This window comes from Pseudomonas sp. XK-1 (genome assembly GCF_038069885.1).
Taxonomy (GTDB): Bacteria; Pseudomonadota; Gammaproteobacteria; order Pseudomonadales; family Pseudomonadaceae; genus Aquipseudomonas.
Map to the genome: position 1 here is coordinate 1 of NZ_JBBPES010000005.1, position 110,460 is coordinate 110,460.

Annotated in this window: 114 protein-coding genes, 4 tRNA genes, 1 pseudogene and 2 riboswitches (1 of these 121 only partly in view); of the genes and pseudogenes, 85 read left to right on the top strand and 34 right to left on the bottom strand. The window is 62.2% G+C overall.

Annotation, left to right across the window (positions count from 1 at the left end; translation table 11 throughout):
- Window positions 1-207 precede the first annotated feature (207 nt).
- From birA to bfr, 51 genes are all read left to right on the top strand, one after another.
- On the top strand, window positions 208-1,173 hold the full coding sequence (birA, locus tag WMW70_RS13720) for a bifunctional biotin--[acetyl-CoA-carboxylase] ligase/biotin operon repressor BirA (RefSeq protein ID WP_341438060.1): 966 nt from the start codon (window positions 208-210) through the stop codon (window positions 1,171-1,173).
- The gene (locus WMW70_RS13725) at window positions 1,163-1,909 is read left to right on the top strand and encodes a pantothenate kinase (protein WP_341438061.1); all 747 of its coding nucleotides are present in this window, start codon (window positions 1,163-1,165) and stop codon (window positions 1,907-1,909) included. Before birA ends, WMW70_RS13725 begins: the two co-directional genes overlap by 11 nt.
- An 8-nt stretch (window positions 1,910-1,917) precedes the next feature.
- Entirely contained in the window at window positions 1,918-2,589 is a 672-nt protein-coding gene (locus tag WMW70_RS13730; protein WP_341438062.1) for an SPOR domain-containing protein, read from the top strand.
- Between the two features lie 141 nt (window positions 2,590-2,730).
- Window positions 2,731-2,815, top strand: a tRNA-Tyr gene (locus WMW70_RS13735).
- Between the two features lie 24 nt (window positions 2,816-2,839).
- Window positions 2,840-2,913, top strand: a tRNA-Gly gene (locus tag WMW70_RS13740).
- Between the two features lie 26 nt (window positions 2,914-2,939).
- Window positions 2,940-3,015: transfer RNA gene (locus tag WMW70_RS13745), tRNA-Thr, on the top strand.
- 84 nt (window positions 3,016-3,099) lie between these two features.
- A complete protein-coding gene (tuf, locus tag WMW70_RS13750; protein WP_341438063.1) occupies window positions 3,100-4,293 on the top strand; it encodes an elongation factor Tu in 1,194 nt (397 codons plus the stop codon).
- A gap of 53 nt (window positions 4,294-4,346) precedes the next feature.
- Window positions 4,347-4,422, top strand: a tRNA-Trp gene (locus tag WMW70_RS13755).
- Window positions 4,423-4,467: 45 nt separating this feature from the next.
- Window positions 4,468-4,836: a preprotein translocase subunit SecE gene (secE, locus tag WMW70_RS13760; protein WP_341438064.1), complete on the top strand. Its 369-nt coding sequence runs from the start codon at window positions 4,468-4,470 to the stop codon at window positions 4,834-4,836.
- 9 nt (window positions 4,837-4,845) lie between these two features.
- Window positions 4,846-5,379, top strand: a complete 534-nt coding sequence (gene nusG, locus WMW70_RS13765) for a transcription termination/antitermination protein NusG (protein ID WP_305624691.1) — start codon at window positions 4,846-4,848, stop codon at window positions 5,377-5,379.
- A 116-nt stretch (window positions 5,380-5,495) separates the two neighbouring features.
- Complete coding sequence (rplK, locus tag WMW70_RS13770) at window positions 5,496-5,927, top strand: 50S ribosomal protein L11 (RefSeq protein WP_069522401.1); 432 nt, start codon at window positions 5,496-5,498, stop codon at window positions 5,925-5,927.
- Window positions 5,927-6,622 carry a 50S ribosomal protein L1 gene (gene rplA / locus WMW70_RS13775; protein WP_274087698.1) on the top strand — a complete coding sequence of 232 codons (696 nt, stop codon included), beginning with the start codon at window positions 5,927-5,929 and terminating at the stop codon, window positions 6,620-6,622. The genes rplK and rplA overlap by 1 nt, the downstream gene beginning before the upstream one ends.
- Window positions 6,623-6,836: 214 nt before the next feature.
- On the top strand, window positions 6,837-7,337 hold the full coding sequence (gene rplJ, locus WMW70_RS13780) for a 50S ribosomal protein L10 (RefSeq protein ID WP_341438065.1): 501 nt from the start codon (window positions 6,837-6,839) through the stop codon (window positions 7,335-7,337).
- Between the two features lie 79 nt (window positions 7,338-7,416).
- Window positions 7,417-7,782: a 50S ribosomal protein L7/L12 gene (gene rplL, locus WMW70_RS13785; RefSeq protein ID WP_069522395.1), complete on the top strand. Its 366-nt coding sequence runs from the start codon at window positions 7,417-7,419 to the stop codon at window positions 7,780-7,782.
- 219 nt (window positions 7,783-8,001) lie between these two features.
- The gene (rpoB, locus tag WMW70_RS13790) at window positions 8,002-12,075 is read left to right on the top strand and encodes a DNA-directed RNA polymerase subunit beta (protein WP_341438066.1); all 4,074 of its coding nucleotides are present in this window, start codon (window positions 8,002-8,004) and stop codon (window positions 12,073-12,075) included.
- 64 nt (window positions 12,076-12,139) lie between these two features.
- Window positions 12,140-16,339 carry a DNA-directed RNA polymerase subunit beta' gene (gene rpoC / locus WMW70_RS13795; RefSeq protein WP_341438067.1) on the top strand — a complete coding sequence of 1,400 codons (4,200 nt, stop codon included), beginning with the start codon at window positions 12,140-12,142 and terminating at the stop codon, window positions 16,337-16,339.
- A gap of 160 nt (window positions 16,340-16,499) precedes the next feature.
- A complete protein-coding gene (rpsL, locus tag WMW70_RS13800) occupies window positions 16,500-16,871 on the top strand; it encodes a 30S ribosomal protein S12 (RefSeq protein ID WP_003463319.1) in 372 nt (123 codons plus the stop codon).
- Between the two features lie 133 nt (window positions 16,872-17,004).
- Window positions 17,005-17,475, top strand: a complete 471-nt coding sequence (gene rpsG / locus WMW70_RS13805) for a 30S ribosomal protein S7 (RefSeq protein WP_010490886.1) — start codon at window positions 17,005-17,007, stop codon at window positions 17,473-17,475.
- A gap of 30 nt (window positions 17,476-17,505) precedes the next feature.
- Window positions 17,506-19,611: an elongation factor G gene (gene fusA, locus WMW70_RS13810; RefSeq protein WP_341438068.1), complete on the top strand. Its 2,106-nt coding sequence runs from the start codon at window positions 17,506-17,508 to the stop codon at window positions 19,609-19,611.
- Window positions 19,612-19,642: 31 nt separating this feature from the next.
- Window positions 19,643-20,836, top strand: a complete 1,194-nt coding sequence (gene tuf / locus WMW70_RS13815; protein WP_341438069.1) for an elongation factor Tu — start codon at window positions 19,643-19,645, stop codon at window positions 20,834-20,836.
- A gap of 141 nt (window positions 20,837-20,977) precedes the next feature.
- Entirely contained in the window at window positions 20,978-21,289 is a 312-nt protein-coding gene (gene rpsJ / locus WMW70_RS13820; protein WP_013789756.1) for a 30S ribosomal protein S10, read from the top strand.
- A gap of 84 nt (window positions 21,290-21,373) precedes the next feature.
- A complete protein-coding gene (rplC, locus tag WMW70_RS13825) occupies window positions 21,374-22,009 on the top strand; it encodes a 50S ribosomal protein L3 (RefSeq protein WP_090505796.1) in 636 nt (211 codons plus the stop codon).
- Between the two features lie 12 nt (window positions 22,010-22,021).
- Window positions 22,022-22,624, top strand: coding sequence for a 50S ribosomal protein L4 (gene rplD, locus WMW70_RS13830; protein WP_172149917.1), 603 nt, complete (start codon window positions 22,022-22,024; stop codon window positions 22,622-22,624).
- Complete coding sequence (gene rplW, locus WMW70_RS13835) at window positions 22,621-22,920, top strand: 50S ribosomal protein L23 (protein ID WP_325508429.1); 300 nt, start codon at window positions 22,621-22,623, stop codon at window positions 22,918-22,920. Before rplD ends, rplW begins: the two co-directional genes overlap by 4 nt.
- A gap of 14 nt (window positions 22,921-22,934) precedes the next feature.
- Entirely contained in the window at window positions 22,935-23,759 is an 825-nt protein-coding gene (rplB, locus tag WMW70_RS13840; RefSeq protein ID WP_325508427.1) for a 50S ribosomal protein L2, read from the top strand.
- Between the two features lie 16 nt (window positions 23,760-23,775).
- Window positions 23,776-24,051: a 30S ribosomal protein S19 gene (rpsS, locus tag WMW70_RS13845; RefSeq protein ID WP_010486981.1), complete on the top strand. Its 276-nt coding sequence runs from the start codon at window positions 23,776-23,778 to the stop codon at window positions 24,049-24,051.
- An 11-nt stretch (window positions 24,052-24,062) separates the two neighbouring features.
- A complete protein-coding gene (gene rplV, locus WMW70_RS13850) occupies window positions 24,063-24,395 on the top strand; it encodes a 50S ribosomal protein L22 (protein ID WP_003210077.1) in 333 nt (110 codons plus the stop codon).
- A gap of 13 nt (window positions 24,396-24,408) precedes the next feature.
- The gene (gene rpsC / locus WMW70_RS13855; RefSeq protein WP_305624932.1) at window positions 24,409-25,095 is read left to right on the top strand and encodes a 30S ribosomal protein S3; all 687 of its coding nucleotides are present in this window, start codon (window positions 24,409-24,411) and stop codon (window positions 25,093-25,095) included.
- 12 nt (window positions 25,096-25,107) lie between these two features.
- Entirely contained in the window at window positions 25,108-25,521 is a 414-nt protein-coding gene (rplP, locus tag WMW70_RS13860) for a 50S ribosomal protein L16 (protein WP_042552939.1), read from the top strand.
- Complete coding sequence (gene rpmC / locus WMW70_RS13865; protein ID WP_002555481.1) at window positions 25,521-25,712, top strand: 50S ribosomal protein L29; 192 nt, start codon at window positions 25,521-25,523, stop codon at window positions 25,710-25,712. The genes rplP and rpmC overlap by 1 nt, the downstream gene beginning before the upstream one ends.
- A 2-nt stretch (window positions 25,713-25,714) precedes the next feature.
- Window positions 25,715-25,981: a 30S ribosomal protein S17 gene (gene rpsQ / locus WMW70_RS13870; protein WP_025167719.1), complete on the top strand. Its 267-nt coding sequence runs from the start codon at window positions 25,715-25,717 to the stop codon at window positions 25,979-25,981.
- A gap of 22 nt (window positions 25,982-26,003) precedes the next feature.
- Window positions 26,004-26,372 carry a 50S ribosomal protein L14 gene (gene rplN, locus WMW70_RS13875; RefSeq protein WP_003281831.1) on the top strand — a complete coding sequence of 123 codons (369 nt, stop codon included), beginning with the start codon at window positions 26,004-26,006 and terminating at the stop codon, window positions 26,370-26,372.
- A gap of 11 nt (window positions 26,373-26,383) precedes the next feature.
- Window positions 26,384-26,698 carry a 50S ribosomal protein L24 gene (rplX, locus tag WMW70_RS13880; protein WP_008374158.1) on the top strand — a complete coding sequence of 105 codons (315 nt, stop codon included), beginning with the start codon at window positions 26,384-26,386 and terminating at the stop codon, window positions 26,696-26,698.
- Between the two features lie 20 nt (window positions 26,699-26,718).
- Complete coding sequence (gene rplE, locus WMW70_RS13885) at window positions 26,719-27,258, top strand: 50S ribosomal protein L5 (protein WP_325508417.1); 540 nt, start codon at window positions 26,719-26,721, stop codon at window positions 27,256-27,258.
- Window positions 27,259-27,271: 13 nt separating this feature from the next.
- Window positions 27,272-27,577 (top strand): 30S ribosomal protein S14, encoded by a 306-nt coding sequence (gene rpsN, locus WMW70_RS13890; RefSeq protein WP_090243102.1) that lies wholly within the window; start codon window positions 27,272-27,274, stop codon window positions 27,575-27,577.
- Window positions 27,578-27,757: 180 nt separating this feature from the next.
- The gene (gene rpsH, locus WMW70_RS13895; protein ID WP_069519903.1) at window positions 27,758-28,150 is read left to right on the top strand and encodes a 30S ribosomal protein S8; all 393 of its coding nucleotides are present in this window, start codon (window positions 27,758-27,760) and stop codon (window positions 28,148-28,150) included.
- A 13-nt stretch (window positions 28,151-28,163) separates the two neighbouring features.
- The gene (gene rplF, locus WMW70_RS13900) at window positions 28,164-28,697 is read left to right on the top strand and encodes a 50S ribosomal protein L6 (RefSeq protein WP_339461012.1); all 534 of its coding nucleotides are present in this window, start codon (window positions 28,164-28,166) and stop codon (window positions 28,695-28,697) included.
- A 10-nt stretch (window positions 28,698-28,707) separates the two neighbouring features.
- Window positions 28,708-29,058, top strand: coding sequence for a 50S ribosomal protein L18 (gene rplR / locus WMW70_RS13905; protein ID WP_341438070.1), 351 nt, complete (start codon window positions 28,708-28,710; stop codon window positions 29,056-29,058).
- 3 nt (window positions 29,059-29,061) lie between these two features.
- On the top strand, window positions 29,062-29,562 hold the full coding sequence (rpsE, locus tag WMW70_RS13910) for a 30S ribosomal protein S5 (RefSeq protein ID WP_305623294.1): 501 nt from the start codon (window positions 29,062-29,064) through the stop codon (window positions 29,560-29,562).
- 2 nt (window positions 29,563-29,564) lie between these two features.
- Window positions 29,565-29,744 carry a 50S ribosomal protein L30 gene (rpmD, locus tag WMW70_RS13915; protein WP_079204534.1) on the top strand — a complete coding sequence of 60 codons (180 nt, stop codon included), beginning with the start codon at window positions 29,565-29,567 and terminating at the stop codon, window positions 29,742-29,744.
- A 3-nt stretch (window positions 29,745-29,747) separates the two neighbouring features.
- Complete coding sequence (gene rplO / locus WMW70_RS13920) at window positions 29,748-30,182, top strand: 50S ribosomal protein L15 (protein ID WP_325508406.1); 435 nt, start codon at window positions 29,748-29,750, stop codon at window positions 30,180-30,182.
- Complete coding sequence (gene secY, locus WMW70_RS13925; RefSeq protein WP_325508404.1) at window positions 30,183-31,511, top strand: preprotein translocase subunit SecY; 1,329 nt, start codon at window positions 30,183-30,185, stop codon at window positions 31,509-31,511.
- A gap of 26 nt (window positions 31,512-31,537) precedes the next feature.
- Window positions 31,538-31,654 (top strand): 50S ribosomal protein L36, encoded by a 117-nt coding sequence (rpmJ, locus tag WMW70_RS13930; RefSeq protein WP_002555468.1) that lies wholly within the window; start codon window positions 31,538-31,540, stop codon window positions 31,652-31,654.
- Window positions 31,655-31,785: 131 nt separating this feature from the next.
- A complete protein-coding gene (gene rpsM, locus WMW70_RS13935) occupies window positions 31,786-32,142 on the top strand; it encodes a 30S ribosomal protein S13 (protein WP_325508401.1) in 357 nt (118 codons plus the stop codon).
- 30 nt (window positions 32,143-32,172) lie between these two features.
- Window positions 32,173-32,562, top strand: coding sequence for a 30S ribosomal protein S11 (gene rpsK / locus WMW70_RS13940; RefSeq protein WP_013789773.1), 390 nt, complete (start codon window positions 32,173-32,175; stop codon window positions 32,560-32,562).
- A 17-nt stretch (window positions 32,563-32,579) separates the two neighbouring features.
- Window positions 32,580-33,200 (top strand): 30S ribosomal protein S4, encoded by a 621-nt coding sequence (rpsD, locus tag WMW70_RS13945; RefSeq protein ID WP_341438071.1) that lies wholly within the window; start codon window positions 32,580-32,582, stop codon window positions 33,198-33,200.
- Between the two features lie 22 nt (window positions 33,201-33,222).
- Entirely contained in the window at window positions 33,223-34,224 is a 1,002-nt protein-coding gene (locus WMW70_RS13950; RefSeq protein WP_090255780.1) for a DNA-directed RNA polymerase subunit alpha, read from the top strand.
- A gap of 42 nt (window positions 34,225-34,266) precedes the next feature.
- Window positions 34,267-34,653, top strand: coding sequence for a 50S ribosomal protein L17 (gene rplQ, locus WMW70_RS13955; protein WP_325508397.1), 387 nt, complete (start codon window positions 34,267-34,269; stop codon window positions 34,651-34,653).
- A gap of 167 nt (window positions 34,654-34,820) precedes the next feature.
- Window positions 34,821-36,200: a Na+/H+ antiporter NhaC family protein gene (locus WMW70_RS13960; protein ID WP_341438072.1), complete on the top strand. Its 1,380-nt coding sequence runs from the start codon at window positions 34,821-34,823 to the stop codon at window positions 36,198-36,200.
- Between the two features lie 170 nt (window positions 36,201-36,370).
- Window positions 36,371-38,518: a catalase/peroxidase HPI gene (gene katG / locus WMW70_RS13965; RefSeq protein WP_341438073.1), complete on the top strand. Its 2,148-nt coding sequence runs from the start codon at window positions 36,371-36,373 to the stop codon at window positions 38,516-38,518.
- A gap of 111 nt (window positions 38,519-38,629) precedes the next feature.
- Window positions 38,630-39,094 carry a bacterioferritin gene (gene bfr / locus WMW70_RS13970; protein ID WP_341438074.1) on the top strand — a complete coding sequence of 155 codons (465 nt, stop codon included), beginning with the start codon at window positions 38,630-38,632 and terminating at the stop codon, window positions 39,092-39,094.
- Between the two features lie 58 nt (window positions 39,095-39,152).
- On the opposite strand, the gene WMW70_RS13975 is transcribed toward bfr, so the two are convergent.
- Together WMW70_RS13975 and uvrA are read right to left on the bottom strand one after the other, a co-directional pair.
- Window positions 39,153-40,421, bottom strand: coding sequence for a M14 family zinc carboxypeptidase (locus tag WMW70_RS13975; RefSeq protein WP_341438075.1), 1,269 nt, complete (start codon window positions 40,419-40,421; stop codon window positions 39,153-39,155).
- A gap of 134 nt (window positions 40,422-40,555) precedes the next feature.
- Window positions 40,556-43,396, bottom strand: coding sequence for an excinuclease ABC subunit UvrA (uvrA, locus tag WMW70_RS13980; protein WP_341438076.1), 2,841 nt, complete (start codon window positions 43,394-43,396; stop codon window positions 40,556-40,558).
- A 134-nt stretch (window positions 43,397-43,530) separates the two neighbouring features.
- Between uvrA and WMW70_RS13985 the strand changes: the two genes are divergently transcribed.
- From WMW70_RS13985 to WMW70_RS14000, 4 genes are read left to right on the top strand one after another with little or no spacing between them, the layout of a single operon-like run.
- The gene (locus tag WMW70_RS13985) at window positions 43,531-44,919 is read left to right on the top strand and encodes an MFS transporter (RefSeq protein ID WP_341438077.1); all 1,389 of its coding nucleotides are present in this window, start codon (window positions 43,531-43,533) and stop codon (window positions 44,917-44,919) included.
- Between the two features lie 17 nt (window positions 44,920-44,936).
- On the top strand, window positions 44,937-45,431 hold the full coding sequence (locus WMW70_RS13990; protein WP_341438078.1) for a single-stranded DNA-binding protein: 495 nt from the start codon (window positions 44,937-44,939) through the stop codon (window positions 45,429-45,431).
- Between the two features lie 23 nt (window positions 45,432-45,454).
- Window positions 45,455-46,339, top strand: coding sequence for a sugar nucleotide-binding protein (locus WMW70_RS13995; RefSeq protein ID WP_341438079.1), 885 nt, complete (start codon window positions 45,455-45,457; stop codon window positions 46,337-46,339).
- Window positions 46,332-47,264 (top strand): SDR family NAD(P)-dependent oxidoreductase, encoded by a 933-nt coding sequence (locus WMW70_RS14000; protein WP_341438080.1) that lies wholly within the window; start codon window positions 46,332-46,334, stop codon window positions 47,262-47,264. Before WMW70_RS13995 ends, WMW70_RS14000 begins: the two co-directional genes overlap by 8 nt.
- Before the next feature lie 90 nt (window positions 47,265-47,354).
- On the opposite strand, the gene WMW70_RS14005 is transcribed toward WMW70_RS14000, so the two are convergent.
- The gene (locus WMW70_RS14005) at window positions 47,355-48,041 is read right to left on the bottom strand and encodes an OmpW/AlkL family protein (protein ID WP_341438081.1); all 687 of its coding nucleotides are present in this window, start codon (window positions 48,039-48,041) and stop codon (window positions 47,355-47,357) included.
- A gap of 236 nt (window positions 48,042-48,277) precedes the next feature.
- Here WMW70_RS14005 and WMW70_RS14010 point away from each other — a divergent pair, with 236 nt between their 5' ends.
- From WMW70_RS14010 to WMW70_RS14035, 6 genes are read left to right on the top strand one after another with little or no spacing between them, the layout of a single operon-like run.
- Complete coding sequence (locus WMW70_RS14010) at window positions 48,278-49,048, top strand: DUF3450 domain-containing protein (protein ID WP_341438082.1); 771 nt, start codon at window positions 48,278-48,280, stop codon at window positions 49,046-49,048.
- Window positions 49,045-50,391 carry a MotA/TolQ/ExbB proton channel family protein gene (locus WMW70_RS14015; RefSeq protein ID WP_341438083.1) on the top strand — a complete coding sequence of 449 codons (1,347 nt, stop codon included), beginning with the start codon at window positions 49,045-49,047 and terminating at the stop codon, window positions 50,389-50,391. Before WMW70_RS14010 ends, WMW70_RS14015 begins: the two co-directional genes overlap by 4 nt.
- Entirely contained in the window at window positions 50,384-50,932 is a 549-nt protein-coding gene (locus WMW70_RS14020; RefSeq protein ID WP_341438084.1) for a MotA/TolQ/ExbB proton channel family protein, read from the top strand. Before WMW70_RS14015 ends, WMW70_RS14020 begins: the two co-directional genes overlap by 8 nt.
- Window positions 50,933-50,942: 10 nt before the next feature.
- On the top strand, window positions 50,943-51,353 hold the full coding sequence (locus WMW70_RS14025) for an ExbD/TolR family protein (protein WP_325508368.1): 411 nt from the start codon (window positions 50,943-50,945) through the stop codon (window positions 51,351-51,353).
- Window positions 51,353-52,036 (top strand): energy transducer TonB, encoded by a 684-nt coding sequence (locus WMW70_RS14030; protein WP_341438085.1) that lies wholly within the window; start codon window positions 51,353-51,355, stop codon window positions 52,034-52,036. Before WMW70_RS14025 ends, WMW70_RS14030 begins: the two co-directional genes overlap by 1 nt.
- A 1-nt stretch (window position 52,037) precedes the next feature.
- Complete coding sequence (locus WMW70_RS14035; protein ID WP_341438086.1) at window positions 52,038-53,135, top strand: tetratricopeptide repeat protein; 1,098 nt, start codon at window positions 52,038-52,040, stop codon at window positions 53,133-53,135.
- A 209-nt stretch (window positions 53,136-53,344) separates the two neighbouring features.
- On the opposite strand, the gene WMW70_RS14040 is transcribed toward WMW70_RS14035, so the two are convergent.
- Genes WMW70_RS14040 through WMW70_RS14055 form a run of 4 tightly spaced genes read right to left on the bottom strand, consistent with a single transcriptional unit; the run spans window position 53,345 to window position 56,486 of the window.
- The gene (locus tag WMW70_RS14040) at window positions 53,345-53,866 is read right to left on the bottom strand and encodes a DUF3299 domain-containing protein (protein WP_341438087.1); all 522 of its coding nucleotides are present in this window, start codon (window positions 53,864-53,866) and stop codon (window positions 53,345-53,347) included.
- Window positions 53,867-53,874: 8 nt separating this feature from the next.
- Window positions 53,875-55,140, bottom strand: a complete 1,266-nt coding sequence (locus tag WMW70_RS14045; RefSeq protein WP_341438088.1) for an ABC transporter permease — start codon at window positions 55,138-55,140, stop codon at window positions 53,875-53,877.
- 2 nt (window positions 55,141-55,142) lie between these two features.
- Complete coding sequence (locus WMW70_RS14050) at window positions 55,143-55,853, bottom strand: ABC transporter ATP-binding protein (protein ID WP_341438089.1); 711 nt, start codon at window positions 55,851-55,853, stop codon at window positions 55,143-55,145.
- Between the two features lie 48 nt (window positions 55,854-55,901).
- Window positions 55,902-56,486 (bottom strand): DUF2796 domain-containing protein, encoded by a 585-nt coding sequence (locus WMW70_RS14055; protein ID WP_341438090.1) that lies wholly within the window; start codon window positions 56,484-56,486, stop codon window positions 55,902-55,904.
- A gap of 126 nt (window positions 56,487-56,612) precedes the next feature.
- On the opposite strand from WMW70_RS14055, the gene WMW70_RS14060 reads away from it, so the two are divergent.
- Entirely contained in the window at window positions 56,613-56,951 is a 339-nt protein-coding gene (locus WMW70_RS14060; protein ID WP_341438091.1) for a hypothetical protein, read from the top strand.
- 39 nt (window positions 56,952-56,990) lie between these two features.
- Here WMW70_RS14060 and trxA read toward each other — a convergent pair whose 3' ends face one another.
- The 3 genes from trxA to WMW70_RS14075 all read right to left on the bottom strand — a co-directional run bounded on the left by trxA (window position 56,991) and on the right by WMW70_RS14075 (window position 59,017).
- A complete protein-coding gene (trxA, locus tag WMW70_RS14065) occupies window positions 56,991-57,863 on the bottom strand; it encodes a thioredoxin (RefSeq protein WP_341438093.1) in 873 nt (290 codons plus the stop codon).
- A gap of 72 nt (window positions 57,864-57,935) precedes the next feature.
- The gene (locus WMW70_RS14070; protein ID WP_341438094.1) at window positions 57,936-58,592 is read right to left on the bottom strand and encodes a class I SAM-dependent methyltransferase; all 657 of its coding nucleotides are present in this window, start codon (window positions 58,590-58,592) and stop codon (window positions 57,936-57,938) included.
- Complete coding sequence (locus WMW70_RS14075) at window positions 58,589-59,017, bottom strand: YbaY family lipoprotein (protein ID WP_341438464.1); 429 nt, start codon at window positions 59,015-59,017, stop codon at window positions 58,589-58,591. The genes WMW70_RS14070 and WMW70_RS14075 overlap by 4 nt, the downstream gene beginning before the upstream one ends.
- A gap of 179 nt (window positions 59,018-59,196) precedes the next feature.
- Between WMW70_RS14075 and nrdR the strand changes: the two genes are divergently transcribed.
- The 13 genes from nrdR (at window position 59,197) to WMW70_RS14140 (ending at window position 69,039) form a co-directional block, all read left to right on the top strand.
- A complete protein-coding gene (gene nrdR, locus WMW70_RS14080) occupies window positions 59,197-59,661 on the top strand; it encodes a transcriptional regulator NrdR (protein ID WP_341438095.1) in 465 nt (154 codons plus the stop codon).
- Complete coding sequence (gene ribD / locus WMW70_RS14085; protein WP_341438096.1) at window positions 59,661-60,779, top strand: bifunctional diaminohydroxyphosphoribosylaminopyrimidine deaminase/5-amino-6-(5-phosphoribosylamino)uracil reductase RibD; 1,119 nt, start codon at window positions 59,661-59,663, stop codon at window positions 60,777-60,779. Before nrdR ends, ribD begins: the two co-directional genes overlap by 1 nt.
- Window positions 60,780-60,896: 117 nt before the next feature.
- Window positions 60,897-61,057: riboswitch (FMN riboswitch) on the top strand.
- A gap of 166 nt (window positions 61,058-61,223) precedes the next feature.
- Complete coding sequence (locus tag WMW70_RS14090; RefSeq protein WP_341438097.1) at window positions 61,224-61,889, top strand: riboflavin synthase; 666 nt, start codon at window positions 61,224-61,226, stop codon at window positions 61,887-61,889.
- Window positions 61,890-61,901: 12 nt separating this feature from the next.
- Window positions 61,902-62,996, top strand: a complete 1,095-nt coding sequence (ribBA, locus tag WMW70_RS14095) for a bifunctional 3,4-dihydroxy-2-butanone-4-phosphate synthase/GTP cyclohydrolase II (protein WP_341438098.1) — start codon at window positions 61,902-61,904, stop codon at window positions 62,994-62,996.
- Between the two features lie 52 nt (window positions 62,997-63,048).
- Window positions 63,049-63,525 (top strand): 6,7-dimethyl-8-ribityllumazine synthase, encoded by a 477-nt coding sequence (ribH, locus tag WMW70_RS14100; RefSeq protein WP_087515564.1) that lies wholly within the window; start codon window positions 63,049-63,051, stop codon window positions 63,523-63,525.
- Entirely contained in the window at window positions 63,522-64,013 is a 492-nt protein-coding gene (nusB, locus tag WMW70_RS14105; protein WP_341438099.1) for a transcription antitermination factor NusB, read from the top strand. The genes ribH and nusB overlap by 4 nt, the downstream gene beginning before the upstream one ends.
- Window positions 64,014-64,163: 150 nt before the next feature.
- Window positions 64,164-65,132 carry a thiamine-phosphate kinase gene (gene thiL, locus WMW70_RS14110; RefSeq protein WP_341438100.1) on the top strand — a complete coding sequence of 323 codons (969 nt, stop codon included), beginning with the start codon at window positions 64,164-64,166 and terminating at the stop codon, window positions 65,130-65,132.
- Complete coding sequence (locus WMW70_RS14115; RefSeq protein WP_341438101.1) at window positions 65,125-65,655, top strand: phosphatidylglycerophosphatase A family protein; 531 nt, start codon at window positions 65,125-65,127, stop codon at window positions 65,653-65,655. The genes thiL and WMW70_RS14115 overlap by 8 nt, the downstream gene beginning before the upstream one ends.
- Before the next feature lie 33 nt (window positions 65,656-65,688).
- Window positions 65,689-66,417, top strand: a complete 729-nt coding sequence (locus tag WMW70_RS14120) for a transporter substrate-binding domain-containing protein (protein WP_341438102.1) — start codon at window positions 65,689-65,691, stop codon at window positions 66,415-66,417.
- A gap of 17 nt (window positions 66,418-66,434) precedes the next feature.
- Window positions 66,435-67,082 carry a retropepsin-like aspartic protease family protein gene (locus WMW70_RS14125; protein WP_341438103.1) on the top strand — a complete coding sequence of 216 codons (648 nt, stop codon included), beginning with the start codon at window positions 66,435-66,437 and terminating at the stop codon, window positions 67,080-67,082.
- A 126-nt stretch (window positions 67,083-67,208) separates the two neighbouring features.
- A complete protein-coding gene (ribA, locus tag WMW70_RS14130; RefSeq protein ID WP_339461066.1) occupies window positions 67,209-67,829 on the top strand; it encodes a GTP cyclohydrolase II in 621 nt (206 codons plus the stop codon).
- The gene (locus WMW70_RS14135) at window positions 67,826-68,242 is read left to right on the top strand and encodes an MFS transporter (protein WP_341438104.1); all 417 of its coding nucleotides are present in this window, start codon (window positions 67,826-67,828) and stop codon (window positions 68,240-68,242) included. The genes ribA and WMW70_RS14135 overlap by 4 nt, the downstream gene beginning before the upstream one ends.
- Window positions 68,242-69,039, top strand: a complete 798-nt coding sequence (locus WMW70_RS14140; protein WP_341438105.1) for a helical backbone metal receptor — start codon at window positions 68,242-68,244, stop codon at window positions 69,037-69,039. The genes WMW70_RS14135 and WMW70_RS14140 overlap by 1 nt, the downstream gene beginning before the upstream one ends.
- A gap of 53 nt (window positions 69,040-69,092) precedes the next feature.
- Here the strand turns inward: WMW70_RS14140 and WMW70_RS14145 are convergent, their stop codons facing one another.
- The 8 genes from WMW70_RS14145 to WMW70_RS14180 form a co-directional block, all read right to left on the bottom strand.
- Window positions 69,093-70,982, bottom strand: coding sequence for a TonB-dependent receptor domain-containing protein (locus WMW70_RS14145; RefSeq protein ID WP_341438106.1), 1,890 nt, complete (start codon window positions 70,980-70,982; stop codon window positions 69,093-69,095).
- A gap of 102 nt (window positions 70,983-71,084) precedes the next feature.
- A riboswitch (cobalamin riboswitch) is annotated at window positions 71,085-71,299 on the bottom strand.
- A 64-nt stretch (window positions 71,300-71,363) separates the two neighbouring features.
- Entirely contained in the window at window positions 71,364-73,265 is a 1,902-nt protein-coding gene (gene dxs / locus WMW70_RS14150; protein ID WP_341438107.1) for a 1-deoxy-D-xylulose-5-phosphate synthase, read from the bottom strand.
- Between the two features lie 155 nt (window positions 73,266-73,420).
- Complete coding sequence (locus WMW70_RS14155) at window positions 73,421-76,708, bottom strand: carboxyl transferase domain-containing protein (protein WP_341438108.1); 3,288 nt, start codon at window positions 76,706-76,708, stop codon at window positions 73,421-73,423.
- 191 nt (window positions 76,709-76,899) lie between these two features.
- The gene (gene ispA, locus WMW70_RS14160) at window positions 76,900-77,787 is read right to left on the bottom strand and encodes a (2E,6E)-farnesyl diphosphate synthase (RefSeq protein ID WP_341438109.1); all 888 of its coding nucleotides are present in this window, start codon (window positions 77,785-77,787) and stop codon (window positions 76,900-76,902) included.
- The gene (locus WMW70_RS14165; protein ID WP_341438110.1) at window positions 77,784-78,029 is read right to left on the bottom strand and encodes an exodeoxyribonuclease VII small subunit; all 246 of its coding nucleotides are present in this window, start codon (window positions 78,027-78,029) and stop codon (window positions 77,784-77,786) included. The genes ispA and WMW70_RS14165 overlap by 4 nt, the downstream gene beginning before the upstream one ends.
- A gap of 169 nt (window positions 78,030-78,198) precedes the next feature.
- Window positions 78,199-78,654: a DUF2214 family protein gene (locus WMW70_RS14170; protein ID WP_341438111.1), complete on the bottom strand. Its 456-nt coding sequence runs from the start codon at window positions 78,652-78,654 to the stop codon at window positions 78,199-78,201.
- Between the two features lie 28 nt (window positions 78,655-78,682).
- Window positions 78,683-79,711, bottom strand: coding sequence for a GGDEF domain-containing protein (locus WMW70_RS14175; RefSeq protein ID WP_341438112.1), 1,029 nt, complete (start codon window positions 79,709-79,711; stop codon window positions 78,683-78,685).
- On the bottom strand, window positions 79,698-81,068 hold the full coding sequence (locus tag WMW70_RS14180; RefSeq protein ID WP_341438113.1) for an MATE family efflux transporter: 1,371 nt from the start codon (window positions 81,066-81,068) through the stop codon (window positions 79,698-79,700). Before WMW70_RS14180 ends, WMW70_RS14175 begins: the two co-directional genes overlap by 14 nt.
- 175 nt (window positions 81,069-81,243) lie before the next feature.
- Between WMW70_RS14180 and WMW70_RS14185 the strand changes: the two genes are divergently transcribed.
- Both WMW70_RS14185 and WMW70_RS14190 read left to right on the top strand, forming a co-directional pair.
- Window positions 81,244-81,708 carry an aminoacyl-tRNA deacylase gene (locus WMW70_RS14185; RefSeq protein WP_341438114.1) on the top strand — a complete coding sequence of 155 codons (465 nt, stop codon included), beginning with the start codon at window positions 81,244-81,246 and terminating at the stop codon, window positions 81,706-81,708.
- A 132-nt stretch (window positions 81,709-81,840) separates the two neighbouring features.
- Window positions 81,841-86,757, top strand: coding sequence for an alpha-2-macroglobulin family protein (locus WMW70_RS14190; RefSeq protein WP_341438115.1), 4,917 nt, complete (start codon window positions 81,841-81,843; stop codon window positions 86,755-86,757).
- Between the two features lie 42 nt (window positions 86,758-86,799).
- Here WMW70_RS14190 and WMW70_RS14195 read toward each other — a convergent pair whose 3' ends face one another.
- Complete coding sequence (locus WMW70_RS14195) at window positions 86,800-87,093, bottom strand: hypothetical protein (protein WP_341438116.1); 294 nt, start codon at window positions 87,091-87,093, stop codon at window positions 86,800-86,802.
- A gap of 138 nt (window positions 87,094-87,231) precedes the next feature.
- On the opposite strand from WMW70_RS14195, the gene pbpC reads away from it, so the two are divergent.
- The 4 genes and pseudogenes from pbpC to WMW70_RS22140 all read left to right on the top strand — a co-directional run bounded on the left by pbpC (window position 87,232) and on the right by WMW70_RS22140 (window position 92,615).
- Window positions 87,232-89,613 carry a peptidoglycan glycosyltransferase PbpC gene (pbpC, locus tag WMW70_RS14200; protein ID WP_341438117.1) on the top strand — a complete coding sequence of 794 codons (2,382 nt, stop codon included), beginning with the start codon at window positions 87,232-87,234 and terminating at the stop codon, window positions 89,611-89,613.
- Between the two features lie 204 nt (window positions 89,614-89,817).
- Window positions 89,818-90,567: a substrate-binding periplasmic protein gene (locus tag WMW70_RS14205; protein ID WP_341438118.1), complete on the top strand. Its 750-nt coding sequence runs from the start codon at window positions 89,818-89,820 to the stop codon at window positions 90,565-90,567.
- Window positions 90,568-90,728: 161 nt separating this feature from the next.
- A pseudogene (locus WMW70_RS22135) lies at window positions 90,729-91,745 on the top strand (HAMP domain-containing protein); the annotation flags it as partial.
- Between the two features lie 141 nt (window positions 91,746-91,886).
- Window positions 91,887-92,615, top strand: a complete 729-nt coding sequence (locus tag WMW70_RS22140; protein WP_445942152.1) for a methyl-accepting chemotaxis protein — start codon at window positions 91,887-91,889, stop codon at window positions 92,613-92,615.
- Window positions 92,616-92,813: 198 nt separating this feature from the next.
- Here WMW70_RS22140 and WMW70_RS14215 read toward each other — a convergent pair whose 3' ends face one another.
- The 4 genes from WMW70_RS14215 to WMW70_RS14230 all read right to left on the bottom strand — a co-directional run bounded on the left by WMW70_RS14215 (window position 92,814) and on the right by WMW70_RS14230 (window position 97,621).
- Complete coding sequence (locus tag WMW70_RS14215) at window positions 92,814-93,944, bottom strand: GGDEF domain-containing protein (RefSeq protein WP_341438120.1); 1,131 nt, start codon at window positions 93,942-93,944, stop codon at window positions 92,814-92,816.
- 65 nt (window positions 93,945-94,009) lie between these two features.
- On the bottom strand, window positions 94,010-95,131 hold the full coding sequence (locus tag WMW70_RS14220; RefSeq protein WP_341438121.1) for a GGDEF domain-containing protein: 1,122 nt from the start codon (window positions 95,129-95,131) through the stop codon (window positions 94,010-94,012).
- A gap of 134 nt (window positions 95,132-95,265) precedes the next feature.
- On the bottom strand, window positions 95,266-96,117 hold the full coding sequence (locus WMW70_RS14225; protein WP_341438122.1) for a universal stress protein: 852 nt from the start codon (window positions 96,115-96,117) through the stop codon (window positions 95,266-95,268).
- A gap of 16 nt (window positions 96,118-96,133) precedes the next feature.
- Window positions 96,134-97,621: a SulP family inorganic anion transporter gene (locus WMW70_RS14230; RefSeq protein ID WP_341438123.1), complete on the bottom strand. Its 1,488-nt coding sequence runs from the start codon at window positions 97,619-97,621 to the stop codon at window positions 96,134-96,136.
- 440 nt (window positions 97,622-98,061) lie between these two features.
- Here WMW70_RS14230 and WMW70_RS14235 point away from each other — a divergent pair, with 440 nt between their 5' ends.
- The gene (locus tag WMW70_RS14235) at window positions 98,062-99,000 is read left to right on the top strand and encodes an SdiA-regulated domain-containing protein (RefSeq protein ID WP_341438124.1); all 939 of its coding nucleotides are present in this window, start codon (window positions 98,062-98,064) and stop codon (window positions 98,998-99,000) included.
- Here WMW70_RS14235 and WMW70_RS14240 read toward each other — a convergent pair.
- Both WMW70_RS14240 and WMW70_RS14245 read right to left on the bottom strand, forming a co-directional pair.
- A complete protein-coding gene (locus tag WMW70_RS14240) occupies window positions 98,997-99,446 on the bottom strand; it encodes a DMT family transporter (protein WP_341438125.1) in 450 nt (149 codons plus the stop codon). The two genes, WMW70_RS14235 and WMW70_RS14240, sit on opposite strands and share 4 nt — an antisense overlap.
- A gap of 160 nt (window positions 99,447-99,606) precedes the next feature.
- Entirely contained in the window at window positions 99,607-100,479 is an 873-nt protein-coding gene (locus tag WMW70_RS14245; RefSeq protein ID WP_341438126.1) for an MBL fold metallo-hydrolase, read from the bottom strand.
- A gap of 99 nt (window positions 100,480-100,578) precedes the next feature.
- On the opposite strand from WMW70_RS14245, the gene WMW70_RS14250 reads away from it, so the two are divergent.
- Window positions 100,579-101,478, top strand: coding sequence for a LysR family transcriptional regulator (locus tag WMW70_RS14250; protein WP_341438127.1), 900 nt, complete (start codon window positions 100,579-100,581; stop codon window positions 101,476-101,478).
- 295 nt (window positions 101,479-101,773) lie between these two features.
- On the opposite strand, the gene WMW70_RS14255 is transcribed toward WMW70_RS14250, so the two are convergent.
- The 6 genes from WMW70_RS14255 to WMW70_RS14280 form a co-directional block, all read right to left on the bottom strand.
- Window positions 101,774-102,262 carry a GNAT family N-acetyltransferase gene (locus WMW70_RS14255; RefSeq protein ID WP_445942147.1) on the bottom strand — a complete coding sequence of 163 codons (489 nt, stop codon included), beginning with the start codon at window positions 102,260-102,262 and terminating at the stop codon, window positions 101,774-101,776.
- Window positions 102,263-102,295: 33 nt separating this feature from the next.
- The gene (locus WMW70_RS14260; protein ID WP_341438129.1) at window positions 102,296-102,859 is read right to left on the bottom strand and encodes a DUF4136 domain-containing protein; all 564 of its coding nucleotides are present in this window, start codon (window positions 102,857-102,859) and stop codon (window positions 102,296-102,298) included.
- A 26-nt stretch (window positions 102,860-102,885) separates the two neighbouring features.
- A complete protein-coding gene (locus WMW70_RS14265; RefSeq protein WP_341438130.1) occupies window positions 102,886-103,479 on the bottom strand; it encodes a DUF4136 domain-containing protein in 594 nt (197 codons plus the stop codon).
- A gap of 204 nt (window positions 103,480-103,683) precedes the next feature.
- Entirely contained in the window at window positions 103,684-104,433 is a 750-nt protein-coding gene (locus WMW70_RS14270; protein WP_341438131.1) for a methyltransferase, read from the bottom strand.
- Window positions 104,426-104,746: a nucleotide pyrophosphohydrolase gene (locus WMW70_RS14275; protein ID WP_341438132.1), complete on the bottom strand. Its 321-nt coding sequence runs from the start codon at window positions 104,744-104,746 to the stop codon at window positions 104,426-104,428. Before WMW70_RS14275 ends, WMW70_RS14270 begins: the two co-directional genes overlap by 8 nt.
- Window positions 104,747-104,838: 92 nt before the next feature.
- Entirely contained in the window at window positions 104,839-105,693 is an 855-nt protein-coding gene (locus WMW70_RS14280) for a MaoC family dehydratase (protein WP_341438133.1), read from the bottom strand.
- A 169-nt stretch (window positions 105,694-105,862) separates the two neighbouring features.
- On the opposite strand from WMW70_RS14280, the gene WMW70_RS14285 reads away from it, so the two are divergent.
- On the top strand, window positions 105,863-106,867 hold the full coding sequence (locus tag WMW70_RS14285; protein WP_341438134.1) for an AraC family transcriptional regulator: 1,005 nt from the start codon (window positions 105,863-105,865) through the stop codon (window positions 106,865-106,867).
- A gap of 32 nt (window positions 106,868-106,899) precedes the next feature.
- Here the strand turns inward: WMW70_RS14285 and WMW70_RS14290 are convergent, their stop codons facing one another.
- The 3 genes from WMW70_RS14290 to WMW70_RS14300 all read right to left on the bottom strand — a co-directional run bounded on the left by WMW70_RS14290 (window position 106,900) and on the right by WMW70_RS14300 (window position 109,405).
- Window positions 106,900-107,670, bottom strand: a complete 771-nt coding sequence (locus WMW70_RS14290; RefSeq protein ID WP_341438135.1) for a sulfite exporter TauE/SafE family protein — start codon at window positions 107,668-107,670, stop codon at window positions 106,900-106,902.
- Between the two features lie 289 nt (window positions 107,671-107,959).
- Window positions 107,960-108,487, bottom strand: coding sequence for an inorganic diphosphatase (gene ppa / locus WMW70_RS14295; protein ID WP_341438136.1), 528 nt, complete (start codon window positions 108,485-108,487; stop codon window positions 107,960-107,962).
- Between the two features lie 78 nt (window positions 108,488-108,565).
- Window positions 108,566-109,405 carry a M90 family metallopeptidase gene (locus WMW70_RS14300; protein ID WP_341438137.1) on the bottom strand — a complete coding sequence of 280 codons (840 nt, stop codon included), beginning with the start codon at window positions 109,403-109,405 and terminating at the stop codon, window positions 108,566-108,568.
- A gap of 112 nt (window positions 109,406-109,517) precedes the next feature.
- On the opposite strand from WMW70_RS14300, the gene WMW70_RS14305 reads away from it, so the two are divergent.
- Window positions 109,518-110,460: the 5' portion of a protein kinase gene (locus tag WMW70_RS14305; RefSeq protein WP_341438138.1), read on the top strand. 653 nt of this gene lie beyond the right edge of the window; 943 of the gene's 1,596 nt are visible here — the first part of the coding sequence; it begins with the start codon at window positions 109,518-109,520; its stop codon lies beyond the right edge, outside the window.

A 110,460-nucleotide genomic window follows, 5' to 3' on the forward strand; every position in this document is an offset into this window, starting at 1 on the left:
GAGAGTAGGTCATCGTCAAGCACCTATACCAAAACCCCCGATCAGGAAACTGGTCGGGGGTTTTACTTTGCGCGCGTGAAAATAAAGCGTTATGCGCTGATCTAAGGTGTTGTTTGGCGCGGGTTTATCTCCGGGCTTATAGACCTTTGATAGGCAACTTATCGGCCCGCCGTTATCATGCGTGCCTGATCGCGTGGTGGGAATGGCATGCTTCCATTGTTAAAGCTTCTTCAAGATGGACAGTTTCACTCGGGGGAGGCCCTGGGCGCGTCGCTAGGGGTTAGCCGCTCGGCTGTATGGAAGCAGTTGCAATCCCTCCAGGCCGAGCTCTCTCTACCCATCCATACGGTGCGCGGCCGTGGCTATCGCCTGGAAAGCCCGTTGCAGTTGTTGGATGCTGCCTGGATTGACGCTAACGCCAAGGGGGCTGGGTGGCCGGTTACGGTGTTACCCAGCGTCGATTCAACCAATGCGGAGGCGTTGCGGCGAATTGAAGCGGCGCAGTCTCTGCCATTTGTCGTGCTGGCCGAGCGCCAGACCAGTGGGCGGGGGCGGCGTGGTCGCAGTTGGGTCAGCCCGTTTGGCGATAACCTGTATTACAGCTTGGTGCTGCGGGTCGAAGGCGGCATGCGTCAACTCGAGGGCCTGAGTCTGGCGGTGGGGTTGGCGTTGCTTCGGGTGATTCGCGAAAGCGGAGTGGTAGAGGCGGGGCTGAAGTGGCCGAATGATGTGCTTGTTGGCGAGCGCAAGCTGGCGGGTGTTCTTCTGGAGTTGTCGGGGGATCCGGCCGATGTCTGTCATGTGGTTATCGGTATCGGCCTGAATGTGAACATGCTGTCGGCCGCTTCGGCGGCGATAGGCCAGCCCTGGACTTCCATGCGCGCCGAGTTGGGGCGCGTGGTCAATCGCAATGAGTTGGTGGTCGGGCTTAATCGCCACCTCTCTCATTACCTGGATGTTCAGCTACGTCACGGCTTTTCGGCGCTGCAGAGCGAGTGGCAGGACTGCCATCTTTGGCAGGGCCGTGAGGTCATGCTGACGGCTGGCAGTGAGCCTGTAACAGGCATTGTGTTGGGTGTTGATCATTCTGGGGCGGTACGCCTGTTGGTCGATGGGCAGGAGCACAGCTTTAGTGGTGGGGAGCTCAGCATGAGGTTGCGCAATGATTCTTGAGCTCGACTGCGGTAATACTCTGATCAAGTGGCGTCTGCTGGACCCTGGTAGTTCGCTTGCTGTGGCTGGCGGGGTGGTCGGTTCGGATGAGGAGCTGCTGCAGGCGATTCAAAGTATGTCCGTTGCACCTCTCGTCTGTCGTATGGTCAGTGTGCGCAGTGATGAGGAAACGGCGCGCCTGGTCGATTCTCTGCAGCAGGCTTTTTCCATTGAATGCCATTGCGCGCGTCCGGCTTTAGAGTTGGCGGGCGTGCGCAACGGTTACGAGCAGCATGAGCGCCTTGGTCTGGATCGATGGCTGGCGTTGGTGGCGGCTTATCAGTTCTCCCGGGTGGCTTGTCTGGTGCTGGATCTGGGGACCGCAGTGACTGCCGATTTTGTCGCTGCAGATGGGCAGCACCTTGGCGGCTTTATCTGCCCGGGCATGCCGTTGATGCGAAGCCAGTTGCGCACACATACGCGCAGGACGCGCTATGCCGATACCGAGGCTTTGCAGGCGCTTGGAAGCCGGCAGCCGGGGCGCTCAACGGCGGAGGCGGTTGAGCGGGGCTGCTCCCTGATGTTGCAGGGGTTTGTGCATGGTCAGTTGGCCTTGGCGGCCGAATTGCTGGGGGAATCCTTTGAAGTCTTCCTCACTGGGGGGGATGCTGCCCTGGTGGCGGCTATGCTTCCGCGCGCAAGGGTGATGCCGGATCTGGTGTTTGTCGGTTTGGCGATTGCCTGTCCATTACGTTGAGGTCATGCATGCGCTGGATGTTTTTGTGGTTGGTGGTATTGAATCTTTTCTATTACGTCTGGCATCAGCAGCAGGCTCCATTGCGGGTTACTGAGATTGCTCCTTTGCAGCTGGCTGCGCAGACCAAGAGCGATATACGCCTGTTGAGTGAGTCGGCTGCTCCAGCGCGGCGGCAGGGTGTGCCCGAGGAGCCTGTTGAGGCTGTCTGTCTGTTTCTTGGCAGCTTCGAGCAGGTTGAGGGGGCGGCGGCAGTCGAGCAGCGCCTGTTGAGTCTGGATATCCGTTCGCGGGTGCAGTCGATGGATGCTGCGGCGGGCGTCGATTACTGGGTGTATCTGCCCCCACTGGCCTCGCGCCAGGCTTCACTGCGTCAATTGCGAGAGCTGCAGGCGCGCAAGATCGATAGCTACATCATTACCCAGGGTGATTTATCCAATGGTATTTCGCTTGGCATCTTCCCGCGCAACGACTCGGCGGAAAGTGTGATGCAGCGTTTGCGTGATGCAGGATATGAGCCCCAGCTAAGGGAGTTGACCCGTGCGCACCGCAGTTTCTGGGTGCGCATAGCCCCGGAAAGCCGGCGTCTGGCTGATGATTCGCTGTTGCAGCGTTTGGCTTTTGACTTCAAAGGCTTACAACATCAATTAATGCCTTGCGAGGGGATTGCATCGCCTCAATAGATTGCATAGAATGGCGCCCGCTTCGCAGGGTGGCGCTAACAAGTGTTCTGCGAAGCTGCTGTCAATGTAGCTAACCTCAGGTTTTTTAATGAGAAATTGCTTGACAGTAGGTCGGCATCGAATGAGAATGCCGCCCCGTTTGGAGGGATTCCCGAGTGGCCAAAGGGATCAGACTGTAAATCTGACGTCATCGACTTCGAAGGTTCGAATCCTTCTCCCTCCACCAGATTTAGCGAGAGCTGCAGGCTCCGCGGGTATAGTTCAGTGGTAGAACCTCAGCCTTCCAAGCTGATGATGCGGGTTCGATTCCCGCTACCCGCTCCAGCATTGTTGTTTTCGCACCATGTTTCGCTCATGTAGCTCAGTTGGTAGAGCACACCCTTGGTAAGGGTGAGGTCAGCGGTTCGAGTCCGCTCATGAGCTCCATTTAATAAAGGCAGATATGTGAGTATCTGCCTTTGTTTTAATGGCGGTGATACCTGCTCAATTCTTCGCTGGGAGACGGTCAAAATGGCTAAAGAAAAGTTTGAACGTAACAAGCCGCACGTCAACGTTGGCACTATCGGCCACGTCGACCACGGTAAAACCACTCTGACTGCTGCTCTGACCCGCGTCTGCTCCGAAGTGTTCGGTTCGGCCAAGGTTGACTTCGACAAGATCGACAGCGCCCCAGAAGAAAAGGCTCGCGGTATCACCATCAACACCGCTCACGTTGAATACGATTCGGCCGTGCGTCACTACGCGCACGTTGACTGCCCAGGTCACGCTGACTACGTAAAAAACATGATCACCGGTGCTGCGCAGATGGACGGCGCTATCCTGGTTTGCTCCGCCGCTGACGGCCCGATGCCGCAGACTCGCGAGCACATCCTGCTGTCCCGTCAGGTAGGTGTTCCGTACATCGTGGTCTTCCTGAACAAGGCTGACATGGTTGACGACGCCGAGCTGCTGGAGCTGGTGGAAATGGAAGTGCGTGACCTGCTCAGCACTTACGATTTCCCAGGCGACGACACCCCGATCATCATCGGTTCCGCTCTGATGGCGCTGAACGGTCAAGACGACAACGAGATGGGCACCACTGCCGTCAAGAAGTTGGTTGAGACTCTGGACAGCTACATCCCTGAGCCGGTTCGTGCTATCGACAAGCCGTTCCTGATGCCAATCGAAGACGTGTTCTCGATCTCCGGTCGTGGCACCGTGGTAACTGGCCGTATCGAGCGCGGTATCGTCAAGATCCAGGAAGAAATCGAGATCGTTGGTCTGCGTGAAACCACCAAGACCACCTGTACCGGTGTTGAGATGTTCCGCAAGCTGCTCGACGAAGGTCGTGCTGGTGAGAACTGCGGCGTTCTGCTGCGTGGCACCAAGCGTGACGACGTAGAGCGTGGCCAGGTCCTGGTCAAGCCGGGTTCGGTCAAGCCGCACACCAAGTTCACTGCAGAAGTTTACGTGTTGAGCAAGGAAGAAGGCGGTCGTCATACTCCGTTCTTCAAAGGCTATCGTCCTCAATTCTACTTCCGCACTACCGATGTAACCGGTAACTGCGAACTGCCGGAAGGCGTTGAGATGGTAATGCCAGGTGATAACGTGCAGATGACCGTTACCCTGATCAAGACCATTGCAATGGAAGAAGGTCTGCGTTTCGCCATTCGTGAAGGCGGTCGTACCGTCGGCGCTGGTGTCGTAGCCAAGATCATCGAGTAATCGATTGATCTGTCCCCGTCAGGCCGGCATAATGGTCGGCCTGATTTTGTTTTAGGTCAGTAGCTCAATTGGCAGAGCGACGGTCTCCAAAACCGTAGGTTGGGGGTTCGATTCCCTCCTGACCTGCCATTTTCTCTTATGAATCTGGCGCGTCTTTTAACAGGATTCTCGTAAATGAATGCTAAGGCTGAAGCCAAAGAATCACGCTTTGATCTGATCAAGTGGCTGGCTGTTGCTGCGCTTGTGGTCGTGGGTGTGGTTGGTAATCAGTACTTCTCTGCCGAGCCTATCCTGTATCGCGTATTAGCCCTGCTGGTCATTGCGGCTGTTGCAGGTTTTATTGCGTTGCAAACGGCAAAAGGTCAGGCCTTTTCCGTTCTGGCAAAAGAAGCGCGTGTTGAGATTCGTAAAGTCGTTTGGCCGACCCGCCAAGAAACCACGCAGACCACGCTGATTGTTGTGGCTGTTGTTTTGGTGATGGGGTTGTTGTTGTGGGGGCTTGATTCCCTGCTCGGTTGGCTGATTTCGTTGATTGTCGGTTAAAGGTGTCCCGTGGCTAAGCGTTGGTACGTTGTGCATGCTTACTCGGGTTACGAGAAGCATGTTATGCGCTCGTTGATCGAGCGTGTGAAGCTCGCTGGTATGGAAGATGGCTTTGGTGAAATTCTCGTTCCTACTGAAGAAGTGGTCGAGATGCGCAATGGTCAGAAGCGCAAGAGCGAGCGCAAGTTTTTCCCGGGCTATGTCCTGGTGCAGATGGAAATGAACGAGGCGACTTGGCACTTGATCAAGGATACGCCACGGGTCATGGGCTTTATCGGCGGTACCGCTGATAAGCCGGCACCGATCACTGAAAAAGAAGCCGATGCGATCCTGCGTCGCGTTGCTGACAGTGGTGACAAGCCGAAGCCCAAGACCTTGTTCGAGCCGGGTGAGATGGTGCGCGTGACCGATGGTCCGTTTGCCGATTTCAGCGGTGTGGTTGAAGAAGTGAATTATGAAAAGAGCCGCATCCAGGTTGCTGTGACCATCTTTGGTCGCTCCACCCCGGTCGAGCTGGAGTTCAGTCAGGTCGAAAAGGCATAACTGACATACGCATCCCTTACCCCGCAGCCATAGGCTGCGGGGTTTTGTCGTCACTGGGATAAACAGGTAATAACCGGGGAGCCGCAAGGCGCTAGAACCCGTAATTGGAGTAGCTAATGGCTAAGAAAATCACGGCTTATATCAAGCTGCAAGTAAAGGCTGCACAGGCCAACCCAAGCCCGCCCGTTGGCCCGGCTCTGGGTCAGCACGGTGTGAACATCATGGAATTCTGCAAGGCGTTCAACGCCCGTACCCAGGGCATGGAACCTGGTCTGCCGACTCCAGTGATCATCACTGTATACAGCGACCGCAGCTTCACCTTTGAAACCAAAAGCACCCCGGCTTCGGTTCTGCTGAAGAAGGCCGCAGGCCTGACCAGCGGCTCGGCTCGTCCGAACACCGTCAAAGTCGGTACCGTGACCCGTGCTCAGCTGGAAGAGATCGCCAAGACCAAGCAGGCTGATCTGACTGCCGCTGATATGGATGCGGCCGTGCGTACCATTGCCGGCTCCGCTCGTAGCATGGGCCTCAACGTGGAGGGTGTGTAATGGCTAAGTTGACCAAGCGTCAAAAGGCAATCGCTGAGAAAGTTGAAGCTGGTAAGGCTTACAACTTCGTTGAAGCTGCCGCACTGCTGGCTGAGCTGTCCGCAGTCAAGTTCTCCGAGTCCGTCGATATTGCCGTGAACCTCGGTGTTGATCCGCGTAAATCCGACCAGGTTGTACGTGGTGCCACCGTTCTGCCGAACGGCTCGGGCAAAAGCGTTCGCGTTGCCGTGTTCACCCAGGGCCCGGCTGCTGAAGCTGCTCTGGCTGCCGGCGCTGATCGCGTTGGTATGGACGATCTGGCTGCCGAAATGAAAGGCGGCGACCTGAACTATGACGTGGTTATTGCTTCCCCGGATGCAATGCGCGTTGTTGGTCAGCTCGGTCAAGTGCTCGGGCCGCGCGGTCTGATGCCTAACCCGAAAGTCGGTACCGTTACCCCTGACGTGGCTACCGCTGTGAAGAATGCCAAGGCTGGTCAAGTACGTTTCCGTACTGACAAGAACGGCATCATCCACGGTTCCGTCGGCAAGGTTGGTTTTGACGCCGAGAAGCTGAAGCAGAACGTTGAAGCGCTGATTTCCGACCTCAAGCGTCTGAAGCCATCGACTTCGAAAGGCATCTACGTCAAGCGCGTAACCCTGAGCACCACCATGGGTCCAGGTCTGATCATCGATCAAGGCTCGCTCGACGCGTAATACATAGAGGCAGCGCAAGCGATTGCGCTGCTTCGAAACTTTGGGGTCCCTGCCTGGCGGGGGCTATCCAAGACCGTAGGTGGCGCAAGCCTTAAACCCTGAGAGAAATCCTAGGTCGCCTACGCAGATGGTGCTCCCGATTCTTACCGAATCAGACACCAAAACGACATCCGGCTTCGGCCAGATGAAACGGTAACAAGCAGGAGTTAAACCCGTGGCAATTAAACTCGAAGACAAGAAGGCCATCGTCGCTGAAGTCAACGAGGCTGCCAAAGGTGCCCTGTCCGCTGTCGTGGCTGATGCCCGTGGTGTGACTGTAGGCGCTATGACCGGACTCCGTAAAGAGGCCCGCGAAGCTGGCGTATACGTACGTGTTGTACGTAATACCCTGCTCAAGCGCGCTGTTGAAGGCACCGAGTATTCGGTCCTCAACGACGTGTTCAAAGGCCCGACCCTGATTGCATTCTCCAAGGAACATCCGGGCGCTGCTGCTCGTATTTTCAAAGAGTTCGCCAAGGGTCAGGACAAGTTCGAGATCAAGGCAGCTGCGTTTGAGGGCAAGTTCCTCGCAGCAAACGAGATCGACGTGTTGGCTTCGCTGCCAACTCGCGACGAAGCCATTGCGAAGCTGATGAGCGTGATCCAAGGCGCTACCAGCAAGCTGGCTCGTACTCTGGCGGCCATTCGCGACCAGAAAGAAGCTACCGCTGCCTAAGGCATCGCAAACTCTTTCAAAATCATATGTTTAATTTGATGGCTGCGTAGGCTGTCACCCCAATACAGGATTTAAAGTCATGTCTCTGACTAACGAACAAATCATCGAAGCAATTGGCCAGAAAACCGTTCTGGAAGTTGTTGAACTGATCAAAGCAATGGAAGAAACCTTCGGCGTGACCGCTGCTGTTGCCGCTGCTGGCCCAGCTGCTGCTGCCGCTGTTGTTGAAGAGCAAACCGAATTCAACGTGATGCTGCTTGAAGCCGGTGAGAAGAAAGTAAACGTGATCAAGGCAGTTCGTGAACTGACCGGTCTGGGCCTGAAAGAAGCCAAGGCTGTAGTTGACGGCGCTCCTGCCATGGTTCTGGAAGCTGTTGCGAAAGACGCAGCTGACAAAGCCAAGGCTGCTTTGGAAGAAGCTGGCGCCAAAGTCGAGCTCAAGTAAGCGACGACCTTGCGTCTACAGCCGAAGCGACTCGCGTAAGGCTGATGGCTGGTGGCTTTTGCCACCGGCCTTTTTCCGTTCTAGGTCGGCGAATCATTGGCTGGCCTGGGGCGCGAAATACCCGCCCGATGTGGCGGCGCAAACCTAGGGTTTGCAAGAGTTTCTGGCAACTCCCGTCGGAGGGGCCAAATAAGCAGGTGACCAAGCTGGGGAACGCTGATGGCTTACTCATATACTGAGAAAAAACGTATCCGCAAGGACTTTAGCAAGTTGCCGGATGTCATGGATGTGCCTTATCTCCTGGCCATCCAGCTGGATTCGTATCGCGAATTCCTGCAGGCAGGGGCGACCAAGGACCAGTTCCGCGACATTGGCCTGCATGCGGCCTTCAAGTCTGTTTTCCCGATTATCAGCTATTCCGGCAATGCTGCTCTGGAGTATGTCGGTTATCGCCTGGGCGAGCCGGCTTTTGATGTCAAAGAATGCGTACTGCGGGGCGTTACCTTCGCCGTGCCGCTGCGGGTAAAAGTCCGTCTGATCATTTTCGACAAAGAATCGTCGAACAAAGCGATCAAGGACATCAAAGAGCAAGAAGTGTACATGGGCGAAATTCCGCTCATGACTGAAAACGGTACCTTCGTTATCAACGGTACCGAGCGCGTTATCGTGTCCCAGCTGCACCGCTCGCCGGGCGTGTTCTTCGACCACGACCGCGGCAAGACCCACAGTTCCGGCAAGCTGCTGTACTCCGCCCGTATCATTCCGTACCGCGGTTCCTGGTTGGACTTCGAGTTCGACCCGAAGGACGCCGTGTTCGTACGTATCGACCGCCGCCGCAAGCTGCCGGCCTCGGTTCTGTTGCGCGCGCTGGGTTACAGCACTGAGGAAGTGTTGGATGCCTTCTATGCCACCAACGTATTCCATGTGAAGGGCGAGTCCCTCAACCTGGAACTGGTGCCGCAGCGCCTGCGTGGTGAAATTGCCGTCCTCGACATCAAGGACGACAAGGGCAAGGTCATCGTTGAGCAAGGCCGCCGTATTACCGCGCGCCATATCAACCAGCTGGACAAGGCTGGCATCAAAGAGCTGGAAGTACCGATCGACTATCTGATCGGTCGCACCTCGGCCAAGGCCATCGTGCACCCGGCTACCGGCGAAATCATCGCCGAGTGCAACACCGAGCTGAACGTCGAGATCCTGGCCAAAGTGGTCAAGGCTCAGGTCGTGCGCATCGAGACGCTGTACACCAACGACATCGATTGCGGTCCGTTTATCTCCGATACCCTGAAGATCGATAGCACCACCAATCAGTTGGAAGCACTGGTCGAGATCTACCGCATGATGCGTCCTGGCGAGCCGCCAACCAAGGATGCTGCCGAGACCCTGTTCAACAACCTGTTCTTCAGCGCCGAGCGTTACGACCTTTCGGCCGTGGGCCGCATGAAGTTCAACCGTCGTATCGGTCGCACCGAGATCGAAGGTTCCGGCGTACTGAGCCGCGAAGATATCGTCGAGGTCCTCAAGACCCTGGTCGACATCCGTAACGGTAAAGGCATCGTCGACGACATCGACCACCTGGGTAACCGTCGTGTTCGCTGCGTGGGCGAAATGGCCGAGAACCAGTTCCGTGTTGGCCTGGTGCGTGTTGAGCGTGCGGTCAAGGAACGTCTGTCGATGGCCGAAAGCGAAGGCCTGATGCCGCAGGACCTGATCAACGCCAAGCCGGTTGCGGCGGCGGTGAAAGAGTTCTTCGGTTCCAGCCAGCTCTCGCAGTTCATGGACCAGAACAACCCGCTCTCCGAGATCACCCACAAGCGCCGTGTTTCGGCTCTTGGCCCGGGCGGTCTGACCCGTGAGCGTGCCGGCTTCGAAGTCCGTGACGTACACCCGACCCACTACGGCCGTGTGTGCCCGATCGAGACCCCTGAAGGTCCGAACATCGGTCTGATCAACTCCCTGGCGGCCTATGCCCGCACCAACCAGTACGGCTTCCTCGAGAGCCCGTACCGTGTGGTGAAGGACACCCTGGTCACCGACGAAATCGTGTTCCTGTCCGCCATCGAAGAGGCCGATCACGTGATCGCCCAGGCTTCGGCGACCATGAACGACAAAGGTCAGCTGGTCGATGAGTTGGTGGCTGTACGTCACCTCAACGAATTCACCGTTAAAGCGCCTGAAGACGTCACCCTGATGGACGTATCGCCCAAGCAGGTAGTTTCGGTTGCCGCTTCGCTGATCCCGTTCCTCGAGCACGACGACGCCAACCGTGCGTTGATGGGTTCGAACATGCAGCGTCAGGCTGTACCGACTCTGCGCGCTGACAAGCCGCTGGTAGGTACCGGCATGGAGCGCAACGTGGCGCGCGACTCCGGCGTTTGCGTCGTGGCTCGCCGTGGCGGTGTGATTGACTCGGTCGATGCCAGTCGTGTTGTAGTTCGCGTCAATGACGACGAAGTTGAAACGGGCGAAGCCGGTGTCGACATCTACAACCTGACCAAATACACCCGCTCCAACCAGAACACCTGCATCAACCAGCGTCCGCTGGTGAGCAAAGGTGATCAGGTCGAGCGCAGCGACATCCTGGCCGACGGCCCGTCCACCGATATGGGTGAACTGGCACTGGGGCAGAACATGCGCGTCGCGTTCATGCCGTGGAACGGTTACAACTTCGAAGACTCCATCTGCCTCTCCGAGCGCGTGGTGCAGGAAGACCGTTTCACCACCATCCACATTCAGGAACTGACCTGTGTGGCGCGTGACACCAAGCTCGGTTCGGAAGAAATCACTTCCGACATCCCGAACGTCGGTGAGTCTGCGCTGAACAAGCTGGACGAAGCAGGCATCGTGTATGTCGGCGCTGAAGTGGGCCCAGGTGACATTCTGGTCGGCAAGGTCACGCCAAAAGGCGAAACCCAACTGACTCCGGAAGAGAAGCTGCTGCGTGCGATCTTCGGTGAGAAGGCGTCTGACGTTAAAGACACCTCCCTGCGTGTGCCAACTGGCACCAAAGGTACCGTTATCGACGTGCAGGTCTTCACCCGCGATGGCGTTGAGCGCGATGCCCGTGCCCTGTCGATCGAGAAGAGCCAGCTCGACGAGATCCGTAAGGATCTGAACGAAGAGTTCCGTATCGTTGAAGGCGCAACTTTCGAACGTCTGCGTTCCGCTCTGGTTGGCAAGAAGGCCGAAGGCGGCGCTGGCCTGAAGAAAGGCGCAGAAGTTACCGACGAGTTCCTCGACGGTCTCGAGCGCGGCCAGTGGTTCAAGCTGCGCATGGCTGACGATGCCCTGAACGAGCAGTTGGAAAAGGCCCAGGCCTACATCTCCGACCGCCGTCAGCTGCTCGACGACAAGTTCGAAGACAAGAAGCGCAAACTGCAGCAGGGCGATGACCTGGCTCCAGGCGTGCTGAAGATCGTCAAGGTCTACCTGGCAATCCGTCGCCGCATCCAGCCGGGCGACAAGATGGCCGGTCGTCACGGTAACAAGGGTGTGGTCTCGGTGATCATGCCGGTTGAAGACATGCCGCACGACGTCAACGGTACGCCGGTCGACATCGTTCTCAACCCGCTGGGTGTACCGTCGCGTATGAACGTCGGGCAGATCCTCGAAACCCACCTGGGCCTCGCGGCCAAAGGCCTGGGCGAGAAGATCAACCGCATGCTCGAAGAGCAGCGCAAAGTCGCCGAGCTGCGCAAATTCATGCAGCAGATCTACAACGAGATTGGCGGCCGTCAGGAAAACCTGGATGAGCTGAGCGACCAGGAAATCATGAAGCTGGCGCACAACCTCAAAGGTGGTGTGCCGATGGCCACACCGGTGTTCGACGGTGCCAAGGAAAGCGAAATCAAGGCCATGCTGAAACTGGCAGACCTGCCAGAAAGCGGCCAGATGCGCCTGATCGACGGCCGTACTGGTAACCAGTTCGAGCGTCCGACCACCGTTGGCTACATGTACATGCTGAAGCTGAACCACCTGGTGGACGACAAGATGCACGCGCGTTCCACGGGTTCCTACAGCCTGGTTACTCAGCAGCCGCTGGGTGGTAAGGCGCAGTTCGGTGGTCAGCGCTTCGGTGAGATGGAGGTCTGGGCACTGGAAGCCTACGGCGCCGCCTACACCCTGCAGGAAATGCTGACCGTGAAGTCGGACGACGTGAACGGCCGTACCAAGATGTACAAAAACATCGTGGACGGTGATCACCGTATGGAGCCGGGCATGCCCGAGTCCTTCAACGTACTGATCAAAGAAATCCGTTCGCTGGGTATCGACATCGATCTGGAAACCGAATAACACGTGACGCGAATCGAGAGCGGGGCTGCACAGCCCGCTCTCTGCTCCGCCAGGAGGAAAGGCCTTGAAAGACCTACTGAATTTGCTGAAAAACCAGGGTCAAGTCGAAGAGTTCGATGCTATTCGCATCGGCCTTGCTTCGCCTGAGATGATCCGTTCGTGGTCGTTCGGTGAAGTTAAAAAGCCGGAAACCATCAACTACCGTACGTTCAAGCCTGAGCGTGACGGCCTGTTCTGCGCCAAGATCTTTGGCCCGGTAAAGGATTACGAGTGCCTGTGCGGTAAGTACAAGCGCTTGAAGCATCGCGGTGTGATCTGCGAGAAGTGCGGCGTTGAAGTTGCACTGGCCAAGGTTCGTCGTGAGCGCATGGCGCACATCGAACTGGCTTCGCCGGTTGCCCACATCTGGTTCCTCAAGTCGCTGCCGAGCCGTATCGGTTTGCTGATGGACATGACCCTGCGTGATATCGAACGCGTTCTCTACTTCGAGAGCTATGTCGTTATCGACCCGGGCATGACCACCCTGGAAAAAGGCCAGCTGCTCAACGACGAACAGTACTTCGAAGCCCTCGAGGAGTTCGGTGATGACTTCGACGCCCGCATGGGTGCTGAAGCCGTGCGCGAACTGCTGCACGCGATCGACCTGGAGCACGAGATTGGCCGTCTGCGCGAAGAAATTCCGCAAACCAACTCGGAAACCAAGATCAAGAAGCTGTCCAAGCGTCTGAAGCTGATGGAAGCATTCCTCGGTTCGGGCAACCTGCCTGAGTGGATGGTGTTGACCGTTCTGCCGGTTCTGCCGCCAGATCTGCGTCCGCTGGTTCCGCTCGACGGTGGCCGCTTCGCGACCTCGGATCTGAACGATCTGTATCGCCGCGTGATCAACCGTAACAACCGCCTCAAGCGCCTGCTCGATCTGTCCGCACCGGACATCATCGTGCGCAACGAAAAGCGCATGCTGCAGGAAGCGGTCGACGCCCTGCTCGACAACGGCCGTCGCGGTCGCGCCATCACTGGCTCGAACAAGCGTCCGCTGAAATCCTTGGCTGACATGATCAAGGGTAAGCAAGGTCGTTTCCGTCAGAACCTGCTCGGTAAGCGCGTGGACTACTCCGGTCGTTCCGTTATCACCGTGGGCCCGACTCTGCGTCTGCACCAGTGCGGTCTGCCGAAGAAGATGGCTCTCGAGCTGTTCAAACCGTTCATTTTCGGCAAGCTGGAAATGCGTGGTCTGGCGACCACCATCAAGGCCGCGAAGAAGATGGTCGAGCGCGAGCTGCCGGAGGTGTGGGACGTTCTCGCCGAAGTGATTCGCGAACACCCCGTGCTGCTCAACCGTGCACCGACCCTTCACCGTCTGGGCATCCAGGCGTTTGAACCGGTTCTGATCGAAGGTAAAGCGATTCAGCTGCACCCACTGGTCTGCGCCGCGTACAACGCCGACTTCGACGGTGACCAGATGGCCGTGCACGTACCGCTGACGCTGGAAGCCCAGCTGGAAGCGCGCGCACTGATGATGTCGACCAACAACATCCTGTCGCCTGCCAACGGTGAACCAATCATCGTACCGTCCCAGGACGTGGTACTGGGTCTGTATTACATGACCCGCGAAGCGATCAACGCCAAGGGCGAAGGCCGCGTATTCGCTGACCTGCAGGAAGTTGACCGGGTTTTCCGTGGTGGCGAAGCCTCGCTGCATGCTCGCGTAAAAGTGCGCATCAACGAAGTAATCCGTGACCGCGACGGCACCATCACCAAGAACACCCGTATCGTCGACACCACTGTCGGCCGTGCGCTGCTGTTCCAGATCGTGCCGGATGGCCTGTCGTATGACGTGGTCAACCAGTCGATGAAGAAGAAGGCGATCTCCAAGCTGATCAACCAGTGCTACCGCACCGTTGGCTTGAAAGACACCGTGATCTTCGCTGACCAGCTGATGTACACCGGTTTCGCCTATTCGACCATCTCGGGTGTGTCGATCGGCGTGAACGACTTCGTTATCCCGGATGAGAAAGCGCGCATCATTGACGCCGCCACCGAGGAAGTTAAAGAGATCGAATCGCAGTACGCCTCCGGCCTGGTAACCCAGGGCGAGAAGTACAACAAGGTGATCGACCTCTGGTCCAAGGCCAACGATGAAGTATCCAAGGCGATGATGGCTAACCTCTCGAAAGAGAAAGTGGTTGATCGCGAAGGTAATACTGTTGACCAAGAGTCCTTCAACTCGATGTACATGATGGCTGACTCTGGTGCTCGTGGTAGCGCCGCTCAGATCCGTCAGCTGGCCGGTATGCGTGGTCTGATGGCCAAGCCGGATGGCTCGATCATCGAAACGCCGATCACCGCGAACTTCCGCGAAGGTCTGTCGGTTCTGCAGTACTTCATCTCGACGCACGGTGCTCGTAAGGGTCTTGCGGATACCGCGTTGAAAACCGCTAACTCCGGTTACCTGACTCGTCGTCTGGTAGACGTGGCACAAGATCTGGTCGTTACCGCAATCGATTGCGGCACCGAGCACGGCCTGCTGATGACACCGCATATTGAAGGCGGTGACGTGGTTGAGCCGCTGGGTGAGCGCGTATTGGGTCGAGTTATCGCCCGTGACGTGTTCAAGCCAGGTACCGAAGAAGTCATCGTTCCAGCCGGTACGCTGGTGGACGAGCAGTGGGTTGAATTCATCGAGCTGAACAGCATCGACGAAGTGATCGTGCGTTCGCCGATCAGCTGTGAAACCCGCTACGGCATCTGCGCCAAGTGCTACGGTCGCGACCTGGCTCGTGGTCACCAGATCAACATCGGTGAAGCGGTCGGCGTTATCGCTGCTCAGTCGATCGGTGAGCCGGGTACCCAGCTGACCATGCGTACGTTCCACATCGGTGGTGCGGCTAGCCGGACCTCGGCTGCTGACAGCGTACAAGTGAAGAATGGCGGTGCGGTTCGCCTGCACAATCTCAAGCATGTTGAGCGTCTCGACGGCAACCTGGTTGCGGTTTCCCGCTCCGGCGAGCTGGCGATTGCCGACGAGTTCGGTCGTGAGCGCGAGCGCTACAAGCTGCCGTACGGTGCCGTGATTTCCGTGAAGGAAGGCGACAAGGTCGACGCTGGCGCAATCGTCGCCAAGTGGGACCCGCACACCCACCCGATCGTTACCGAAATGAAAGGTACCGTGACCTACGTGGGCATGGAAGAAGGCATCACCATCAAGCGTCAGACGGACGAATTGACCGGTTTGACCAACATCGAAGTCCTCGATCCGAAAGATCGTCCGGCTGCCGGCAAGGACATCCGTCCTGCGGTGAAGATGGTTGGCGAAGATGGCAAGGATCTGCTGCTGCCAGGTACCGACGTAATGGCTCAGTACTTCCTGCCGGCAAACGCCCTGGTAGGTGTGGCGAACGGTGCTCAGGTGGGTGTGGGTGATGTCATCGCCCGTATCCCGCAAGAGACTTCGAAGACCCGCGACATCACCGGTGGTCTGCCGCGTGTTGCCGACCTGTTCGAAGCGCGTCGTCCGAAAGAAGCTTCGATTCTGGCTGAAATCAGCGGCACCATCGCGTTCGGTAAAGAGACCAAAGGCAAGCGCCGTCTGGTTATTACCCCGAACGACGGTAGCGATCCGTACGAGGAGCTGATTCCGAAGTGGCGCCACCTGAACGTGTTCGAAGGTGAACAGGTCAACAAGGGTGAAGTTATCTCCGACGGCCCGAGCGACCCGCACGATATCCTGCGTCTGCTGGGTGTCAGCGCGCTGGCCAAGTACATCGTCAACGAGATCCAGGACGTGTACCGCCTGCAGGGCGTGAAGATCAACGACAAGCACATCGAAACCATTCTGCGCCAGATGCTGCGCAAGGTAGAAGTGGCTGAGTCGGGCGATTCCACCTTCATCAAGGGCGACCAGATGGAGTTGACCGCGGTGCTGGGCGAAAACGAGCGTCTGGCTGCAGAAGACAAGTTCGTTGCCAAGTACACCCGCGTATTGCTGGGTATCACCAAGGCGTCGTTGTCCACCGAGTCGTTTATCTCGGCGGCCTCCTTCCAGGAAACCACCCGCGTTCTTACCGAAGCGGCAGTGACTGGCAAGCGCGACTACCTGCGTGGCCTGAAAGAAAACGTGGTCGTGGGTCGTCTGATCCCGGCCGGTACCGGTCTGGCTTATCACAGCGAGCGCAAGCGCAAGCGTGAAGCGGCTCAGCCGGTACGTGTCAGCGCCAGTGAAGTGGAAGCCGCACTGACCGAAGCGCTGAACTCCAGCAGCAATTGAGTGTGAAGCCCCGGTCGAGTAATCGCCCGGGGCTTTGCCTTGACGGGGAGCGTGGGTCTCTTTAGACTCATGCACCCCTAAATTTGGCAGGGCACACGCTCTGCCATTTTGCTTTCCTTAGTAGGGTAATAGCGTCGAAAGACAACAGTGGAGCTTATAGATGGCAACTATCAACCAGCTGGTACGTCAGCCGCGCAAGCGTATCGTCGAGAAATCCGACGTGCCTGCGCTGCAGAACTGCCCGCAGCGTCGTGGTGTGTGCACTCGCGTGTATACCACTACGCCGAAAAAACCTAACTCGGCACTGCGTAAAGTATGCCGTGTGCGCCTGACCAACGGTTTCGAGGTTTCCTCGTACATCGGCGGTGAAGGCCACAACCTGCAAGAGCACAGCGTCGTCCTGATTCGTGGCGGCCGTGTAAAAGACTTGCCAGGTGTGCGTTACCACACCGTGCGCGGTTCGCTGGATACCTCCGGCGTTAAGGACCGTAAGCAGGGTCGTTCGAAGTACGGTACCAAGCGTCCGAAGTAATAGGCGTTTGAAGTGCCCGGTGCTTGCACCGAATTGCAGTTTTTTATTTATCTGAGTCGATAAGAGTAAGGTCGGGCGTCCATCTAACGATGCAGTCCCGGGCTAACCTGAAGACCGTTTGAGGGCTTATCAAATGCCAAGACGTCGTGTAGCAGCCAAGCGCGAAGTGCTTGACGATCCAAAATACGGAAGCCAAATCCTGGCCAAGTTCATGAACCACGTGATGGAAAGCGGCAAGAAAGCCGTTGCCGAGCGTATTGTTTATGGTGCCTTGGACAAGGTTAAAGAGCGCAAGAACAGCGATCCCCTGGAGATCTTCGAGAAAGCTCTCGACGCCATCGCTCCGCTGGTCGAAGTGAAGTCGCGCCGTGTAGGCGGTGCTACTTACCAGGTTCCGGTCGAAGTTCGTCCGTCCCGTCGTAACGCTCTTGCCATGCGCTGGCTGGTAGATTTCGCCCGTAAGCGCGGCGAGAAGTCTATGGCTCTGCGTTTGGCTGGCGAATTGCTCGATGCCGCTGAAGGCAAAGGTGCTGCAGTTAAGAAGCGTGAAGACGTGCACCGTATGGCTGAAGCCAACAAGGCTTTCTCGCACTACCGCTTCTAATTATTGCGCTTCTAAATTTGCGAGGGCTTTATGGCTCGTACTACACCGATTAACCGGTACCGTAACATCGGTATCGTGGCTCACGTGGACGCGGGTAAAACCACGACCACTGAGCGTGTGCTTTTCTACACTGGCAAAAGCCACAAGATGGGCGAGGTGCATGATGGCGCCGCGACCACCGACTGGATGGTGCAGGAGCAGGAGCGTGGTATCACCATTACTTCTGCTGCCATTACCGCCTTCTGGAAAGGTTCCGAGAAGCAGTACAAAGATGAGCACCGCTTCAACGTCATCGATACCCCCGGCCACGTTGACTTCACCATTGAAGTTGAGCGTTCGCTGCGTGTACTCGACGGCGCGGTTGTTGTGTTCTGCGGTACCTCGGGCGTTGAGCCTCAGTCGGAAACCGTATGGCGTCAGGCCAACAAGTACGGCGTTCCGCGTCTTGTTTACGTCAACAAGATGGACCGTGCCGGTGCTGACTTCCTGCGCGTGATCGGTCAGATCAAGCAGCGTCTGGGTCACACTCCGGTGCCGATCCAGCTGGCCATCGGTGCTGAAGACAACTTCCAGGGTCAGATCGATCTGATCAACATGCAAGCTGTCTACTGGAACGATGCTGACAAAGGCATGGTCCCTGTTCGCAAGGACATTCCGGCTGAATTGCTGGAAGAAGCCGAGAAGTGGCGCGGCAACATGGTTGAGGCTGCGGCCGAAGCCAATGAAGAGCTGATGAACAAGTACCTCGAAGGTGAAGAGCTCACCATCGAAGAAATCAAGAGCGCTCTGCGTCAGCGTACTATCGCTGGTGAAATCGTTCTGGCTGTTTGCGGTTCTTCCTTCAAGAACAAGGGTGTTCCCCTGGTTCTCGACGCCGTTATCGACTTCCTGCCTGCACCGACTGACATTCCTGCTATCAAGGGTACTGACCCGGATAACGAGGAAATTCAGCTGGAGCGTCATGCAGACGACAGCGAGCCGTTCTCGGCTCTGGCGTTCAAGATCGCTACCGACCCATTCGTGGGTACCTTGACCTTCGTCCGCGTTTACTCGGGCGTGTTGGCGTCCGGTGACGGCGTGATCAACTCGGTTAAAGGTAAAAAAGAGCGCGTGGGTCGTATGGTGCAGATGCACGCAAACGCCCGCGAAGAGATCAAGGAAGTGCGCGCTGGTGACATCGCGGCCCTGATCGGCATGAAGGACGTCACCACTGGTGAGACTCTGTGCAACGCTGACAAGCCAATCATCCTGGTGCGCATGGACTTCCCGGAGCCGGTTATTTCGGTTGCCGTAGAACCTAAGACCAAGGACGACCAGGAAAAAATGGGTATCGCTCTGGGCAAGCTTGCTCAGGAAGATCCATCTTTCCGCGTCAAAACTGATGAAGAGACTGGTCAGACGATCATCTCCGGTATGGGCGAGTTGCACCTGGACATCCTGGTCGACCGCATGCGCCGCGAGTTCAACGTTGAAGCCAACATCGGCAAGCCTCAGGTTTCCTATCGTGAGCGCATCACGAAGAGCTGTGAGATCGAAGGCAAGTTCGTGCGTCAGTCCGGTGGTCGTGGTCAGTTCGGTCACTGCTGGGTTCGCTTTGCACCTGCTGACGAAGGTCAGGAAGGTCTGCAGTTCGTGAACGAAGTAGTGGGTGGTGTGATTCCGAAGGAATACATCCCGGCTATCCAGAAGGGTATCGAAGAGCAGATGAAGAACGGCGTCGTTGCCGGTTATCCGCTGATCGGCCTGAAAGCTACCGTGTTCGATGGTTCCTACCACGACGTCGACTCCAACGAGATGGCGTTCAAGGTGGCTGCTTCCATGGCGACCAAGCAACTGGCCCAGAAGGGCGGTGGTGAGTTGCTCGAGCCGATCATGGCGGTAGAGGTTGTTACCCCCGAAGACTACATGGGTGATGTGATGGGCGACCTTAACCGTCGTCGTGGCATGATCCTGGGTATGGAAGACACGATCTCCGGCAAGGTGATTCGTGCTGAAGTTCCGCTGGGTGAGATGTTCGGTTATGCGACCGACGTCCGTTCCATGTCTCAGGGTCGCGCAAGCTACTCCATGGAATTCAAAAAATACAATACGGCTCCGTCGCACATCGTCGAGTCTGTAACCAAAAAACAAGGCTGATTCAGCCCCTTTAAGCTAGGAGTTAATTGTCGTGGCTAAAGAAAAATTTGAACGTAACAAACCGCACGTCAACGTTGGCACTATCGGTCACGTTGACCACGGTAAAACCACTCTGACCGCTGCTCTGACCCGCGTCTGCTCCGAAGTATTCGGTTCGGCCAAGGTTGACTTCGACAAGATCGACAGCGCCCCAGAAGAAAAAGCTCGCGGTATCACCATCAACACCGCTCACGTTGAATACGATTCGGCCGTGCGTCACTACGCACACGTTGACTGCCCAGGTCACGCTGACTACGTAAAAAACATGATCACCGGTGCTGCGCAGATGGACGGCGCTATCCTGGTTTGCTCCGCTGCTGACGGCCCGATGCCGCAGACTCGCGAGCACATCCTGCTGTCCCGTCAGGTAGGTGTTCCGTACATCGTGGTCTTCCTGAACAAGGCTGACATGGTTGACGACGCCGAGCTGCTGGAGCTGGTGGAAATGGAAGTGCGTGACCTGCTCAGCACTTACGATTTCCCAGGCGACGACACCCCGATCATCATCGGTTCCGCTCTGATGGCGCTGAACGGTCAAGACGACAACGAGATGGGCACCACTGCCGTCAAGAAGTTGGTTGAGACTCTGGACAGCTACATCCCTGAGCCGGTTCGTGCTATCGACAAGCCGTTCCTGATGCCAATCGAAGACGTGTTCTCGATCTCCGGTCGTGGCACCGTGGTAACTGGCCGTATCGAGCGCGGTATCGTCAAGATCCAGGAAGAAATCGAGATCGTTGGTCTGCGTGAAACCACCAAGACCACCTGTACCGGTGTTGAGATGTTCCGCAAGCTGCTCGACGAAGGTCGTGCTGGTGAGAACTGCGGCGTTCTGCTGCGTGGCACCAAGCGTGACGACGTAGAGCGTGGCCAGGTTCTGGTCAAGCCGGGTTCGGTCAAGCCGCACACCACCTTCACTGCAGAAGTGTATGTGTTGAGCAAAGAAGAAGGCGGTCGTCACACTCCGTTCTTCAAAGGCTACCGTCCTCAGTTCTACTTCCGTACTACTGACGTAACCGGTAACTGCGAACTGCCGGAAGGCGTTGAGATGGTAATGCCAGGTGATAACGTGCAAATGACCGTTACCCTGATCAAGACCATCGCAATGGAAGAAGGCCTGCGTTTCGCCATTCGTGAAGGCGGTCGTACCGTCGGCGCTGGCGTCGTAGCCAAAATCATCGCGTAAGTGATGATTTAAGAAGAAGCCTCCGCTTGCGGGGGCTTTTTTATTGGGTTGACACCTGCTAGGGGCGTCTATAGAATCACGCCTCCTTTTAACGGGCGTACTGCGTCCGTTGGGAATAGCAGCTTGGAATCTGAGGTCAAAATGCAAAACCAACAAATCCGTATTCGGTTGAAGGCTTTTGACCATCGCCTGATCGATCAATCAACCCAGGAAATCGTGGAAACCGCGAAACGTACTGGTGCTCAGGTGCGTGGTCCGATTCCTCTGCCTACCCGCAAAGAGCGGTTCACTGTACTGACTTCCCCGCACGTCAACAAAGACGCGCGTGATCAGTACGAGATCCGTACTCATAAGCGTGTTCTGGACATCGTCCAGCCAACGGATAAAACCGTTGACGCGCTGATGAAGCTCGACCTTGCGGCTGGCGTGGAAGTGCAGATCAGCCTCGGCTAAGACCGCCTGAGGTCTTAGTCGTGTAACGCTCTGAAATGGGCGGCCATAGCGGGTGAAAGCCCCGTACACTCATGAGGTTACAACATGACTATTGGTGTAGTCGGTCGTAAGTGCGGCATGACCCGCATTTTCACCGAAGAAGGTGTCTCCATTCCGGTTACGGTCATTGAGATCGAGCCGAATCGCGTCACTCAATTCAAAACTGAAGAGTCCGATGGCTATCGTGCAGTGCAAGTCACTGTCGGCGAGCGTCGTGCTTCTCGTGTCAGCAAGGCGCAAGCCGGTCACTTCGCCAAGGCGAATGTCGCGGCAGGTCGTACCGTCATGGAATTCCGTCTTGAAGAAGGCGAGTACCAGGCTGGCGATCTGATCAACGCTGAAATTTTCCAAGCTGGTCAGCTGGTGGATGTCACCGGTCAGTCCAAGGGTAAAGGCTTTGCCGGTACCATCAAGCGTTGGAACTTCCGCGGCCAAGACAACACTCACGGTAACTCCGTGTCCCACCGTGTTCCGGGTTCCATTGGCCAGTGCCAGACTCCGGGTCGCGTCTTCAAGGGCAAGAAAATGTCCGGTCACATGGGTGCTGAGCGCGTGACTGTGCAGTCCCTGGAAGTAGTGCGCGTCGATGCTGAACGCAACCTGCTGTTGGTCAAGGGTGCCGTTCCTGGCGCTACTGGCGGCAACCTGGTTGTTCGTCCGGCAGCCAAGGCTCGCGGTTAAGGGGAAGCTGACATGCAATTAAATGTAAATGGCGCTCAAGCAATCGAAGTGTCCGAAGCGACCTTCGGTGGCGATTACAACGAGACCCTGGTTCACCAAGCAGTTGTGGCCTACATGGCCGGCGGCCGTCAGGGCAGCAAGCAACAGAAGACTCGTTCCGACGTATCCGGTGGCGGTAAGCGCCCTTGGCGTCAGAAGGGTACTGGCCGTGCTCGTGCCGGTACCACTCGTGGTCCGATCTGGCGTGGCGGTGGTGTGACTTTCGCGGCCCGTCCGCAGAATCACGACCAGAAGCTGAACAAGAAGATGTATCGCGCTGCATTGCGTTCGATTCTTGCCGAGCTGGTACGTACTGATCGTCTGGTCGTGGTTGAAGATTTCAGCGTTGAAGCGCCGAAGACCAAAGACCTGCTGAACAAGCTGAATGGCATGGGCCTGACCGATGTACTGATCGTGTCCGATGCTATCGATGAAAATCTGTACCTGGCTGCTCGCAACCTGCCACACGTCGATGTTCGTGACGTGCAGGGTTCCGATCCGGTCAGTCTGATCGCGTACGAAAAGGTGCTGGTCACCGTTTCTGCCGTGAAGAAATTCGAGGAGCTGCTGGGATGAACCAGGAACGCGTATTTAAAGTGCTGCTTGGCCCGCACGTCTCCGAGAAGGCCACACTTCTGGCTGATAAAAAAAGCCAATTCGTTTTCAAGGTTGCAACCGATGCAACCAAGCTGGAAATCAAGAAGGCCGTCGAAAGCCTGTTCAGCGTGAAGGTTGAGCGAGTGACTACCCAGAACGTTCTGGGTAAGAGCAAGCGCACCGCTCGCGGTCTGGGCAAGCGTAACGACTGGAAGAAGGCAGTTATCTCCCTTCAGCCAGGCCAAGATATCGATTTCGCCAGCAGTGCTGAGTAAGGAAGGGGTGCATCATGGCAATCGTTAAATGCAAACCGACTTCCGCTGGCCGCCGTTTTGTGGTCAAGGTGGTCAACAAGGAGCTGCACAAAGGTGCTCCTTACGCTCCGCTGCTCGAGAAGAAGTCGAAGACTGGCGGTCGTAACAACAATGGTCGGATCACTACCCGTCATATCGGTGGTGGCCACAAGCAGCATTACCGTCTGGTCGATTTCCGTCGCAACGACAAAGATGGCATTCCAGCCACTGTCGAGCGTATTGAATACGATCCGAACCGTACCGCACACATCGCTCTGCTGATGTATGCAGACGGCGAGCGTCGCTACATCATCGCCCCTAAAGGCGTGAGTGCTGGCGATCAGCTGGTAGCTGGCATCATGGCTCCGATCAAGCCGGGCAACAGTCTGCAACTGCGCAACATTCCAGTTGGTAGCACTGTTCACGGTATCGAACTGAAGCCGGGCAAAGGTGCTCAGATCGCTCGTTCCGCTGGTGCTTCGGCTCAGCTGATTGCGCGTGAAGGTGTCTACGTGACCCTGCGTCTGCGTTCCGGTGAAATGCGTAAAGTACTGGCCGAGTGCCGTGCGACCCTGGGTGAAGTCTCGAACTCCGAGCACAGCCTGCGTTCGCTGGGTAAAGCTGGTGCCAAGCGCTGGCGTGGCGTTCGCCCAACCGTTCGTGGTGTTGCCATGAACCCGGTTGACCACCCACACGGTGGTGGTGAAGGTCGTACCTCTGGTGGTCGTCATCCGGTGTCTCCATGGGGCTTCCCGACTAAGGGCGCGAAGACTCGTGGTAACAAGCGCACCGATAACATGATCGTCCGTCGTCGCAAGTAAATAGAGGGATACGACAGTGCCACGTTCTCTGAAAAAAGGTCCTTTTATCGATCTTCACCTACTGAAGAAGATCGAAGTGGCGGTGGAAAAGAATGATCGCAAGCCGGTGAAAACCTGGTCGCGCCGTTCGATGATCCTGCCACAAATGGTCGGTCTGACCATCGCTGTACACAACGGTCGTCAACATGTCCCAGTTCTGGTGAACGAAGACATGGTCGGCCACAAACTGGGCGAATTTGCCGGCACTCGTACCTATCGTGGGCACGTGGCTGACAAGAAAGCCAAGCGTTAAGGGGTAGGGAAATGGAAGTAGCCGCTAAGTTGTCGGGCGCTCGAATCTCCGCCCAGAAAGCCCGCTTGGTCGCCGACCAGATCCGCGGGAAGAAGGTGGGCGAAGCGCTCAACCTGCTGGCTTTCAGCAGTAAGAAAGCCGCCGAGATCATTAAGAAAGTGCTGGAGTCGGCTGTAGCCAACGCCGAGCACAACGAAGGCGCAGACGTTGATGACTTGAAGGTCAGCACCGTTTTCGTCAACGAAGGGCGTTCGCTGAAGCGAATCATGCCGCGTGCCAAAGGCCGCGCTGATCGCATCGTCAAGCGGTCTTGCCATATCACTGTCAAGGTTGCGGACAAGTAACGGAGTCGATCAGATGGGTCAGAAAGTACATCCCATTGGCATTCGCCTGGGAATCGTCAAGGAGCACACCTCCGTCTGGTACGCCAGCGGTCGGACTTATGCGGACTATTTGTTCGCTGATCTGAAGGTGCGCGAGTATCTCCAAGACAAATTAAAAAGCGCGTCCGTAAGCCGTATCGACATTGCTCGCCCGGCTCAAACCGCACGCATCACCATCCACACTGCTCGTCCCGGTATCGTTATCGGCAAGAAAGGTGAGGATGTTGAGAAGCTGCGTCAGGACCTGACCAAGCAAATGGGTGTGCCTGTGCACATCAATATCGAAGAGATCCGCAAGCCGGAGCTCGACGGTATGCTGGTTGCGCAGAGCGTAGCTCAGCAGCTGGAGCGTCGCGTGATGTTCCGTCGCGCCATGAAGCGCGCTGTACAGAACGCCATGCGTATTGGTGCCAAGGGCATCAAAATCCAAGTGAGCGGTCGTCTCGGCGGTGCTGAAATTGCACGTACCGAATGGTATCGCGAAGGTCGTGTGCCGTTGCACACCCTGCGTGCCGATATCGACTATGCCACGTACGAAGCGCACACCACTTATGGTGTGATCGGTGTCAAGGTTTGGATCTTCAAAGGCGAAGTAATTGGTGGTCGCCACGAAGAACTGAAACCACAAGCACCCGCGCCTCGTAAAAAAGCTGCTAAGTAAGGGGTACGCCAAATGTTGCAACCAAAGCGTACGAAGTTCCGTAAGCAGATGACCGGCCACAACCGTGGTCTGGCTCAGCGCGGTAGCAAAGTCAGCTTCGGCGAGTTCGCCCTGAAGTCTGTTGCCCGCGGTCGTCTCACCGCCCGTCAGATTGAGTCCGCTCGTCGTGCTCTGACTCGTCACGTTAAGCGTGGCGGGAAAATCTGGATTCGCGTTTTCCCGGACAAGCCGGTTACCAAGAAGCCTCTCGAAGTGCGGATGGGTAAAGGGAAGGGTAGCGTTGAGTATTGGGTAGCCCAGATCCAGCCAGGCAAGGTCCTGTATGAGATCGAAGGCGTTTCCGAAGAGTTGGCGCGTGAGGCTTTCGCCCTGGCGGCTGCAAAGCTGCCACTCGCCACCACTTTTGTTAAGCGGACGGTGATGTGATGAAAGCGAATGAACTTCGTGAAAAATCAGCACAGCAGCTGAACGAGCAACTGCTCGGCCTGCTGCGCGACCAGTTCAATCTGCGTATGCAGAAAGCAACTGGCCAGTTGGGGCAGTCTCACCTGCTCTCGCAAGTTAAGCGCGACATCGCTCGTGTGAAAACTGTGCTCAACCAGCAGGCAGGTAAGTGATCATGGCTGAAGCCGAAAAAACAGTCCGTACGCTGACCGGCCGTGTCGTCAGCGACAAGATGGACAAGACCATCACCGTATTGATCGAGCGTCGCGTTAAGCACCCGATCTACGGCAAATATGTCAAGCGTTCGACCAAGCTGCACGCGCACGACGAAAGCAATCAGTGCCACATCGGTGACAAGGTTTCCATCCGTGAAACCCGTCCCGTTGCCAAGACTAAGTCCTGGGCTCTGGTTGAAGTTCTCGAACGCGCAGTGGAAGTCTAAGGACTAGGGGTCGGAGAAATATATGATTCAGACTCAATCCATGCTCGACGTCGCTGACAACAGCGGTGCTCGTCGCGTTATGTGCATCAAGGTGCTGGGTGGCTCGCATCGCCGCTACGCTGGCATCGGCGACATCATCAAAGTCACCGTCAAGGAAGCAATTCCGCGCGGTAAAGTGAAGAAAGGCCAAGTGATGACTGCTGTCGTAGTCCGCACTCGTCACGGCGTTCGTCGCCCTGATGGCTCGATCATTCGCTTTGACGGCAACGCTGCTGTTCTGTTGAACAACAAGCAAGAGCCGATCGGCACCCGTATTTTTGGGCCAGTGACTCGTGAGCTTCGTACTGAGAAGTTCATGAAGATCGTCTCGCTCGCCCCTGAAGTGCTGTAAGGAGATCCGACATGCAAAAGATTCGTCGTGACGACGAGATCATCGTGATCGCCGGCAAAGACAAAGGTAAGCGTGGCAAGGTGCTCAAGGTTCTCGCTGACGACCGTCTGGTCGTTGGTGGGATCAACCTGGTGAAGCGCCATACCAAGCCGAACCCGATGTCGGGCGTTCAGGGCGGTATCGTCGAGAAAGAAGCGCCATTGCACGCTTCTAACGTGGCCATCTTCAATGGCGAAACCAACAAGGCTGACCGCGTTGGTTTCAAAGTAGAAGAAGGTAAAAAAATTCGTGTCTTCAAGTCGACCCAAAAAGCGGTTGATGCTTGAACACTGCTAGGTAGAAGACCATGGCACGACTAAAAGAGATTTACCGGAAAGAAATCGCTCCCAAGCTTAAGGAAGAACTTAAGCTCGGTAACGTGATGGAAGTTCCGCGCATCACCAAGATCACCCTGAACATGGGCCTGGGCGAAGCAATCGGTGACAAGAAAATCATCGAGCACGCTGTTGCCGACCTGGAAAAGATTACCGGTCAGAAAGTCGTTGTGACTCATGCCCGTAAGTCGATTGCAGGCTTCAAGGTTCGTGAAGGTTGGCCGATTGGCGTCAAGGTAACCCTGCGCCGCGAGCGTATGTACGAGTTCCTCGATCGTCTGCTGTCCATCTCCCTGCCCCGGGTTCGCGACTTCCGCGGCCTGAATGCCAAGTCCTTCGATGGTCGTGGCAACTACAGCATGGGCGTGAAAGAGCAGATCATCTTCCCGGAAATCGACTACGACAAGATCGATGCCCTGCGTGGTCTGGACATTACCCTGACCACCACTGCCCGTACGGATGATGAAGGTCGCGCCTTGCTGCGTGCTTTCAAATTCCCGTTCCGCAACTGATTGGAGTTGGATCATGGCCAAAACCAGCATGAAAAACCGCGAGCTGAAGCGTCAGCAAACGGTAGCCAAGTACGCTAAGAAGCGTGCCGAGCTGAAAGCTACCATCGCCGATCTGAACGCCAGTCCGGAAGCGCGTTGGGAAGCTCAGGTTGCCCTGCAGAAGCAGCCGCGTGACGCCAGCGCTTCGCGCCTGCGTAACCGCTGCCGCATCACCGGTCGTCCGCACGGTGTATACCGTAAGTTCGGCCTGTCCCGCATCAAGCTGCGTGAAGCAGCCATGCGTGGTGATGTACCAGGTCTGGTGAAAGCCAGCTGGTAAAAACGAAGCCGGCCTAGTGCCGGCTTTGTCTTATCTGTGAATCAGGCCCCTTTGGGGCTTGATTCATTTTTGATCAGTCTCTAGAATGCTCGGCTCGCCTGAGCCTGGGTTCAATATTCCAGAATTCTCAGCGACTGTAGCCGCAAGGCTAATTCTTTTTGTATCAGGAGCGTCTAGCCCATGAGTATGCAGGACCCGTTAGCGGACATGCTAACTCGTATCCGTAATGCCCAGATGGCTGAAAAGTCCGTCGTAAGCATGCCGTCTTCCACGTTGAAGGTGGCTGTAGCCAAAGTTTTGAAAGACGAAGGTTATATTGCGGGTTATCAGATCAGCGGCGAAGTTAAGCCGCAGCTGTCCATCGAGCTGAAGTACTTCGAAGGCCGTCCAGTCATCGAAGAAGTCAAGCGCGTAAGCCGTCCAGGCCTTCGCCAATACAAATCCGTTGATGACCTGCCGAAAGTTCGTGGCGGTCTCGGGGTTTCCATCGTCTCCACCAACAAGGGTGTGATGACGGACCGCGCTGCGCGCGCTGCCGGTGTCGGCGGCGAAGTGCTTTGCACAGTGTTCTAAGGGGGGAATAAGCATGTCTCGCGTTGCTAAGAACCCCGTTACGCTGCCCGCCGGTGTTGAGGTCAAACTCACAGGTCAGCAGCTGTCGGTAAAGGGTGCCAAGGGCACTCTCGAACTGAATGTTCACTCGTCCGTTGAAGTCCTGCAGGAAGCTGGTGAGCTGCGTTTCGCTGCTCGCAATGGCGATCAGCAGACTCGCGCCATGGCCGGCACTACCCGTGCATTGGTCAACAACATGGTAATCGGCGTTAGCACTGGCTTTGAGCGCAAGCTGCAGCTGGTCGGCGTAGGTTACAAGGCGCAAGCCAAAGGTCAGGTGCTGAACCTCGCTCTCGGCTTCTCCCATCCGATCGACTATGAGTTGCCGGACGGTGTGGTTGCTGAAACCCCGAACCAGACCGAGATCCTGATCAAGGGTGTCGACAAGCAACTGGTTGGTCAGGTCGCTGCGGAGATTCGTGACTTCCGTCGTCCTGAACCTTATAAGGGCAAAGGTGTTCGTTACGCAGACGAAGTCGTCCGCCGTAAAGAAGCCAAGAAGAAGTAGGGCATAGCAAATGACCGACAAGAAAGTTACTCGACTGCGTCGCGCTCGCAAAGCACGCCTGAAAATGCACGAGCTCGAAGCCGTGCGTCTCTGCGTGTATCGCTCCTCGCAGCACATCTACGCCCAGGTCATTTCGGCCGACGGCGGCAAGGTTCTGGCCAGTGCCTCGACCTTGGACAAAGCACTGCGTGATGGTGCCACTGGCAACATCGACGCGGCCAAGAAAGTTGGCGAGCTGGTTGCCGAGCGTGCGAAAGCCGCTGGTGTGACTCAGGTTGCATTCGACCGTTCTGGCTTCAAGTACCACGGCCGCGTCAAGGCGCTGGCTGATGCTGCTCGTGAAGGCGGGCTGGAGTTCTAAGTTATGGCAAATAACGACCAAAAGCGCGACGAAGGCTATATCGAGAAGCTGGTACAGGTTAACCGCGTTGCCAAGACCGTAAAGGGTGGCCGTATCTTCACTTTCACCGCGTTGACCGTGGTTGGTGATGGTAAGGGTCGCGTCGGTTTCGGCCGTGGCAAGTCCCGTGAAGTGCCGGCCGCTATCCAGAAGGCTATGGAAGCTGCTCGTCGCAACATGATCCAGGTGGACCTGAATGGCACCACTCTGCAGTACGCGATGAAGTCTGCCCATGGCGCCTCCAAGGTGTACATGCAGCCTGCTTCTGAAGGTACCGGTATCATCGCCGGCGGCGCTATGCGTGCTGTCCTGGAAGTGGCTGGTGTGCAGAACGTTCTGGCCAAGTGCTACGGCTCGACCAACCCGGTGAACGTGGTACACGCCACCTTCAAGGGTTTGAAAGCTATGCAGTCGCCAGGTTCTGTTGCGGCCAAGCGTGGCAAGAGCGTCGAGGAGATTCTCTAATCATGGCTAATACCGTAAAAGTCACGCTGATCAAAAGCATGACCGGCCGTATCCCCAACCATAAGCTCTGTGTGAAGGGTCTGGGTCTGCGTCGCATCGGTCACACCGTAGAAGTCCTGGATACTCCCGAGAATCGCGGGATGATCAACAAGGCTTACTACATGCTGCGAGTCGAGGGTTAATTCATGTACCTGAACGATCTGAGTCCTGCGCCGGGTTCCCGTCGCGAGAAGCACCGTCCGGGCCGTGGTATCGGTAGCGGTTTGGGTAAGACTGGTGGCCGCGGCCACAAAGGTCAGACCTCCCGCTCCGGTGGCACCATTGCTCCGGGTTTCGAAGGCGGCCAGCAGCCTCTGCACCGTCGTCTTCCCAAGTTCGGCTTCGTGTCCTTGAAGGCTATGGATCGTGCGCAAGTGCGTACCTCCGAGCTGAACAAGATCGAAGGCGGCATTGTTACTCTGCAGTCGCTGAAGGATGCCAACCTGATCAACCAACATGTACAGCGTGTGAAAGTCATGCTGTCCGGTGAAGTTACTCAGGCAGTCACCCTTAAAGGTATCGCCGTCACCAAAGGTGCGCGCGCGGCTATCGAAGCAGCTGGCGGTAAGTTCGAGGAATAAATGGCTAAGCAAGGTGCTCTCTCAGCGCTCAGCAATGGCGGGTTATCCGAGCTCTGGGCTCGTCTGCGCTTTCTGTTCATGGCGATTATCGTCTATCGGATTGGCGCACACATCCCTGTGCCTGGTATCAACCCGGACCGGTTGGCGGACCTGTTTCGACAGAATGAGGGGACCATTCTTAGCTTGTTCAACATGTTTTCCGGCGGTGCGCTGGAGCGTATGAGCATCTTTGCACTGGGGATCATGCCGTACATTTCGGCCTCGATCATCATGCAGCTCATGACCGCTGTCAGCCCGCAGCTGGAGCAGTTGAAGAAGGAAGGTGAGGCTGGTCGTCGTAAGATCAGCCAATACACCCGCTACGGCACCCTCGTCCTGGCATTTGTCCAAGCTATCGGCATGTCCGTTGGTCTGGCCAGTCAGGGCGTAGCGTTTTCGGCTGATTTCGGCTTCCACTTCGTAGCAGTCACCACGTTTGTGGCGGGTGCGATGTTTATGATGTGGCTGGGCGAGCAGATTACCGAGCGTGGTGTCGGCAACGGTATTTCGATGCTGATCTTTGCAGGCATCGTAGCCGGTCTGCCGTCGGCGATTGGGCAGTCTTTCGAGTCTGCTCGTCAGGGCGATATCAATATCTTCGCCTTGATCGCCATCGGTTTGTTGGCAGTAGCGATCATCGGTTTCGTGGTGTTCATTGAGCGTGGTCAGCGTCGCATTGCGGTGCACTACGCCAAGCGTCAGCAGGGCCGCAAGGTGTTTGCTGCGCAGACCAGTCACTTGCCGCTGAAGGTGAACATGGCAGGGGTTATCCCGGCTATTTTCGCCAGTAGCCTTCTGTTGTTCCCGGCCTCGCTGGGTGCCTGGTTTGGTCAGTCCGAAGGTCTGGGCTGGCTGCAGGATATTTCGCAGGCTATCGCTCCAGGTCAGCCGTTGAACATTTTGCTGTTTAGTGCAGGGATTATTTTCTTCTGCTTCTTCTATACAGCGCTGATGTTCAACCCGAAAGACGTAGCGGAAAACCTGAAGAAGTCCGGTGCCTTTATTCCGGGTATCCGTCCAGGTGAGCAATCGGCGCGCTATATCGATGGCGTGTTGACCCGCTTGACCATGTTCGGTGCTCTGTACATGACGGCCGTGTGCCTGTTGCCCCAGTTCCTGGTGGTGGCTGCCAACGTACCGTTCTATCTTGGCGGGACCTCGTTGCTGATCGTGGTGGTGGTTGTGATGGACTTTATGTCGCAAGTACAATCGCACCTCGTTTCGCACCAGTACGAATCCCTGATGAAGAAAGCCAACCTGAAGGGCTACGGCAGCGGCATGCTGCGCTGAAGTCCATAAGGTTCGAGGAGTTGGTGATGAAAGTTCGTGCATCGGTGAAAAAGCTGTGCCGCAACTGCAAGATTATCCGTCGCGAAGGTGTTGTTCGCGTGATTTGCAGCGCGGAACCGCGTCACAAGCAGCGCCAAGGCTGAGTGTGAGTGAAGTGATAAGCCCGGCAGCTAGTGCGCTGCCGGGTTGATTATTTGTTTCTACAGCGCTAATATCTCGCGCCCTATTTCTTGGCTTCCGGGGCGTAGGTAGCTGTCAATTGGAGTTACACTGAATGGCCCGTATTGCAGGCGTTAACATTCCGGATAACAAGCACACTGTTATCTCGCTGACCTACATCTTCGGTGTTGGTCGCACTACTGCACAGAAAGTCTGTGCTGCCGCCGGTGTTAATCCGGCTGCAAAGATCAAAGATCTCTCTGACGAGCAGATCGAGCAGCTGCGTGGCGAAGTGGCCAAGGTGAATACCGAAGGCGACCTGCGTCGTGAAGTGAACATGAAAATCAAGCGCTTGATGGACCTGGGTTGCTACCGCGGCCTGCGTCATCGTCGTGGTCTGCCGGTTCGCGGTCAGCGTACCAAGACCAACGCGCGTACCCGTAAGGGCCCGCGTAAGCCGATCCGCAAGTAATCGCATTCGCGCATCGACAGGAATCTAGTCATGGCAAAACCTGCTGCTCGTACTCGTAAGAAAGTCAAAAAGACGGTGGTTGATGGCATCGCCCACATCCACGCTTCTTTCAACAACACAATCGTGACCATTACTGACCGTCAGGGCAACGCCCTGTCCTGGGCTACCTCTGGTGGTTCGGGCTTCCGCGGCTCGCGTAAAAGCACCCCGTTCGCTGCCCAGGTGGCTGCAGAACGTGCTGGTCAAGCTGCGCTGGAATACGGCCTGAAGAACCTCGACGTAAACGTCAAGGGTCCCGGTCCGGGTCGTGAGTCCGCTGTCCGTGCTTTGAACGGTTGCGGCTATAAGATCGCCAGCATCACCGATGTGACGCCCATCCCGCATAACGGGTGCCGTCCTTCGAAGAAGCGTCGCGTGTAATCAGGAGACAGTGAGAAATGGCTCGTTACATTGGTCCCAAATGCAAACTGTCTCGTCGTGAAGGCACAGATCTTTTCCTGAAAAGCGGTGTACGCGCTCTGGAATCGAAGTGCAACATCGAAGCAGCCCCAGGTATTCACGGTCAGCGCCGTGGCCGTCAGTCCGACTACGGCACCCAGCTGCGTGAGAAGCAAAAAGTTCGTCGTATCTACGGTGTGCTCGAGCGTCAATTCAGCGGTTATTACAAAGAAGCTGCCGGCAAGAAAGGCGCTACTGGTGAGAACCTGCTGCAGCTGCTCGAATGCCGTCTGGATAACGTGGTTTACCGTATGGGCTACGGCGCTACTCGTGCCGAATCCCGTCAGCTGGTTTCGCACAAAGCGATCAGCGTTAACGGTAAGACTGTAAACGTGCCGTCCTACCAGGTTAAAGCTGGCGACGTCGTTGCAGTTCGCGAGAAATCGAAGAATCAGCTGCGCATTGTTCAAGCTCTTGAGCTGTGTGCCCAGCGTGGCCGCGTTGAATGGGTAGATGTAGACACTGAGAAAAAGTCTGGCGTGTTCAAAAGCGTCCCGGCTCGCAGTGATCTCTCCGCTGACATCAACGAAAGCCTGATTGTCGAGCTCTACTCCAAGTAAGGGCTAGAAAATAGGTGCATCCATGCAGATTTCGGTAAATGAGTTCCTGACCCCCCGTCACATTGATGTGCAGGTGGTCAGTTCTACCCGCGCCAAGATCACCCTCGAGCCGCTCGAGCGTGGTTTCGGCCATACCCTGGGCAACGCGCTGCGTCGCATCCTGTTGTCCTCCATGCCTGGCTGTGCAGTAGTCGAGGCCGAGATTGATGGCGTACTCCATGAGTACAGTGCCATCGAAGGTGTTCAGGAAGATGTCATTGAAATCCTGCTCAACCTGAAAGGTCTGGCTGTCAAACTGCACGGTCGTGACGAAGTGACGCTGACTCTGGCGAAGAAGGGCTCGGGTGTAGTAACCGCTGCCGATATTCAGCTGGATCACGATGTCGAAATCGTCAATGGCGACCACGTAATCGCCAACCTGGCTTCCACTGGCGCGCTGAACATGAAGCTCACCATAGCTCGTGGTCGCGGCTATGAGCCGGCTGACGCGCGTCAGAGCGATGAAGACGAAAGCCGCAGCATTGGTCGCTTGCAGCTGGATGCTTCGTTCAGCCCTGTGCGCCGGGTGTCCTACGTGGTGGAAAACGCTCGTGTTGAGCAGCGTACCAACCTGGACAAGCTGGTTATTGACCTGGAAACCAACGGTACTCTGGATCCGGAAGAGGCTATCCGTCGTGCCGCAACCATTCTGCAACAGCAGTTGGCTGCGTTCGTCGACCTCAAAGGTGACAGTGAGCCAGTGGTAATCGAGCAGGAAGACGAGATCGATCCGATCCTGCTGCGGCCGGTTGATGACCTGGAGCTGACCGTTCGTTCGGCCAACTGCCTCAAGGCAGAGAACATTTACTACATCGGCGACCTGATTCAGCGCACCGAAGTAGAACTGTTGAAAACGCCGAACCTGGGCAAGAAATCCCTGACCGAAATCAAGGATGTTCTGGCTTCTCGCGGTCTGTCCCTCGGTATGCGCCTCGACAATTGGCCGCCGGCAAGTCTGAAGAAAGACGATAAGGCGACTGCCTGATCGTCATCATCACCGAACGTGAGTTTGGTAAGGAATTGAACCATGCGTCATCGTAAAAGTGGCCGTCACCTCAGCCGCACCAGCGCACACCGTAAGGCCATGTTCCAGAACATGGCGGTATCGCTGTTCGAGCATGAGCTGATCAAAACTACTCTGCCGAAAGCCAAAGAGCTGCGTCGCGTTGCCGAGCCGCTGATTACTCTGGCTAAAGAAGACAGCGTTGCCAATCGTCGTCTGGCCTTCGACCGTACGCGTTCGAAAGCCATCGTCGGCAAGCTGTTCAACGACCTGGGCAAGCGCTACGCCACCCGTCAGGGCGGTTACCTGCGTATTCTCAAGTGCGGTTTCCGCGCTGGCGACAATGCTCCGATGGCTTATGTTGAGCTGGTTGACCGTCCGGTCGCTGGTCCAGCTGTAGACGCCGAGTAAGTAGTTGGTTGTAGGAAAAACCGGGCCTTGGCCCGGTTTTTTTGTTTTTGCGGTGAATAATATTCCGCACGTCGTGTTTGATATTGTGTGCAGTGGTCGGCTCGGGTAAGGTTCGCGGGTCTTCCGTCCCCGCCGTCTTGCGGCCCTTATAAGAACAATTGCACATCATGTCCGAACCTACTGCGCTGAGTCTGATTCCCCCTGCTGTCGTATTGATCCTGGCGATCACCTTGCGGCGTCCCATCCTGGCCCTGGTCCTGGGTGCCATCTCCGGTCTGTTGCTGCTGTCGCCGGCTGAGGCCTTGAACAACTTCTCCGAAATTTCCCTCAAGGTCATGCAGGACGAAACCATCGGCTGGTTGATCCTTGTCTGTGGCAGCTTCGGCGCGCTGATTGCCTTGCTGGTTCGCACCGGTGGGGCTCTGGCTTTCGGCCGCGAGGCCCTGAAGCTGGCCAAGGGGCGACGCTCCTCTCTGCTGATGACCTTTGCCCTGGGCGTGGTGATCTTCGTCGATGACTACCTCAATGCCCTGACCGTGGGCGAAACCATGAAGCGGGTCACCGACCGTTTCAGGATCTCTCGTGAAATGCTCGCCTATGTGGTGGATTCCACTGCTGCGCCGATCTGCGTACTGGTACCGCTGTCGACCTGGGCGGTGTTCTTTGGCGGGTTGCTGGAGAACAACGATATCGCTGCCACCGGCGAGGGCATCAGCGTGTATATCCAGGCGATTCCCTACATGCTCTATGCCTGGTTTGCGGTGATTCTGGTGCTGCTGGTCGCCGCCGGCGTGGTGCCAGCGATTGGCCCCATGCGTAAAGCGGAGATGGCTGCGCGTCACGGTTCGGCCGGGGCCATGCATGTGGGCGAACTGAGCCCCGAGCACAACTACTCGATGAGATCGCTGGAGGAGGAGTTCGAGGGCGCGGACAAGGAAGGCGGTAAGCTCTACAACTTCCTGGTGCCGTTGCTGATGCTGATCGGTTTTACCATCTACTTCGAGATCGATGTCTGGATGGGCATGCTGGCAACCCTGGCGATCACCGTGCCGTTCTACCTGCTGCAGCGCTTGATGCCCTTGTCCGAGATGCTCGATCAGATGGTCGATGGCTTCAAGACCATGCTGCCGGCTATCGGCATCGTGATCGCCGCCTTTATCTTCAAGGATGTATGCGATCAGTTGATGCTGCCGCAATATGTTGTGGAATCGCTCAAGCCCTATATGAGCCCACAGATGCTGCCGGCCATGGTGTTTCTGGCCATGGCCGTACTGGCCTTCGCCACGGGGTCGTCCTGGGGCATCTTCGCCGTGACCATTCCCATCGTTATGCCCCTGGCCTATGCACTGCAGGCGGATATCCCGCTGACCATCGGTGCGCTGCTGTCGGCGTCGGCCTTCGGTAGCCAGGCCTGCTTCTATAGCGACTCAACCGTGCTGGCCGCCCAGGGCTCGGGTTGTAATCTGATCAGTCATGCCATCACTCAGTTGCCCTATACCCTGATCGCGGCTGGCTTGGCCTTTATCGGTTTTATCCTGATTGCCTGAATGGGCTGCGCATAGAAAACGGGCCTGCGGGCCCGTTTTTTCTGTGGGGATAAAAGGTAAAAGCTATTGAGTTGTTACGTTTCATAAATTGGTTCCCCTGGCAAAGCGGGTCTAGTCTTTTTCCATTGTTGGCTGCATTCGATAGGCCAACCCGATGAGGAGAGAGAACCATGTCGAACCCAGGTAAATGCCCGTTCAATCATGTCGCGGGTGGCGGCACGACCAACCGGGATTGGTGGCCGAACCAGTTGCGAGTGGATCTGCTCAATCAGCACTCGGAAAAGTCCAACCCGCTGGGCGATTTCAACTACGCCGAAGAATTCAAGAAACTCGACTACAAGGCGCTCAAGGCGGATCTGGTCAGGCTGATGACCGATAGCCAGGACTGGTGGCCGGCCGACTTCGGCCATTACGGGCCGCAGATGATTCGTATGGCCTGGCACGCCGCCGGCACTTACCGCATCACCGATGGGCGCGGCGGCGGCGGTCGTGGTCAGCAGCGTTTCGCCCCGCTGAACTCCTGGCCGGATAACGTCAATATCGATAAGTCGCGGCGCCTGCTCTGGCCGATCAAGCAGAAGTACGGGCAGAAAATATCCTGGGCCGATCTGTATATCCTCGCCGGTAACGTGGCGCTCGAATCCATGGGCTTTCGCACCTTCGGTTTTGCGGGTGGTCGTGAAGACGTCTGGGAACCGGACATGGATGTCAACTGGGGCGCGGAGATCGCCTGGCTGGGCGTTGACCCGGAGCGCGTCACTGGCGACCGCGAGTTGGCCGCGCCCTTCGGGGCCACCCATATGGGCCTGATCTATGTGAACCCGGAAGGCCCGAATGCCAGCGGCGACTACCTGGAGGCGGCCAAGGATATCCGCAGCACCTTCAGTCGCATGGCCATGAACGATGAGGAGACCGTTGCCCTGATCGCTGGCGGCCATACCTTCGGCAAGGCCCATGGGGCTGCGCCGGAAGCGCACAAGGGGCCAGAGCCCGAAGCGGCACCGATCGAAGCGCAGGGGCTGGGTTGGATCAGCGACTTCGGCAGTGGTCACGGCAAGGACACCATCTCCAGCGGCATCGAAGTCACCTGGACCAAAACCCCGGCGCTGTGGAGCAACAACTTCTTCGAGAACTTGTTCAAGTTCGAGTGGGAACTGACCCAGTCGCCGGCTGGGGCCAAGCAGTGGGTGGCCAAGGATGCGCCGGAGATCATTCCGGATGCGCATATTCCCGGCAAGTTCCACAGGCCGACCATGCTCACCACCGACTTGACCCTGCGCTTCGACCCCGAGTTCGGCAAGATATCTAAGCGTTTTCACGACGATCCCCAGGCCTTTGCCGAGGCCTTTGCCCGCGCCTGGTACAAGCTGACCCACCGCGACATGGGCCCCAAGGCCCGTTACATCGGCCCGGAAGTGCCGATGGAAGACCTGATCTGGCAGGACCCGCTGCCAGCGCCCGTGCACAATCCGGGCGCGGCCGATATCGCCGACCTCAAGGCCAGGATTGCATCCTCTGGTTTGTCGGCGGGTGATCTGGTCTCGGTGGCCTGGGCTTCGGCTTCGACCTTCCGTGGCGGAGACAAGCGTGGTGGTGCCAACGGTGCCCGTCTGGCCCTTGCCCCACAGAAGGATTGGCCCGTCAATCAGCGGGCGATTGGCGCTCTGGCCAAGCTGATCGAGATCCAGCAGGCCTCCGGCAAGGCCTCGCTGGCCGACGTGATAGTGCTGGCCGGCAATGTCGGCGTGGAGCAGGCCGCCAGTGCCGCCGGGGTGAGCGTGGATGTGCCGTTCGCGCCCGGGCGGGTCGATGCCCGCCAGGACCAGACCGATGTCGAGTCCTTCGAGCCGCTCGAGCCCGTCGCCGATGGTTTCCGCAACTACCGCAAGGGCAGGCTTGGCGTGCCGACCGAAGCCATGCTGATCGACAAGGCTCAGCTCCTGACCCTGAGCGCACCGGAGCTGACCGCACTGGTCGGCGGCCTGCGGGTGCTGGGGGCCAACCATGACGGCAGCCTGCATGGCGTGTTTACCGACAGGGTCGGGGAGCTGAGCAACGACTTTTTCGTCAACCTGCTGGACATGGGCACCGAGTGGAAGGCGGTGGATGGCGATGGGGAGTTGTTCGAGGGTCGGGCGCGTAACAGTGGCCAGGTGAAGTACAGCGCTACCCGCAACGACCTGGTCTTCGGTTCCAACTCGGTGCTGCGGGCCTACGCCGAGGTCTACGCCAGCGCCGACGGCAAAGAGAAGCTGGTCAGGGACTTCGTTGCCGCCTGGACCAAGGTGATGAACCTGGATCGCTTCGATCTCGCCTGATCCGCTGCACAGCGCCTCCCTCCGTGGAGGCGCTGTGCTTTTTCCTTGACCCGCAGAGGCGGGATGCGCAGCATGCGCGGCATTCCCGCGAATATTGCAAGGACACCAGGCATGCAGGGCCATATCGAAGTTATCGATTATTTGAAAATGCTGCTCAAGGGCGAACTGGCGGCGCGCGATCAGTACTTTATCCACTCGCGTCTGTACGAGGACATGGGCTTCGCCAAGCTCCATGAGCGGATCAACCACGAGATGGAGGAGGAAACCCAGCACGCCGACGCCATCCTCAAGCGCATTCTGTTTCTCGAAGGCCTGCCGGATATGGTCCCGGACAGCTTCAGCTTCGGCCAGACGGTGCCGGAGATGCTCAAGCTCGACCTGGCCCTGGAATACCAGGTGCGCGCGGCCTTGAGCAAAGGCATCGAGTTGTGTGAGAAGCATCAGGATTACCAGACCCGCGATATCCTCCTGGTGCAGCTCAAGGACACCGAGGAAGATCATGCCTACTGGCTGGAAATTCAGCTGGGGCTGATCGACCGGCTGGGCCTGGAGAACTACCTGCAAAGCCAGATGTAGGCGTATCGCTGGCAAGAAAAAGCCCCGAATATTCGGGGCTTTTTGCAGGGTGCCGGCGCTATTCGTCGTGCGGGTTTGCCAGGGGCTCGTCGACTTCCTGGCCGGGGCGCAGCAGCAGCTCGGTTTCGGCCGGGTCCTGGGTCAGCAGGCTGCCATCGGCGCTGGCCACCAGCAGCGCTTCGAGCATTTCCCTGACGTTGTTGCGCAGCATGCCGATGGATTTCTGGCCGCGGCTGTTGAGCCCGGTGATTTCCATCAGGATGCTGCCGCCCAGCGGTCCTTCGGCCCCCTTGGCCAGGCTCTCGCTGGCCAGCAGCGCATAGGCGTTGCGGGCAATGCCGGGGTCGCCGCCGCCACGGCGAATGCTGCCGTCCGGACGCTGGTAGAAATAGTTGCTGACCTCCATATGGCCGATCTGCATGGAGCGCTTCTTCATCACCAGGGCCATCTGCTTCGACAGGTCGACCACGTCCGGATCGACATCGGCGTGAGTCGGCCAGGCGATGGAGGCGGTTATCTGGCGGCCTGGGCGATTGGCTTCGGGGCCGGCATCGCCCTGCACGACGGCCGGGTTCTGGTTATGGACATCGACCATCCACATGGGTTGATAGCGGTCATAGGCACTGCGCACCGCCACGGCTTCCGGCACCGGGTTCTGGCTGGGGTTGAAGTGCCTTTGCTCGGCCAGCCCCGGATTGCACAGCACCTGGGTGCTCTGGCTCCAGTCCGGCCAGTGGTAACGGTTGATGTCGTAGCTCCGCTGACGCGGACCCTCTTCGGGACTATAGGCGGTGACATTGGCCCCCAGGCCCTGGTCGAGCTTGCTCGGGTCCAGGCTGCCGTCCGCGCGCAGGCAGCTGGCGCTGGTTTGCGGCGCGCTGAAATCGACGTTGCCGCGGGTGGCGAGTGCAGTGCCGTCGGGGTTGACCCGCGGAATAAACAGCACTTGCAGGTTGGCCAGCACCTGTTTGGAGAACGAGCCGCCGGACGCCAGCTTGCGGATCAGGTCGAGGGCCGCTTCGGTGCCGTGGGGTTCGTTGCCATGTTGCTGGGTGATGATCATCACCGCAGGGTTGCCCGGTTTGCCCAGGCGGGCCAGCCAGATCGGTCGGCCTTCGCCGCTGGTGCCGGTCTGTTCGAGGCTGAGTACGCCGCCGGAGCGGCGCGCCACGCTGGCAAGCTGTTCATACAGCTGGGCATTGCTCATAAAGCCTTCGAGCGAAACCTGCTGGTGTTCGTTAAGCCAGGGGCCATTCGGTTGGGCTGCAACGGCAAGCGCGGGACTAAGGCCTGCGCCGAGCAGGAGGGCGGCAAAAGTCAGACGCATCGGGAACTCTCCTTGTAGAAGTCAGGATGTCCCGCCAGTACTGCCCGGGGGACCCCAGTTTGACCTGGGCCGGGCGCAGAGGTTGCGTCTGCCGAGAAGCCGCCGAGGCGACGAAGCCTCGGCGGGCCAGCGGCTTAGCTGGCGATGCGGTCGCGTTCCAGCAAGGGTTTGAGGAAGTAGCCGGTGTGCGACTGGGGCATTTCGGCGACTTCTTCCGGCGTGCCGACGGCGATGATCTGGCCACCCTTGGAGCCACCTTCCGGGCCGAGATCCACCAGCCAGTCGGCGGTCTTGATCACGTCCAGGTTGTGCTCAATTACGACCACTGTGTTGCCGTGGTCGCGCAGGCGGTGCAACACATCGAGCAGCTGCTGGATATCGGCGAAGTGCAGGCCGGTGGTCGGCTCATCGAGGATATACAGGGTCTTGCCGGTGTCGCGTTTGCTCAGCTCGCGCGACAGTTTGACCCGCTGCGCCTCGCCGCCGGACAGGGTTGTCGCGCTTTGGCCCAGCTTGATATAGGACAGGCCGACATCCATCAGCGTCTGCAGCTTGCGCGCCAGGGCCGGCACGGCATCGAAGAACACCCGCGCTTCCTCGATGGTCATGTCGAGCACTTCGGTGATGCTCTTGCCCTTGTACTTCACTTCCAGGGTTTCGCGGTTGTAGCGCTTGCTCTTGCAAACGTCGCAGGGCACGTAGATGTCCGGCAGAAAGTGCATCTCCACCTTGATCAGGCCGTCACCCTGGCAGGCTTCGCAGCGTCCGCCCTTGACGTTGAAGCTGAAGCGCCCCGGGCCGTAACCGCGCGAGCGCGACTCCGGCACGCCGGCGAACAGCTCGCGGATCGGGGTGAACAACCCGGTGTAGGTCGCCGGGTTCGAGCGTGGCGTGCGGCCGATCGGGCTCTGGTCGATATCCACCACCTTGTCCAGATGCTGCAGGCCGTCGATGCTGTCGTGGGCGGCCGCTTCCAGGGTGGTTGCGCCATTCAGCGCCGTGGCGCTCAGTGGGAACAGGGTGTTGTTGATCAGGGTCGATTTGCCCGAGCCGGACACGCCGGTGACGCAGGTGAGCAGGCCGATCGGAATGTCCAGGTCGACATTGCGCAGGTTGTTGCCGCGCGCGCCCTTGATCTTCAGCGAGAGCTTCTTGTCCCGTGGCGTGCGCTTGGCCGGTACGGCGATCTTCACGCGCCCGGAGAGGTATTTTCCGGTCAGCGAGTCCGGGTGCGCCATGACTTCGGCAGCGGTGCCCTGGGCGACGATCTGCCCGCCGTGCACGCCGGCCCCCGGGCCGATATCGACCACGTAGTCGGCCATGCGGATGGCGTCTTCATCGTGCTCGACCACGATTACCGTATTACCAATATCGCGCAGGTGACGCAGGGTGCCGAGCAGGCGTTCGTTGTCGCGCTGATGCAGGCCGATGCTCGGTTCGTCGAGGATATACATCACCCCGACCAGGCCGGCACCGATCTGGCTGGCCAGGCGAATTCGCTGCGCTTCACCGCCGGACAGGGTGTCGGCGCTGCGGTCGAGGGTCAGGTAGTCGAGGCCGACGTTGACCAGGAATTGCAGGCGCTCGCGGATTTCCTTGAGGATCTTCTCGGCGATTTCGCCGCGGCGGCCCGGCAATGCCAGGCTGCCGAAATACTCGGTGGCATCGCCAATCGGCATGCCGCTGACGGCTGGCAGGGTTTTCTCGCCGACCCACACGTGGCGCGCTTCACGGCGCAGGCGGGTGCCGCGGCAATCCTGGCAGGCCTGGGTGCTGAGGAACTTGGCCAGTTCTTCGCGCACGCTGGTGGATTCGGTCTCACGGTAGCGCCGCTCCAGGTTCGGCACTATGCCTTCGAAGGGGTGTGAACGCTTGACGATATCGCCACGGTCATTCAGGTACTTGAAGTCGACGTTCTGCGTGCCGCTGCCGAACAGGATGCACTTCTGGTGTTCGGCGCTGAGCTCATCGAACGGCACTTCCAGGCTGAAGCCGTAGTGCGCGGCGAGGGAACCGAGCATCTGGAAGTAATAGACGTTGCGTCTGTCCCAGCCGCGGATCGCGCCCTCGGCCAGGGTCAGTTCGCCATTGACCAGGCGCTTGGTGTCGAAGAACTGTTTGACCCCCAGGCCGTCGCAGGTCGGGCAGGCACCGGCCGGGTTGTTGAAGGAGAACAGCTTGGGCTCCAGCTCGCTGATCGAGTGGCCGCACACCGGGCAGGCGAAGCGCGCGGAGAAGATGATTTCTTCACCTTCCTCGCCTTCCATCGGCGCGATCAGGGCCAGGCCGTCGGCCAGCTTCAGTGCGGTCTCGAAGGATTCGGCCAGGCGCTGCTGCAGATCACCGCGGGCCTTGAAGCGGTCGACCACGGCATCGATGCTGTGCTTCTTCTGCTTGTCGAGCTTGGGCAGTTCGTCCAGCTCGTAGATCTTGCCGTTGACCCGTACACGGACAAAACCCTGGGCGCGCAGCTCGTCGAAGATCGCCAGGTGTTCGCCTTTACGTTCGCGAATCACCGGGGCCAGCAGCATCAGCTTGCTGCCTTCGGGCAGGGCCAGGACCTGATCGACCATCTGGCTGACAGTCTGCGCTTCCAGCGGCAGGTCGTGGTCCGGGCAGCGCGGAATACCGGCGCGGGCGTAGAGCAGGCGCAGGTAGTCGTAGATCTCGGTGATGGTGCCGACGGTGGAGCGCGGGTTGTGCGAGGTGGATTTCTGCTCGATGGAGATCGCCGGCGACAGGCCTTCGATGGTGTCGACATCGGGCTTTTCCATCATCGACAGGAACTGCCGGGCATAGGCCGACAGCGACTCGACATAGCGGCGCTGGCCCTCGGCGTAGAGGGTGTCGAAGGCTAGAGAGGATTTGCCGGAACCGGACAGGCCGGTGATCACGATCAGCTTGTCGCGTGGCAGGGTCAGGTCGATGTTTTTCAGGTTATGGGTGCGTGCACCCCGGATCAGAATCTTGTCCACAAACAACGGCCTCGCATGGCGGGCGGAAAACCATCGAGTATAGGGCCTAGGGAGCAAGCGCGGCAAAGCGTCACTGCTGTGCCGCGATCATAGGTGCTGCTAGAATCGCCGCCTATTTCGACAGGGCGTTTCCCATGCATGATCCGCACAGCGAGCGCATGAGCGGCAGCGAAACCCGCGCGGCCGGTGGTCTGGCGCTGGTGTTCGCGTTCCGCATGCTCGGCATGTTTATGGTCCTGCCGGTGCTGGCGACCTATGGCATGGAGCTGCAGGGCAGTACGCCGGCGCTGATCGGCCTGGCCATCGGGGCCTATGGCCTGACCCAGGCGTTTCTGCAAATCCCCTTTGGCATGCTCAGTGACCGCATCGGTCGGCGGCCGGTTATCTATGCTGGCCTGCTGATTTTTGCTGCAGGCAGCCTGCTGGCGGCCAATGCCGACTCCATCTACGGGGTGATTGCCGGGCGCATTCTGCAGGGCGCAGGGGCGATTTCCGCGGCGGTGATGGCGCTGCTATCCGATCTGACCCGCGAGCAGCACCGCACCAAGGCCATGGCCATGATCGGCATGAGCATCGGTCTGTCGTTTGCAGTGGCGATGGTGGTCGGCCCGTTGCTGACCCGTGCCTTTGGCCTGTCCGGGCTGTTTCTCGCCACCGCCGCCATGGCGCTGCTGGGTATCGTTATCGTCGCCGGGCTGGTGCCGCGCGCCGCCGGGCCCTTGCAGCATCGCGAGTCCGGGGTGAACAAGCAGGCATTGCTGCCAACCCTCAGGCACGCCGATCTGCTGCGTCTGGATTTCGGCATTCTGGTGCTGCACGCGATTCTGATGGCCAGCTTTATCGCCTTGCCGCTGGCGCTGGTGGAGCAGGGCGGCCTGGCCAAGGAAGAGCACTGGTGGGTCTACCTGACCGCGCTGCTGGTGGGCTTCTTCGGCATGGTGCCGTTTATCATCTATGGCGAGAAGAAGCGTCGGATGAAGCATGTGCTGCTCGGCGCGGTCAGCGTGCTGCTGCTGTGTGAGCTGTTCTTCTGGTGGTTTGGCACCAGCCTGCGCGCGCTGGTGCTGGGCACAGTGGTGTTCTTTACCGCGTTCAACCTGCTGGAGGCGTCGTTGCCGTCGCTGATCAGCAAGGTTGCCCCGGCTGGGGGCAAGGGCACGGCGATGGGGGTGTATTCCACCAGCCAGTTCCTCGGCGCGGCCATCGGCGGCATTCTCGGTGGTTGGCTGTACCAGCACTACAGCCTGTCGGGAGTCTTTGCGGGCTGTGCCCTGCTGGCTCTTTTTTGGCTGGCCTTTGCTGTTACTATGCGTGAACCGCCTTATGTCACCAGCCTGCGCCTGCCGCTTTCCGTTGCGGCCTTGCAAGAAATCGGGCTGGCCGAGCGTTTACAGGCAGTGCCCGGAGTGGCGGATGCCGTAGTGGTGCGCGATGAAGCGGCCATCTATATCAAAGTGGATACCCAACAATTGGACCGCATGTCCCTCGAGCGCCTGATCGAATCGGCGCCGGTGACCTGCTGATAGCTTAGGAGAACGTTATGGCCCGTGGGGTTAACAAAGTCATTCTGGTCGGTACCTGCGGACAGGACCCGGAAACCCGCTACCTGCCGAGCGGCAACGCGGTCACCAACCTGAGCCTGGCCACCAGCGAGCAGTGGACCGACAAGCAGACCGGTCAGAAGGTCGAGAAGACCGAGTGGCACCGTGTGTCGCTGTTCGGCAAGGTCGCCGAGATCGCCGGCGAGTACCTGCGTAAAGGTTCGCAGGTGTATATCGAAGGCAAGCTGCAGACCCGCGAGTGGGAAAAAGACGGCATCAAGCGTTACACCACCGAGATCATCGTCGACATGCAGGGCACCATGCAGCTGCTTGGCGGCCGTCCGGACAACGCCGGCGGCGACTCCGCCCCGCGTCAGCAGCGCCCTGCGCCGCAGCGCGAGCCCCAGCAACAGTCGGCTCCCCGTCCGGCACCGCAGCCAGCGGCTCAGCCTGCCGCGGATTTCGACAGCTTCGACGACGACATCCCGTTCTGATCCACCCGAGCTAGCGCTTTATCATGCGTATGCGGCTGATGCTGCTGGGTGGCGGTAATGCCCTGGGGCAGGCCCTGATCCGTCTCGGTGCCGAGGAAGACATTGGCTTTCTCGCGCCGCGTCCGCCGGAGTCCGGCTGGGATCCGGCCAGCCTGACCCAGTTGCTCGATGACACCCGCCCCGATGCCCTGATCAACCTTGCCTACTACTTCGACTGGTTCCAGGCCGAAGCGGTAAGCGAGGCGCAGTTTGCTGCCCAGGAGCGCTCCGTCGAGCGTCTGGCCGAACTCTGCCAGCACCACGAGATTCGCCTGCTGCAGCCGTCCAGCTACCGGGTGTTCGACGGTTCGCGGGCTACCGCTTACAGCGAGAAGGAAGAGCCGGCACCGCTCGGTGTGCGTGGCCAGGCGCTGTGGCGGTTCGAGCGGCGCGTGCGGGCGATCTGCCCGCGGCATGTGTTGTTGCGTTTCGGCTGGTTACTGGACGACAGCAGCAATGGCTTGCTGGCACGGTTTCTCCAGCGGGCCGAGGGCGACGAGGCGCTGTACCTGGCCGACGACCGCCGTGGCAACCCGACCCCGGTCGATGACGCGGCGCGGGTGATCCTTGCCGTACTCAAGCAGCTCGATTGTCAGAGCCCGCTGTGGGGCACCTATCATTACGGCGGTCATGAAACGACCACCTCGCTGGCCCTGGGCCAGGCGGTGCTGAGCGAAGCGCGCAACTTCCGCAGCAACCTGGTCGGTGAGGTCATCGCCCAGGCCCACGCGGCCCGCCCGGATGCCGTCGAAGAGCCGCAGCACGCAGTGCTGGCCTGCAAGAAAATCCTGCACACCTTCGGCATCAAACCGCGCGCCTGGCGCTCGGGGCTGCCGAGCCTACTGGATCGTTACTATCGCCATGTCTGACGCACGCTGCATTCTGGTTACTGGCGGTGCCGGCTTTATCGGCTCGCACCTGGTCGATGCGCTGCTGGCGCAGGGTTGTCGGGTGCGGGTGCTGGACAACCTGTCGATGGGCAAGCTGGCCAATCTGCCGCTGGATAATCCGCACCTGCAGTTTATCCAGGGCGATGTCGCCGATGCGGCTGTGGTGGCGCAGGCGGTTGCCGGTTGCGCGGCCGTGGCCCATCTGGCGGCCGTGGCCTCGGTTCAGGCCTCGGTGGATGATCCGGTGGCCACTCACCAGAGCAATTTCGTCGGCACGTTGAATGTCTGCGAGGCCATGCGCCTGCATGGCGTCAAGCGCGTGCTGTTTGCCTCCAGTGCCGCGGTGTACGGCAATAACGGTGAAGGCCTGGCGATTGATGAAGAAACGCCCAAGGCTCCGTTGACGCCCTATGCGGTGGACAAGCTGGCCAGCGAGCAATATCTGGACTTCTATCGTCGTCAGCATGCTCTGGAACCGGCGATTTTCCGCTTCTTCAATGTCTTCGGCCCGCGCCAGGATCCGTCCTCACCCTATTCCGGGGTGATCAGCATCTTCACCCAGCGTACCCAGCAGGGCTTGCCGATCAGCGTGTTCGGCGATGGCGAGCAGACCCGCGACTTCTTCTACGTGGCTGATCTGGTGCAATTGCTGGTGCAGGCACTGCAGATGCCACAGGTTGTGGTGGGCGCAGTCAATGTGGGCTGGAATCAGGCGGTAAGCCTCAACCAGTTGCTGGCGGAGGTCGGTCAACTTTGTGGTGGCTTGCCCGAGGTTTGTTACTTGGCCGCTCGCCCAGGTGATATCCGCCACTCGCGCGCGGCCATTGAGCGTTTGAGGTCGGCTTATCAGTTACCCGAGCCAACGCCTTTGCTGGAAGGTCTGCGTCGTTTGCTGCAGGCGTAAGTTGTTTCCGCGCTGGATGCCTTGAACGGGGCCGGACAGCGAGCACAAAAAAGCCGGCTGCGAGAGCCGGCTTTTTTACAGTCGTTGGGCTTAGAACTTGTAGCCCAGGCCGACCATGTACACCATCGGGTCGACGTCCACATCGACCTTGACCTTGGCCCCGCCATACGAGGTGGTACCAGTGGTGTCGATGTCGATGTAACGCACCTGGGCGTTAAGCATGATGTTGTCGGTCAGCATATAGTCCATGCCTACCTGGGCCGAGAGCCCCCAGGAGTCCTTCATGTCCAGGCCGCTGAAGCCTTTGTCTTCAGCTGCGCTGCTCAGCTCGGTGTCGAAGAACCAGGTGTAGTTGATGCCGGCACCGACGTAGGGCTGGAAGGCCGAGGCCGCGTCGAGCGGGTAGTAGAGGACGCTCAGGGTCGGCGGCAGGTGCTTGAGTTCACCCAGGTTGCCGTTGAGGCCAGCAAAGGGGCCAGGCATGCCTTTAACGCCGACGTTATGGCTGAACGGGGTGGCCGCCAGCAGCTCGATGCCGATGTTGCTGGTCAGCATATAGGCGAAGTTCAGGCCCAGCTGGGTGTCGCTGTCCAGGGTCGCCTTGGTGCCGGCGACGTCGGTGTTCAGTGCGCCAACCCAGATGTCGCTGCTGCTTTCGTGCGGGTCAACGGTGATCGCACCGGCGCGCACGATAATGTCGCCCGCCTGGTAGGCGTGAGCCATGGGGGCGGCGATGGACAGGGCCAGCAAAGAAGCGGTGAGAAGAGATTTGCGCATGATGTGCTCCCAGAAAGCATCAGTTCGTATTGGCTGAGTGCGATCTTAGGCCTGCGGAAAAATCATCTTTTGATCCAGCTCAATAGATTAGCCTGCTATCTAAACCTTTAGCGCTTCGTTGCTGTCAGGGCCTTTTGGGCAGGGCCATGTATTTCTCTTCAGGCCAACGGTTGCCGGGAGAGCTTAATGCAGTTGATAATGCTTCTCTTTAAAGAACCCTCTCAAGGAATCTCTTAATGCCTCTCGTGTCGACGCGCTTGCTGGCGGTTGCCCTGGTTCTGGCCAGTGCGCCGCTTGCGGCGACATCCCTGGACGCGGCGCTGGACGAAAGCCAGCGCCTGGCCGCCGAAGCCAAGGCATCCCAGGCGCGCATCGAGAAACTCGATGACGCCAGCCGGGAAATGCTTACCGAGTACCGCAACGCCTTGCAGCAGGCTGAAGCATTACAAGGTTATAACGCCCAGCTGCGTGAACTGGTGGCGGCCCAGCGCAAGGAGCTGAGCGGCTATCAGCAGCAGCTGGACGGCATCGAGCGCACCCAGGAGGCGGTCACCCCACAGATGCGCCGTATGGTCGAGGTGCTGGGCGAATTTATCGCCGCCGATCTGCCCTTCCTGCCCGACGAGCGCAGCGACCGTCTGGTCCAGCTGCAGGACTTGCTGCCGCGTGCCGATGTCAGCCTGGCCGAGAAATACCGGCGCATCCTTGAGGCCTACCAGGTGGAAAGCGACTACGGCCGCACCCTGGAAGCCTGGCGTGGTGAGCTGCCGAGTGAAGGCACTTCGCGCAGTGTCGAATTTCTCCGTCTGGGCCGGGTGATGCTGTATTTCCAGACCCTCGATGGCCATGAAAGTGGCTGGTGGAACCCGCAAACCCGCAGCTGGCAAGTCCTCGACGGCAGCGCCCGTCGCCCGCTGCGCCAAGCCATTGCGATTGCCCGCCAGGAGCAGGCCCCGGCCTTGCTTGAGCTGCCTGTGAAGACCCTGGCGCTGGAGGCCAAGCCATGAATCCTCGTGTTCTCGCTTTTACCCTGGCCCTGCTGCCCGCCCTGGCTGGCGCTGCCGAACCCCTGAGTCCGGATCAACTGCTACAACGTATTCGCAGTGAGCGCGCGGCCGAAGTCAGCGCCATGCAAAGTCGCGAGCAGGCCTTTATTGCCGAACGCGGCGAGCGCGCCCAGCTGCTGGCCAGCGCGCGCAGTGCCCTGGCCACGCAGAAGGCCGAAGCTGAACGACTGAAGGCCGAGTTTGACCGTCAGGAAGCCGAATTGGCCGAGCAGGAAAAACTGCTGACCCAGCGCGTCGGTCACCTTGGCGAGCTGTTCGGTGTAGTCCGGCAGAGCGCCGGCGATGTCGCCGGCCACTGGCAGGACAGCCTGCTCAATGCCCAGTACCCCGAGCGCCTGGCGCGCCTCAAGGCGCTGGCCGAAAGCCGCACGCTGCCCTCGGCCGCCGATCTCGATGGCTACTGGATGCTGCTGCTCGAAGACCTCACTGCCAGCGGCCGGGTCGAGCAATTGCAACTGCCGGTGGTGGCCGCCGACGGCACGCGCACCCCGCAGGATGTACTGCGCATCGGTACGTTCTCCGCCTATGGCGCAGATGCCTTTCTGCGCTATGACGCCGATGCCGGCGAGCTGCTGGCACCGCCGCGTCAGCCGTCCGGTTTGGGCCAGGTCGAGGATTATCTGGACAGCAGCGCGGCGGTCGCCAGCCTGCCGGTTGATCCAAGTCGCGGCACCTGGCTGGCGCAGTTGCAGCGTCAGCCAAAACTGTGGGATCGCGTGCAGCAGGGTGGTCTGGTCGGCTGGGTGATTCTGACCCTGGGCGCATTCGGTCTGCTGCTGGCGATCTGGCGCATGGTCGATCTCACCCGTGTGGGTCGCGGCGTGAATACCCAGATGCATGAGCTGAGTGCGCCGCGCAGCGACAACCCGCTGGGGCGGATCATCGGCGTGCTGGGGCCGAAGCCACAGCTGGCGGATCTGGAAACCCTGGAGCTCAAGCTCGACGAAGCGATCCTGCAGGAAACCCCGCCGCTGGAAAAAGGCCAGGGCCTGCTCAAGCTGCTCAGCGCCGTGGCGCCGCTGCTTGGTTTGCTCGGTACCGTGACCGGGATGATCGTCACCTTCCAGGCGATTACCCAAGGTGGTGGCGGTGACTCGCGACTAATGGCCGACGGTATCTCCCAGGCGCTGGTGACCACCGTGCTGGGCCTGGTGGTGGCGATTCCGCTGCTGTTCCTGCACACCCTGCTGGCCAGCCGCAGCAAGGGCCTGATTCAGCTGCTGGAGCAGCAAAGCGCCGGGCTGATTGCCCTGCACCTGTCCGGGGCACCGCGCCGTGACTGATTGGCTGGCGCTGTGGTTGCGCCTGGTGGACAGCAGTCATGCCTTGCTCGATTTCATGAGCGCCGGTGGCGTGGTGATGTGGGCGCTGGCTGGCCTGTGCGTGGTGTTCTGGACCCTGGTATTCGAGCGCTTCTGGTACATGCGCCGGGTGTTCCCAGAGTGGGTCTGCGAGCGCCGCCAGGCATGGCAGCAGGTGCTGAGCGACGACACTGGCAACTGGCAGCGCGCGGTGCGCAGTGCCTGGCTGGCCCAGGCGCAACAGCACCTGCTTGGCCCGCTGCGCCTGAGCAAGACCCTGGTGGCGATGTACCCGCTGCTGGGCTTGCTTGGCACGGTCAGTGGCATGGTCGCGGTGTTCGACGTACTGGCCATCAACGGCACCGGTAACCCGCGCGGCATGGCGGCCGGGGTCTGGCAGGCGACTCTGCCGACCATGGCCGGCATGGTGTTGGCGATTAGTGGATTGTTCAGCCTGGCGCGCCTCGAACGCGATGCACGCCGGGCCCTAGAGCGGCTGGCTGACCAGCTGCGTCACGACTGAGATTCGACACATGAGAATGCGCCGTCACCACCAGCAAGACGAAGACACCGGCATCGACCTGACGCCGATGCTCGACGTGGTCTTTATCATGCTGATCTTCTTTATCGTCACCAGCTCCTTTATCAAGGAAGCCGGTGTCGAAGTGCAGCGGCCCCAGGCGCAAACCGCCAGCCCGCAGGACAAAGGCAATATCCTCATCGCCATCACCGCCGACGGGCAGGTGTGGATGGACAAGAAAGTTGTCGATGTACGCAGCGTGCGTGCCCATGTCGAGCGCATGCGCGTCGACCAGCCGGACGGTGCCGTGGTGGTCCAGGCAGATCAGGACGCGCGCACCGGCCTGGTGGTGCAGGTGATGGACCAGGCGCGCCTGGCGGGTGTGCAGGACGTGGCCCTGGCCGCCACGGCGGGAGCGCTTTGATGCGTTTGCCCCTGTCCTTTGTCGCGGCCTGTGTGATGGCGCTGGCGCTGTTCGGCCTGATGCTCTACATGGTCGCGCCGCCCAGCAGCACGCCGAGTGAGGAACCGCTGACGGTGGCCAATTTCGTTCGTCTGGACGGTGACTCCAGCGATACCGCGACGCGCACCCGCCAGCAGGCACCGCAGCCGCCGCAAGCACAAACGCCGCAGCCCCCGACCCCAGCGACGCCGATGGCGGCCACCCCGAGCGCCAACCTGCCGGCCCTGGATCTGCCGGTGCCGAGCCTGAGCAGTGGCATTGCCGTCAACAGCGCACCGACGCCGAGTTTGACTGGTCTGGCGGCAGGTGCCGCAGCGCCAAGCGTGCCAGCCCCGAGCGATGCGGGTGGTCAGCCCGGCGGCCCGGAAAGTGAAGTGATGCCGCTCAACGATGTCAGCCCGGATTACCCGCGATACGCCTTGCAGCGTGGCATCGAAGGCCACGTGAAGCTGGCGTTCACCATCAACCGTGCGGGCGCGGTGGAGAATCTGCGGGTTATCGAAGCCAGCCCGCAGAACGTGTTCGAGCGTGATGCCCGCCGCGCCGCCGTGCGCTGGCGCTTTGCGCCGCGTACCGAGGGTGGTCTGGCGGTGGCCCGCGAAGCGGTGAAAACCCTGTACTTCCGCCTGGAAGGAGGTCGCTGATATGTATCGTCTGGTGTTGCTGATCGCGCTGTGTAGCGCTGGTGCCGCGCAGGCGGCGGGGCAGAGCGTTGATCCGGGCGTGTTTCGCGCCCTGGATACGGCGCAGAGCGCACAGAAGAAGGGCGACTACGCGGCCGCGCGCCGCGCTCTGGATGCTGCCAAGGGCACGCCGGGCAGCCTGGAAGAGGCGCTGCTGTGGCGCAGCGAGGGTTATCTGGCCTGGGCCGAAGGGCAGAACGGCAAAGCCATCGAACTGCTGGAGAAGGTACTGAAGAGCGGCAAGCTGGACGCCGAGCTGCAGGCCGCTGAAGCTTTGAATCTGGCCCGCCTGAACCTGGTCGAGCGCCGCTACGCTCGGGTGGTGACCCTGCTCGCGCCGAGCCAGGCCTACGCCAGCGAAGAGGTGCTGCAGATGCTGGTGCAGGCCTATCAGGGGCTCAATCAGCCGGCCAGGGCGCTGCCTCTGGCCGAGCGTTATGTGCAGGCCAATCCCCAGGCCGCCGACAGCTGGTTGCAGTTTCTCGTCGCAATGAATGCGGACCTGAAGAAATATGCCGCGGCCGAGCGTTGGCAACGGCAACTGCTGGCGCGTCAGCCGAATAATGCCCAGGGCTGGCGTCAGCTGGCGGCCTTGCAGCAGCTGAGCGGCAGCCATGACAAGTCGCTGGCGACCCTGCGCGCGGCGTACCAGAAGGGCCTGCGTTTCAGCGAAAGCGAACTGGATAATCTGGTGCTGCTGGCCGGGGCCGCCGATCAACCCTGGCAGGGGGCCAAGCTGCTCGCCGGGATGCTCGATCAGGGCCTGCTACCGCGCACCAGTGCCCGCGAGGAGCGCCTGGGCCTGCTCTGGTGGCAAGCCCGTGAGCGCAGCAAGGCCGCCCCGATCTTCCGTGAGCTGGCGCAGCGTTCTGGCAGTGCCAAGCACTGGCTGAACCTGGCCCAGCTGGAACTGGAGCAGGCGCGCTGGCAGGCCGGGCTCGACGCCCTGGCCAAGGCCGAGCGTGCCGGTGCCGAGCGCAGCAAGGTGCGCGCCTGGCGTAACTGGGCGGAAAGCGAGTTGAGCTACCAGCGGGAAAAGCATGTGGCCAGCGCGGGCTAGTGGGCTGCCGGTTTTTGGCGCGCAATAGCGTGTGGCACGCCGCTTTTGTAGGGTGGGTTAGCCGCCTGTCGCCATTGCCAAGCATCACGCCACTCGAGACGCGGCGTAACCCACCATCGGCGCAACGCGGTCGATCGTACGCGCCATGATCGTGTTTGGTTGATCGGTCGGCGTACTGCGTCGCTAACCCAGTCTACGGCTCAAGGCGTTCAGCTATCCGGCAGCTCATAGGCGTAAATTTTTTCCGCCTCCATCTGGTAGCCCGCTTCGGCCAGCTCGCTGCTGGTCTGCTCGACCTTCATCGATCCTTCGATCCAGAACGGCTGGTACAGCGCATCAAGCAGCACGCCCAGCTCGCTGGTGACGTGGACGATCTGATTCGACGGCGGTGGTGGCACATGAATGCAGGCACCGAAGTAGGGCACCAGCAGGAACTCGGTCACCCGGCCTTCATCGGTGACATCCAGCGGCACAATATAGCCCGGCAGTTTTACCGACTGGCCGTCCAGCTCTTCCACCACCGGTGCGGTGGGCGATTGCTGCATGGCCGCCGCACCGGATTCGGCGAGGGCGTCGGCCAGCTGCGAGAGATCATGGATCGGTGCCGGCTCAACGGCTTGTGGCGGCGCATCGGCTGGGACCATTTCCGACCAGGTCAGCTCGCGCACCTCGGCAGCCGCCAGGGGCAGGGCCAGGGTGAACAGCAGGGTGGCGAGCAGGGAGCGGTGCATGGAAAGCCTCATAAACGGATCGATAAGCCATCGGCCAGGGATTGGCGATACGCGCGCCAAGCCGGAACACAGCCCATCAACAGGGCGGCGCTCAGGATAGCGCCGAGCAGCGTCCACTCATAGCGGGTCGGCAGATTCAGCGGCAGGTACAGGCCGTAATTCGCCTGCACGTAGCCCTGGGCCGCGGCGATCCCCAGGTACAGCAACAGCAAACCGAGCAGCACGCCGGCCAGGGCCAGGGCAAAGGCCTCGACGATCAACAGGCTGGCGATATGCCAGGGCCGCGCGCCCACCGAGCGTAGAATCGCCATTTCCCGGCGGCGTTCGTTAAGGCTGGTGAGAATCGCCGTGAGCATGCCGATCAGCCCGGTCAGTACGACAAACAGCGACACCACGAACAGCGCTTTCTCGGCGGTACCCATCAGGCTCCACAACTCCTGCAGGGCCACGCCGGGCAGGATCGCCAGCAGCGGCTCGCCGCGAAACTCGTTGATCTCCCGCTGCAGGCTGAAAGTGGCGATCTTGCTGTTCAAACCGAGCAAGACGGCGGTGATCTGCTTGGGCTGCAGATCCATGGCCCGCGCCTGGGAGGCCGAGACCTTGGCCGCGCCGCGTGCCGGCATGCCGTTCTGCCAGTCGACATGCAGGGCCTCCATGCCGGCCAGCGAGATATGCAGGGTGCGGTCCACCGGGGTGCCGGTACGGGCGAGGATGCCGACTACTTTGAATGGCTTGTCGTCATGTTTGACCAGGCTGATGGTGGCCACGCCATGGGCCAGCACCAGTTCCTGATCCAGCTGGTAATTGAGCGCCTGTGCGACTTCGGCACCGAGCACCACTTCAAATGGGTCATCGACAAAGGCGCGTCCGCTGCTCAGTTGCAGCGGCTGGCTGCGGGCATAGCGGTAGTGCTCGAAATACGCAGGGCTGGTGCCCATCACCCGGTAGCCACGGTGCGAGTCGCCCAGGGAGATCGGGATGGCCCACTTGACCTGGCGATGGTCGGCGAAGTGCTCGAAGCTGTCCCAGCGAATATTGTTGGTGGCGTTACCTATGCGGAATACCGAATACAGCAGCAGGTTCACGCTGCCAGAGCGCGCGCCGACGATCAGGTCGGTGCCGCTGATGGTGTTGGCAAAGCTGGCGCGGGCCTCGGTGCGTACCCGCTCGACCGCGAGCAACAAACACACAGAAAGCGCGATGGCGAACACCGTCAGCCAGGCGGTAAAGCGGCGGTTGCCCAGGCTGGCCAGGGCGAGACGCAGTAGATACATCGTTAAATCTCCGCCAGGCGGGTGGCATTGTTCAGCTCGGCCAGCGACAGGCTGCGGTCGAACAGGCGCGCCAGGCTCTGATCGTGGCTGACAAACAGCAGGCTGGAACCGGCTTCGCGGCACTCGGCAAACAGCAGTTCGAGAAAGGCTTCGCGGGCGTCGGCATCCAGGGCCGAGGTGGGTTCGTCGGCGATCACCAGCTCCGGCTGGCCGATCAGCGCACGGGCGGCGGCCACGCGCTGCTGCTGGCCGATCGACAGGTCACCGGCGCGGCGCGCCAGCAGTTCCGGCTGCTGCAAGCCCAGGTGGGCGAGCAGGGCGCTGGTGGCCTTGGCCACGCTGCCATGGCGCTGCACCGCGCGGCTGGCGCGCAGCTTGGAGAAATGGCAGGGCAGTTCGACGTTCTCGCGTACCGAGAGAAACGGCAGCAAATTGAACTGCTGGAAGATATAGCCGGTGTGATCGACTCGGAAGCGGTCGCGCGCGCCTGCGGACAGGGTGCTGAGGTCCTGGTCGAGCAGTTGAATGCTGCCGCGATTGGGTTTCTGCACGCCGCCGAGCAGGCCCAGCAAGGTGGTCTTGCCGCTGCCGCTGGGGCCTTTGAGAAACAGGCTTTCGCCGCGTTGCAGGGTGAAACTGTCGATGTCCAGCAACTCGGGCTGGCCGGGCCAGGCAAAGCCGAGGTGGGACAGTTGGATCAGGGCTGAACTCATAAAGTAAGCGGCCGGGTTACCCCGGCCGTTCTGCTGCAAAAGGGGTGGTTAGAAACTCAGGGTCGGCTGCGCGGGCGTCAGTTCCAGGCCCTGCTGGCCATTCGGGCCGATCAGTTGTACCTGAATTTTCTCGGTGGCGGGGAAGCGCTTGAACAGCTCGCCCAGGTCGAGTTGTTGCAAATCTTCAGGCTTCTGGCAGTCGAGGCTGTAGTGCGCGTGGATATCGCTGTGCTCGCTGTCATGGGATTTTTCGTGCTCGTGCTCATCTGAGTCGGCGTGCTTGGCGAACAGCGGGCTTTCCACTTCCTGCTTGCTGATAGTGCAGTCGCCGGCGTTCAGGCCGAACAGCACCTGCGGTTGTGTCAGCTGGCTGCGGGCTGCAGCGACCTTGGCTTTGTCAGCGGTGCTCTTGGCGGCATGTTCGAAACCCACCAGATTCATCGCCGGGCTTTCCAGCTCCAGTTCCAGGACCTGGCCGTCGAGCACCACATTGAGCATCGCCGCGCCGTGCTCATGGGCATCCAGGCTGCCGTGTTCTGCGTGATCGTGGTCGTCGTGTTCATGGCTGTGTTCGGCAGCCAGGGCGGCAAGGGGCAGCAGGGCGAAAGGCAGGGCAAGTAGCAGGCGGCGCATGGCGGTCTCCGGTCGAGAATATTAACTTGTTACGTTATAACAATTTTATGATGGTTGTGGCCAGCCTTCCTTGGCGGCCCGCTGCGGACGTGGGAGCATGGCGGCTGATCAGTTGAGGGCAGAGTGATGGTGCGAATTCGTGGGCAGATCGGTGCCTGGCCGGTGGACCTGACGGTTGAACTGGATGCGCAGGATTGGGCGCAGCTGGCTCAGCACATTCCCCTTGAGGCGGCACCTGCGCCGGCAGCCGCCGCCGCGCCAGTAGCCAACGATGCCTTGTGGCAGACCACGCTGGAACTGCTGCGCCAGGCCGGACAGATCGAAGGGCCGCAGTTGCTTGGGCAACTCGCAGGGTTGGCGGGCGGGGAGGCTGCAGGCAAGCGCCTGCTGGTGCGTCTGCGCCATTGCGCGCAGGTGCGGATGGAAACGGGCGTTGATGCGCTTATCTATCATTGGGTGGGCTAAACCGCGTCGATGGGGGTTACCCATCGACGGTCGTGGCGATCAGTAAATCGCCTGATACAGCTTGCGCCGGTAGGCGGTGACCAGCGGGTGATCATTGCCCAGCAGGTCGAAGACCTGCAGCAGGGTCTTGTGCGGCAGGCCGTCGGCGTAGCTGCGGTTGCGGATAAACAGCTTGAGCAGGGCGTCCAGCGCCGGCTCGTAGTGCTGGCGCGCCAGTTGCTGGATGGCCAGCTGGTAGCTCGCTTCATCGTCATCTGCGTTTTGTGCCAGGCGGGTTTTCAGGCTGGCGACATCCGGCAGCTCGCCAGCCAGGCGCAGAAAGGTCAATTGCGCGCGGGCACCGGCCAGGGCCTGCTTATGTTCATCGCCTTTTACCGCGCTCAGCACCACCTCGGCTTCGCCCAGCTCGCCACGTTCGGCCAGGCAGCGGGCGTAGAGAATCAGCGCCGCGGCGTGTTCGTTGTTTTCCGTCAGCAGCACCTTGAGCACCGCTTCGGCGTCGGCAAAGCGGCCTTCGCTGAATAGCGCCTGGGCCGCCTCCATTGGGTCGGCGGCTGCAGGGGCCGGCTCGGCGACGTGAGGCTTGAGCATCTCGCGGATCGCCGCCTCGGTCTGTGCGCCGGCAAAGCCGTCGACCGGCTGGCCATCCTTGAACAACACCACGGTGGGCAGGCTGCGGATGCCGAAGCGGGCGACGATGTCCTGTTCGATATCGCAGTTGACCTTGGCCAGCAGCAACTCGCCGCGGTATTCCTCGGTGATTTTCGCCAGCAGCGGCATCAGCGCCTTGCACGGCGCGCACCATTCGGCCCAGAAGTCCACCAGCACCGGCTTCTGGAACGAGTTCTCGATCACCAGCTGTTCGAAGCTGGCGCTGCCTGCGATATCAAAGATGTAAGGGGAGTCGCTCATGGTCGGTCTCGGCTGGGCGAAGTGATAAGTGGACTATAAATGCGGGCGCAGGTTGCTGGAAACAAGCCCGCCTCAGGCGCGCTCGGCGTGGTACAGGCTGACATGGCGAAACTCCGCCGGCTCGGCCAGATCCGGCCAGGTGCAGGCTTCGAGTACGCCGAGGCGCTGATAGAGCGGGTGTTGGAAGTCGCGCACTCGGGAGTCCGCCACCAAAGCCTCACGGCCACGGCTGAGGAACTGGTCGAGCAGCGGCAGGTTGGCGCGGTCGTAGAGCACGTCGGCGACGATAATCAGGTCGAAGCGGTCGGCCTCGGCGAAGAAGTCTGCGGAGTAACTCAGCTGCACATCATTGAGCGCGGCATTGGCCTGGCAGGCGGCGATGGCCAGCGGATCGAGGTCGCAGGCCACCACTTCCAGCGCGCCGGCCTTGGCTGCGGCAATCGCCGCCACGCCTGAGCCAGCGCCGAAATCCAGCACGCGCTTGCCGCGCACCCACTCGGGGTGTTCGGCCAGCCAGCGCGCCAGAACCAGGCCGCTGGCCCAGCAGAAGCACCAGTAGGGCGGTTCTTCGAGGATCAGGCGGGTTTCTTCCGGGCTGAAACAGCGATCCATATTCGCCGGGTCGATCAGCCATAGCTTGATTGCGGTGCCGGGCAGGGTTTGCGCGCTGAGCTGGGCGTCACCCAGCCGTTCGTTGAGTGCGGCCTGCAGGGCGACCGGTGCCGTCACGGTGCCGGTACCAGGCGCAGCTCGCCGAGGGCCTGGGTTTCGCCATGGGCAATCGGTAGTTCGGGCAGGCGCAGAATCAGTCGGCCGGCCTGATTGGCGCGGCCATGCAGCTCAATGCGACTGTGCTTGTTAAAAGTTTCCGGATTGAACGGCAGGCGAAACGCCAGCGGGTTGCCGGTGCCGCGCAGCTGAATATTGCCCAGCAGCGCCTGCGGCCGGCCGCGCTCATCGACCGCCAGCAGGGCCAGCTCCACATCCGCCTCATTGGGCACATTCAACAGGCTGCCGCTCAGCTCGCGCTGATAGGCTGGCAGCGGTGCTTGAACCGGTGCGGGCGGAGTGGGTTTGGCGGGCGGCGGGTTGTCGCTGGCGCAGGCGGTCAGCAGGGCGAGCAGGCTCAGTATTATCAGCGGTTGTAGCGGCACGGGGGCTTTCATCGAGGGTATCAACTCCGCTGGTTTGGATGGGCGCCTGTATACCGCAAACCCCTCGGCTTGTCTTGCCCGGGGGATGCGCTAACATGGCGGCCTGCGGTTCAGGGGTTGCTGACGTTTCGTCGCTGCTCGCTGCGAAACCTCAATTGGCCCAAGGTTAGCTTTAATCTATGCATTGTCCCTTTTGCGCTGCCAACGACACCAAAGTCATCGATTCGCGCCTGGTTGCCGAGGGCGAGCAGGTGCGCCGTCGGCGCGAATGCCTGGCCTGTGGCGAGCGCTTCACCACCTTCGAGACCGCCGAGCTGGTCATGCCGCGGCTGATCAAGCAGGACGGCAGCCGCCAGCCATTCGATGAAGACAAGCTGCGCGCCGGCATGCAGCGCGCCCTGGAAAAACGCCCGGTAAGCATCGAGCGCCTGGAAGCGGCCATCGCCCATATCAAGCACAAGCTGCGCGCCACTGGCGAGCGCGAGATCAAGTCGCTGGTGCTCGGTGAACTGGTGATGGGCGAGCTGCAGAAACTCGACGAAGTGGCCTATATCCGTTTTGCCTCGGTGTACAAACGCTTTCAGGACCTCAACGAGTTCCGTGAGGAAATCGATCGCCTGTCCCGCGAACCCGCCCAGAGCTGATGATGAACAGCGACCATGCCCTGATGGCCCGCGCCCTGGAGCTGGCCCGTAAAGGCCTGTATTCCACCCATCCCAATCCCCGTGTCGGCTGCGTTATCGTCCGCGATGGGGTCATCGTCGGCGAAGGCTGGCATGTCCGCGCCGGCGAGCCCCATGCCGAGGTGCATGCCCTGCGTCAGGCTGGCGACCAGGCCCGCGGTGCCACCGCCTACGTCACTCTGGAACCTTGCAGCCATCATGGCCGCACCCCGCCCTGCGCCGATGCGTTGGTTGCGGCCGGTGTGGCGCGGGTGGTGGTGGCCATGCAGGACCCCAATCCACAGGTCGGCGGCAGCGGTCTGCTGCGCCTGATGCAGGCCGGGATCGCGGTGCAGGGTGGGGTGCTGGAGGCCGAGGCGCGGGCGCTCAACGCCGGCTTTATCAAGCGCATGGAGCAGGGGTTGCCGTTTGTCCGGGTCAAGCTGGCCATGAGCCTGGATGGCCGTACCGCCATGGCCAGCGGTGAAAGCCAGTGGATTACCGGGCCGGCGGCGCGGGCCGCGGTGCAGCGCCTGCGCGCCCGTTCCAGCGTGGTGCTGACCGGGGCCGACACCGTGCTGACCGACGCCGCGCGCCTGACCGTGCGCCCCGACGAACTGGGTCTGGACCTCGAGCAGACTGCCCTGGCCGCCAGCCGCGCGCCGTTGCGGGTGCTGGTCGATGGACGTCTGCGGGTACCGCTCGATGCCGCCTTCTTCCAGGCCGGCGCGGCCATGGTGGCGACCTGTGCGGCCGCCGAGGCGCGGGATCGCTATCTGAACGAGGGGCACGAACTATTGGCCTTGCCCAGCAGCAGTGGGCAAGTGGATCTGCAGCGCTTGCTGGCCGAGCTGGCGCAGCGCGGGGCTAATGAAGTGCTGGTGGAAGCCGGGCCGCGCCTGGCCGGGGCCTTTGCTCGCCTGGGTCTGGTGGATGAGTACCAGCTGTTCGTCGCGCCCAAGTTTCTCGGCTCCAGTGCGCGACCCTTGCTGGAGTTGCCACTGGAGCGGATGGCCGATGCGCCGGCGCTGAAAATTGTCGAGATGCGCGCGGTCGGGGATGACTGGCGGATTATCGCGGTGCCACAGCCGGCTGTTTGATGGGCGGGCATTAGCGATGACGAGTCATTAGCGATGGCACACCATTCATCCTGTCGTTTGCCGATGCAGGGCGTCGGCAATTTGTGGTAAAACGCCTCTCGGCTGCGCAAGTAGCCGTAACGTTCTCAGGGCGGGGTGTGATTCCCCACCGGCGGTAATGGCTGCAAGGCCTAGCCCGCGAGCGCTTGTCAGGAGCGGTGTAAGCCGCTTGGCAAGGACAGCAGACCCGGTGTGATTCCGGGGCCGACGGTTAAAGTCCGGATAAAGAGAGAGCGGGATTGCCTCAACAAGGCGCGTTCAGGCGCGCCTCGAAATCCCTATCGATCAAACGCGCCCTGTTTTTATAAAACAGGAGTTGGTTTAGATGTCTGATTTTTATTCTGTGCCCCGGGCTTCTGGCGTTGTTCGCCAGTGCTTTGCTGTGGGCGCGACGCAGGGGGTGGCATGTTTACCGGCATAATCGAAGCCATTGGCAGCATCCGCGCGTTGACCCCCAAGGGCGGCGATGTGCGGGTCTATGTCAGCACCGGCAAACTCGATCTGGGCGACGTCAAGCTGGGCGATAGCATTGCGGTCAATGGCGTCTGCCTGACCGCCGTGGAGCTGCCCGGCGATGGCTTCTGGGCCGATGTCAGCCGCGAAACCCTGGCGCATACCGCCTTTATCAGCTTGAAAGCCGGCAGCCCGGTCAATCTGGAGAAGGCGCTGACGCCCACCAGTCGCCTCGGCGGTCACCTGGTCAGCGGCCATGTCGATGGCGTCGGTGAAGTCATCGCCCGCGCCGATAACGCCCGCGCCGTGCAGTTCACTATTCGCGCACCGCGCGAGCTGGCCAAATATATCGCCCACAAGGGGTCGATCACCGTCGATGGCACCAGCCTGACCGTCAATGCGGTCAACGGTGCCGAATTCGAGCTGACCATCGTGCCGCACACCCTGGCCGAGACCATCATGGTCGACTACCGCCCCGGCACTCAGGTCAACCTCGAGGTGGATCTGCTGGCGCGTTATCTGGAGCGCCTGCTACTCGGCGACAAAGCCGCCGAGCCGAGCAAGGCCGCTGGTATGACGGAAAGCTTTCTGGCCGAACACGGCTACCTGAAGAATTAAGGAATCGCCCGCATGGCTCTTAACAGCATCGAAGAACTGATCGAAGACATCCGCGCCGGCAAGATGGTCATCCTCATGGATGACGAGGACCGCGAGAACGAAGGCGACCTGATTATCGCCTCCGAGTGCGTCAAGGCCGAGCACATCAACTTTATGGCGCGCTTCGCCCGCGGCCTGATCTGCATGCCGATGACCCGCGAGCGCTGCGAAACCCTCAAGCTGCCGCTGATGGCACCGCGCAACGGTTCCGGCTTCGGTACCAAGTTCACCGTGTCCATCGAGGCCGCCGAAGGGGTGACCACCGGTATCTCCGCCGCCGATCGCGCACGCACCGTGCAGGCCGCCGCCGCGAAAAGCGCCAAGGCTGAGGATATCGTCAGCCCCGGCCATATCTTCCCGCTGATGGCCCAGCCCGGTGGCGTACTGGCCCGTGCCGGCCACACCGAAGCGGCCTGCGACCTGGCGCGCATGGGCGGTTTCGAGCCGAGCGGGGTGATCTGCGAAATCATGAACGACGACGGCACCATGTCCCGTCGCCCCGAGCTGGAAGAGTTCGCCAAGGAACACGGCATCAAGATCGGCACCATCGCCGACCTGATCCACTACCGCCTGATCCACGAGCGCACCGTCGAGCGCGTCAGCGAGCAAGTGCTCGACAGCGAGCTGGGCCAGTTCAACCTGGTTACCTACCGCGATTCGGTGGAGAACGACGTGCACATGGCCCTGACCCTGGGCAGCATCTGCGCCGAGGAGCCGACCCTGGTGCGGGTGCACAATATGGACCCGCTGCGCGACCTGTTTATGGTCAACCAGCCGGGCCGTTGGAGTCTGCGCGCAGCGATGAAGCAGGTGGCCGCAGACGGCAGCGGCGTGGTGCTGTTGCTCGGCAACCCGCTGACCGGCCCGGACCTGCTGGCGCACCTGGAGCGCCAACTGGGCGGCGAAACCAAAGTCGCCAACCCGACCACCTACAGCACCGTCGGTGCCGGCTCGCAGATCCTCCGCGACCTGGGTGTGCGCAAGATGCGCCTGATGAGTTCGCCAATGAAGTTCAATGCAATATCCGGTTTCGATCTGGAAGTTGTAGAATACCTGCCCTCTAAATAATCCCAAGGGTCGCCGATGGCGGCCCGGCTCTTTAATACAGACGAGATTCGCTATGACCCTGAAGACCATCGAAGGTACTTTTATCGCCCCCAAGGGCCGCTTTGCCCTGGTGGTTGGCCGCTTCAACAGCTTCGTGGTCGAAAGCCTGGTAAGCGGCGCAGTTGACGCTCTCGTGCGCCATGGCGTGAGCGAAAGCGACATCACCATCATCCGTGCGCCGGGTGCCTTCGAAATCCCGCTGGTGGCGCAGAAAGTCGCCCAGCGTGGCGATTTCGACGCCATCATCGCCCTCGGTGCGGTGATCCGCGGCGGTACCCCGCATTTTGAATACGTGGCGGGCGAGTGCACCAAGGGCCTGGCCCAGGTTTCCATGGAGTTCGGCGTGCCGGTAGCCTTCGGCGTACTGACCGTCGATTCCATCGAGCAGGCCATCGAGCGTTCCGGCACCAAGGCCGGCAACAAGGGCGCGGAAGCTGCATTGTCCGCCCTGGAAATGGTCAGCCTGCTGGCGCAGCTGGAGGCCAAGTGAGCCAGAACGACGGTAACGGGCAGCAGCCACAAGCGCCGAAAAAAGGTCCCAGCACCAAGACTCTCGCGCGCCGTCAGGCGCGCTCCCTGGCCATGCAGGCGTTGTACTCCTGGCATATGGCCGGGCAGCAGCTGAACGAGATCGAAGCGCAGTTTCGCGTCGATAACGACTTCAGCGCCGTTGATGGGGCCTACTTCCACGAGATTCTGCACGGCGTGCCACGGCAGAAAAGCGAGATCGACGGGGCCTTCGAACCGCTGCTCGATCGTCCGATCGCCGAGATCGACCCGGTCGAACTGTCGATCCTGCGTCTGTCGACCTACGAGCTGAAAAACCGCATCGATATCCCTTATCGCGTGGTGATCAACGAAGGCATCGAGCTGGCCAAGGTGTTCGGTGCCACTGACGGACACAAGTTCGTCAACGGCGTGCTGGACAAGCTGGCACCGCGTTTGCGGGCGGACGAAGTTCGCGCCAACAAGCGTTAAGGTTTTTTGGGATGCTTGATTTACGATCTTGCGAGCTAGAGTCCTGCAAGGCAAAAGCAGGCGAGGAAGCGGAGTGTGCTGTAGCACATGAGCATTTCGAGCCTGCTTTTAACGCAGCAGGGCCGACGCGCAGCAGATCGTTGCCATCTCATGGGTGAGTTCGAGCTTATCCGTCAGTATTTCGCCGCTGCGTCCTGTGCGCAGGCTGGCGAAGGTGTGGCATTGGGCATCGGCGACGATTGTGCCCTGCTGCAAGTGCCGTCTGGCGAGCAGCTGGCCATTTCTACCGACACCCTGGTCGCCGGGGTGCATTTCCCCGAATCTGCCGATCCTTTTCTGCTGGGCCAGCGTGCCTTGGGCGTTTCGGTCAGTGACCTGGCCGCCATGGGCGCGGCACCTGTCGGCTTTACCCTGGCCTTGACCCTGCCCAGTGCCGAGCCGGATTGGCTGCGGGACTTTGCCCGTGGCCTGGATCAGATGGCGCAACACTGCGCGATTCGCCTGATCGGCGGCGATACCACCCGTGGCCCCCTGAGCCTGACCCTGACCGTCTTCGGCCGCGTGCCGACGGGTAGGGCGCTGACCCGCAAAGGCGCGCAGGTCGGTGATCTGCTCTGCGTCGGCGGTGAGCTGGGTGATGCCGCCGGTGCCTTGCCGTTGGTGCTTGGCCAGCGACAAGCGGAGCCCGCCGTGGCCGAGGCGCTGCTGGCGCGTTACTGGTCGCCCATGCCGCAGCTCGATCTGGGCCTGGCGCTGCGCGGCAAGGCCACGGCTGCACTGGATATTTCCGATGGCTTGCTGGCCGATTGCGGGCATATCGCCGCGGCGTCCGGCGTGGCGTTGCTGATTGAACAGGCGCAGGTGCCGATATCCGCCGCCTTGCGGGCATTTGCCGGGGAGACGGTGGCGCGCCAGTGCGCATTAAGCGGTGGCGATGATTACCGGCTGGCCTTTACCCTGCCGGCCGCGCATCTGGCCGATTTGCAGCAGGCGGGTTGGCCTGTGCGAGTTATTGGTCGTGTGGTGGCCGGCCAGGGCGTTACTCTGCTGAACTCGCAAGGCCAACCCGTGCAGCTGCCACGCAGCGGCTATCAACATTTTGGAAGTGCCAGTGACTGATCATCCCAAGCAAGTCCCCGCCGAGTTCGTCCCGCCTTCGGTCTGGCGCAACCCCTGGCACTTCCTGGCCTTCGGTTTTGGCTCCGGCACCTTGCCGAAAGCCCCGGGCACCTGGGGCTCGCTGGTGGCGCTGCCGTTTATTCCGCTGTTTCAGATGCTGCCGGACTGGGGCTACTGGCTGATGCTCGGCATCACCATGCTGTTCGGCTTCTGGCTGTGCGGCAGGGTGGCCGACGACCTGCGGGTGCACGACCACGAAGGCATCGTCTGGGACGAAATGGTCGGCATGTGGATCACCCTCTGGCTGGTGCCGGACGGTTGGGGCTGGCTGCTGCTAGGCTTTCTATTGTTCCGCGTGTTCGACATCCTCAAGCCCTGGCCGATCCGCTGGATTGACCGGCACGTGCATGGCGGTGTCGGCATCATGCTCGATGACGTGCTGGCTGGCGTGTTCGCCTGGATAACCCTGCAGTTGTGTGTCTGGGGCTGGGCCAATGGCATGTCGGCAGCACTGTTGGGTTGATCATCGGTTGGGCTGATCATTGAGAGGTGGCGCATGGGCCGCAGATGCTGGATCTTGCTCGTCGCGTTACTGGCCTGTTGCTCCGTGCAGGCCAATGCCTCAATGCCGGAACAGGTGCGCATTGCCAGCGAAGTGTGGGAGGGCCACACCCATGCCGACGGTACGGGCCTGGCGTGGGATATCATGCGTCTGGTATTCGAGCCAGCCGGGGTGGCGCTGCAGATCCAGAGCGTGCCCTACACCCGTTCCATCGGTCTGGTGCAGCGCGGCGAAGCGGATGCCTGGGTCGGTTCTTACCTCAACGAAGTCGACGACGGGGTGTTCTACCCGCGCCTTCCTTACGATGCCGATCAGATTGGCGCTCTCGGTCTGACGGAGCAGCCGCTGCCCAGTCTGGCCAACCTCGGCGAGTTCCGCCTGGTGTGGATCCGCGGTTATGAGTACCAGCGCTATCTGCCAAACTTGCGCGATTACCGCGAAGTGCAGCGCCGTAGCGGTATTCTGGCCATGCTCGACCTTGGTCATGCCGATTTCTATATCGATGCGCTGACCGAGGTCGAGGAGCTGCTGGCCACCACCAGTGCTCCGCAACGTTACCGCTCGACCGTCCTGACCGCGCTGCCGCTGTACCTGGGGTTTGCCGATAATCCGCGGGGTCGGGCGCTGGCCGAGCTCTACGATCGGCGCATGGAACTGCTGCTGGAAGAGGATCGTCTGCGTGAGGTCTTTGTGCGCTGGCAGCAACCCTATCCCTTCGATTAACCGCCACGAGAAGCCGTATGCAGGGTATCAAGTGTTTCATTCTGGGCTGGTTGCTGCTGGCCACCAGTTGCGTCTGGGCCGCTCCCCAGGTGCGGGTTGTAGGGCTTTTCCCAGGAGCTGCGGTGTTGAATGTCGATGGCCAGCGCAAGCTGGTCAAGGTTGGCCAGACCGGCCCCGGTGGAGTGGTGGTGGTCAGTGCCGATAGCCGTGGCGCGGTGCTGCGCGTCGATGGCGTGGAGCGCAGCTATGGCCTGAGCCGCGAGTACAGCGAAGGCTTTGCCGCGCCGGTGAAGAAGCAGTTCAGCATCGCCAAGGGCATCGGCGGGCATTACTGGGTTGCCGGCTCGGTGAATGGCCAGTCCGTGCAGTTTCTGGTCGATACCGGGGCAACGTCGATAGCCCTCAATGATGGCCATGCCCGCCGCCTGGGTATCGATTATCGGGTCAGCGGTAGGCCGCTGCAGGTCAGCACGGCCAGTGGTACGGTGCGTGGCTGGCAGGTCAGTCTCGATCGGGTCAAGGTCGGCGAGCTGGAAGTGCTGGGCGTCGACGCCGTGGTGCTGGAGGGCGGTTCGCCCACTGAAGCCCTGCTCGGCATGAGCTTTCTCGGCCGGATTGGCTGGCGCGTCGAGCAGGACGTGCTGGTGCTGGAATCCAAGTATTAACCGGCGCGCCGCGCCGGCCGCTGGTTCGATCCTTATCATCGGTAATTCAGGCTGACCCGCTGGTGGGGCCTGCTGTTACAATGCACGTCTGAATTTATTGTTCATTTCTCTTCTTAGGAGCATCCGGTGCCCGTCGTATTCGTCGCCGCCTCCCAGCTGCCTACGCCCTTTGGCGTGTTTACCATGCATGGCTTCCTCGAAACGGCCTCCGGTAAGGAACACGTCGCCCTGACTTATGGCGATGTGGCCGATGGCGAGCCGGTATTGGGGCGCCTGCATTCCGAGTGCCTGACCGGCGACGCGCTGTTCAGCCTGCGCTGCGATTGCGGCTTTCAGCTCGAAGCGGCGCTGCGCGCGATTGCCAGCGAAGGCCGCGGCGTATTGCTTTACCTGCGCCAGGAGGGTCGTGGCATCGGTCTGCTGAACAAGATCCGCGCTTACGAGCTGCAGGACGGCGGTGCCGATACCGTCGAGGCCAATGAGCGCCTGGGCTTCGGGGCCGACCAGCGCGACTACGCGATCTGCCTGCCGATGCTCGAGCACCTGCGGATCAAGGCGCTCAAGCTGATGACCAACAACCCGCGCAAGGTCAAGGCGCTGGGCGATATGGGCATCAATGTGGCGACCCGGGTGCCGTTGCAGATCGACCACAATCCGCACAACAAGAAGTACCTCGCGACCAAGGCCGGCAAGCTCGGGCATATGCTCGGCAGCCTGCACCAGGGCGAGGTCGAGGAAAGCCTGTGACCCGCAGCGAAGTGCGCCGTCGTCTGGCGCTGGCCTGGTGGCAGCAGCTGGCGCTGACCCTGGCTCCGCTGTTCGTGCTCAACCTGCTGTTCGGCGCGGGCCAGCAAACCGGCGTGCTGACCATGCCGCTGTTTATCGCCGGGGTCGCCTCGATGTTTGTCAGCCTGCCGCTGTTCAGCACCTACAAGCGTGCCCTGGTGGCCACTGAAAAAGCCCTCGACACCCCGGATGAACACGATGCCTGGCTTGAGCTGGCGCGTGTGCGGCGTACCGCCTTCCTCGGTGCTGGCCTGCCGGCCTGGATCGCCGCGTTTGCGGTGTTCGCCGGGCTGGAGGCGATTCCCCTGATCCTGCTGGCGTTGTCCAGTGTGGTGTTGTTGTACCTCTACCGCATTCCCCGCCAACTCGGCTGATGCGTGCCACCACGCTCTGTCTGATGCTGTTGCTGGCCTGGCCAGCAGTGGCGGTCGAGCGAGTGGTCAGCCTGGCACCGTCGCTGACCGAAATAATGCTGGAGCTGGACGCGGGCGACTTGCTGGTCGGCCTGCTCGATGGCGGCGAGCGCCCGCCAGCGGTGGCGCAGCTGCCCTCGGTGGGGCGCTATGGCCAGCTTGAGCTGGAAAGCCTGCTCCAGCTGCAGCCCGATCTGGTGCTGCTCTGGCCGGACAGCATCGGCAGCGCCCAGCGCCAGCAATTGCAACGTCTGGGCATTCCCCTGCTGATCGTCGAACCGCGCAAACTGGCCGATTTGGCGGAGAGTTTCGTCGAAATCGGCGCACGTATTGATCGCGTCGAACAAGGCCGGCAGTTACAGCGAAAATTCAATGCGGGGCTGGCCGAGTTGCGTCGGCGCTATCGGCGCGAGCAGCCGCTGGCGCTGTTCTACCAGCTCTGGGATGTACCGCTGTATACCATCGGTGGCCAGCAGATCATCAGCGACGCCCTAGGTGTCTGCGGGGCCGAGAATATCTTTGCCGAGCTTGCCTTGCCTGCGCCGCAGGTCAGCGTGGAGGCGGTGCTTGAACGCAACCCCGAGGTGATTCTAGCCAGCACGCAGCGCCAGCTAGACGCATGGCGCATCTGGCCGGGTGTGGCCGCGGTTGAGCGTGAGCAGTTGTGGCTAGTGCCTGATGAAGGCCTGGAACGGCCGAGCTTTCAGATGCTGGGGGCGCTGCAGCAGCTGTGCGAGCAGTTGGCTGAGGCGCGCTGAAGCCCGGATTACATCCGGGCCACGTTCAGGCTGCAGTCCACCTCGATAGCGTCTTAAAGCTCAGGCGTCCAGGTCACGGCAAACAGCGCGGTGCGGCCTTCGGTGTTGTAGCCGAAGCGTCCGTTGTTTGTGCTGTAGGTCGCCTCGGCATAGTCCTTGTCGAAGAGATTGTTCAGTTTCAGGTCGAAGGCCACTTCCTCGCTGGCTTGCCATTTGCCGCGCAGGCTGAGCAGGCCGTAACCGCCCAGCTCGCGGGTGTTGTCGGCATCGTCATAGCGACCACTGACCGCGCGCCAGCTGGTACCCACGGCAAACTCACCGAACTGGCGATCCAGGTCCAGGCTCAGCGTGCGTTTGGCGCGGCGGGCGAGGGTGTGGCCAGTGTCGCGATCCCGCGGGTCGATCAGGGCGAGTGCCAGGTTGCTCTGCCAGCCGAACAGCTCCTGCTTGAGCGCCGCCTCGAAGCCATTGATGCGGGCGGTCTGGACGTTCTGCGGAATGAAGTTCTGGTCGAGAACAATCGCGTCCTGCAGGTCGATACGGTACAGCGACAGTTCCAGTGCGCCGGTTTCGCTGTAGCGGCTGCGCCATTGGGCTTCGTAGCTTTTGGACGTTTCCGGCTCTAGGTCCGGGTTGGCACTCGGGAAGCAAAAGCCGCTGAAGCAGAAATCCGGGTAGTACAGGTCGTTGAAGGTCGGTGCGCGGAAGCCTTCGCTGTAGGACAGGATCAGATCATTGGCGGCGTTGAACGGTACGGTCAGCGCGGCGTTCCAGCTGTTCTCACTGCCGAACTGCTGGTTCTTGTCATGGCGCAGGCCCAGTTCGGTCGAGAAATCTTCGGCGCTGTAGCGGTGCTGAATAAATGCCGCCTGGTTCCAGCGCGAGTCCTCAGTAAAGGTCTCGCTACCCGTCACTCGATCTTCATACCAATCGGCACCCAGCAGCACCTGGTGGCGCTCGTTGAGCGCCACGGTATTCACCCAGTTGATCGAGTCACGGTAGGTGTTGAAACTGTAGAACGCGTCGGCGCTGGCTTGTGGCTGATCGTTGCCGGTGTCGCGCTTGTCCTCGCTGTGACCGATTTCCAGGCGACTGTTCCAGGCTTCGCTGAGGTTGGCGTCGATGTAGCTGGACAGGCTGCTGAGCTGGAAGTCCGTCGTAGGCAGGGAGGTGCTGAAGATGTCCTCGAACTCGGCCTGGCCACGCTGGTCGAGGGCACTGAAGCCTATCTTCAGGTCGTCATCGAATTGGTGCGATACATTCAGGCTCAGCGACTGATTGCGGTAGGCATCATCATCGCCATTGGCCCCGAAGTTGTCGCGGGTGGCGTCGATGCCCTGGGTTTCATCGAGTGCTGCACCCAGGTTGAAGCGGGTTTGCCCGTCACCGCCGGACAAGCCAAGGCTGCGCTCGAAGGTCTGGTTGCTGCCGGCACCAAGGCGAACATAGGGCTTGAGTCCGGCACCACTGCCTTGGCGGGTGAAAATCTGCACAACCCCGCCGATGGCATCCGAACCATAGAGCGCCGAGCGCGCGCCACGCACCACTTCGACCCGCTCGATCTGTTCCGGGCTGAGAAACTCCAGGCTGCTGGTGCCACTGGAGGCAGCGGAAATACGTTGGCCGTCTACCATTACCAGGGATTGCGCGGTCGAGGTGCCGCGCATAAACAGGCCTGTCTGGCTGCCCGCGCCGCCGGTACGGCTGACGCTGACGCCGGGGACGCGTTCGAGTAGTTCCGCCACGCTGCGCACTTGCAGGCGCTCGATGTCCTTGCGGGTAAACACCGTGGTTGCAGCAGTCGCCTGCTGAACCGGTTCGGCGTGCCGCCCGGAGGTCACGATCAGCGGCTGCAACTCGAGTGAGTCGACAGGGCTGGATTGATCAGCATGGGCAGCCAGCGGCAGCAGCGCCACAGCCAGAGCAAGACGGGACAATTTCATTGGAGAATCCTCAAAAGACAGAAAAACTTTCGAGGAGGGCAGGGACAAGCACCGGGCAAGGAGGCGATAGCCAGCGCTTGACGGTGATGCCCTCCGCAACACCAGTCACTTTATGCCGAGGCAGGTCTCCGGGCTGCCGACTGCCTTTCCCACCTTCCCAGGCGCACCCAGTGGTTTTTGAGAAAGGCTGCGCTTGCGCGCTGTCGGTTACCGTTGCGGGGGCAGCGCAGGCCTTGCGGCTGTCGAGTCGACAGCGGCGCACCTGCTTCCCTTTTCACGCTGCTGGTTTGGCAGCGACCTCGGACAGATAAAACGTCGCGCACCTTAAGGCGCTGCGAGTAGAAGCACAAGCCGCTCGCCTTAGCGGGCGGCGCGCCTAGATTATTGGGGCGTTTCCAGCTGCGCCAGGCGTTGGCGTACTGCCGCCTCGATGCCGGCAGCATCCAGGCCGCACTCGGCGAGCATCTGGCTCGGCTTGGCGTGCTCGACGTAATAGTCCGGCAGGCCCAGGTGCAGCAGCGGCTTGAGGATATTCTCGCGGGCGAGAAACTCGCCGACCGCACTACCGGCACCGCCCATGATGCTGTTCTCTTCGATCGTCACCAGCAATTCGTGGCTGGCCGCCAGCTGGCGCACCAGAGCCTCGTCCAGGGGTTTGACAAAGCGCATATCGACCACTGTGGCGTCGAGTGTTTCGCCGACCTTGAGTGCTTCACTCAGCTGCACGCCGAACACCAGCAGGGCGATCTGCTGGCCTTGGCGACGGACGACGCCCTTGCCGATTTCCAGTGGCTCCAGACCCGCTTCGATGGCGGCATTGGGGCCGCTGCCGCGTGGGTAGCGCACCGCCGCCGGGCCATCGAACAGGTGGCCGGTGCTGAGCATGCGGCGCAGTTCGTTCTCATCGCTGGGTGTCATCACCAGCATGCCGGGGATGCAGCGCAGGTAGGACAGGTCAAAACTGCCGGCATGGGTCGGGCCGTCTTCGCCGACCAGACCGGCGCGGTCGATGGCGAACAGCACGTCAAGGTGCTGCACGGCCACGTCGTGGATCAGTTGGTCGTAGGCGCGCTGGAGGAATGTCGAATAGATTGCCACTACCGGCTTGGTGCCGTCGCAGGCCATGCCCGCGGCCAGGGTTACCGCATGCTGTTCGGCGATGGCCACGTCGAAATAGCGCTCGGGGTATTGCTCGCTAAAGGCCACCAGGTCGGAGCCCTCCTTCATCGCCGGGGTGATGCCGACCAGGCGCGGGTCCTGCGCGGCCATATCGCACAGCCATTGGCCGAAGACGCCGGAGTACTTGGGCCCGCTCGCCGGCTTCGGGGTGGCGTCGGGCTTGACCGGCTCCAGCTTGGTGATGGCGTGGTAGCCGATGGGGTCGGCTTCGGCCGGGGCGAAGCCCTTGCCCTTCTTGGTCACCACGTGGAGGAACTGCGGGCCGTCGAGGTCGCGCATATTGCGCAGGGTGGCGAGCAGGGTCGGCAGATCGTGGCCGTCGATCGGGCCGACATAGTTCCAGCCCAGCTCCTCGAACAGGGTGCCGGGCACCAGCATACCCTTGGCGTGCTCCTCGACCTTGCGCGCGATCTCCCAGGCACCGGGCAGGCTCGAGAGGATCTTCTTGCTGCCCTCGCGCATGCTGGCGTAGGTGCGGCTGGAGATGATCTTGGCCAGGTAGTTGGACAGCCCGCCGACGTTCTTGGAGATCGACATGTCGTTGTCGTTGAGGATCACCAGCATATTGGCGTTGACGTCGCTGGCGTGGTTGAGCGCCTCGAAGGCCATGCCGGCGGTCAGCGCGCCGTCGCCGATCACCGCCACCGCCTTGCGCCGCGAGCCTTGCAGGCGCGCGGCGATGGCCATGCCCAAAGCGGCGCTGATGCTGGTGCTGGAGTGGCCGACGCCAAAGGTGTCGTACTCGCTTTCCGAGCGGCGCGGGAAGGCGGCGATGCCGTCCTTCTGGCGCAGGCTGCCCATCTGTTCGCGGCGGCCGGTGAGAATCTTGTGCGGATAGGCCTGATGGCCGACATCCCACACCAGGCGATCATCCGGGGTGTCGAAGACATAATGCAGGGCAACGGTCAGCTCGATCACGCCCAGGCCCGCGCCGAAATGTCCACCGGTCTGCCCGACCGTATACAGCAGGTACTGGCGCAGTTCGTCGGCCAGGGTTTCCAGCTCGGCCTCGCCCAGGCGGCGCAGCTCGTCCGGCGTGTTGGCACGGTCTAGAAGGGGCGTCAGCGGGCGCTCACGGGGAATCGCGTGGAAGGTCGTCGGCATCAGGCAGATCGTTATAGGTGTAAAAGATGCGGCAGTTTACCCGAAGCGCCGGAAACTGCCCAAACATGGTTCGGCTCAGCGCAACCGTGGCCCGGATCTAGTTCGGGCCATGTCGGCCAGAGCGCCCGGATTGTATCCGGGCTACGTCGAACCTGTTACCAGGTGTCGATTGAGCGCTTCTTGCCTTCGCGTGGTGCGGGCCGTGGCGTGGCATTGAGCCCGCGCAGCAGCCAGGCGCGGGTTTCCACGGGGTCGATCACCGCATCGATCTCGAGAAAACTGGCCATATTGATGCCCTTGCCGTTCTGGTAGGCCTTGGCCACCAGCTTGTCGAACAGCTGCTGGCGTGCCGCGGGCTCTTCGATGGCCGCCAGCTCCTTGGCAAAACCTAGGCGCACCGCTCCCTCCAGGCCCATCGCACCAAACTCGGCGCTGGGCCAGGCGATGGTAAACAGCGGCGAGTGGAAGCTGCCGGCGGCCATGGCCTGGGCCCCGAGGCCGTAGCCCTTGCGCAGCACCACGGTGAAAAACGGCACCGTCAGGCTGGCGGCGGCGACAAACATGCGCGACACATGGCGCACCGTGGCCTGTTTTTCCGCCTCCGGGCCGACCATAAAGCCGGGCGTATCGCACAGTGACAGCAGCGGGATATCGAAAGCGTCGCACAGCTGCATAAAGCGTGCGGCCTTGTCGCCGGATACCGCGTCGATGGCCCCGCCCAGGTGCGCCGGGTTGTTGGCCAGCAGGCCGAACGGCTGGCCCTCGATACGGATAAAGGCGGTGATCAGCCCCGGGGCGAACTGGCGGCGCAGTTCCAGCACCGAGTCGCGGTCGGCCAGGGTGTCGATCACCTGGCGGATGTCATACACCCGCAGGCGGTTTTCCGGGATCAGCTGGCGCAGCTCGCGTTGATCGGCGCAGTCCCAGTCGTTGAGTGCGCCCTGAAAGTAGCTCAGGTACTGCTTGGCCACCCGCACCGCCTCGGTTTCGTCGGCCACTTGCACATCGATCACCCCATTGGGCCCCTGCACGCTGAGCGGGCCGACCTGCTCCGGCTTGAAGCTGCCCAGGCCGCCGCCTTCGATCATCGCCGGGCCGGCCATACCGATAGTGGCGTTGTCGGTGGCGATAATCACATCGCAGCAGCCGAGCAGGGCGGCGTTACCGGCAAAGCAGCGCCCGGAGACTATGCCGACGGTGGGGACCAGCCCGGACAGGCGCGCCATGCCGACAAAGGTATGGCAGTCCAGGCCGGCCACGCCGACGAAGTCGCTATCGCCGGGGCGGCCGCCACCGCCCTCGGCAAACAGCACCAGCGGCAAGCGCCACTGGGCGGCGAGGCCGAGCATGCGGTCGGTCTTCTTGTGGTTCATCACGCCCTGGGTGCCGGCGAATACCGTGTAGTCGTAGGCGATCGCCATGCAGCGTCCGGCCTGGTTGCCGAACACCTCGGCATTGACCGTGCCGGTACCGGCCACCAGGCCGTCGGCCGGGCTCTGTTCGATCAGCTCCTCCAGCGAGCGCCGACGCCGTTGCGCGGCGATCGCCAGTGCGCCGTATTCGCTGAAACTGCCGTCATCCAGTAGGTCCGCCAGGTTCTCGCGCACGGTGCGCTGGCCGGTCTTGCGCCGTTTGGCCACGGCCTGGGGGCGGCGCTCGTCGCGGGTCAGCGCATGGCGTTCGAGTACTTCGGCCAGATCCGCGCGGATATGTTCAAGGTCCAGACTCTGTTCGTTTGGGCCGACGGCCGCATCGACCTCGGCAGGCTCAATAAACAGCAGCGGCTGGCCTTCATTGAGCGCGCTGCCGACCTGCACCGCCAGCTGGCGAACGATGCCGCTGTGGCTGGCCTTGACCACGAACTCCATCTTCATCGCTTCCAGCACGGCGATGCTCTGGCCGACGGCCACCGCATCGCCTTCGGCCACGTCCAGGCTGACCACCACGCCGGTGCTGGGCGTGGCCAGTGGCAGGCTGCCCGGCGGTGCATCCTGTGCCGGCTCGGCGCTTTGGCTGGCGGTCTGTGCAGCGGCAAAGAAGTGATGCGGATGGGCCTGGACTTGCGCGGCCAGCAGCTCGCTCAGCTGGCTTTCGACAAAGCGCGTGGTCAGCTGATAGCTCGCCATCTGGGGCAGGCGCAGCAGGTTCTGCAGCAGGTGCAGATTGCTCGCCACGCCTTCCAGGCGGAACTCGCACAGCGCACGGTAGGCGCGGCGCAGGGCGCTGGGGTAGTCCGGCGCGTGGGCGATCAGCTTGGCCAGCAGCGAGTCGTAGCTGGGGCTGACCGGGTAGCCGGCGTAGCCGTAGCCATCCACCCGCAGGCCTGGGCCGCTGGGCGGCTGGTAGGCGCTCAGGGTACCGACGGCCGGTCGGGTGCTGCCGTCGCTGCTCATGCTTTCCAGGTTGATGCGCAGTTGCACGGCGCAGCCATTGAGTGGTGGCGCTTGTAGCAGGCCGAGTTGCTCCAGTGTCTGACCAGCGGCCAGTTTAAGCTGGGTGTGCAGCAGGTCGACGCCGGTGACCTGTTCGGTGACGGTGTGTTCGACCTGGATGCGCGGGTTGGCTTCCATAAAGTAGAAGCGCTCGGGCTGCTCGGCATCCAGCAGGAACTCGAAGGTACCCAGGCCCTGGTAACGGGCGGCGCGTGCCAGTTGCAGCGCGGCTACGATCATTCGTTCGCGGGTGGCAGTGGGTAGGTCCGGGCTGGGGGCGATTTCCACCAGCTTCTGCTGGCGGCGTTGCAGGCTGCAGTCGCGTTCCCATAGATGGCTAACCGCGCCCGTGCTGTCGCCCAGCACTTGAATCTCGATATGCCGGGCCTGGCTGACCAGTTGCTCGATATACAGCGCGTTATTGCCAAAGGCGCTGTGGGCTTCGGATTGGCAGCGGGCAAAGGCCTCGTCCAGTTCGGCTGCACTGAATACCGGGCGCATGCCGCGGCCACCGCCGCCGGCCAGGGCCTTGAGCATTACCGCGCCATGTTCGGCGAGAAAGCCATGGGCTTCATCCAGGCTGATCGCTCGATTGATCCCCGCCACCAGCGGCACCGTGCAGCGCTCGGCCAATGCCCGCGCGGCGGCCTTGTCGCCAAACAGCTGCAGCACCTCGGCACTGGGGCCGACAAAGCACAGGCCGGCGGCCTGGCAGCGGCGGGCGAACTCAGCGTTTTCGGCGAGAAAGCCGTAGCCGGGGTGGACGGCAGCGCAGCCTTGCTCCTGCGCGATGGCGATCAGCTGGTCCATATCCAGATAGGCCGCGACACCTCGGCCCTTGAGCGCTACGGCGCTATCGGCCTGACGCACGTGCAGGGAGGCGGCGTCGTCCTCGGCGTACACCGCCACCGAGCGGATGCCCAGTTCACTGGCGGCGCGGGCGATACGGATGGCGATTTCGCCACGGTTGGCGATCAGCAGGGCGGCGAAGGGCGCGGTCGTAACGGGCATGGTGGCTCCAGATTGTTATTCTGCAGCCATCTTAGGCGCTCGGTGGGCGAGGTAAACCAAGCCTTAGCGGCTGAGGGTTGGGCTATTGATGCGGGTGATAAGAGGCGGGCTGATCGCGGGCATGGCCAGCGCCTACAGGGGGCATGAATGGTTGTAGGAGCGGGCTTGCCCGCGATGGGCATTTCGCTGGCTTAGCTGCGCCGTTCGACGATATAGCGGGCCAGTTCGCGCAGCGGCTCGGCGGCCGAGTCGAAGGGGCGCAGGGCGTGCAGGGCCTGGTCGCGCAGTTCCAGGGCATAGGCCTTGGCGGCATCGAGGCCGAGCAGGGCCGGGTAGGTGGGTTTGTCGTGGGCCTGGTCCTTGCCTTGGGTCTTGCCCAGGGTGGCGGTGTCGCTTTCCACGTCGAGGATATCGTCCTGCACCTGAAAGGCCAGGCCGATGGCGCGGGCGTAGCTGTGCAGGGCTTTCAAGGCATGCTCGTCGGCGTGTTCGCTGGCCAGGGCCCCCAATTGCACGCTGGCTTCGATTAGGGCTCCGGTCTTGTGCCGGTGCATGATTTCCAGGGCGCTCTGGTCGAGCCGTCTGCCCACCGAACCGAGGTCGATGGCCTGGCCGCCGACCATCCCGGCCGGCCCGGCGGCGCGGGCCAGGGTGCTGATCATGCTCAGGCGCAGCTGGGGGTTCTGCGGGTTGCGCCGGGCGTCGGCCAGCACCTCGAAAGCCAGGGTTTGCAGGCCGTCGCCGGCGAGTATGGCGCAGGCCTCGTCAAAGGCCTTGTGGGTGGTTGGTTGGCCGCGACGCAGGTCGTCGTCGTCCATGGCCGGTAGGTCGTCGTGGACCAGGGAGTAGGCGTGGATCAGCTCCACCGCGCAGGCCGCGCCGTCGGCCCGCTCTGGGTCACCGCCGAGGGCTTCGCAGGCGGCATAGACCAGCAGCGGGCGGACTCGCTTGCCGCCGTTGAACAGGCTGTAGCGCATGGCCTGGTAGAGCCGCGCCAGCTGTGGCTGCTCCTGGCCGAACAAACCGTCCAGGGCGGCGTCGACACGGCTTTGGCACTGCGCCTGGTAGGCCGCGATCATGCCAGACGATCCGCGTCGAAGGGGGCTTCCTCCAGCTCGCCGTCGCGCTCCATGAGCATCTGCACTTTCTGCTCGGCCTGGGCCAGGGCGGCCTGGCAGTCGCGGGTCAGGCGCACGCCCTGCTCGAAGGCGGTCAGCGAGTCTTCCAGCGACAGCTCGCCGTTTTCCAGACGCTCGACCAGGTTCTGCAGATCTGTCAGGGATTGCTCGAAGTCGAGCGCGGCTTTTTTGCGGGCGGCCATGGCGAATTTCTCGGGGCAGATCGGGGAAGTGGAACCGGCGCGACACTAGCAGAGCCGGCGCGTGCGGGCAAATCAGCGGGGCGGTATGTGGGCTTGTGGGAAGGGCTTCAGCCGCGACAGTTGTTCGCCGCTAAAGCGCCTCCCACAGGGTTTGAGGTCTGCTTGGCTGTCAGCCGATCAGACCGTGGCCCCGCGCCATCAGCACCGCTAACAATGGGATGGCCAGCAACAGCAACAGTTCCACCCGGATTGCCATGATCACCCAGCGTGCCTGGCGTGCACTGACCTGGGGGGCCTGGCCGGCCTTGAGGGCATTGCGCCAGTTGATAAAGACAAAGGTCGGCCCTGCCGAAATCAGCCCGACCAGGATAAACAGGCCGACCTTGGCATGGAACAGGCCGTTGCCCAGGTAGTAGTCCAGGCCCTTGCCGTACCAGATCACACGGGCCAGGCCGCTGAACAGCACCAGCCCGGCGAAGATGCCATAGGCCAGGTCGGTGATGATCAGGCTGCGTGCGCGCCGCAGATCCAGCGGCAGCTTGAACTGCACGTGCTCGATGGCGAGCAGGGCGAACAGGACGAAGATCGACAGGTAATGGATATAGGCGGCGAGAGCTTGGGCCATTGGCGAGTCCTTGGGGTGAAGAGGGGCCTTAGTCGGCCAGTTCCACTCTGTTACGGCCGTTGTCTTTGGCCTGGTAGAGGGCCTCGTCGGCGCGCTTCAGGCTGTGCTCCGGTTGTTCCAGGGCACGACCCATGGCCGCGCCGATGCTGATGGTCAGGTTGAGCGGGGCGGCGTCGGTGCTGATCGGTTTCTGGTTGACGGCCTTGAGGATGCGCCCGGCAATGCGCAGCAGTTCCTGCTGGTCGTGAACCAGCAGCAGTACCACGAACTCCTCGCCGCCGCTGCGGGTCACCACATCCTGGGGGCGCACGGAGGCGCTGATACGGCGGGCGGTTTCCCACAGGGCCTGGTCGCCGGCGGCATGGCCGTGGGTGTCGTTGACCGGCTTGAAGTGGTCGAGGTCGCAGAACAGCACGCCGAGCTGCAGGCCCTGCTCCTCGGCCTGCAGCAGCTGTTTGGCAAGAAAGTGGTTAAGACCGGCGCGGTTCCACAGCTGGGTCAGTGGGTCGAGCATGGACTTGCGCTGTTCGCGGCTCAGGGCGGCACGCAGCTGTACGGTTTGTTCGCTGACCCTGCGCAGCTTCAGATAACCCTCCACCAGCACCGCCATATCGATAAACAGGCGCAGCTGCTGGTCGCTCATCTGCCGAGGGGTGGAGTCGATCAGGCACAGGGTGCCCAGTGCCTGGCCATCTTCGGCGAACAGCGGCTGGCCGGCATAGAAGCGGATATGCGGGGTCTGGGTTACCAGCGGGTTATCCAGAAAGCGCGGGTCGCTGAAGGTGTCTTCGATGATCAATGGCTGGGCGGCGAGAATGGCATGACCGCAGAAGGATATGGAGCGCGGCGTTTCCGCCGCATCCAGGCCCAGGCGCGCCTTGAACCACTGGCGGTCGTGGTCGATCAGGCTGACCAGCACGGTCTTGACGGCAAACACTTCCCGTACCACCCGCACCAGGGTATCCAGGTAGGGGTCGGCTGGCGTGTCGAGCAACTCATGGCTGTCGAGGCTCCGTTGGCGCAGCGTTTCATCGCCAGGCAGTTCAGGGATGAGCATTGAGCGCTCCTAATCGAGAGGGATTGAACCAGCCGTCAGCGTGGCTCAGGCGGTAAGCATAGACGCCCAGAATGAGGCTTCGCAGCAGCATAAACCACATAAAGGCCAGCCACAGGCCGTGATTGCCCAGGGCCTGTAGCCACCAGGCCGGGGGCAGGCTGAGGAACAGGCTGAGGAGCATGGCGTCGCGCATCTCGCGGGCGCGGGTGGCCCCGATAAACAGGCCGTCGAGCAGGTAGCTCCAGACGGCGATCAGCGGCAGCAGGGCCAGGTACGGCAGGTAGTCGAGGGCCTGGTCGCGGACCACGGCGATATTGGTCTGCAGGCCGATAAACCACTGGCCGCCAAGCAGGAAGAACAGGGCAAAGCCCAGGCTGGCCAGCAGCGACCAGCCGCCGGCGACGATCAGGCTGCGCCGCAGGGCGTTGCGGTCGCGCGCGCCCAGGGCATGCCCGCACAGCGCTTCCACCGCGTGGGCCAGGCCATCCAGGGCGTGGGCGGTCAGCAGCAGGCCGTTGAGCAGCAGGGCGTTGGCCGCCACCGTGGCGTCGCCCAGGCGCGTGCCCTGCACGGTGATCAGAAAGAACACCGCCTGCAACGCCAGGGTGCGGATAAAGATGTCGCGGTTGACCGCCAGCAGCGGTCGCCAGTTCAGCCAGCGCCCCAGCGCCGCCCAGTCGAGCCGCCCGGCATAGCCGCGCAGGGCGCGCCGCGCCAGGTACAGGCCGAGCAGGGCACCACTCCATTCGGCAATCACCGAGGCCCAGGCCGCGCCCGCCACGCCCCAGTGCAACCCGAGGACAAACAGCAGGTCGAGGGCAACATTGAGTAGGTTGGTGGTCAGCAGAATCGCCAGCGGCCCGCGGGCGTTCTGGGTGCCGAGCAACCAGCCGATCAGGGCATAGGTCGCCAGAGCGGCAGGCAGGCCGAACAGGCGGATATGCAGGTAGTCGCGGGCCAGGGCATCGAGGTTGGCGGAGGGTTGCATCAGGCCGAGGGCGGCGTTGCTCAAGGGCAGCGCCAGGCCGATCAGCAGCAGCGCCAGCCCGCCACCGAGCAGCAGGCCCTGCAACAGCACCTGGCGCAGCGCGCCGCCGTCGCCCCGGCCGGCGGCCTGGGCGCTGAAGCCCGTGGTGCCCATGCGCAGAAAGCCCACCGCCCAGATCAGCAGGGTGTAGAGGCTGCCGCCCACGGCCACGGCGGCCAGCTGATGGGCATGGGGCAGATGGCCGACCACGGCACTGTCGACCAGGGCCACCAGTGGCACCGACAGGTTGCTCAGAATCATCGGCGCGGCCAGGGCCCAGACCTTGCGCTGGGTCGGCTGATGCTGCCAGGCGTCGAGCAGTGCGGACATGGGCGCTCCGGAAAAAGGCCGATTATAGGCGCAGCCCGGTTGATAGTGCGTTTTCGCCTATGCAGGCCTGGTCATAGCAGCAAGGGTTGCAGTGGTCGGCCCCAGTCCACGGCAGGGCTGGCTAAACTGAGGTCAGGGGGTAATGACTGCGCATCGCGCGGTCGAGGAGGTAGTTATGCATATGGCACAAACCCTTGAACGCAACCTGCAGCGTGCGCACTGTCAGTACGAGCTGCTCGAACATGACATGACGGCGACCAGCCTGGAGTCGGCCCGCAAGGCGGGCATCCCGGCCGCACGCATGGCCAAGTCGGTGATCCTCGACGACCGCCGCGGGCATTACCTGATGGCCGTGCTGCCGGCCAATCGCCAGCTGGACCTGGACAAGGTACGCAAGGGCCCGCAGCGCTGGCAGCTGAGCGGCGAGCAGGCGCTGGCCAAGCTGTTCAAGGATTGTCAGCGCGGTGCGGTGCCGGCCCTGGGCGAGCTCTATGGCCTGGACATGCTGATCGACCCCATGCTGGTCGGCCAGCAGGACATCTACCTGGAAGCCGGCGACCATGAAAGCCTGGTGCATATGCCGGTCGACGAGTTCTTCAGGCTGGTGCCCAACGCCGAGATCCGCGAGCTCTGCGCCTGAGGTCTGATCCAACGCTACGCCGCGCGGCAGCCAGGTGTGCGCTGCTCGCGACTTTGCCGGCGGCCCACTCGTCGGCCGCCGGGGCCTCGACTATAGTGTGTGGCTGCACCCACCACCCTGTTGGAGCCCGCAATGCCGAAGAAAGGACTGCTTCTGGCACTTGCCCTGAGCCTGCTCAGCGCCTGTGATTCTTCCACCCCCGAGCCTGCCAAGGTCAGCGTCAGCGCTCCCGCCGCCACCGACCAAGCAGCGCCGCCACTGGACAAGGCGGCCCTGGCCGAGCGCTACGCCGGCCGCGAACTGACGGTGGTGGATGTTTCCGAAGTGCAGCTGGAGGGAGCCAGCACGCTGTCGGTCAGCTTCTCGGTGCCGCTGGACCCCGAGCAGAAGCTCGCCTCGCGCCTGCATCTGGTCGACAGCAAGAGTGGCAAGGTCGATGGAGCCTGGGAGCTTGCCGACAACCTGATGGAAGTGCGCCTGCGCCATCTGGAGCCGCAGCGCAAGCTGGTGCTGACCGTGGATGCCGGGCTGCAGGCCCTGACCGGCGCGACCCTGGCCGCCGAACACGTCAGCCGTCTGCAGACCCGTGACCTGCAGGCCAGCGTCGGCTTCGCCAGCCGCGGCTCGCTGTTGCCGACCCGCCTGGCCGAGGGCCTGCCGGTGATCGCGCTGAACGTCGACAAGGTCAATGTCGAGTTCTTCCGGATCAAGGCCGAAGCCCTGCCGAAGTTTCTCGCCCAGTGGGGGCGCAGCAGCAACCTGGACACCTGGGAGGCGCGTTCGCTGCTGCCCATGGCCGATCTGGTGTACGGCGGCCGTTTCGACCTCAACCCCGCGCGCAATACCCGCGAAACCCTGCTGTTGCCGATTGCCGGCCTGGAGCCGTTCAAGCAGCCCGGGGTGTACCTGGCGGTGATGCGCGAGGCCGGCAACTACAGCTATTCGCAGCCCGCCACGCTGTTTACCCTGAGCGATATCGGCCTGTCCGCCCACCGCTACCGCAACCGTCTGGATGTGTTCACTCAGGCCCTGGCTGGCGGTGAAGCAATGGCCGGCGTCGCCCTGGAATTGCTCGATGGCAAGGGCCAGCTGCTGGCCGAGGGCAAGACCGACAAGGCCGGGCACGCCGAATTGCCCCTGGTTGCCAAGGCCGAGGTGCTGCTGGCCCATCTCGGTGAGCAGACCAGCCTGTTGCGCCTGAACGGCCCCGCCCTGGATCTGGCCGAGTTCGATATCGCCGGGCCCCAGGCCCATCCGCTGCAGTTCTTCGTGTTCGGCCCGCGGGATCTCTATCGCCCGGGCGAAAGCGTGCCGCTCAACGGCCTGCTGCGCGATGCCGATGGCCGCGCGATAAAAGCCCAACCGGTGAATGTCGAGGTGCGCCGGCCGGACGAGCAGGTCAGCCGCAAGTTCGTCTGGCAGGCCGATGCCAGCGGGCTCTATCAGTACCAGCTGCAGCTGGCCGAGGAAGCCCCGACCGGGCGCTGGCAGCTGCTGTTCGACCTCGGCGACGGCAAGCCGCAGCTCTACGAATTTTCCGTGGAGGACTTTCTTCCCGAGCGCCTGGCCCTGGAACTCAAGGGCAGTGAAGCGCCTTATGAGCCGGCGCAGGCCGCCGACTTCGAGGTCATTGGGCGCTACCTGTACGGCGCGCCGGCTGCCGGCAATCGCCTCAGTGGCCAGCTTTATGTGCGGCCGCTGCGTGAGGCGGTGGAGAGCTTGCCGGGCTATCAGTTCGGCTCGGTCACCGAGACGGAACTGAGCCAGGATATCGAGCTGGAAGACACCAGCCTGGACGAGCAGGGCAAGGCCCAGCTGAGTATCGACAGCCGCTGGGCCAGTGCCAAATCACCGTTGCGCCTGATCCTCCAGGCCAGCCTGCAGGAGTCCGGCGGCCGGGCGATTACCCGGCGGCTTATCCAGCCGGTATGGCCGGCCGAGCGCCTGCCCGGCGTGCGCGGCCTGTTCGATGGCGAGCAGGTGGACGCCGACAGCCTGGCCGAGTTCGAGGTGCTGGTGGCCGATGCCGCCGGCAACAAGCTGGCCGCCGAACAGTTGACCGTGCGCCTGGTGCGCGAGCGCCGCGACTACTTCTGGAACTTCTCCGAGAGCGATGGCTGGAGCCATAACTACAACGAGAAATTCCTCACCCTGGGCGAGGAAAGCCTCAAGGTCGACGCCGGCGGTACGGCCAAGATCAGCTTCCCGGTGGAGTGGGGCCCGTACCGCGTCGAAGTCATAGATACCCAGACCGGCATGCTCAGCAGCCTGCGGTTCTGGGCCGGTTATCGCTGGCAGGACAACGCCGATGGCGGCGCGGTGCGCCCCGATCAGGTCAAACTGGCGCTGGATAAGCCGGCCTATATCGATGGCGACACCGCCCGGGTTACCGTCACCCCGCCTTCTGCGGGCAAGGGCTACCTGATGGTGGAGTCCAGCGAGGGGCCGCTGTGGTGGCAGGAAGTCGAGGTGCCGGCCGAGGGCAAGGCCTTCGATATCCCGATCGCCAAGGACTGGGCACGGCATGACCTGTACCTCAGCGCCCTGGTGATCCGCCCCGGCGAGCGCAAGAGCAATGCCACGCCCAAGCGCGCGGTCGGCCTGCTGCATCTGCCGCTGGAACGTGCGCCGCGCAAACTGGCGCTGACCCTCAGTGCGGCGGAAAAGATGCGCCCCAACCAGCCGCTCACGGTCAAGGTGCAGGCGCGCAACGCCGATGGCAGCATCCCGAAACAGGCGCAGGTGCTGGTGGCCGCGGTGGATGTCGGCATCCTCAATATTACCGGCTACGCCACTCCCGATCCCTTCGCCAACTTCTTCGGCCGCAAGGCCTATGGTGCGGACCAACTGGATATCTACGGCCAGCTGATCGAAGCCGGGCAAGGCAGGGTGGCCAAGCTGGCCTTTGGTGGTGACGCGGCGCTGGCCGGTGGCGGCAAGCGCCCGGACACCAGCGTGCTGATCGTCGCCCTGCAGAGCCAGCCGCTGCTGCTGAACGAGCAGGGTGAGGGCGAAGTCAGCCTGGCTATCCCCGACTTCAACGGCGAGCTGCGCCTGATGGCGCAAGCCTGGACCGATGAGCATTACGGCATGGGCGAAGGCAAGACGGTGGTCGCCGCGCCGTTGATTGCCGAGCTGTCGGCCCCGCGCTTTCTCGCCGGTGGCGATGAAACCACCCTGGCCCTGGACCTGAGCAACCTGTCCGGGCGCGAGCAGCAGCTGGATGTGCAGTTCAGCGCCGAAGGCCAGTTGCGCCTGGCTCCGGGAGGCGCTGCGAGCGTTGTGCCGATCACCCTGGCCGATGGCCAGCGCAGCATTCTGCGCATTCCGGTGACCGCGCTGGGTGGTTACGGCCAAGGGCGTTTCAAGGTCAGCGTCAATGGCCTGGCCTTGCCCGGCGAAGACCTGCCGCCGTTCAGCCGTGAATGGACCCTGGGTATTCGTCCGGCCTATCCGGCGCAGCTGCAGCACTTCCGCGCGGTGCTTAAAGACCAGCCATGGAACCTGCCGGCCGATGCCCTCAGTGCCTTCGAAGCGGCGGGCCTGGAGGCGCGACTGGCGATTTCCAGCCGGCCACCGCTCAACCTTGGCGAGCAGATCCGTGCACTCAAGGCCTACCCCTATGGCTGCCTGGAGCAGACCACCAGCGGCCTGTATCCATCCTTGTATGCCGATGCGGCGACGCTGAAGCGCCTGGGCGTGGCAGCCGAACCGGATGAGCAGCGCAAACGTTCCATCGAGCTGGGCATCGAGCGACTGTTGAGCATGCAGCGCTACAACGGCAGCTTCGGCCTGTGGGGCGCGGACAGCGATGAGGAATACTGGCTGACCGCCTATGTCAGCGATTTCCTTCTGCGTGCCCGTGAGCAGGGCTTCGGCGTGCCGGAAGAAGCGCTGAAAAAGGCCAACGAACGGCTGCTGCGCTATTTGCAGGAGCGTCATCTGATCGAGGTCAACTACAGCGACAACGCCAACCACAGCCGCTTTGCCGTGCAGGCCTACGCCGGTTATGTGCTGGCGCGCAGCCAACAGGCCCCGCTGGGTGCCTTGCGCAGCCTGTATGAGCGACGCAGCGATGCGTTGTCCGGCTTGCCGCTGGTGCATCTGGCCGTGGCGCTGGAGAAAATGGGCGACCAGCCGCGTGCCGATGAACTGTTGAGCGCCGGCCTGGCCCGTGGCCGTGAGCGCAATAACTGGCTGGCCGACTACGGCAGCCCGCTGCGCGACCAGGCGCTGATTCTGGCCCTGCTGGAAGAGCACGACCTGGCCGGCAATCGCCGTGAAGAGCGGCTGTTCAACCTGGCCGATGAAGTGGCCGGGCAACAGTGGCTGTCGACCCAGGAGCGCAACTCGCTGTACCTGGCCGGGCGCAACCTGCTGAGCAAACCGGAGCCGAGTTGGAGCGCAGCGCTGCAAAGCGGCAGCCTGGCCTTTGATCTGAACAATGCCCAGCCGGGCCTCAAGCTTGATGGCAGTGATCTGGCCACGCCTTTGAGCATCAGCAATTCGGCGAGCAAGCCGGGCGATACGCCGCTGTATCAGCAGCTGACCCTGTCCGGTTACCCACGCCAGGCCCCGGCTGCGGGCGGTGAAAACCTCAGCATCAACCGCGAATACCTGGGCATGGATGGCCAGGCGCTGGATCTGAGCAATCTGCAGAGCGGCGAGCTGGTGCTGGTGCACCTGGCCGTAGCGGCTGACCAGCGGGTGCCGGATGCCCTGGTGGTCGATCTGCTGCCGGCGGGCCTGGAGCTGGAAAACCAGAACCTGGCGCAAAGCTCGGCCAGCCTGGACGACGCCAGCAGCGCGGTAAAGGAATGGCACAAGGCAATGCAAAACGCCGCGATCAAACACCAGGAGTTCCGTGGTGATCGCTACGTCGCGGCCCTGGATGTCAACGGCTATGAAACCACCCACCTGCTGTACCTGGCCCGCGCCGTCACCCCTGGCAGCTACCGCGTGCCGCCACCGCAGGTGGAGTCGATGTACCGGCCCAACTGGCAGGCCCTGGGCGAGACGCCGGAACGGCTGGTAGTTAAAGAGCGCTAGAATGGACAAGGCCCGCCAAGTTGGCGGGCCTTGTCGTTTGGCTTAACCGATTAAACCGCTTAGCAACCACAACCCCAGTACCAGCCAGATCACCCCGGCAATGATCGAGCGGCGGATAAAGGCGCGTACGGCCAGGTACAGCAGCCACAGGCCTGCGACCAGCACCACGATGCTGAGCAATGACGGCGTCACTCCCAAGGCCTTGGACATGCCGGTGATAAAACTGCTGATCGCTCCGCTGAAGATGCCGAAAAAGCCGCTCAGGCCCTCGACGATAAAGCGGATTACCGACCCGACGGCCTCGCCAAGGGATTCAAAAAAGCCTTCTACACCCATAATTCTCGTTCCACTCGACTCTGAGTTGATTGCTGCTGCGCGCCAGTGTGCCAGTCATTTGGCAGAATGGCAGTGCTCTTGGCCGGTTGAGTCGCTAATTGTCAGTACCGCCCCGTGATGCAAGGAATGGATCAGCGCATGACCCGCCTTAAACAGTTCTGCCTGCCGGCCCTGTGGCTGTGGCGTGACCGGCTGTGGCCATTGCTGCGCCGCCCCTGGCTGGGTATTCCGTTAAGCCTGCTGCTGGTTCTGGCGGCGGCCGACCGTCTGTTTCCCTTGCCCCTGCCCGCAGACGATCTGGCCCGGGTGGTGCTGGCCGAGGACGGTACGCCCTTGTGGCGTTTTGCCGACCATGACGGCGTATGGCGCTACCCGGTCAGTCCGGCCGAGGTGTCGCCCTATTACCTGGATGCGTTGCTGACCTACGAGGACCGCTGGTTCTATCGCCATCCCGGGGTCAACCCGCTGGCCCTGGGTCGTGCGGCCTGGCAGAACCTGCGCGGCGGCCGGGTGCTGTCCGGCGGCAGCACCCTGTCGATGCAGGTGGCGCGGCTGCTCGATCCCCATGCGCGCAGCTACGCCGGCAAGCTCAAGCAGTTGTGGCGTACCGCCCAGCTGGAGTGGCATCTGTCCAAGGACGAAATCCTCACCCTGTACCTCAATCGCGCGCCCTTCGGCGGCACCCTGCAGGGTGTGGCGGCGGCCAGCTGGGCCTATCTGGGCAAGCCGCCGAGCCAGCTGACCCGCGCCGAAGCGGCGCTGCTCGCGGTGCTGCCGCAAGCGCCCAGCCGCTTGCGCCCGGACCGTCATCCCGAGCGGGCCCAGGCGGCGCGGGATAAGGTGCTCAAACGTCTGGCCAGTTTCGCGGTATGGCCACAGTCGGCGATCAAGGATGCGCTGGAGGAACCGGTGCTGCTGGCTCCGCGTCAGGAACCCAGCCTGGCCCCCTTGCTGGCGCGGCGGTTGAACACCCGCGCTAGCCCGCCGCTGATCCGTACCACTCTGGATGCAGCCCTGCAGCGTCGTCTGGAAGACCTGCTGCTGGGCTGGCGGGCGCGGCTGCCAGAGCGCACCTCGGCGGCGATTCTGGTAGTCGAGCAGCCGAGCATGGCGGTGCGCGCCTACCTGGGCTCGGTGGATATCGGCGATGCCAGGCGCTTCGGCCATGTCGATATGGTCAGCGCGGTGCGCTCGCCGGGTTCGACGCTGAAACCCTTTCTCTATGGCATGGCCCTGGACGAGGGGCTGATCCATTCCGAGTCGCTGCTGCAGGATGTGCCACGGCGGTACGGCGATTACCGCCCAGGCAACTTCGCCGCCGGCTTCAGCGGTGCGGTGTCGGCTAGCGAGGCCCTGGCCAGCTCCCTTAACCTGCCGGCCGTGCAACTGCTGGAAGCCTATGGACCGAAGCGCTTCGCCGGTGAGCTGCGCAGCGCCGGCGTGCCGTTGTTGTTGCCGCCGTTGGCCGAACCCAATCTGGCGTTGATTCTCGGCGGTGCCGGCAGCCGCCTGGAGGAACTGGTCAGTGGTTACAGCGCCTTCGCCCGGGGCGGCAAGGCGGCGCGTCTGCGCTTTCAGCCCCAGGACGAACTGCTGGAGCGCCGCCTGCTGTCGCCGGGGGCGGCCTGGATAGTGCGGCGCATCCTCAGCGGTCAGGCGCGCCCGGACCGTGACCCGCGGGCGCAGCTGGTGCAGCGTCCGACCCTCGCCTGGAAGACCGGCACCAGTTACGGCTTTCGCGATGCCTGGGCAATTGGCGTGGCCCCGCGTCATGTGATCGGCGTGTGGATCGGCCGCCCGGATGGCACCCCGGTGCCCGGTCAATTCGGCCTGGCCTCGGCCGCGCCCCTGCTGCTGCAGGTGCACGATCTGCTGGCCAACCGCGACAGCCAGCGCGGCATTGCCCCGGCGCAGGAGGCGCAGCCCGCCAGCGTGGGCGTGGCGGCGATCTGCTGGCCGCTGGGCCAGGCCCTGCCGCGCAGCGATCCCAATTGCCGGCGTCAACGCTTCGCCTGGACCCTGGCCGGCACCGTGCCGCCGACCCTGCAGGCACAGGATCAGCCCCTGGGCCTGGGTTTGCAGGAGCAGCTATGGCTCAACCCCCAGGGCTTGCGCGTCGACGCCGCCTGCCCGGGTGCCACACGCCACAGCCTGGCCCTGTGGCCCGCGCCTCTGGAGCCCTGGCTGCCTCGGCGCGAGCGGCGTAGCGCGCGGCTGCCGGCCGTCGATCCGACCTGCCCGCCGCAGAGTGCGCCGGCGGTCGCGCCGCTTTCCATCGTCGGGGTGCGTGAAGGCGATCGTCTGCGCCGCCCGGCCGGCAGCACCGAGCCCCTGCGTTTGCGCCTTACCGCCCTGGGCGGCAGCGGCCGACATTGGTGGTTTGTCGATGGCCAGCCGGTGGCTCAGAGCCTGGCCGGCAGCGCCATCAACCAGCGCTTCAGCCGGCCCGGCGACTATCAGTTGAGCGTGCTGGACGAAAGCGGGCAGACCGCGCGGCTGCTGTTTCGCGTGCTGGATTGAGTGCGCGCGCAACGCATGCCGCTGGACTCTGTTGTCCGGGCGGTTTTGCGGGTTCGACTACACTGAGGCCAATTGAATCGTCCTGTGTCCGTGGCCTGCGGTTTGCTGCAGTGCGCCGCGGGCTTTTGCCTGTCCTGTCGGCACTGCTCCGGCTGGCGACTCAGGCGCGTGCAGCGTGCGGCGGGACGCATTAGGGGGGTAATTATGGTTTGCTGGGCCTTGCGCCTGTTGTGTATATCGCTGCTTGGCTGCCCCCTGGCCATGGCGGCCGAGTTGCAGCTGTACACCGAGGAAAATCCACCGCTCAACTTCAGCCACGACGGCCAGGCCGATGGGCTGGCCAGTGAGGTGGTGCGCGAGCTGCTGCGGCGAACCGGCGACAGCGCGAGCATTCGCGTGGTGCCCTGGGCGCGGGGTTACAGGCTGGTGCAGGGCAAGGCCAATGTCGGCCTGTTTGTGGCCGTGCGCACCCCCGAGCGCGAGCCGCTGTTTCACTGGGTCGGCCCGCTGCTGTCGACCACCACCAGCTTCTATGCCCGCCGTGGCAGTGGCCTGCGCATCGCCAGCCTGGAGGATGCCCGGCGGGTTGCCGGTATCGCCGTGCCGCGGGACTGGTATTCGCACCAGTTTCTGCAGAAGGAGGGGTTTACCAACCTGGTGCTGCAGCCCAAGCCCCATGAGGTGCTGCGCATGACCTTGTATGGCCGGGTGCCCGTGCTGGTCTATGAAGACCAGTTGCTGCCGAGCCTGGTGGCCGAGCTGGGGGCTTCCATGGATGACCTCAAACGCCTCTACGGCTTTATGCAGAGCAGCAGCTATATCGTTTTTTCCAAGGCCACCGACGTGCAACTGGTGCAGCGCTGGCAGCTGGCCCTGGAGCAGATGGCCGACGACGGCAGCCTGGCCTACCTTCAACAGCAGTGGCTGCCGCAACCGGCCGTCACCTCGCCATAAAGACAGCGGGCGGCGTGCTGCGCTCGCCAGACAGTCTGTCGGATCGCGGCTTGTATTTTGTATACAGCTGTGTGCCCAATGTGTGAAATTCCAATAACAGTCAGCGGTGACCCACCATGCAGTTCTGGCGGCGCAGTATCCAGTGGCAACTGATTCTCAGCATGGGGGCGGCCCTGCTGGCCAGCATCCTGATCGTGGTGGGGGTGTACTCGGCGGTGGTCAACCGCCTCACCGAACGCTACCTGGTCGAGGAAGCGCTGCCGGCCCGGGTTCTGGCGATCCGCAACGATCTGGAACGGGTGCTGAGTGGCCCGATTACCGCCAATGCCGGCATCGCCGAGAACACCCTGGTGCAGGACTGGCTGGCCGCAGGCGAGGATCCCGAGCAGCGCGATGCCATGGCCCGTTATCTGGAAGGGGTGCGTGCGCAACAGAACGCCATGACCACCTCGATTGCCGTGCTCGCCAGCGGCAACTACACCACCGGCGAGGGGCTGGCGCGGGTCATCAGCCGCGATCAGGCGGAGAACCAGTGGTTCTACAACCTGGTCGACAGCAGTCGCGATCGGGTGCTGGAAATCGACATCGACAAGGGCACGCGACTGCCCACCCTGTTTATCAACCAGCGGATCAAGCAGGGCGGCAAAACCCTCGGCGTCTCCGGTCTGGGCTTCAGCCTCAAGGCCATGTCGGAAATGATCCGCGACTTCCGCTTTGGCGAGCGCGGTCAGGTGTTTCTGATCGATGCAGGCGGCGAGATCAAGGTCCATCCCCAGGCGGAGCTGAGCGGCAGCGGGCGCTTGGCCGAGCTGTTCGGCAGCGCCGCGGCTCAGGCGTTGCTGGGCGGCGACGGCAAGGCCGTGCGCTTCGAGCGCGACGGCGAAACCTACTTGGCGGTGGCGCAGAAACTGAGCAGCCTGGACTGGCTGCTGGTCAGCGAGGTGCCGGAGGCGGAGATCTATGCCGAGGCGCGCCAGGCCCTGGTGATGACCAGCGTAATCGGCCTGGGCGTAGCCCTACTGTTTCTCGGCCTGGTGGTGCTGCTGGCGCGCGGCCTGGTGCGGCCAATTCGCCAGGTCACCAGCGCCCTGGTGGAAATCGGCGGCGGTGGTGGCGATCTGACCCGGCGGCTGGATGAGTCGCGGGCCGATGAACTGGGCGACCTGGCCCGTGGCTTCAACCGTTTTATTGGCGGCCAGCGCACGCTGATCGCAGCCGTGCTGGCCACCAGCGAACGCCTGCGCAGCGCAGTGGCCCAGGTCGGCCAGGTGGTGGAAAACACCGCCGGGCGCTCGGGGCAGCAGCAGGAAATGACCGATATGGTCGCCACCGCCGTACATGAGATGGGCCTGACCGTGCAGGAAATCGCGCGTAACGCCAGCAATGCCGCCCAGGCATCGCAAAGCGCCCGCAACGAGGCGCAGCAGGCCCGCGAAGTGGTGGGGCAGTCGATTGGCCATATCGAGCATATGTCGGCGGAAATTGGCGACGCCGCCACTGCGGTCGGCCAGCTGGCCACCCAGGTGGCCTCCATCGACCAGGTGCTGGCGGTGATTCGCGGCATTTCCGAGCAGACCAATCTGCTGGCGCTGAATGCGGCGATCGAGGCCGCCCGTGCCGGCGAGCAGGGCCGCGGCTTTGCCGTGGTGGCGGACGAGGTGCGCACCCTGGCGCAGCGCACCCAGGCCTCCACCGATGAGATCCAGCAGATGATCGCCCGCCTGAAACAGGGCGCGGAGACCGCCGTCAGCTCCATGCGCGCCGGCCAGGCCGCCACCGGCACCGGGGTCGAGGCCAGCCAGCGCACCGGCCAGTCACTTAGCGCCATCACCGAGCAGGTGGAACGCATCAGTGATATGAACACCCAGGTGGCGGCGGCCACCGAAGAGCAGTCCTCGGTGACCGAGGAAATCAAGCGCAACGTGCAGGGCATCGCCGACCTGGCCCACGCCAACGCCGACGAGGTGCGCACCTGCCGGGAGGATTGCCAGACCCTGCGTGGCCTGGCCGATGACCTGGCCACGCAGATGGGCAGCTTCCGCCTTTAAGGCCGACCACCGCTGAATCGGCTGCTGTTGATCTGTTTGGTTTTGTAGGCGCGGGCTTGCCCGCGAATCGAGGTCAATGGCAAGGCATCGCGGCCAATGACTGGGCGTTCCCACCGCCCTACTGGTTTTGTGGCGGTCGTCAGGACGGCGGGCGGCGCTGAATCGGGAGCTGCATTTTTTACCCGGCGGCACGCTTGCTCAGGCCAGCTCCAGGCGGTTGCGCCCGGCGGCCTTGGCTCGATAGAGGGCGTTGTCGACCCGTGTATAAAAGGCCTCGGCGGAGTCGTCGCAAAGCGGCTGGAAGGTGCCGACGCCGAGGCTGCAGGTCAGGGGCGGCTGCTGCTCCTGGCTCGGCGTCTGCACCTGCAGCGGCCGCTCGCTCAGCTCGGCGCGAAAGTGTTCGGCCAGGGCCATGGCTTGCTCCAGGCTGGTGTCGGGCATCAGCACGGCAAACTCCTCGCCGCCCAGACGCAGGAGGATATCGCTGTCGCGGCGGAACACCTGGCGCATGCGCTCGGCGAAGGCCTGCAGGTAGAGGTCGCCGGCGCGGTGGCCGAACTGGTCGTTGATCTTCTTGAAGAAATCGATATCCAGCAGCACCAGCGCCAGCGTGCTGTTCTGTCGGCGCGCGCTGGCCAGCCAGTTGGGCAGTAGGGCGTTGAACTGGTAGCGGTTGTTCAGGCCGGTGAGGGCGTCGGTGCGGCTGAGGCGGTCCAGCTGTTCGCCCTGGTGCAGCAGACGCAGCTCGCGCTCGACGCCGATACGGTATTCGCGGTTCCAGCGATACAGCAGCAGGCCCAGGTAGCCCAGGTAGAGCACCAGGGCCACCGACTCGCCGATATCGCCGATGCCCAGGTGGATCTTGATCGCGGTACTGGGCAGGTAGGTCAGCAGGATGGCCAGGGCGCAGCGGCCCATGCGCATCGGGTAGGTGAGCGCCAGGGCGGTGCCGAACACCACCACGCACAGCACGGTCACCAGGTGCGAGGCGATGATCCCGGGGTACAGCTGGATGCCCGCGAGCATCAGGCCCCAGGTCAGCGACTGCAGCAGCAGGAGGGTCCAGCGCCGATCCAGCCAGCGCTGCAGCTGCACCGGCTGCAGATGTTCGGCGGGTCGCTGACGGCTGCGCAGGACAAAGAACACCAGTAACAGCAGGCCGCCGCCGCTCCATATCCACAGATTCTGCTCCGGGTTGCTGCTGGTCAGCCAGAGCATGGCCCAGGCGAGCAGGTAGTAATAGCCGCCGAATCGGGAACGGATATGGGTATCGCTCGCCTCCCGCCAGAGCCTCAGACGGGGGGCGGTTGCCGCGGATATCGACTTCATCGGCAGCTACTCGCACGGTCACCCACTGAGTCTAGCCGGGTGATGGCTATTTGCCTTGCGCGGCCTCAGGCCAGTTGCAGGCGGTTGCGGCCCATGCCCTTGGCCAGGTAGAGGGCGTCGTCGACGCGCTTGAAGAAGGCCGCGGCGTCATGGTCGCGCTGCGGGTCAAAGCAGCCGACGCCGAGGCTGGCGGTCAGTGGCAGGCAGTTGTCGTCGATATCGAAACTCTGCTTGACCAGTTCCTGGCGGAAAGCTTCCGCCAGCTGGCAGGCCTGCTCCAGCGGGGTATTGGGCATCAGCACGCCGAACTCTTCGCCGCCCAGGCGCAGCAGGGCGTCGCTGTCGCGGCGGAAAACCTGGTGCATGCGCTCGGCAAAGGCGCTGAGGCAGGCATCGCCACAGGCGTGGCCATGCATATCGTTGACCTGTTTGAAGAAGTCGATATCCAGCAGCACCAGCGACAGTGGGGCGCTCTGCCGCTGGGCGTTGGCGACCATCACCGGAAACAGGCTGTTGAACTGATGACGATTGCCCAGCTGGGTCAGGCTGTCGGTGCGGCTGAGTATTTCCAGCGATTCCTGCTGCTCCAGCAGCTTGAGCTCCAGGGCCAGGGTGGCGTGGTATTCACGGTGGCTTCGGTTGAGGGCCAGCAGCAGGTAGCTGAGGTAGGCGGCGAGGGTCATCAGGGTGGCTGACTGCTCGCCACCGGCCTGAGCCATGACCAGCAGGCCCGGCAGGTAGATCAGCAGCAGGGCCAGGATGGCGCGGCCTCGGCGCATCGCGAAGTTGAAACCCATGGCCGTGCCGAAGGCGACGGTGCTGAGGGTGGCGATGGTGGCGGCGCTGCTCAGCAGGGGGTGGCTCAGCACCAGGGCATGGATCAGGCCCCAGCTCAGGGCGGTGAACAGAATCAGCCCCCACTGCCGGTTGAGCCAGCGCTGCATGGCTTCCGGGCTCTGTTCGCTGGGCAGGCGATGCAGCACGCGCAGCACCAGTAGCAGGGCGAACAGGCTGGCAATGCCAAGGCCCAGGCCGAGCTGGCTCATGGGGCTGGTGCTGAACAGCCAGGTGAGCAGCCAGGCCAGCGGGTAATAGATACCGCCCAGGGTCGAGCGGGTGCGGGTGTCCTGAGCTTCACGCCATATGGCAAAGGCCTGGGGCTGGCGAGGGGCGGCGGAGTCAGTCATGGCCTGTGATCACAGATAGGCTTTAGCCTGAGCATAACTGCTACGGCATGAAACGCACTGTCCATTTGCCACTGCGGACCGACGGTATAGCCTCTTGCATATGGGGCAGGCTGCCGCGCCTCGGCCAGCCTCGCCTAGCGCAGGATCAGCAGCGGACTGGTGCTGGTGCGCAGCAGGTGGCTGGTGGTGCTGCCCACCAGGAACTGGCGGATGCGTGAGTGGCCGTAGGCCCCCATCACCAGCAGGTCGATGCCCTGTTCGAGCTGGTAGGCGTGCAGGGTTGGTTCGACCTCGCCGGCACGAATCGCCAGCTGCACCTCATGGCCGCCCTTGACCAGGCGCTGCTCGGCCTCCTTGAGCTGCTCCCAGGCCGGGTCGGTGTCTGCACCAACCATCAGCACGTGGATCGGCAGGCCCTTGAACAGCGGGCTGGCGGCGAGCATGTCGATGCCCTTGTGGCAGGTCGGGCTGCCATCGAAGGCCAGCATCAGGCTCCGCGGGGGGTGGAACTGGCCAGGGGTGACCAGGATCGGCCGGTGCAGGGTGCGGATCACGCTTTCCAGATGACTGCCCACCAGCTGGCTGACGGCATCGCTGGTTTCGCCCTGGCGACCGATCACCAGCAGGCGGATGTCCTGCTCCAGTTCGCCGAGGCAGGTCACCAGGTCGCCGTGACGCTGGCGCAGCTGCGGGTTGCTGACGCCGTCGCGCTGGGCGCGCTGCTTGGCCGCCTCCAGCGCCAGGCGGCCCTGCTCCAGGGCCAGGGTGCTGCGCTGCTGGTCGAGCTCGGCCAGCTCCTGGAGTAACTGCTCGCGGCTGCCCAGGGCGATATTGCCGGAGAGGTTGCTCAGCGGCGGGTACTGCTTGTGGTCGAGCACGTGCAGCAGGGTCAGCGGCGCGCCGAGGCGCAGGCTGGCCCAGGCAGCGTAATCGCAGACCGCCGGGGAAGACAGGGAACCATCAATGCAAGCCATTACCTGGGACATGCTGTTCTCCTTCTTATCAGTGGCCCGACAGCAGGTCGCTGGCGTTGTCCTTGTCGTGCACGCCGAAGCGGTCGACGATGGTGGCGCTGGCTTCGTTCAGGCCCAGCACTTCGACTTCGGTGCCTTCGCGGCGCAGCTTGATGACCACCTTGTCCAGGGCAGCGACGGCGGTGATGTCCCAGAAGTGCGCGCGGGACAGGTCGATCACCACCTTAGCAACGGCTTCCTTGAAATCAAAGGCCGCGACGAACTTGTCGGCGGAGCTGAAGAACACCTGGCCGACCACCTTGTAGGTGCGCAGTCGACCATCGGCGTCGGTTTCCGAGTTGATATAGAGGAAGTGGCCGATCTTGTTGGCGAAGAACAGCGCCGCCAGCAGCACGCCGACAAATACGCCGTAGGCCAGGTTGTGGGTATAGACGGTCACCGCCACGGTGGCGAGCATGACGATATTGGTGGAGAGCGGGAAGGTCTTGAGGTTGCGGATCGAGTCCCAGCTGAAGGTGCCGATCGACACCATGATCATCACCGCCACCAGCGCGGCCATGGGGATCTGGCTGACCCATTCCGAGAGGAACACCACCATCAGCAGCAGCACCACACCGGCCACCAGGCAGGAAAGACGGCCGCGGCCGCCGGATTTCACGTTGATCACCGACTGGCCGATCATCGCGCAGCCGGCCATGCCGCCGAGCAGGCCGGAGGCGATGTTGGCCACACCCTGGCCTTTGCATTCGCGGTTCTTGTCGCTGCTGGTGTCGGTCAGGTCGTCGATGATGGTGGCGGTCATCATCGATTCCAGCAGGCCGACCACGGCCAGGGCGGCGGCGTAGGGGAAGATGATCGCCAGGGTTTCCAAATTCAGCGGTACGTCCGGCCAGAGGAAGATCGGCAGGGTGTCCGGCAGTTCGCCCATATCACCGACGGTGCGGATATCCAGGCCGAAATACATGGCTACGGCGGTCATCGACAGGATGCACACCAGCGGCGAGGGGATCAGCTGGCCGAGCTTCGGCACATAGGGGAACAGGTAGATGATGCCCAGACCCGTGGCGCACATGGCATAGACCTGCCAGGTGACGTTGGTCAGTTCCGGCAACTGGGCCATAAAGATCAGAATCGCCAGGGCGTTGACGAAACCGGTGACCACCGAGCGCGAGACAAAGCGCATCAGGCTGCCCAGTTTCAGGTAGCCCGCGCCGATCTGCAGCAGCCCGGTCAGCAGCGTCGCCGCCAGCAGGTATTGCAGGCCGTGTTCTTTCACCAGGGTCACCATGACCAGGGCCATGGCCCCGGTGGCGGCGCTGATCATCCCCGGGCGGCCGCCGACGAAGGCGATCACCACGGCGATGCAGAAGCTGGCGTAGAGGCCGACCTTGGGGTCGACCCCGGCGATGATCGAGAAGGCGATGGCTTCCGGGATCAGCGCCAGCGCCACCACCAGACCGGCGAGCACGTCGCCGCGGATATTGAACAACCAGGTGTTTTTCAGGCTTTGCAGCATGGGGCATTCCAATGGCTGGGGTCCGCAGGTGCACGCAAGGGCAGCGGATGGGGCTAATAAAAATCCAGGTACAACGAGTGCGACGACGGACCGAGGTGGCTGGCGCGCAGGGGGCATGGCGACGTAGCGGAAAACCGCCCGGGCCACGCGGGGAGGGGCGAAACGCTAGGGCGGCTTAGGCAGCCAGCGCGATGGTTGGGCCAGTGTCATAACGACCTGTCTCTATCCATACGGGCGAAAAGGGCGCGTACCTTAACACAAGCCTCCCGGCCGCCGCAGCCCGTGGCCTGTCTGGCCCTGCGAGTTGAACTCATTAGCAGACAGGCACTCCTAATTCGGCACCCGGCGTCTGGTGCCGATCAATCGGCACCCGCACAGCCGTGCTGTCATGTTCACCCAGCACACTGCTGTTTCCCGTAAGCACGCGAGAATGACTATTCATGATGCCCGCTGCGAAAGGGGTGCCAGGACGGCTACCTGATATCAGTCCATGGAAATGGGCGTTGCTGTTGCTGGCGCTGGTGCTGGTTTACCAGATAAGCGTGCAGCATCTGGATAACCGTCTGTATTTCTGGATCAAGACCTCCTGGCACGAGAGCGAGTGGGAACACCGCAGCCTGTGGCTGCCCGAATACCGGGTGCGGGTCGATGCGCTGCCGATCGCCGGGGTTGCCGACAATCTCTCCGGGCTGACCTATGACGAAGGCCGCGGGCACCTGTGGGCGGTGGTCAACAGCCCCGAGGAACTGCTGGCCATGAGCAAGGATGGCGAGGTGCTGGCGCGCTATCCCCTGAGCGGTTTCAGTGATGTTGAAGGCATTACCTACCTGGGCGATAACCTGCTGTTGCTGGCCGAAGAGCGCAACCAGGCGCTGGTGCTGGTCGAGGTGCCGGACAAGCCCGGTGCCCTGTTCCGCGAGGATTATCGGGCGCTGACCCTGGGCCTCGATCTGGGCGGCAACCAGGGCTTTGAGGGCGTGGGTTACGACCGAAAAGGCGACCGGCTGTTTGTGGTCAAGGAGCATTCGCCGCGCAAGCTTTACGAGGTGCGCGGGTTGAAATCCAGCGTGCAGGGCGACTTCAACCTGCAGGTGATCGACCGCCAGGCGTGGATCGACCACAAGGTGTTTGCCACCGACCTGTCATCGGTGCACTACGACGAGCAGACCGGGCATCTGGCCCTGCTCAGTGACGAGTCCAAGGTACTGATCGAGCTGGACGCCGAGGATGGCAAGCTGATCAGCTTCCGCTCGCTGCTCAGCGGCTTCGCCGGCCTGCAGAACAGCGTGCCCCAGGGCGAGGGCCTGACCCTGGATGATCGGGGCAATCTCTATCTGGTCAGCGAACCCAATCTGTTCTACCGCTTCGAGCGCGACTAGCCGCGGCGGATCATCCAGATCCCCGCGACGATCAGCAGCAGGCCACCGACTTTGCCCAGGCTGATCGGGGCTTCGCGAAAGCCGGCCCAGCCGAAGTGGTCCAGCGCCAGGGCCATGCTCATTTGCCCGGCGATCACCAGGGCCATAAACAGCAGCGCGCCGACCTTGGGGCCGGCAAAGGCGGCGGTGGCGATAAACATCACCCCCAGCAGGCCGCCGCTCCAGTGCCACCAGGTCAGCCCCTTGAGCGCGCCGAGGCCGGGAACCTCACGCTGCGCCAGCACCAGAACCAGCAACGCCAGGGTGCCGACGGCAAAGGAGATCAGGGCGGCCGACAACACGCTGGAAACCTGCTTGGCCAGCTGACCGTTGATCCCCGCCTGCAGTGGCAGGCAGGCTCCGGCGACAAAGGGCAGGGCGAGTAACCACCAGATCGGGGCGGGCATGGGGCGTCTCCTGGGCGGCAAAGGCGGATGAGTATGCCGTAAAAGCTGTCCGTATCGTCAGCCTCGGCCATGCCAGATTGCCGCTTGGCGCATGCAAAAAGGCCTGGGTTTGTGACCCAGGCCTTTTGCGTGTGATGCGCTGCTAATCAGTGGCAGTGACCTACGGCCACTGCATTTCACCCTTGAGCACCTTGGCGCTCAGTTCCAGGCTGCTGGCGTCGAGCAGGTTCGGGTACTGGGTCTTCATCGTCTCGATCAGCGCCTGGCTGTTCTTGGCCTTGGGCAGCGCGGTTTCGAGATCATTGAGGTAGTTGCGGGTAAAACGCAGGTCATCCAGGTTGAGCTTGGGCTGGCCCATAAAGTGCCCGGGCACCAGGGTTTTCGGCTGCAGCGCCTGCAGCTCATCCAGGGATTTCAGCCAGGTCTGACGGGCTTGCGGCGATTGTGCATCGGCAATCCAGGGGTGGATGTTGGCGTAGGTCAGCACGCCGCCGACCACCGCTTTGATGCTCGGAATCCACAGGCTGGTGTGCTTGGGGTCATGGCCGATCAGCTCGATGCGCTGGCCTTCCAGGCTCAGGTGGTCGCCTTGCAGGGCTTGTGGCACCTGGGTGCGGGCCGGTGTCGTGTCCTTGAGGATCGGGCCCCAGTAGGCCAGCTTCGGTTCGCGGCTTTTTTCGATATAGGCGATGGTCTGCGGCGTGGCCAGGACCTTGGCCTTGGGGAAGGCGCGGGTCAGGGTGTCCAGGCCGAAGTAGAAGTCCGGGTCGCCGTGGCTGATAAAGATGGTGGTCAGGTTCTTGCCGCTGGCCTGAATGCGCTCGACCAGCTCTTGCGCTTCGCGGGTGGAGAACTGAGCATCGACCAGAATGACATCGCGCTCGCCGCTGATCAGGGTCGAGGTCACCGGGAAAATCGCCTTGTCGCCTGGGTTATAGACATCCAGGGTCAGGGGCTGGGCAATGGCTGTGGTGGCAAGGGTAAGCAGGCTGGCGCTGGCAAGCAGGCCGCGCATATGGCTGAGAATCGACATGCTGATCTCCTGTTGAGTAAGTGAGGGGATCTTAGTTGCTTAAAGTCGCGCAAAAAGCCCGCTAAACTGCGCATCTTTGTTGCGCTAAATGGGCTAGTAATGGACCGGCTGATGGCTACTCGGGTATTTGTCGAGGTGGTGGAACGCGGCAGCCAGACTGCTGCCGCCGAAGCGCTGGAGATGTCGCGGGCGATGGTCTCGCGCTATCTGGCCGAGCTGGAAGGCTGGGTTGGCGCGCGCCTGTTGCACCGCACCACGCGCAAGCTGAGCCTGACCGGTGCCGGCGAGCAGTTGCTCGGCCAGTGCCGCGAGATGCTGGCCGTGGCCGAGGCCATGCAGGGCGTCAGCCAGGGCCGCAATGAAGCCCCGCGCGGCAACCTGCGTATCGCCTGCAGCCAATCCTTCGCCCAGGCCTGGCTGGTGCACGCCTTGAACGATTTCACCGGCCTGTATCCCCAGGTCAGCGTCGATCTGCAGGTGGGCAGTCAGGCGGTCAATCTGGTGGAGGCACGCATCGACCTGGCCCTGCGCATCACCAATCAGCTCGATCCCAACCTGATCGCCCGGCAACTGGCGGTGTGCCGTTCTGTGGTGTGCGCCAGCCCGGCTTATCTGGAAAAACATGGCACGCCGCGGCATCCGGTGGAACTGAGCCAGCACAACTGCCTGAGCTATGCCTATTTCGGTCGCAGCATCTGGGAGTTTACCCGCGCCGGTGAGCCCCATGCCGTGGCGGTCAGCGGCAACCTCAGCGCCAATGAGTCGATGGTGCTGCTGGAGGCGGCCCTGGCCGGTGGCGGGATCAGCCTGCAGCCGCGTTACTCGGTCGGCGGCCATTTGCGCTCCGGCACGCTGGTGCAGCTGCTGCCCGATTACCAGCCGCAGGAGCTGGGCATCCACGCCCTCTACGGCACGCGCCGGCAGATGCCGCCGGCATTGCGCGCCTTGCTGGACTTCCTCCTGGAGCGGCTGGTCGATAGGCCGGACTGGGATATCTAGAGCCGTGCTTCCCCTGGTTTGAAACACGCAGGATCAGTCACGGTACGGGTTTGCTGACGACTGTCGGTCTGCGGCCAAGGATCAGGTGCTCCCGCAGTTGTCACAGAGCTTGCGTCAGGCGCGGTCTAAGTAGGCGCGGTCTCGACCGCGAATGGCGTCGTCGCGGTTTTGTGGCGACCATAAGGCTGATCAACAAGGCCGCGCCGGCTGTAGATTCCAGGTGCGCACGGCGCACCCTACCTATGGCTTGTCGCCTCACGATCCGTATTGGCCACATAGCCTTGGCAACGCCCAGCTAGAGCGCCTTGTCGAACTGGATCAGGGCCACGCGCTGGTGCTGGCGGTCGCGGCGTTCGACTATGCCGCTGGGGCTGTAACCGAGTTTCGGGTAGAGCAGCAGGCCGGCGCTGTTGGCGTTGAAGCACGACACCTGCATGCGCTTGGCATGGTAGTGCTCGCGGGCCAGTTGCTCCATCGCCGTCACCAGGTAATGGGCCACACCCTGGCCGCGGGCCCAGGGCGCGATCATCAGGTTGCCCAGGGCGCAGTAATCGCCGTATTGCCATTGGTAGAAATTGGCGAAACCGGCGACCCGGCCGTTGAGCAGCGCCACGGTGCTGTCACGGCGTTCGGCCATGGTCGCCGCCAGCTGGCCGACACTCAACGGCCAGTCAGCTTTGGGGTAGCAGAAGAACAGTTCCTCGGCGTTCTGCGCGAAGGTGACGATCTCGCTCAGGTCATCGGCCGTGGCGGCGCGATGATCAAACGACGAGCTGGGCGGCATGGCGGTCATCCTTGATTGATGCGGGGTTGGCTATCAGTGCGGAGGATACTGGCTGAGCACCTTGGCGACTGTGGCGCGGATCGCCGTTTCGCGTTCTGCCGGGCTCGGCTGGCGGTTGCGCAGTATCTGTTCGGCACTGCCGCGCCAGACCAGTTTGCCGTCCTTGCCGTCGAGCAGGTCGATCTGCAGGGTGCCAACCTGATAGTCCAGGGTGCGGGTTTCCACATAGCTCGGGCCGCCCCAGAAGCCGCCGCGCCAGGGGTCGCCCCAGCTACCGCCGAATTGGGTGCTGACCTGCTGCTGGCGGTTATCGACGATCAGCCACACCTGCACCTTGAGGTCGCTGCTGCTGCCGCTGGCGGCGGGGCGAAGGCCGCGCTGGTCGAGCTGCTCGCTCACGGCGGCGCGAATCCGCTGGCCGGTGAGGTCGCTGTTGATCCGCGGGTCATCGGGTTTGTACTGCACGGCCGGCTCCAGCCAGCTCCAGCTGCGGTAGGCGGCAAAGTCCCGGTTGGGGTCGAAGTCGCGCTCCAGCTGCGCGGTCTGGCAGGCGCTCAGCAGCAGCACCAGGGGCAAGAGCAGTAGCGATAAGCGCATGGGCGTTCTCCTGAAAAGGCTGGCAATCAGTGCGGCGGGTAGCTGGTCAGGGCCTGTTGCAGGGCGTTACGCAAGGCCGCAGCCCGTTCGCCCTGGCTGTCGCCGGCGAGGGTTTCGGCGCTGGTGCTCCAGACCGGCTGGCCGTCGCGGCCATCGAACAGGTCGATGCGTACCACTATGACCTCTTCACGGTAGCTGTGCACCCGCGGCGCGCTGCCCCACATGCCGTACCGGTCGCCGTAGCGATCATGGCCGTAGTAGCCGCCATCGGGCTCGCTGACCTGGCGGATACGCTGCTCCAGACGCAGCTCGGCGCTGACCTGCAGGTCGGCCCCGGCACCGGCCCGGTGCGGGCGCAGGCCACGCTGGTCGAGGGCGTTGCTCAGGGCTTCCTGCACCTGCTCGGAGCTGGCCCAGGCGCTGCCTGCCGGCAACTGCCGCCAGCTCCAGGTGCGGTAGTGGCCATAGTCGCGGGGCGCGGCCGGGTAGGCGCTGGGGTCCAGCTGGCCGGGCGTATGCGCCGGGGCCGGCGGCAGCGGCGCGCTGTCGGCGATATAGGGGTTCTGGCTCTGACAGGCCGCCAGGGTGGCCAGTAGCAGTAGAACTCCGAGCTGTCTCATGCGCTACTCCTGCTGCTCGAATAGGGGTTTGGCAGGTGGTTTTTCCACGGCCTGCTGGGGGCGCGGGGCCGTCCAGGCCGTGCGCAGCAACGCAGGCAATGAGCATTGGTGCGCATGGCGCACCCTACGGCCTCAGATCTTCTCACCCTCAGGGGCAATAGCCGAATGCAACAGGCTATCGGTACATCGCCTTTCAACTGTCTATCAGCGTGGCCGGCAGATCCAGTGCAGATAGCGGCCAAGCCCGGCAAAACTGGGGTGACGACGGTAGGCCAGCTCCATTTCCAGCAGGTCGAGCAGCTCGGCCTTGGCCTGGAAGGGCTGCGGCATATAGTCGTGGAACACCCGCACGCCGCTCTGGCTTTCGACCTGCCAATTAGGCTCGAGTTGCGCCGCCAGTTCGCGTGGATCGAGGGGCATCTGTGGGGTCAGGCTCTGTTTCTCCCCGGCGAACTCGGCCTTGCGCAGCTTGCGGAAGTGGCCCTTGAGCAGGTTGCGGTAGATCAGCGCATCCTTGTTGTAGAAGGCCAGGGACAGCCAGCCGCCAGGCGCGCAGAGCTGGTGCAGCACCGGCAGGATGCTATGGGGTTCGGCCAGCCATTCCAGCACGGCGTGGCAGATCACCAGGTCATAGGGGCGCTCGAGCTGGCCGAGCAGGTCCTGCCAGGGGGCCTGGATAAAGGTCGCGCGCTGGCCCGCGGCGGCAAAGCGTTCGCGGGCACCGGCCAACATGGGTTCGGCGGGTTCGGCCAGGGTTACCTGATGGCCGCGCTGGGCCAGCCACAGCGACATATGGCCGAGGCCAGCGCCGATATCCAGCACCCGCAGCGGCCTGTCGGGCAGGGCTTCGGCCAGGTCGGCCTGGAGCACCGCGAGGCGGATCGCGCCCTTGGCCCCGCCATAGATCTTCTCGGCGAAGCGGGTGGCCAGCTCGTCGAAGTGCCGATCAGTCATGGTGCGCGTCCCCGAGAAAGCGTCTTTCGTTATCGGCCAGCTTGGCGCGTACCACCTGCTGCATATCCAGGCCCAGTTCGCCGCACAGCAGCACCAGATAGAGGACGATATCGCCGATTTCCTCGCCTGCGTGGGCGAGCTGCTCGGCGCTCAGTTGGCGTGACTGCGCCTCGCTCAGCCACTGGAAGATTTCCACCAGCTCGGCCATTTCCACGCTGGCGGCCATGGCCAGGTTCTTCGGGCTGTGGAATTGCCGCCAGTCGTTGTGATCACGAATGGCATGCATGCGGGTGGTCAGTTCGGCGAGGTTCATCGGGCGCTCCTGCAAAGAGGAGCATAGCTTCGGGGGTTCACCGGCGCGGTGCAAGCGGCTGCCGGCAGTTACCGGCAGCCGTGCGGGGTATTTCAGTCAAGCGGCTGCCAGCTGCCCTGCATATGCGGCAGGTTTTCCGCACCGAGCAGACTGAACTGGCCGCTGGCGGCCGGTTCGCTGGCCAGCAGATGCACGGCGGCGGGCAGCAGCACCGGTTTCTGGAAGCGCACCTCCACCTGATAGCCCGCGCTGGGCAGGTGCTCGCCGAGTTCGGCCAGGGCCCGTGCCTTGTTCCACAGGCCGTGGGCAATGGCGCGGGGGAAGCCGAACAGCTTGGCGCTAACCGCCGACAGATGAATCGGGTTGTAGTCGCCGGCGATGCGCGCATAGCGCCGGCCGATATTCGCCGGGGCCTGCCAGTGGGCGAGGGTGGTTTGCGGCAGTTCGGCGGCGGTTTCGCGTTCGGGCACCGCGCCGCCCAGACGCAGGGCGCGGCAGAGGATGCGGCTGTCGCCCTCCCAGAGCAGGCCGAGCTGGTCGTGCAGCTGGGTAATCAGGCTGAAGGTCACACCCTTGTCGTGGGGCTGCAGGTTCTGCACCTGTACGCTGACCGTAAAGGGCCCCAGACCGCCGAGCGGACGTATCACGCGGATACGGTTTTCCAGGTGCACCAGGCCGAGCAGCGGAAAGGGAAAGCGCTTATCGGTGAGCAGCTGCATCTGCAGGGCAAAGGCCAGGATGTGCGGGTATGTCGCGGGCAGCAGGCCGTCGTCACGAAAGCCGCAGATCTGTCGGTAACGGGCCAGGTGCGTCGGGTCGACGTTGACCTGGCAGCGCAGGCCGACAGTTGGCAGGCTGCGTCCGGTGACGCCACGGCGCAGGGCGGCGCGGGCAAACAGGCCAGGCAGGGCGGATGGGGCGGGTAGATCGAGCCAGTCGATGGCCATGGCAAACTCCTCTGAGCGGGTGGCAGCAGCTTAGTCGGCCGACGGCAGAGTGCATTGGCCGCGTCGTCTTGTCGGCTGGCAGGCCAGTCAATCGTCATCGCGCCTTGAGCCAGACGGCTAAAGCCGCCTAAGATGGCCGCGCCTCGCGGATAACAAGAACTCCTAGATAATGCGTGATCTGACTGACGATGTGGCGCTGATGCGCCCGGTGCTTGATGCCTTGCGTGCCAGCGGAACCGATCCTGATCGGGTGCTGGCGCGCGTCGGCCTGCCGCCTGGTGGCTTGCCCGCCGGGCGCTTTCCTCATTCGGCCCAGGCGCTGTTCTGGAAGGCCGCCATCGACGAATGCGGCGAAGAGCATGTGGGGCTGTATCTGGCCCAGCATCTGCCGGCCTTCCATGGCCTGCTGCTGGAATACCTGTTTCTCTCCAGCGAAACCTTCGGCGAAGGCCTGCGCCATGCCTTGCGCTATATCCGCCTGCTCTCCGACACCCTCAATGCCAAGCTGGAAGTTCAGGGCGAACGTGCAGTGCTGGTGCTCGGCCTGGCAACGGGCACGCCGCGGCACTTTCCGGAAATGCTCGCCGGTGCGGTAATCCGCCTGTTTTCGGCCCTTACCGAAGGCGACTTTATCCCCTATGAAGTGCAGTTTATCCATGCCGAGGGTGCGCCCGCTGAGCTTTACCAGCAGGTGTATGGCTGTCCGGCGCGGTTCGGCTGTGAGCGCTACACCCTGGTGTTCAACGCCACGGTGCTGGACAAGACCTCGCGCCACGCCGCCCCCGAGCTGCTGCGCATGCACGAATCCCTGGCGCGTCGGCAACTGGCCGAGGTCGAGCGGCTGGACCTGGTGCGCAAGGTGCGTGAGTTGATTGGCGAGCTGCTGGTCGACAACGGGGCCACCCTCGAGCAGGTTGCGGCGCGCCTGAATATGCCGGCGCGGCGGCTGCGCGAGCGCCTGGCCATGGCCGGGGTGCGCTTCAACGACCTGATCACCGATTACCGCTGCCGCCTGGCCAAAGACCTGCTGCTCAATACCGACGAGCGTATCGAGGTGATAGTCGAACGTACCGGTTTCTCCGAACCGAGTACCTTCTACCGCGCCTTCAAGCGCTGGGTCGGCGAGACCCCGGTGGAATTCCGCAAGCGCGGCAAGGGCGGCCAGGCCGAGTAGGGGGCTCCGTCCATGCAGTAGGTGCGCAGCGACTACTGGGCGAAATAGGTGACCCAGAAGTAATAGGCGGTCATCCCGCTGCCCACGCCGATCACCAGCACCCGCAGCAGCTTGGCCGGCAGACGCTGGCCCAGCGCGCCACCGGCATAGCCGCCCAGCGTTGCGCCCACCAGCAGCACCGCCAGTTCGTACCAGCTGACTCGCCCGGCGAGGATAAAGGTGATGCTGGCGACGCTGTAGATCACCGCCGAAATCAGATTCTTCAGGGCGTTGGCCCGCGCCAGCGGATGACCTTCGATGGAAAACGCCGCCAGCTGCAGAATGCCCATGCCCGCGCCGAAATAGCCGCCATAGATCGACACGCCGATATGCGCGCCCAGCGACAGCGGTCCGTGGGGCGGTTGCGCGGCCTCGGCGCGGCGGGCCGCTAACCAGCGACTAAGCCAGGGGCTGGCGGCAAACAGCGCGGTAGCGGCCAGCAGCAGCCAGGGAATCAGCTTGGCGAATACCGCATCGCCGCCCACCAGCAGCAACAGCCCGCCCAGCAGTCCGCCCGCCAGTCCCGCCGCCAACAAGGGCAGCAGATAACGCCCCAACGGCCGCAGCGATCCCCGCGCCGCCCAGGCCCCAGCCAGGCTGGCCGGCCATAACGCCACCGCATTGGTGGCGTTGGCCGTCACCGGCGGCAGACCGGCGGCGAGCAGCGCCGGAAAGGAGAAAAACGTGCCACCACCGGCCAGGGCATTCATCCCTCCAGCGGCAAAACCGGCAAGCACCAGCAGCAGAATCTCGGACATAGACATGGCAAAGGCTCGGGCAAAAGGTCAGCAGCTTAACCAGCACGCGCGGCGGGGCCAAGTCGACCAAGGTGGTTGGCGTATAGGCGGGTCAGATTACGGGCATAAAAAACTGTCCGGAACAGTTTTAACGTCGCGCAGCGCCAGCCTGAAGAATGACTGCGGTGGGGGCAGGCATAAAAAACTGTCCGGAACAGTTTTTAACGTCGCGCAGCGACGGCCCGAAGGGTGGCTGCCATGGATGGCAGACATAAAAAAACCGGCTTGTGGCCGGTTTTTAGGGGGTAGTCCCAGCTTATTTTTGGTAAGCCGCGACCGCCTTGAGAATCAGGCCGCGGGCTTCTTCAGCGCCGCCCCAGCCTTCAACCTTGACCCATTTGCCTTTTTCGAGATCCTTGTAGTTCTCGAAGAAGTGCTTGATCTGCTCGATCAGCAGCGGGGGCAGGTCGGTGTATTCCTGGACGTCTTTGTACAGCACGGTGAGTTTGTCGTGCGGTACGGCAACCAGCTTGGCGTCGCCGCCGGCTTCGTCGCTCATGTGCAGCACGCCAACCGGGCGGGCGCGGATAACCGAGCCTGGGGCCACCGGGTAGGGGGTCACGACCAGCACGTCGAGGGGGTCGCCGTCGTCAGCCAGGGTGTGCGGGATAAAGCCGTAGTTGGCCGGGTAGAACATCGGGGTGGCCATGAAACGGTCGACCATCAGGCAATCGATGTCGTGGTCGATTTCGTATTTGATCGGCGCGTGGTTAGCCGGGATCTCGATGGCAACGTAGATGTCGTTCGGCAGGTCTTTACCGGCAGGGATCTTGCTGTAGCTCATGGGGCGACTCCCGAGGGGTGGGCCAAAAAAGTGGCGCGATTATAGGCATATTCCCCCGTCGTTGCTATGCCGGGATGCCTAGCCTTTGGTCTCGATGTGTTCGCCTTTTGGTCTGTCGCGATAGTCCGGGTGATCTTTCTGCAGCGCTTGCAGGCGGGCCAGCGGGTCCTGGCGGTAGAACAGCGCAAGCTGCGCGTAGACCGCCGGGAAGGCCCCGGCCAGCAGGTCCGGGGCGCTGAAGAAGTATTCGCTGGTTACCGCGAAGAACTCGGCGGGGTCTTCGGCGGCGTAGGGGTCGATGGCGGTTTCGGCCTGCGGGTCGGCGTCCAGCTGGGCATTGAGCCGATCGAAGGCGCTCTGCATGGCCTCGGCCCAGTCGCTGATGCGCATGTTGCGGTGCAGCGGCGGCAGGCCGTTGGCGCTGCCGTTGAGCATGTCGAGCTTGTGCGCCAGCTCGTGGATCACCAGGTTGTAGCCGTCCCAGCCGCCGCTGGCCTGTACCCCGGGCCAGGCCAGGATCACGGGGCCTTGCTGCCAGGCCTCGCCGCTGTGTTCGCCATCCCATTCATGCACCACGCCGCTGGCGTCGCGGTGGCGCTGCGGGCTGACGAAGTCGTCCGGGTAGAGGACGATTTCATGAAAGCCCTGGTACCAGTCGAGGTCGGCCAGGTGCAGCAGTGGCAGTTCGGCCTGCACCGCCAGCAGCAGGCGGTCGCTGCGCTGCAGTTCGACGCCGGGCAGGGCGCTGAGGTGCTTGTTATGCAGAAACAGCACCGCGCGGCCCTGCAGGCGCTGTAGTTCTTCCGGGCTGAGGCCATCCAGCAGGGGCAGATGCCGCAGCACTTCGCTCCAGGTTGCGGCGGCAACCGGGTGGCGGGCAAGGATGCGCTGGCGACGCCAGGCGCGTAACGACCACATGGATTCTGCTCGGGCTGTAGGGAGCGCTCACCTTAAGCCGGGCCGCGCTGAGGGGGCAAGTCGGCATAAAGGCTGCACAGGCCAGGGTGATAGCGACCTGGGAGGGCTGCCGATGTCGATCGAACGACTGGATCATTGCGCTGTTAGCCTGGCCTACGGCCATGGCCTGGACCTGCCCAGTCAGGCCGCACGCGCACGCGCCGCCTGGTTGCCCGGGCGCGAAGGGCGAGCCCCGGTGTTGCTGGTCGCCTTGCTGTGGGCGCGCGAATGCACCGATGTAGTGCGCGTTGTAGAGGCGCATCTGGATGCCCTTTTTGCCGATTACAGCAGCACCCCCGGTGGCTGGAGTGAAGCCCAGGCCGCGCGGCAGGTACTCGCGGCCCTCAATGCCCAGCTGTTTCGCCAGCGTCGGGCCGGGCGTGGCCGCTTCCAGCTGGACGCTGGCCTGTTGTTGCTACAGGGCGACGAGATGCAGTTTCTCCAGGCCGGGGCCATCGGTCTGCTGCGTTACCAGGCGGGCAGCCTGCAGAGCCTGATCGGCCGCGAGGGCATGCAGCTGGGGAGCCAGGCCGAGCTGGCGCTGGTGCAGCACAGCCTGCCGCTGAGCCAGGGCGCGGCGCTGTTGCTGGCACCGCAGCCCTTGCTCGAGGTCGCCGACCTGCAGAGCTTTCGGCTGGCCTGCGCGCAGCTCAGTGCCACCCATATGCAAAGCGTGCTGCGCCCCTGGCTGCATGCGCCGGGGGCCGCGGTGCTGTTATTGCCTGGCGAGCCGGGGGCCATGCCGCCGGCCGCGCCGCCCGAGTCCTGGCCGGTGGTGGCGGATGCACGGCCGGGCATGCAGCTCGATGGTTGGACATTGCTCGGGCCCTGCGCCTATGGCCCGCCCGGGCGGATGTTCCGTGGGCGTGACGAAGGCGGCCGCGAGGCCTTGCTGTGGCTGGCCGAACAGGCCGCGGACGAGGCCTTCTGGCAGCGCGAGTGGGTGTTGCGGCGCAGCCCGGTAGCGAGTTTGCCGCGGGTGCTGTCGTCCCATCGGCCGCGTCGGCATGCCTTTA

Coding starts and splice junctions, on each gene's coding strand:
- WMW70_RS13725 (WP_341438061.1), top strand. CDS start 1,163: ATGATTCTTGAGCTCGACTGCGGTAATACTCTGATCAAGTGGCGTCTG.
- WMW70_RS14240 (WP_341438125.1), bottom strand. CDS start 99,446: ATGCCCGCCCCGATCTGGTGGTTACTCGCCCTGCCCTTTGTCGCCGGA.
- rpsL (WP_003463319.1), top strand. CDS start 16,500: ATGGCAACTATCAACCAGCTGGTACGTCAGCCGCGCAAGCGTATCGTC.
- rplX (WP_008374158.1), top strand. CDS start 26,384: ATGCAAAAGATTCGTCGTGACGACGAGATCATCGTGATCGCCGGCAAA.
- WMW70_RS22140 (WP_445942152.1), top strand. CDS start 91,887: ATGGTCGCCACCGCCGTACATGAGATGGGCCTGACCGTGCAGGAAATC.
- WMW70_RS13730 (WP_341438062.1), top strand. CDS start 1,918: ATGCGCTGGATGTTTTTGTGGTTGGTGGTATTGAATCTTTTCTATTAC.
- rpsE (WP_305623294.1), top strand. CDS start 29,062: ATGGCAAATAACGACCAAAAGCGCGACGAAGGCTATATCGAGAAGCTG.
- bfr (WP_341438074.1), top strand. CDS start 38,630: ATGCAGGGCCATATCGAAGTTATCGATTATTTGAAAATGCTGCTCAAG.
- WMW70_RS14225 (WP_341438122.1), bottom strand. CDS start 96,117: ATGTCCCAGGTAATGGCTTGCATTGATGGTTCCCTGTCTTCCCCGGCG.
- ribH (WP_087515564.1), top strand. CDS start 63,049: ATGACCCTGAAGACCATCGAAGGTACTTTTATCGCCCCCAAGGGCCGC.
- rplN (WP_003281831.1), top strand. CDS start 26,004: ATGATTCAGACTCAATCCATGCTCGACGTCGCTGACAACAGCGGTGCT.
- rpsK (WP_013789773.1), top strand. CDS start 32,173: ATGGCAAAACCTGCTGCTCGTACTCGTAAGAAAGTCAAAAAGACGGTG.
- secY (WP_325508404.1), top strand. CDS start 30,183: ATGGCTAAGCAAGGTGCTCTCTCAGCGCTCAGCAATGGCGGGTTATCC.
- WMW70_RS14000 (WP_341438080.1), top strand. CDS start 46,332: ATGTCTGACGCACGCTGCATTCTGGTTACTGGCGGTGCCGGCTTTATC.
- WMW70_RS14220 (WP_341438121.1), bottom strand. CDS start 95,131: ATGACTGACTCCGCCGCCCCTCGCCAGCCCCAGGCCTTTGCCATATGG.
- WMW70_RS14060 (WP_341438091.1), top strand. CDS start 56,613: ATGGTGCGAATTCGTGGGCAGATCGGTGCCTGGCCGGTGGACCTGACG.
- WMW70_RS14265 (WP_341438130.1), bottom strand. CDS start 103,479: ATGAGACAGCTCGGAGTTCTACTGCTACTGGCCACCCTGGCGGCCTGT.
- rpsM (WP_325508401.1), top strand. CDS start 31,786: ATGGCCCGTATTGCAGGCGTTAACATTCCGGATAACAAGCACACTGTT.
- WMW70_RS14185 (WP_341438114.1), top strand. CDS start 81,244: ATGCATATGGCACAAACCCTTGAACGCAACCTGCAGCGTGCGCACTGT.
- rpoB (WP_341438066.1), top strand. CDS start 8,002: ATGGCTTACTCATATACTGAGAAAAAACGTATCCGCAAGGACTTTAGC.
- rpmJ (WP_002555468.1), top strand. CDS start 31,538: ATGAAAGTTCGTGCATCGGTGAAAAAGCTGTGCCGCAACTGCAAGATT.
- thiL (WP_341438100.1), top strand. CDS start 64,164: ATGGGTGAGTTCGAGCTTATCCGTCAGTATTTCGCCGCTGCGTCCTGT.
- nrdR (WP_341438095.1), top strand. CDS start 59,197: ATGCATTGTCCCTTTTGCGCTGCCAACGACACCAAAGTCATCGATTCG.
- WMW70_RS14180 (WP_341438113.1), bottom strand. CDS start 81,068: ATGTCCGCACTGCTCGACGCCTGGCAGCATCAGCCGACCCAGCGCAAG.
- WMW70_RS14035 (WP_341438086.1), top strand. CDS start 52,038: ATGTATCGTCTGGTGTTGCTGATCGCGCTGTGTAGCGCTGGTGCCGCG.
- WMW70_RS14280 (WP_341438133.1), bottom strand. CDS start 105,693: ATGGCCATCGACTGGCTCGATCTACCCGCCCCATCCGCCCTGCCTGGC.
- rpsH (WP_069519903.1), top strand. CDS start 27,758: ATGAGTATGCAGGACCCGTTAGCGGACATGCTAACTCGTATCCGTAAT.
- WMW70_RS14045 (WP_341438088.1), bottom strand. CDS start 55,140: ATGTATCTACTGCGTCTCGCCCTGGCCAGCCTGGGCAACCGCCGCTTT.
- trxA (WP_341438093.1), bottom strand. CDS start 57,863: ATGAGCGACTCCCCTTACATCTTTGATATCGCAGGCAGCGCCAGCTTC.
- secE (WP_341438064.1), top strand. CDS start 4,468: ATGAATGCTAAGGCTGAAGCCAAAGAATCACGCTTTGATCTGATCAAG.
- WMW70_RS14015 (WP_341438083.1), top strand. CDS start 49,045: ATGAATCCTCGTGTTCTCGCTTTTACCCTGGCCCTGCTGCCCGCCCTG.
- ribBA (WP_341438098.1), top strand. CDS start 61,902: ATGGCTCTTAACAGCATCGAAGAACTGATCGAAGACATCCGCGCCGGC.
- dxs (WP_341438107.1), bottom strand. CDS start 73,265: ATGCCGACGACCTTCCACGCGATTCCCCGTGAGCGCCCGCTGACGCCC.
- WMW70_RS14055 (WP_341438090.1), bottom strand. CDS start 56,486: ATGCGCCGCCTGCTACTTGCCCTGCCTTTCGCCCTGCTGCCCCTTGCC.
- ppa (WP_341438136.1), bottom strand. CDS start 108,487: ATGAGCTACAGCAAGATCCCTGCCGGTAAAGACCTGCCGAACGACATC.
- WMW70_RS14230 (WP_341438123.1), bottom strand. CDS start 97,621: ATGCTGCAAAGCCTGAAAAACACCTGGTTGTTCAATATCCGCGGCGAC.
- rplE (WP_325508417.1), top strand. CDS start 26,719: ATGGCACGACTAAAAGAGATTTACCGGAAAGAAATCGCTCCCAAGCTT.
- rplR (WP_341438070.1), top strand. CDS start 28,708: ATGACCGACAAGAAAGTTACTCGACTGCGTCGCGCTCGCAAAGCACGC.
- WMW70_RS14300 (WP_341438137.1), bottom strand. CDS start 109,405: ATGTGGTCGTTACGCGCCTGGCGTCGCCAGCGCATCCTTGCCCGCCAC.
- WMW70_RS14040 (WP_341438087.1), bottom strand. CDS start 53,866: ATGCACCGCTCCCTGCTCGCCACCCTGCTGTTCACCCTGGCCCTGCCC.
- WMW70_RS14260 (WP_341438129.1), bottom strand. CDS start 102,859: ATGCGCTTATCGCTACTGCTCTTGCCCCTGGTGCTGCTGCTGAGCGCC.
- rplL (WP_069522395.1), top strand. CDS start 7,417: ATGTCTCTGACTAACGAACAAATCATCGAAGCAATTGGCCAGAAAACC.
- rplW (WP_325508429.1), top strand. CDS start 22,621: ATGAACCAGGAACGCGTATTTAAAGTGCTGCTTGGCCCGCACGTCTCC.
- rplC (WP_090505796.1), top strand. CDS start 21,374: ATGACTATTGGTGTAGTCGGTCGTAAGTGCGGCATGACCCGCATTTTC.
- ribD (WP_341438096.1), top strand. CDS start 59,661: ATGATGAACAGCGACCATGCCCTGATGGCCCGCGCCCTGGAGCTGGCC.
- WMW70_RS14175 (WP_341438112.1), bottom strand. CDS start 79,711: ATGCTCATCCCTGAACTGCCTGGCGATGAAACGCTGCGCCAACGGAGC.
- WMW70_RS14155 (WP_341438108.1), bottom strand. CDS start 76,708: ATGCCCGTTACGACCGCGCCCTTCGCCGCCCTGCTGATCGCCAACCGT.
- rpmD (WP_079204534.1), top strand. CDS start 29,565: ATGGCTAATACCGTAAAAGTCACGCTGATCAAAAGCATGACCGGCCGT.
- WMW70_RS14215 (WP_341438120.1), bottom strand. CDS start 93,944: ATGAAGTCGATATCCGCGGCAACCGCCCCCCGTCTGAGGCTCTGGCGG.
- WMW70_RS14255 (WP_445942147.1), bottom strand. CDS start 102,262: ATGCCGCCCAGCTCGTCGTTTGATCATCGCGCCGCCACGGCCGATGAC.
- WMW70_RS14245 (WP_341438126.1), bottom strand. CDS start 100,479: ATGTCGATTCTCAGCCATATGCGCGGCCTGCTTGCCAGCGCCAGCCTG.
- rpsC (WP_305624932.1), top strand. CDS start 24,409: ATGGGTCAGAAAGTACATCCCATTGGCATTCGCCTGGGAATCGTCAAG.
- rplB (WP_325508427.1), top strand. CDS start 22,935: ATGGCAATCGTTAAATGCAAACCGACTTCCGCTGGCCGCCGTTTTGTG.
- ispA (WP_341438109.1), bottom strand. CDS start 77,787: ATGATCGCGGCCTACCAGGCGCAGTGCCAAAGCCGTGTCGACGCCGCC.
- rpsN (WP_090243102.1), top strand. CDS start 27,272: ATGGCCAAAACCAGCATGAAAAACCGCGAGCTGAAGCGTCAGCAAACG.
- WMW70_RS14145 (WP_341438106.1), bottom strand. CDS start 70,982: ATGAAATTGTCCCGTCTTGCTCTGGCTGTGGCGCTGCTGCCGCTGGCT.
- rpsG (WP_010490886.1), top strand. CDS start 17,005: ATGCCAAGACGTCGTGTAGCAGCCAAGCGCGAAGTGCTTGACGATCCA.
- katG (WP_341438073.1), top strand. CDS start 36,371: ATGTCGAACCCAGGTAAATGCCCGTTCAATCATGTCGCGGGTGGCGGC.
- WMW70_RS14270 (WP_341438131.1), bottom strand. CDS start 104,433: ATGACTGATCGGCACTTCGACGAGCTGGCCACCCGCTTCGCCGAGAAG.
- rplP (WP_042552939.1), top strand. CDS start 25,108: ATGTTGCAACCAAAGCGTACGAAGTTCCGTAAGCAGATGACCGGCCAC.
- WMW70_RS13950 (WP_090255780.1), top strand. CDS start 33,223: ATGCAGATTTCGGTAAATGAGTTCCTGACCCCCCGTCACATTGATGTG.
- WMW70_RS14250 (WP_341438127.1), top strand. CDS start 100,579: ATGGACCGGCTGATGGCTACTCGGGTATTTGTCGAGGTGGTGGAACGC.
- WMW70_RS14025 (WP_325508368.1), top strand. CDS start 50,943: ATGAGAATGCGCCGTCACCACCAGCAAGACGAAGACACCGGCATCGAC.
- WMW70_RS14285 (WP_341438134.1), top strand. CDS start 105,863: ATGCGTGATCTGACTGACGATGTGGCGCTGATGCGCCCGGTGCTTGAT.
- rplO (WP_325508406.1), top strand. CDS start 29,748: ATGTACCTGAACGATCTGAGTCCTGCGCCGGGTTCCCGTCGCGAGAAG.
- WMW70_RS14030 (WP_341438085.1), top strand. CDS start 51,353: ATGCGTTTGCCCCTGTCCTTTGTCGCGGCCTGTGTGATGGCGCTGGCG.
- fusA (WP_341438068.1), top strand. CDS start 17,506: ATGGCTCGTACTACACCGATTAACCGGTACCGTAACATCGGTATCGTG.
- rplV (WP_003210077.1), top strand. CDS start 24,063: ATGGAAGTAGCCGCTAAGTTGTCGGGCGCTCGAATCTCCGCCCAGAAA.
- WMW70_RS13975 (WP_341438075.1), bottom strand. CDS start 40,421: ATGCGTCTGACTTTTGCCGCCCTCCTGCTCGGCGCAGGCCTTAGTCCC.
- WMW70_RS13960 (WP_341438072.1), top strand. CDS start 34,821: ATGTCCGAACCTACTGCGCTGAGTCTGATTCCCCCTGCTGTCGTATTG.
- WMW70_RS14010 (WP_341438082.1), top strand. CDS start 48,278: ATGCCTCTCGTGTCGACGCGCTTGCTGGCGGTTGCCCTGGTTCTGGCC.
- WMW70_RS14235 (WP_341438124.1), top strand. CDS start 98,062: ATGATGCCCGCTGCGAAAGGGGTGCCAGGACGGCTACCTGATATCAGT.
- pbpC (WP_341438117.1), top strand. CDS start 87,232: ATGACCCGCCTTAAACAGTTCTGCCTGCCGGCCCTGTGGCTGTGGCGT.
- rplQ (WP_325508397.1), top strand. CDS start 34,267: ATGCGTCATCGTAAAAGTGGCCGTCACCTCAGCCGCACCAGCGCACAC.
- rplA (WP_274087698.1), top strand. CDS start 5,927: ATGGCTAAGTTGACCAAGCGTCAAAAGGCAATCGCTGAGAAAGTTGAA.
- birA (WP_341438060.1), top strand. CDS start 208: ATGCTTCCATTGTTAAAGCTTCTTCAAGATGGACAGTTTCACTCGGGG.
- WMW70_RS14090 (WP_341438097.1), top strand. CDS start 61,224: ATGTTTACCGGCATAATCGAAGCCATTGGCAGCATCCGCGCGTTGACC.
- WMW70_RS14125 (WP_341438103.1), top strand. CDS start 66,435: ATGCAGGGTATCAAGTGTTTCATTCTGGGCTGGTTGCTGCTGGCCACC.
- WMW70_RS14120 (WP_341438102.1), top strand. CDS start 65,689: ATGGGCCGCAGATGCTGGATCTTGCTCGTCGCGTTACTGGCCTGTTGC.
- WMW70_RS14205 (WP_341438118.1), top strand. CDS start 89,818: ATGGTTTGCTGGGCCTTGCGCCTGTTGTGTATATCGCTGCTTGGCTGC.
- WMW70_RS14165 (WP_341438110.1), bottom strand. CDS start 78,029: ATGGCCGCCCGCAAAAAAGCCGCGCTCGACTTCGAGCAATCCCTGACA.
- WMW70_RS14195 (WP_341438116.1), bottom strand. CDS start 87,093: ATGGGTGTAGAAGGCTTTTTTGAATCCCTTGGCGAGGCCGTCGGGTCG.
- WMW70_RS13990 (WP_341438078.1), top strand. CDS start 44,937: ATGGCCCGTGGGGTTAACAAAGTCATTCTGGTCGGTACCTGCGGACAG.
- tuf (WP_341438063.1), top strand. CDS start 3,100: ATGGCTAAAGAAAAGTTTGAACGTAACAAGCCGCACGTCAACGTTGGC.
- WMW70_RS14005 (WP_341438081.1), bottom strand. CDS start 48,041: ATGCGCAAATCTCTTCTCACCGCTTCTTTGCTGGCCCTGTCCATCGCC.
- WMW70_RS14050 (WP_341438089.1), bottom strand. CDS start 55,853: ATGAGTTCAGCCCTGATCCAACTGTCCCACCTCGGCTTTGCCTGGCCC.
- rpsD (WP_341438071.1), top strand. CDS start 32,580: ATGGCTCGTTACATTGGTCCCAAATGCAAACTGTCTCGTCGTGAAGGC.
- rplK (WP_069522401.1), top strand. CDS start 5,496: ATGGCTAAGAAAATCACGGCTTATATCAAGCTGCAAGTAAAGGCTGCA.
- rpmC (WP_002555481.1), top strand. CDS start 25,521: ATGAAAGCGAATGAACTTCGTGAAAAATCAGCACAGCAGCTGAACGAG.
- WMW70_RS13985 (WP_341438077.1), top strand. CDS start 43,531: ATGCATGATCCGCACAGCGAGCGCATGAGCGGCAGCGAAACCCGCGCG.
- WMW70_RS14190 (WP_341438115.1), top strand. CDS start 81,841: ATGCCGAAGAAAGGACTGCTTCTGGCACTTGCCCTGAGCCTGCTCAGC.
- rplF (WP_339461012.1), top strand. CDS start 28,164: ATGTCTCGCGTTGCTAAGAACCCCGTTACGCTGCCCGCCGGTGTTGAG.
- WMW70_RS14275 (WP_341438132.1), bottom strand. CDS start 104,746: ATGAACCTCGCCGAACTGACCACCCGCATGCATGCCATTCGTGATCAC.
- WMW70_RS14140 (WP_341438105.1), top strand. CDS start 68,242: ATGCGTGCCACCACGCTCTGTCTGATGCTGTTGCTGGCCTGGCCAGCA.
- rplD (WP_172149917.1), top strand. CDS start 22,022: ATGCAATTAAATGTAAATGGCGCTCAAGCAATCGAAGTGTCCGAAGCG.
- rpsQ (WP_025167719.1), top strand. CDS start 25,715: ATGGCTGAAGCCGAAAAAACAGTCCGTACGCTGACCGGCCGTGTCGTC.
- rpsJ (WP_013789756.1), top strand. CDS start 20,978: ATGCAAAACCAACAAATCCGTATTCGGTTGAAGGCTTTTGACCATCGC.
- WMW70_RS14290 (WP_341438135.1), bottom strand. CDS start 107,670: ATGTCTATGTCCGAGATTCTGCTGCTGGTGCTTGCCGGTTTTGCCGCT.
- WMW70_RS14170 (WP_341438111.1), bottom strand. CDS start 78,654: ATGGCCCAAGCTCTCGCCGCCTATATCCATTACCTGTCGATCTTCGTC.
- WMW70_RS13995 (WP_341438079.1), top strand. CDS start 45,455: ATGCGTATGCGGCTGATGCTGCTGGGTGGCGGTAATGCCCTGGGGCAG.